Origin of the sequence: uncultured Abiotrophia sp. (genome assembly GCF_963520105.1) — a bacterium.
Classification (GTDB): Bacteria; Bacillota; Bacilli; order Lactobacillales; family Aerococcaceae; genus Abiotrophia.
Genome location: NZ_CAUQPN010000001.1, coordinates 115,344 through 230,686 on the forward strand (window position 1 = coordinate 115,344; position 115,343 = coordinate 230,686).

At 45.5% G+C, this 115,343-nt stretch carries 105 protein-coding genes, 1 tRNA gene, 1 pseudogene and 1 riboswitch (2 of these 108 cut by a window edge); of the genes and pseudogenes, 90 read left to right on the forward strand and 17 right to left on the reverse strand.

What is annotated here, in order from left to right; translation table 11 throughout:
- Both RWO08_RS00540 and yaaA read left to right on the forward strand, forming a co-directional pair.
- Positions 1–146: the 3' end of a TPM domain-containing protein gene (locus RWO08_RS00540; protein WP_314210996.1), read on the forward strand. It extends 721 nt beyond the left edge of the window; 146 of the gene's 867 nt are visible here — the last part of the coding sequence; its start codon lies beyond the left edge, outside the window; it ends in the stop codon at positions 144–146.
- Positions 147–253: 107 nt separating this feature from the next.
- Entirely contained in the window at positions 254–982 is a 729-nt protein-coding gene (gene yaaA / locus RWO08_RS00545) for a peroxide stress protein YaaA (RefSeq protein WP_314210997.1), read from the forward strand.
- A 54-nt stretch (positions 983–1,036) separates the two neighbouring features.
- Here yaaA and RWO08_RS00550 read toward each other — a convergent pair whose 3' ends face one another.
- On the reverse strand, positions 1,037–1,714 hold the full coding sequence (locus tag RWO08_RS00550) for a CpXC domain-containing protein (protein ID WP_314210998.1): 678 nt from the start codon (positions 1,712–1,714) through the stop codon (positions 1,037–1,039).
- A gap of 163 nt (positions 1,715–1,877) precedes the next feature.
- On the opposite strand from RWO08_RS00550, the gene RWO08_RS00555 reads away from it, so the two are divergent.
- The 8 genes from RWO08_RS00555 to RWO08_RS00590 all read left to right on the forward strand — a co-directional run bounded on the left by RWO08_RS00555 (position 1,878) and on the right by RWO08_RS00590 (position 16,454).
- Positions 1,878–2,423 carry a flavodoxin domain-containing protein gene (locus tag RWO08_RS00555; protein ID WP_303885858.1) on the forward strand — a complete coding sequence of 182 codons (546 nt, stop codon included), beginning with the start codon at positions 1,878–1,880 and terminating at the stop codon, positions 2,421–2,423.
- Positions 2,424–3,137, forward strand: coding sequence for a ribose-5-phosphate isomerase RpiA (gene rpiA, locus RWO08_RS00560; RefSeq protein ID WP_314210999.1), 714 nt, complete (start codon positions 2,424–2,426; stop codon positions 3,135–3,137).
- A complete protein-coding gene (locus RWO08_RS00565) occupies positions 3,138–4,439 on the forward strand; it encodes a pyrimidine-nucleoside phosphorylase (protein ID WP_314211000.1) in 1,302 nt (433 codons plus the stop codon).
- A gap of 185 nt (positions 4,440–4,624) precedes the next feature.
- Positions 4,625–5,869 carry a hypothetical protein gene (locus tag RWO08_RS00570; RefSeq protein WP_311464940.1) on the forward strand — a complete coding sequence of 415 codons (1,245 nt, stop codon included), beginning with the start codon at positions 4,625–4,627 and terminating at the stop codon, positions 5,867–5,869.
- A gap of 548 nt (positions 5,870–6,417) precedes the next feature.
- On the forward strand, positions 6,418–12,615 hold the full coding sequence (locus RWO08_RS00575) for a CshA/CshB family fibrillar adhesin-related protein (protein WP_314211001.1): 6,198 nt from the start codon (positions 6,418–6,420) through the stop codon (positions 12,613–12,615).
- A 134-nt stretch (positions 12,616–12,749) separates the two neighbouring features.
- The gene (locus RWO08_RS00580; RefSeq protein ID WP_314211002.1) at positions 12,750–13,391 is read left to right on the forward strand and encodes an HD domain-containing protein; all 642 of its coding nucleotides are present in this window, start codon (positions 12,750–12,752) and stop codon (positions 13,389–13,391) included.
- Between the two features lie 3 nt (positions 13,392–13,394).
- Positions 13,395–14,576: a class I SAM-dependent rRNA methyltransferase gene (locus RWO08_RS00585; RefSeq protein WP_314211003.1), complete on the forward strand. Its 1,182-nt coding sequence runs from the start codon at positions 13,395–13,397 to the stop codon at positions 14,574–14,576.
- Between the two features lie 90 nt (positions 14,577–14,666).
- Complete coding sequence (locus RWO08_RS00590) at positions 14,667–16,454, forward strand: serine hydrolase (protein ID WP_314211004.1); 1,788 nt, start codon at positions 14,667–14,669, stop codon at positions 16,452–16,454.
- 64 nt (positions 16,455–16,518) lie between these two features.
- On the opposite strand, the gene RWO08_RS00595 is transcribed toward RWO08_RS00590, so the two are convergent.
- A complete protein-coding gene (locus tag RWO08_RS00595; RefSeq protein ID WP_070755221.1) occupies positions 16,519–17,028 on the reverse strand; it encodes an aromatic acid exporter family protein in 510 nt (169 codons plus the stop codon).
- Between the two features lie 135 nt (positions 17,029–17,163).
- Here RWO08_RS00595 and RWO08_RS00600 point away from each other — a divergent pair, with 135 nt between their 5' ends.
- The 4 genes from RWO08_RS00600 (at position 17,164) to RWO08_RS00615 (ending at position 20,645) form a co-directional block, all read left to right on the forward strand.
- The gene (locus RWO08_RS00600) at positions 17,164–17,682 is read left to right on the forward strand and encodes a hypothetical protein (protein WP_070755222.1); all 519 of its coding nucleotides are present in this window, start codon (positions 17,164–17,166) and stop codon (positions 17,680–17,682) included.
- A gap of 37 nt (positions 17,683–17,719) precedes the next feature.
- The gene (locus tag RWO08_RS00605) at positions 17,720–18,412 is read left to right on the forward strand and encodes a glycoside hydrolase family 73 protein (RefSeq protein WP_311464952.1); all 693 of its coding nucleotides are present in this window, start codon (positions 17,720–17,722) and stop codon (positions 18,410–18,412) included.
- A gap of 76 nt (positions 18,413–18,488) precedes the next feature.
- Positions 18,489–19,622, forward strand: coding sequence for an ATP-grasp domain-containing protein (locus tag RWO08_RS00610; RefSeq protein ID WP_291454930.1), 1,134 nt, complete (start codon positions 18,489–18,491; stop codon positions 19,620–19,622).
- 183 nt (positions 19,623–19,805) lie between these two features.
- A complete protein-coding gene (locus tag RWO08_RS00615; RefSeq protein ID WP_399495689.1) occupies positions 19,806–20,645 on the forward strand; it encodes a DUF368 domain-containing protein in 840 nt (279 codons plus the stop codon).
- A 29-nt stretch (positions 20,646–20,674) separates the two neighbouring features.
- Here RWO08_RS00615 and RWO08_RS00620 read toward each other — a convergent pair whose 3' ends face one another.
- Positions 20,675–21,505: an AraC family transcriptional regulator gene (locus RWO08_RS00620; RefSeq protein WP_314211005.1), complete on the reverse strand. Its 831-nt coding sequence runs from the start codon at positions 21,503–21,505 to the stop codon at positions 20,675–20,677.
- Between the two features lie 259 nt (positions 21,506–21,764).
- Here RWO08_RS00620 and RWO08_RS00625 point away from each other — a divergent pair, with 259 nt between their 5' ends.
- From RWO08_RS00625 to RWO08_RS00750, 27 genes and pseudogenes are all read left to right on the forward strand, one after another.
- Positions 21,765–23,975: an alpha-galactosidase gene (locus RWO08_RS00625; protein WP_314211006.1), complete on the forward strand. Its 2,211-nt coding sequence runs from the start codon at positions 21,765–21,767 to the stop codon at positions 23,973–23,975.
- Positions 23,976–24,192: 217 nt separating this feature from the next.
- On the forward strand, positions 24,193–26,304 hold the full coding sequence (locus RWO08_RS00630; RefSeq protein WP_314211007.1) for a PBP1A family penicillin-binding protein: 2,112 nt from the start codon (positions 24,193–24,195) through the stop codon (positions 26,302–26,304).
- Between the two features lie 177 nt (positions 26,305–26,481).
- Positions 26,482–27,822, forward strand: coding sequence for a Mur ligase family protein (locus RWO08_RS00635; RefSeq protein ID WP_314211008.1), 1,341 nt, complete (start codon positions 26,482–26,484; stop codon positions 27,820–27,822).
- Between the two features lie 19 nt (positions 27,823–27,841).
- Complete coding sequence (locus RWO08_RS00640; protein WP_314211009.1) at positions 27,842–28,513, forward strand: adenosylcobyric acid synthase; 672 nt, start codon at positions 27,842–27,844, stop codon at positions 28,511–28,513.
- A gap of 264 nt (positions 28,514–28,777) precedes the next feature.
- Positions 28,778–29,869 carry a PTS sugar transporter subunit IIC gene (locus RWO08_RS00645; protein ID WP_311465576.1) on the forward strand — a complete coding sequence of 364 codons (1,092 nt, stop codon included), beginning with the start codon at positions 28,778–28,780 and terminating at the stop codon, positions 29,867–29,869.
- Positions 29,870–29,897: 28 nt separating this feature from the next.
- Positions 29,898–30,929, forward strand: a complete 1,032-nt coding sequence (locus RWO08_RS00650) for a branched-chain amino acid aminotransferase (protein ID WP_314062542.1) — start codon at positions 29,898–29,900, stop codon at positions 30,927–30,929.
- Between the two features lie 199 nt (positions 30,930–31,128).
- Complete coding sequence (locus RWO08_RS00655; protein ID WP_291454503.1) at positions 31,129–31,704, forward strand: thymidine kinase; 576 nt, start codon at positions 31,129–31,131, stop codon at positions 31,702–31,704.
- An 11-nt stretch (positions 31,705–31,715) separates the two neighbouring features.
- Positions 31,716–32,795 (forward strand): peptide chain release factor 1, encoded by a 1,080-nt coding sequence (gene prfA / locus RWO08_RS00660; RefSeq protein ID WP_070755231.1) that lies wholly within the window; start codon positions 31,716–31,718, stop codon positions 32,793–32,795.
- Positions 32,779–33,642, forward strand: coding sequence for a peptide chain release factor N(5)-glutamine methyltransferase (gene prmC, locus RWO08_RS00665; RefSeq protein ID WP_314211010.1), 864 nt, complete (start codon positions 32,779–32,781; stop codon positions 33,640–33,642). The genes prfA and prmC overlap by 17 nt, the downstream gene beginning before the upstream one ends.
- 19 nt (positions 33,643–33,661) lie before the next feature.
- Positions 33,662–34,684 carry an L-threonylcarbamoyladenylate synthase gene (locus tag RWO08_RS00670; RefSeq protein WP_314211011.1) on the forward strand — a complete coding sequence of 341 codons (1,023 nt, stop codon included), beginning with the start codon at positions 33,662–33,664 and terminating at the stop codon, positions 34,682–34,684.
- 50 nt (positions 34,685–34,734) lie between these two features.
- Positions 34,735–35,964 carry a serine hydroxymethyltransferase gene (gene glyA, locus RWO08_RS00675; RefSeq protein WP_291428816.1) on the forward strand — a complete coding sequence of 410 codons (1,230 nt, stop codon included), beginning with the start codon at positions 34,735–34,737 and terminating at the stop codon, positions 35,962–35,964.
- Between the two features lie 30 nt (positions 35,965–35,994).
- On the forward strand, positions 35,995–36,633 hold the full coding sequence (gene upp, locus RWO08_RS00680; protein WP_023391095.1) for a uracil phosphoribosyltransferase: 639 nt from the start codon (positions 35,995–35,997) through the stop codon (positions 36,631–36,633).
- A gap of 165 nt (positions 36,634–36,798) precedes the next feature.
- A complete protein-coding gene (locus RWO08_RS00685; RefSeq protein WP_311464983.1) occupies positions 36,799–37,974 on the forward strand; it encodes a carbamoyl phosphate synthase large subunit in 1,176 nt (391 codons plus the stop codon).
- A 3-nt stretch (positions 37,975–37,977) separates the two neighbouring features.
- Positions 37,978–38,718: an esterase family protein gene (locus RWO08_RS00690; RefSeq protein WP_070755237.1), complete on the forward strand. Its 741-nt coding sequence runs from the start codon at positions 37,978–37,980 to the stop codon at positions 38,716–38,718.
- Positions 38,719–39,018: 300 nt separating this feature from the next.
- Positions 39,019–39,903 carry an ROK family protein gene (locus RWO08_RS00695; RefSeq protein ID WP_314211012.1) on the forward strand — a complete coding sequence of 295 codons (885 nt, stop codon included), beginning with the start codon at positions 39,019–39,021 and terminating at the stop codon, positions 39,901–39,903.
- A gap of 12 nt (positions 39,904–39,915) precedes the next feature.
- Positions 39,916–40,749, forward strand: a complete 834-nt coding sequence (locus RWO08_RS00700) for a MurR/RpiR family transcriptional regulator (RefSeq protein WP_070755239.1) — start codon at positions 39,916–39,918, stop codon at positions 40,747–40,749.
- Positions 40,746–42,044, forward strand: a complete 1,299-nt coding sequence (locus tag RWO08_RS00705) for an ABC transporter substrate-binding protein (RefSeq protein WP_291431119.1) — start codon at positions 40,746–40,748, stop codon at positions 42,042–42,044. Before RWO08_RS00700 ends, RWO08_RS00705 begins: the two co-directional genes overlap by 4 nt.
- A gap of 221 nt (positions 42,045–42,265) precedes the next feature.
- Complete coding sequence (locus RWO08_RS00710) at positions 42,266–43,147, forward strand: carbohydrate ABC transporter permease (protein ID WP_070755241.1); 882 nt, start codon at positions 42,266–42,268, stop codon at positions 43,145–43,147.
- Positions 43,148–43,166: 19 nt separating this feature from the next.
- On the forward strand, positions 43,167–44,000 hold the full coding sequence (locus tag RWO08_RS00715) for a carbohydrate ABC transporter permease (RefSeq protein WP_023391088.1): 834 nt from the start codon (positions 43,167–43,169) through the stop codon (positions 43,998–44,000).
- Positions 44,001–44,008: 8 nt separating this feature from the next.
- Positions 44,009–44,695: an N-acetylmannosamine-6-phosphate 2-epimerase gene (locus RWO08_RS00720; protein ID WP_268445070.1), complete on the forward strand. Its 687-nt coding sequence runs from the start codon at positions 44,009–44,011 to the stop codon at positions 44,693–44,695.
- Between the two features lie 32 nt (positions 44,696–44,727).
- Positions 44,728–45,051: a hypothetical protein gene (locus RWO08_RS00725; protein ID WP_314211013.1), complete on the forward strand. Its 324-nt coding sequence runs from the start codon at positions 44,728–44,730 to the stop codon at positions 45,049–45,051.
- Positions 45,052–45,080: 29 nt separating this feature from the next.
- Positions 45,081–45,524, forward strand: a complete 444-nt coding sequence (locus RWO08_RS00730; RefSeq protein ID WP_314211014.1) for a YhcH/YjgK/YiaL family protein — start codon at positions 45,081–45,083, stop codon at positions 45,522–45,524.
- A gap of 17 nt (positions 45,525–45,541) precedes the next feature.
- A complete protein-coding gene (locus tag RWO08_RS00735) occupies positions 45,542–46,459 on the forward strand; it encodes a dihydrodipicolinate synthase family protein (RefSeq protein WP_314211015.1) in 918 nt (305 codons plus the stop codon).
- A gap of 107 nt (positions 46,460–46,566) precedes the next feature.
- Positions 46,567–46,674 (forward strand): annotated as a pseudogene (locus RWO08_RS09440) (LPXTG cell wall anchor domain-containing protein); the annotation flags it as partial.
- Between the two features lie 152 nt (positions 46,675–46,826).
- Positions 46,827–47,474 (forward strand): hypothetical protein, encoded by a 648-nt coding sequence (locus RWO08_RS00740; protein ID WP_314211016.1) that lies wholly within the window; start codon positions 46,827–46,829, stop codon positions 47,472–47,474.
- A gap of 16 nt (positions 47,475–47,490) precedes the next feature.
- Complete coding sequence (locus RWO08_RS00745) at positions 47,491–48,252, forward strand: polyphenol oxidase family protein (RefSeq protein WP_314211017.1); 762 nt, start codon at positions 47,491–47,493, stop codon at positions 48,250–48,252.
- Between the two features lie 16 nt (positions 48,253–48,268).
- Complete coding sequence (locus RWO08_RS00750) at positions 48,269–48,853, forward strand: uracil-DNA glycosylase family protein (RefSeq protein ID WP_311467871.1); 585 nt, start codon at positions 48,269–48,271, stop codon at positions 48,851–48,853.
- A 25-nt stretch (positions 48,854–48,878) separates the two neighbouring features.
- Here the strand turns inward: RWO08_RS00750 and RWO08_RS00755 are convergent, their stop codons facing one another.
- Positions 48,879–49,394: a NusG domain II-containing protein gene (locus RWO08_RS00755; protein ID WP_314211018.1), complete on the reverse strand. Its 516-nt coding sequence runs from the start codon at positions 49,392–49,394 to the stop codon at positions 48,879–48,881.
- 163 nt (positions 49,395–49,557) lie between these two features.
- Here RWO08_RS00755 and RWO08_RS00760 point away from each other — a divergent pair, with 163 nt between their 5' ends.
- The 3 genes from RWO08_RS00760 to serS all read left to right on the forward strand — a co-directional run bounded on the left by RWO08_RS00760 (position 49,558) and on the right by serS (position 52,035).
- Complete coding sequence (locus RWO08_RS00760) at positions 49,558–49,836, forward strand: hypothetical protein (RefSeq protein ID WP_070755248.1); 279 nt, start codon at positions 49,558–49,560, stop codon at positions 49,834–49,836.
- 87 nt (positions 49,837–49,923) lie between these two features.
- Positions 49,924–50,451, forward strand: a complete 528-nt coding sequence (gene trmL / locus RWO08_RS00765; RefSeq protein ID WP_314211019.1) for a tRNA (uridine(34)/cytosine(34)/5-carboxymethylaminomethyluridine(34)-2'-O)-methyltransferase TrmL — start codon at positions 49,924–49,926, stop codon at positions 50,449–50,451.
- 300 nt (positions 50,452–50,751) lie between these two features.
- Positions 50,752–52,035 (forward strand): serine--tRNA ligase, encoded by a 1,284-nt coding sequence (gene serS, locus RWO08_RS00770; RefSeq protein ID WP_314211020.1) that lies wholly within the window; start codon positions 50,752–50,754, stop codon positions 52,033–52,035.
- A 97-nt stretch (positions 52,036–52,132) separates the two neighbouring features.
- Here serS and RWO08_RS00775 read toward each other — a convergent pair whose 3' ends face one another.
- Positions 52,133–52,639 (reverse strand): PTS glucose transporter subunit IIA, encoded by a 507-nt coding sequence (locus RWO08_RS00775; protein ID WP_291431221.1) that lies wholly within the window; start codon positions 52,637–52,639, stop codon positions 52,133–52,135.
- A 131-nt stretch (positions 52,640–52,770) separates the two neighbouring features.
- On the opposite strand from RWO08_RS00775, the gene RWO08_RS00780 reads away from it, so the two are divergent.
- A complete protein-coding gene (locus RWO08_RS00780) occupies positions 52,771–53,613 on the forward strand; it encodes an undecaprenyl-diphosphate phosphatase (protein WP_314211021.1) in 843 nt (280 codons plus the stop codon).
- 49 nt (positions 53,614–53,662) lie between these two features.
- On the opposite strand, the gene RWO08_RS00785 is transcribed toward RWO08_RS00780, so the two are convergent.
- Entirely contained in the window at positions 53,663–54,688 is a 1,026-nt protein-coding gene (locus RWO08_RS00785; RefSeq protein ID WP_314211022.1) for a lactonase family protein, read from the reverse strand.
- A 119-nt stretch (positions 54,689–54,807) separates the two neighbouring features.
- Here RWO08_RS00785 and RWO08_RS00790 point away from each other — a divergent pair, with 119 nt between their 5' ends.
- From RWO08_RS00790 to RWO08_RS00850, 13 genes are all read left to right on the forward strand, one after another.
- On the forward strand, positions 54,808–56,013 hold the full coding sequence (locus RWO08_RS00790; RefSeq protein WP_314211023.1) for an AI-2E family transporter: 1,206 nt from the start codon (positions 54,808–54,810) through the stop codon (positions 56,011–56,013).
- Between the two features lie 7 nt (positions 56,014–56,020).
- The gene (locus RWO08_RS00795) at positions 56,021–57,460 is read left to right on the forward strand and encodes a hypothetical protein (protein WP_314211024.1); all 1,440 of its coding nucleotides are present in this window, start codon (positions 56,021–56,023) and stop codon (positions 57,458–57,460) included.
- Between the two features lie 179 nt (positions 57,461–57,639).
- Entirely contained in the window at positions 57,640–58,182 is a 543-nt protein-coding gene (locus tag RWO08_RS00800; RefSeq protein WP_314211025.1) for a biotin transporter BioY, read from the forward strand.
- Between the two features lie 94 nt (positions 58,183–58,276).
- A complete protein-coding gene (gene mutY, locus RWO08_RS00805) occupies positions 58,277–59,440 on the forward strand; it encodes an A/G-specific adenine glycosylase (RefSeq protein ID WP_314211026.1) in 1,164 nt (387 codons plus the stop codon).
- A complete protein-coding gene (locus RWO08_RS00810; RefSeq protein ID WP_314211027.1) occupies positions 59,437–61,128 on the forward strand; it encodes an ABC transporter ATP-binding protein in 1,692 nt (563 codons plus the stop codon). Before mutY ends, RWO08_RS00810 begins: the two co-directional genes overlap by 4 nt.
- Positions 61,125–62,843, forward strand: a complete 1,719-nt coding sequence (locus RWO08_RS00815) for an ABC transporter ATP-binding protein (RefSeq protein ID WP_314211028.1) — start codon at positions 61,125–61,127, stop codon at positions 62,841–62,843. Before RWO08_RS00810 ends, RWO08_RS00815 begins: the two co-directional genes overlap by 4 nt.
- Before the next feature lie 129 nt (positions 62,844–62,972).
- Positions 62,973–63,524: a DUF402 domain-containing protein gene (locus RWO08_RS00820; RefSeq protein ID WP_023391066.1), complete on the forward strand. Its 552-nt coding sequence runs from the start codon at positions 62,973–62,975 to the stop codon at positions 63,522–63,524.
- 657 nt (positions 63,525–64,181) lie between these two features.
- Positions 64,182–65,987, forward strand: a complete 1,806-nt coding sequence (gene glmS, locus RWO08_RS00825; RefSeq protein ID WP_291429375.1) for a glutamine--fructose-6-phosphate transaminase (isomerizing) — start codon at positions 64,182–64,184, stop codon at positions 65,985–65,987.
- A gap of 158 nt (positions 65,988–66,145) precedes the next feature.
- On the forward strand, positions 66,146–67,003 hold the full coding sequence (locus RWO08_RS00830) for a helix-turn-helix transcriptional regulator (RefSeq protein WP_314211029.1): 858 nt from the start codon (positions 66,146–66,148) through the stop codon (positions 67,001–67,003).
- A gap of 237 nt (positions 67,004–67,240) precedes the next feature.
- Complete coding sequence (locus tag RWO08_RS00835) at positions 67,241–67,603, forward strand: hypothetical protein (RefSeq protein ID WP_314211030.1); 363 nt, start codon at positions 67,241–67,243, stop codon at positions 67,601–67,603.
- Positions 67,600–67,920 (forward strand): hypothetical protein, encoded by a 321-nt coding sequence (locus RWO08_RS00840; protein ID WP_314211031.1) that lies wholly within the window; start codon positions 67,600–67,602, stop codon positions 67,918–67,920. Before RWO08_RS00835 ends, RWO08_RS00840 begins: the two co-directional genes overlap by 4 nt.
- A gap of 26 nt (positions 67,921–67,946) precedes the next feature.
- Entirely contained in the window at positions 67,947–68,453 is a 507-nt protein-coding gene (locus RWO08_RS00845) for a hypothetical protein (RefSeq protein WP_314211032.1), read from the forward strand.
- Positions 68,454–68,566: 113 nt separating this feature from the next.
- Positions 68,567–69,031: a hypothetical protein gene (locus tag RWO08_RS00850; protein ID WP_311465033.1), complete on the forward strand. Its 465-nt coding sequence runs from the start codon at positions 68,567–68,569 to the stop codon at positions 69,029–69,031.
- A 69-nt stretch (positions 69,032–69,100) separates the two neighbouring features.
- On the opposite strand, the gene RWO08_RS00855 is transcribed toward RWO08_RS00850, so the two are convergent.
- Positions 69,101–69,775, reverse strand: coding sequence for a YggS family pyridoxal phosphate-dependent enzyme (locus tag RWO08_RS00855; RefSeq protein WP_399495765.1), 675 nt, complete (start codon positions 69,773–69,775; stop codon positions 69,101–69,103).
- 141 nt (positions 69,776–69,916) lie between these two features.
- Here RWO08_RS00855 and RWO08_RS00860 point away from each other — a divergent pair, with 141 nt between their 5' ends.
- Both RWO08_RS00860 and RWO08_RS00865 read left to right on the forward strand, forming a co-directional pair.
- On the forward strand, positions 69,917–71,194 hold the full coding sequence (locus RWO08_RS00860; RefSeq protein ID WP_314211034.1) for a hydroxymethylglutaryl-CoA reductase, degradative: 1,278 nt from the start codon (positions 69,917–69,919) through the stop codon (positions 71,192–71,194).
- A gap of 90 nt (positions 71,195–71,284) precedes the next feature.
- A complete protein-coding gene (locus RWO08_RS00865; RefSeq protein ID WP_314211035.1) occupies positions 71,285–72,457 on the forward strand; it encodes a hydroxymethylglutaryl-CoA synthase in 1,173 nt (390 codons plus the stop codon).
- Positions 72,458–72,505: 48 nt separating this feature from the next.
- Here the strand turns inward: RWO08_RS00865 and RWO08_RS00870 are convergent, their stop codons facing one another.
- Positions 72,506–72,754, reverse strand: coding sequence for a hypothetical protein (locus RWO08_RS00870; protein ID WP_291431250.1), 249 nt, complete (start codon positions 72,752–72,754; stop codon positions 72,506–72,508).
- 207 nt (positions 72,755–72,961) lie between these two features.
- On the opposite strand from RWO08_RS00870, the gene malQ reads away from it, so the two are divergent.
- Both malQ and RWO08_RS00880 read left to right on the forward strand, forming a co-directional pair.
- A complete protein-coding gene (malQ, locus tag RWO08_RS00875; protein ID WP_291431252.1) occupies positions 72,962–74,545 on the forward strand; it encodes a 4-alpha-glucanotransferase in 1,584 nt (527 codons plus the stop codon).
- A gap of 128 nt (positions 74,546–74,673) precedes the next feature.
- A complete protein-coding gene (locus RWO08_RS00880) occupies positions 74,674–76,953 on the forward strand; it encodes a glycogen/starch/alpha-glucan phosphorylase (protein WP_314211036.1) in 2,280 nt (759 codons plus the stop codon).
- Between the two features lie 83 nt (positions 76,954–77,036).
- Here RWO08_RS00880 and RWO08_RS00885 read toward each other — a convergent pair whose 3' ends face one another.
- Positions 77,037–78,533, reverse strand: a complete 1,497-nt coding sequence (locus RWO08_RS00885; RefSeq protein ID WP_314211213.1) for a helix-turn-helix domain-containing protein — start codon at positions 78,531–78,533, stop codon at positions 77,037–77,039.
- Positions 78,534–78,691: 158 nt separating this feature from the next.
- Entirely contained in the window at positions 78,692–80,182 is a 1,491-nt protein-coding gene (locus tag RWO08_RS00890; protein WP_314211037.1) for a flavocytochrome c, read from the reverse strand.
- Between the two features lie 285 nt (positions 80,183–80,467).
- Between RWO08_RS00890 and RWO08_RS00895 the strand changes: the two genes are divergently transcribed.
- A complete protein-coding gene (locus tag RWO08_RS00895; protein ID WP_291431258.1) occupies positions 80,468–81,820 on the forward strand; it encodes an FAD-dependent oxidoreductase in 1,353 nt (450 codons plus the stop codon).
- A gap of 104 nt (positions 81,821–81,924) precedes the next feature.
- On the opposite strand, the gene RWO08_RS00900 is transcribed toward RWO08_RS00895, so the two are convergent.
- The 3 genes from RWO08_RS00900 to RWO08_RS00910 all read right to left on the reverse strand — a co-directional run bounded on the left by RWO08_RS00900 (position 81,925) and on the right by RWO08_RS00910 (position 83,819).
- Positions 81,925–82,476: a GNAT family N-acetyltransferase gene (locus RWO08_RS00900; protein WP_291431260.1), complete on the reverse strand. Its 552-nt coding sequence runs from the start codon at positions 82,474–82,476 to the stop codon at positions 81,925–81,927.
- A 147-nt stretch (positions 82,477–82,623) separates the two neighbouring features.
- The gene (locus tag RWO08_RS00905) at positions 82,624–83,175 is read right to left on the reverse strand and encodes a GNAT family N-acetyltransferase (RefSeq protein WP_306485974.1); all 552 of its coding nucleotides are present in this window, start codon (positions 83,173–83,175) and stop codon (positions 82,624–82,626) included.
- Between the two features lie 80 nt (positions 83,176–83,255).
- On the reverse strand, positions 83,256–83,819 hold the full coding sequence (locus RWO08_RS00910) for a folate family ECF transporter S component (RefSeq protein WP_291428616.1): 564 nt from the start codon (positions 83,817–83,819) through the stop codon (positions 83,256–83,258).
- A gap of 59 nt (positions 83,820–83,878) precedes the next feature.
- A riboswitch (THF riboswitch) is annotated at positions 83,879–83,980 on the reverse strand.
- Positions 83,981–84,118: 138 nt separating this feature from the next.
- On the opposite strand from RWO08_RS00910, the gene RWO08_RS00915 reads away from it, so the two are divergent.
- Positions 84,119–84,206: transfer RNA gene (locus RWO08_RS00915), tRNA-Ser, on the forward strand.
- A 48-nt stretch (positions 84,207–84,254) separates the two neighbouring features.
- On the opposite strand, the gene RWO08_RS00920 is transcribed toward RWO08_RS00915, so the two are convergent.
- Positions 84,255–84,917, reverse strand: coding sequence for a hypothetical protein (locus RWO08_RS00920; protein ID WP_314211038.1), 663 nt, complete (start codon positions 84,915–84,917; stop codon positions 84,255–84,257).
- Between the two features lie 227 nt (positions 84,918–85,144).
- Here RWO08_RS00920 and RWO08_RS00925 point away from each other — a divergent pair, with 227 nt between their 5' ends.
- The 17 genes from RWO08_RS00925 (at position 85,145) to nusB (ending at position 102,664) form a co-directional block, all read left to right on the forward strand.
- On the forward strand, positions 85,145–85,615 hold the full coding sequence (locus RWO08_RS00925) for an S-ribosylhomocysteine lyase (RefSeq protein WP_291454444.1): 471 nt from the start codon (positions 85,145–85,147) through the stop codon (positions 85,613–85,615).
- Between the two features lie 387 nt (positions 85,616–86,002).
- On the forward strand, positions 86,003–87,052 hold the full coding sequence (locus RWO08_RS00930; protein ID WP_268444959.1) for a sugar-binding transcriptional regulator: 1,050 nt from the start codon (positions 86,003–86,005) through the stop codon (positions 87,050–87,052).
- 26 nt (positions 87,053–87,078) lie between these two features.
- Positions 87,079–88,080, forward strand: a complete 1,002-nt coding sequence (gene gap, locus RWO08_RS00935; protein ID WP_070755289.1) for a type I glyceraldehyde-3-phosphate dehydrogenase — start codon at positions 87,079–87,081, stop codon at positions 88,078–88,080.
- A gap of 199 nt (positions 88,081–88,279) precedes the next feature.
- Entirely contained in the window at positions 88,280–89,470 is a 1,191-nt protein-coding gene (locus RWO08_RS00940) for a phosphoglycerate kinase (RefSeq protein ID WP_070755291.1), read from the forward strand.
- A gap of 74 nt (positions 89,471–89,544) precedes the next feature.
- Positions 89,545–90,300, forward strand: a complete 756-nt coding sequence (gene tpiA / locus RWO08_RS00945; protein WP_306485982.1) for a triose-phosphate isomerase — start codon at positions 89,545–89,547, stop codon at positions 90,298–90,300.
- Positions 90,300–91,829, forward strand: coding sequence for a 2,3-bisphosphoglycerate-independent phosphoglycerate mutase (gpmI, locus tag RWO08_RS00950; RefSeq protein WP_306485983.1), 1,530 nt, complete (start codon positions 90,300–90,302; stop codon positions 91,827–91,829). Before tpiA ends, gpmI begins: the two co-directional genes overlap by 1 nt.
- Positions 91,830–91,938: 109 nt before the next feature.
- Entirely contained in the window at positions 91,939–93,237 is a 1,299-nt protein-coding gene (gene eno, locus RWO08_RS00955; RefSeq protein ID WP_023391042.1) for a phosphopyruvate hydratase, read from the forward strand.
- 292 nt (positions 93,238–93,529) lie between these two features.
- On the forward strand, positions 93,530–94,315 hold the full coding sequence (locus RWO08_RS00960; protein ID WP_291428600.1) for a sulfite exporter TauE/SafE family protein: 786 nt from the start codon (positions 93,530–93,532) through the stop codon (positions 94,313–94,315).
- A 67-nt stretch (positions 94,316–94,382) separates the two neighbouring features.
- Positions 94,383–94,619: a preprotein translocase subunit SecG gene (gene secG, locus RWO08_RS00965; RefSeq protein WP_083316232.1), complete on the forward strand. Its 237-nt coding sequence runs from the start codon at positions 94,383–94,385 to the stop codon at positions 94,617–94,619.
- 67 nt (positions 94,620–94,686) lie between these two features.
- Positions 94,687–95,433 carry an alpha/beta fold hydrolase gene (locus RWO08_RS00970; RefSeq protein WP_314211039.1) on the forward strand — a complete coding sequence of 249 codons (747 nt, stop codon included), beginning with the start codon at positions 94,687–94,689 and terminating at the stop codon, positions 95,431–95,433.
- Between the two features lie 39 nt (positions 95,434–95,472).
- Entirely contained in the window at positions 95,473–98,070 is a 2,598-nt protein-coding gene (rnr, locus tag RWO08_RS00975; RefSeq protein ID WP_314211040.1) for a ribonuclease R, read from the forward strand.
- Between the two features lie 23 nt (positions 98,071–98,093).
- Positions 98,094–98,546: an SsrA-binding protein SmpB gene (gene smpB, locus RWO08_RS00980; RefSeq protein WP_268444934.1), complete on the forward strand. Its 453-nt coding sequence runs from the start codon at positions 98,094–98,096 to the stop codon at positions 98,544–98,546.
- Between the two features lie 185 nt (positions 98,547–98,731).
- Positions 98,732–98,947 carry a DNA-directed RNA polymerase subunit epsilon gene (locus RWO08_RS00985; RefSeq protein WP_023390973.1) on the forward strand — a complete coding sequence of 72 codons (216 nt, stop codon included), beginning with the start codon at positions 98,732–98,734 and terminating at the stop codon, positions 98,945–98,947.
- A gap of 1 nt (position 98,948) precedes the next feature.
- Positions 98,949–100,667 (forward strand): ribonuclease J1, encoded by a 1,719-nt coding sequence (gene rnjA / locus RWO08_RS00990; RefSeq protein WP_291430570.1) that lies wholly within the window; start codon positions 98,949–98,951, stop codon positions 100,665–100,667.
- 42 nt (positions 100,668–100,709) lie between these two features.
- Positions 100,710–101,777: a Xaa-Pro peptidase family protein gene (locus RWO08_RS00995; protein WP_291428591.1), complete on the forward strand. Its 1,068-nt coding sequence runs from the start codon at positions 100,710–100,712 to the stop codon at positions 101,775–101,777.
- 22 nt (positions 101,778–101,799) lie between these two features.
- Positions 101,800–102,219, forward strand: a complete 420-nt coding sequence (locus RWO08_RS01000; protein ID WP_023390970.1) for an Asp23/Gls24 family envelope stress response protein — start codon at positions 101,800–101,802, stop codon at positions 102,217–102,219.
- Positions 102,220–102,229: 10 nt separating this feature from the next.
- On the forward strand, positions 102,230–102,664 hold the full coding sequence (nusB, locus tag RWO08_RS01005; RefSeq protein ID WP_291430567.1) for a transcription antitermination factor NusB: 435 nt from the start codon (positions 102,230–102,232) through the stop codon (positions 102,662–102,664).
- Between the two features lie 18 nt (positions 102,665–102,682).
- On the opposite strand, the gene RWO08_RS01010 is transcribed toward nusB, so the two are convergent.
- Positions 102,683–104,086 (reverse strand): PLP-dependent aminotransferase family protein, encoded by a 1,404-nt coding sequence (locus tag RWO08_RS01010; RefSeq protein WP_314211041.1) that lies wholly within the window; start codon positions 104,084–104,086, stop codon positions 102,683–102,685.
- Positions 104,087–104,181: 95 nt separating this feature from the next.
- Here RWO08_RS01010 and RWO08_RS01015 point away from each other — a divergent pair, with 95 nt between their 5' ends.
- The 7 genes from RWO08_RS01015 (at position 104,182) to sufB (ending at position 110,932) form a co-directional block, all read left to right on the forward strand.
- The gene (locus RWO08_RS01015) at positions 104,182–105,003 is read left to right on the forward strand and encodes a bifunctional hydroxymethylpyrimidine kinase/phosphomethylpyrimidine kinase (protein WP_314211042.1); all 822 of its coding nucleotides are present in this window, start codon (positions 104,182–104,184) and stop codon (positions 105,001–105,003) included.
- Entirely contained in the window at positions 105,000–105,563 is a 564-nt protein-coding gene (locus RWO08_RS01020) for an ECF transporter S component (protein WP_314062680.1), read from the forward strand. The genes RWO08_RS01015 and RWO08_RS01020 overlap by 4 nt, the downstream gene beginning before the upstream one ends.
- 144 nt (positions 105,564–105,707) lie before the next feature.
- The gene (sufC, locus tag RWO08_RS01025; protein WP_314211043.1) at positions 105,708–106,478 is read left to right on the forward strand and encodes a Fe-S cluster assembly ATPase SufC; all 771 of its coding nucleotides are present in this window, start codon (positions 105,708–105,710) and stop codon (positions 106,476–106,478) included.
- A gap of 8 nt (positions 106,479–106,486) precedes the next feature.
- Positions 106,487–107,794 carry a Fe-S cluster assembly protein SufD gene (sufD, locus tag RWO08_RS01030; protein ID WP_314211044.1) on the forward strand — a complete coding sequence of 436 codons (1,308 nt, stop codon included), beginning with the start codon at positions 106,487–106,489 and terminating at the stop codon, positions 107,792–107,794.
- 29 nt (positions 107,795–107,823) lie between these two features.
- On the forward strand, positions 107,824–109,044 hold the full coding sequence (locus RWO08_RS01035) for a SufS family cysteine desulfurase (protein WP_314211045.1): 1,221 nt from the start codon (positions 107,824–107,826) through the stop codon (positions 109,042–109,044).
- On the forward strand, positions 109,041–109,532 hold the full coding sequence (sufU, locus tag RWO08_RS01040) for a Fe-S cluster assembly sulfur transfer protein SufU (RefSeq protein WP_314211046.1): 492 nt from the start codon (positions 109,041–109,043) through the stop codon (positions 109,530–109,532). The genes RWO08_RS01035 and sufU overlap by 4 nt, the downstream gene beginning before the upstream one ends.
- Before the next feature lie 5 nt (positions 109,533–109,537).
- Positions 109,538–110,932 (forward strand): Fe-S cluster assembly protein SufB, encoded by a 1,395-nt coding sequence (gene sufB / locus RWO08_RS01045; RefSeq protein ID WP_303824022.1) that lies wholly within the window; start codon positions 109,538–109,540, stop codon positions 110,930–110,932.
- A 124-nt stretch (positions 110,933–111,056) separates the two neighbouring features.
- On the opposite strand, the gene RWO08_RS01050 is transcribed toward sufB, so the two are convergent.
- Both RWO08_RS01050 and RWO08_RS01055 read right to left on the reverse strand, forming a co-directional pair.
- Positions 111,057–111,629, reverse strand: coding sequence for a hypothetical protein (locus RWO08_RS01050; RefSeq protein ID WP_314211047.1), 573 nt, complete (start codon positions 111,627–111,629; stop codon positions 111,057–111,059).
- 17 nt (positions 111,630–111,646) lie between these two features.
- Positions 111,647–112,234: a hypothetical protein gene (locus tag RWO08_RS01055; protein WP_070755317.1), complete on the reverse strand. Its 588-nt coding sequence runs from the start codon at positions 112,232–112,234 to the stop codon at positions 111,647–111,649.
- A 347-nt stretch (positions 112,235–112,581) separates the two neighbouring features.
- Between RWO08_RS01055 and RWO08_RS01060 the strand changes: the two genes are divergently transcribed.
- Positions 112,582–114,342, forward strand: a complete 1,761-nt coding sequence (locus tag RWO08_RS01060) for a DUF1002 domain-containing protein (protein WP_314211048.1) — start codon at positions 112,582–112,584, stop codon at positions 114,340–114,342.
- A gap of 197 nt (positions 114,343–114,539) precedes the next feature.
- Positions 114,540–115,343, forward strand: partial view of a septation ring formation regulator EzrA gene (locus RWO08_RS01065; protein ID WP_314211049.1) — the 5' end (the start) only. Its footprint extends 915 nt past the window's final position; only the first 804 of its 1,719 coding nucleotides appear in the window; its start codon is at positions 114,540–114,542; its stop codon lies beyond the right edge, outside the window.

Below are 115,343 nucleotides of genomic sequence, written 5' to 3' on the forward strand. Positions count from 1 at the left end.
GCGGTGGTAGTGGCGGTATCCTAGGAGGTTGGTGGAGCTCTGGTAGTTCCGGCTCTGACTCCGGTTCAAGTGGTAGTTCAAGTGGCAGTTCCGGCGGTTGGGGCGGTGGTGGCTTCGGCGGCGGCGGTGCTTCCAGTGGCTGGTAAAGTAATCAAATAGCTAAGGCTAGGACTCAGTCCTGGCCTTTTTCGTTTGGCTAGATTGAACCTATCTTCTGTGATATAGTAGGAAAGAAGAGATAAGGAGGATAAGCATGAAATTTCTTATACCGAGTGCCAAGCAGATGTCAGGCTTGTCTGATGGCAAGTTCGTTGAGTTAGCGCCAGCTAGCCAGGCTGTAGTGGCTCAATTAGTGGATTTATCAACTGAAGAATTGGCTAAGTTTTATGATATTTCTGACGCTCAAGCTGTAACCGAGACGGAACGCTGGCAGGCTTTGGCGGCAGGAAAAGCGGCGTCATACCCTGCCATGGATTTATACGATGGCCTAATGTATCGTCAATTCAAGCCGGTGCTTAAGTCAGATAAGGCTCGAGCCTTCGCTAGTCAGCATGTCTTGATTGCCACCGCGCTCTATGGCTTAATTGTGGCTAATGCCCCGATTGCGCCGCATAGATTAGATTTCATGAAATCTCTCAAGGTTAATGGCAAGCCCCTAAAAGCCTATTGGAAGGCACAGTATGATACATCTATAAGTGTCAATCATGATGAAGTCCTCGTGTCGCTTCTGTCATCAGAATTTGAACAAGTCTTTAGCCCGACTCTACGGCGACGCTTCTTACGAATTCAGTTTCTAGAAGAAGCGGGAGGCCGACTCAAACGCCATTCGACCATTTCTAAGAAAGGACGCGGGCAACTACTAGCTTATTGTATAGAACATCAAGTCCAGACTCTAGAGGCACTCCAAGCTGCTAAGTTTGATGGCTACAGCTACCGGGCGGATTTATCCAGTGAACTAGACTGGGTCTACGTTAAAAAATAGAGAAATCAAGAAAAAGCCAGTCCCTTAGGGACTGGCTTTTTTAGCTAGTATAGGCTATTTTTCATTATCACTAGCTAGTTGGCTTTCGGGTTTCTTGCCCTCTAACAAATCTAGTGCCCAACGGTAGCCTATATAGTGGAAGTCACCGCGTAAGTCCTCTTCCAAGATTTTGCGGTACTTGCCTTTAACGAAGTCAATGAGCTTCTGGTGTAAGTCGACCAGGATTTGATCTTGGTCCGTTACATAGAGGATGCGCTCAGCACCTTTGCTAGGATAGTAGTAGCGTGCCTTAACTGGTGTATCAGGTTTCTCAGTTGCGAAGAGTCCGTCCGTAAGAATTTTGACAGCTTCAATGATGCGGTCATCATGACCAGATTCGAGGATTTGAATTTTTTCTAGTAATTCAGGCACTGTCGTTACTAAGCGTAGTTGGTAGTGGTCTAGGGAGAAGTTGAGACCTGCTAAGATTTGCTCCAAGTCTTCTTCTAGGTGATCCTTATCTTCCAGATAATGAGGTAGGAGAAAGATCATATAGGCAGCTTGAGGGTTATGATAGAGAAATTGATAAGTGAGTTGACGCTCGGCACCACAAGTAGGGCACTCAAAACGGAAGAGTTGGCCTTCGAATAACTCGCGCACTAAAGGCGCTTGAGTCTTGCTATTAAGGTGAGTAGGGTAGTCTTTATCTACGTGGGTCTGACAGACGGGGCAAGTCAGGTGGAGTTCAGGCATGGAGAAGCCTCCTTCATCAATCTTTCTTATATTATATCAAAAAAAAATATGAAATCTATCTCAAGCTACTTAGATTAGAAAAAATGTGGTACAATAGGAATGTAAGGGTGCCCGTAAGTCAGTCGCGAGCAACCCGTAATGTATGCAGAAAGGGATGGAAGTAATGAAGTGTTTAGTGGTCTATATGTCTCGTTATGGCTCGACCAAACGCTATGCTGAACAAATAGCCAAAGTACTCAATTGCCGTGTCTGTGCCCACAATGAGGTGACAGATACACTCCTGGCAGAGAGTCAGATTATGATTCTAGGAACCTGTATTTTGGAAGGGCGCTTAGAAGGTGCGCCTGTTTATCAAGAATGGATAGAGGCCTGGCCAGATAAATCTTGGATTCTCTACACAGTGGGACTTTCCAATCCAGCCCTCACCAACTTTGATCCCCTCATGGCGGCGGCCTTTAAGCCAGAAGTATTAGAACGAATCACTGAATTCCATTTTCGAGGAACGATTGTCTATAAGCGCCTAGATTTCATGCAGCGCTTAGCTAAACAACTAGAAGATTCTAAGGAACATTCCCTTGATACAGTTAGTTTAGGTGATGTGGAACGCTCCATGTTAGAGACTTACGGCACCACCTATGATTTAACCGAAGAATCCTCTCTGGAGCCCTTAGTGGCTCGAGTTCGTGCGATTCAGAAAGGAGCAAAATAAATGGTAGATACCAAGGAACTAGTCGGCCGTTATGCCGCTAATTATGTTAAAGACGGCATGGTGGTCGGCTTAGGGACCGGCTCAACAGCTTATTGGTTTGTGGAAGAGGTAGGTGCGCGGATTGCTGATGGCCGTCTCAAACAGATTGTGGGTGTGGCTACTTCTCGGCGGACTGCGGAGCAAGCCCTTAAGTTAGGCATTACCATCATGGATTTAGACCGAGTCAACCACATTGATTTAGTAGTTGACGGGGCGGATGAAGTAACCCGTGATTTTTACGGCATTAAAGGGGGCGGCGGTGCCCTCTTGCATGAAAAGATTGTGGCTAAGAATGCTAAACGCTCTATTTGGGTTGTAGGAGAAGATAAGTTGGTCGATACTTTAGGAGCTTTCCCCTTACCTGTTGAGGTGGTGCAGTTTGGTTCCTGGAATCTTTTCCGTCAATTGATGGCGGCAGGTCTAGAACCAAGCTTCCGTAAAGTTGGGTCTGATTCGCTCTATATGACAGATTCTGGTAACTACATTATTGACTTGAAACTAGGCCAGATTCCTTACCCTCACCAGCTTGCTCATGAATTGAAAAATACGGTAGGGGTAGTCGAACATGGCCTCTTCCTAGATGTTTGTGATACTTTCTTGGTGGGACGTGCTGACGGTAGCATCCTCCTTTATCAGAAAGATCAATCCGAGCCAATGACAATTGAGGTGGATTAAATGCGGGTAGTAGACCTAATCGAGAAAAAACAAGCAGGCCTGGCCTTGAGTCAGGAAGAAATCAATTTCCTGATTGCCGGTTATACAGATGGCACAATACCTGATTATCAGATGAGCGCTTTAGCCATGGCTATCTATTTCCAAGGCATGACGGAAGAAGAAGCTAGCTACTTGACTATGGCCATGGTCAAGTCAGGGGATGAGATTGATTTATCTGCTATTCATGGTGTCAAAGTCGATAAACACTCAACTGGTGGCGTGGGCGATACAACTACCCTGGTGCTAGCACCTCTAGTAGCTGCCTGTGGTGTGCCAGTTGCTAAAATGAGTGGTCGTGGCTTGGGCCATACGGGTGGAACCACTGATAAATTAGAGGCTATTCCTGGCTTCTCCGTGACTCTATCACCCCAAGATTTTATTGATCATGTTAATCGCTACAAGATTGCGGTAGTTGGTCAAAGTGGTAACCTAACCCCTGCCGACAAAAAACTCTATGCCCTGCGGGATGTGACGGGTACCGTCCAATCTATCCCCTTGATTGCTAGCTCCATTATGAGTAAGAAAATTGCGGCCGGAGCAGATGCCATTGTCTTAGACGTTAAGACAGGCGAAGGGGCTTTCATGAAGACCTTGGCAGATGCGGAAGCTCTGGCTCATACCATGGTGAAGATCGGCCACCAAGTGGGTCGTAAGACCTTGGCTGTTATTTCCGATATGAGCCAACCACTAGGCTACATGATTGGGAATGCCCTAGAAGTCAAGGAAGCCATCCAGACCCTTCAAGGCCAAGGTCCAGAAGATCTAACAGAACTTTGCTTGGTTTTAGGCGGTCAAATGTTGCTAGCAGCTAACCGAGTAGCCAGTCTTGAAGAAGGGAAGGCGCTCTTGCAAGAACAAATCGACTCAGGACGTGCCTTGGAAGTCTTCAAGACCTTCCTTGCTAACCAAGGCGGGGATACGAGAATTGTGGATAATCTAGACTTGTTACCTCAAGCTCGCTATCACATTCCATTCCTAGCCCAAAGTTCGGGTGTAGTCAGCCAATGGGTGGCTGATGAAGTTGGGGTAGCCGCTATGATGTTAGGCGCTGGACGTGAGACCAAGGAAGATATTATCGACCCAGCCGTAGGGATTGAACTCTGCGCCAAGGTCGGTGATCCTATTCAAGAAGGCCAACCACTTGCGATTTTACACAGTAACCGAGAAGATGTGAGCGAGGTCTTGGCTCGCTTGTCTGCTGCCGTTTCGATTGCCGACTCCGCTCAGGTGCCAGAATTAATTCGCAAAGTTATTGTGGAGTAAGTTTATCAACCAATCAAACAGCCCCCATCAGTTGGAAAATCAGCCAACGGTGGAGGGCTGTTGAATTATAACGAGCTTTTCTAAAAAAGTCTTAACTAGGGTGGTTTTAGTTTACTTTTGCAAGTCAGAGTGTTAAACTGACTGATGAATTTGTATGATTTTCGGAAACGAAATGAGGTGACAAAATGTCAATTAAACCAAGAACAATCAAGCCTTTTTCTTATGGGGTGCTAGCCTTAGGCTTAGCGCTTATACTAGGGAGCGCAGAGGTGGTAGGTGCCCAATCAGATTCTGAGCAAGTAGACTCAACAAGCCAAGTAGAAGACCTAGCCACCTCGTCTGAGAGTGCTAGTTCTGTAGCTGAATCCGAAATGGTCTCCACTTCTGCTGAGAGTTTGGCTGAACCACAACTATCCAAACAAGAACTATTGCAGGCCGCCCTTGATGCTATGCATGAGTTAAAAACCTACCAGGTACGTTATGGCTTTACCTACGTCAAGGATCGGGCTTATACTGCCCAAGTACAAGCGGTGGGGGACCGTAGTCGCGGTATTGCTAAGATACAATTAACCTATTATGGCGATAAAGGCGAAGGTCTTAAGTATCAACTCGATTTGATGACTTATGATAATCTCTCTCACGTCTATATTAAGCATAGTCAATTATTAGCAAGCATGACCTTCTTCCCTGAATTGTCTTTGACAACGGAGCAGCTCAAGGCCCTAGAAGCCTATGATGACTATTATATCGAACTTAGCAAGGAACAGCTCAAGCAAGTTGGCTTAGATCAAGAAGCTTTCCAACTGCTTTTCTTAGAGCCTAACCGCAAGAAGTTGAATCAGTTGCCGGAAGCTAAGATTCATGAGTTCAAAGGGACCGTGATGACCAGTGCAGAGTTGACTGAAATTCCGGAGTTTCTCTTTGATCAGACACGTAACTTACATCTGGATTATCGTCTTAAGATGGAGTGGGAAGCAAGTGACAAAGGCCCTAGTCTAAAACTCAATCCCCATCTGGATTTGGTGGGGAAAGGGGTCGGTTTGGACCTTCAAGGGGAAGTATCAGCTAAGATTCGTAAAGGAGAATTTGGCCTCAACCGCATTGCGGATATCGCGACGGGCAAGGTAGATTTTCTTAAGGCAATGCAATTGAAGACGAGCCCTGTGCTCCAAAAGCTCAAGCGTTTTAGCTTGCGAGTGAATCCTAAGGAACAGAGCTATCGTATGACTCTCTTGGGGGTGGTAGAAGATACCAACCTTAACCTTTTCAATAATAATCCTGCCTATACACGCTCTTATGACTATGTAGTGGATTATGAGTTGAGCCCTAGTCAGGAACACTTACCAGATATTACTGAGCTTAAGCGCCTTTCGGCTCAGGAATATCAATCCATATTAAATAAGATATTAAGTCAGACACCAAAAGAGTAGGATTTCTTTTATGGCTGCCAGTTTACTAGATAGTAAACTGGCTTTTTGTTTTGCCTAGGAACCTATGTCTGTGGCACCAATTAGCTAATAATAGCAGAGGCCCATGACAAAATAGTGTTCGTATGTCCCTAATGTAGAATGGTGTGATAGAGGAGAGTCTTAAGCTAGTGTCTAGGGATGAGTGGATAAAATGAGTCTTTTTGTTAATTTATATAGAGGAATCCAAAAAATGATCTTTAATTATTAAGTAGAATAGGCAATTTCATTGTCTCTTAGGCCATAATAAGAGCCTATGTCAGAAGCAATAAATTTCTGTAAAACTACATATTTATCAATGGAAAGCTTGTCAAATGATTAGAAGCAAATTTCCTAAAAAACATCGTGCAATCTCTCTCTATATATACTATAATAATGGGCGGAGTGAATGAAAGAAGTTAACAAGGGCACTACCTTGGCTCCAGTTCCATTGGTGTGCAGATTCTCATGTAGAGTAGCTTCCTCGTTAGTTTGTTTCTTTCATCGTATATTTTATATAGAGGAGTCAGTCTATGTTTAGTAAGAATAATCGCCAGATGAATGATAAAAAACAGGGCGAGATAATCACGCGCTATACGATTAAGAAGTTTAGCTTTGGCGCAGCCTCTGTAGCAGTAGCCTGTGGTATTTATTTTGCTAATGGTGCAACTGCGGAGGCCCAAGATTATAGCGGTGTAACAAGTAGTGTAGATTACGAAGTAGTGGCCGAAGCGAGCGATCAATCGCTAGCCCCCGAGGTTAACCTAAATCAAGCCTCAGAAGTAGATAGTCTTGCTTCAACGGATCAAGGAAGTGATCCAATAGAATCTAGGGAAAAACTTAAAGAAGAAGAGAGTTTGAATAAGCCCCAAGAATCCTCAGAAGGCCCTATTCATTCTGCTTCTAGTCAAGCAACAAATGAAGATCGACCAGTGCCTTCTGTGGAAGCATTACAGACTAGTCGTTCTCGCCGAGTACGTCGAGATGTTACATCTAATGGTTTGCGGGATGGCAATCCTAATAATACGGTATCGAAGCCTACCTTGGCTGATTCGGAGAATAAGAGACCAGCTGATTTAATGAAGCAAATCAATTGGCTAGATTTATCTGACCCTAATTCAATTTCGAATTTGGACAATGGTTCCCTTAAAGTAGGAACCGTCTATGAAAAAGAAATTTCGCCAGGATATCGGGTTAAATTGACGGTTACGGACTTAAAACCCTTTAACTCAACCGAAATCTATCGTAATCGTGTTCAGGGGACTGAGCATGTAGCTAGCTACAATCCGAATGCTAAGAATACATGGCTGACATATGCGCCTGAATACAATGATCAGCAGAACAATGGAGATGACTACCGTCCTAAAATTATAGGGGCAGCTCAGAACCAATGGACAGCTATTAGAGATCAAGGAATCAATACTAAAGGGCGATTGACCCAATTACAAGTGCCACGCAACGGTGCTAACTATGGGGTGACTTTCAAGGTTGAAGCAACTTATCTTAACAAGCCAGTTAAGGCGACTGTAGTTATGGCCGATGGCGAAGAAGCCAACCCAGGTGAGTATGCTATATTTACTACAAATGGGCAAGGCTGGGAGCACTTGGCTGAATGGAAACGTGTCCGCCCAGATGGGACCGAAATTACGGATACCTATTATGCAATGCTTCCTAACACTGATGGTCAATATATCGGGGAAGAAGGGAGTAAGGTTTATTGGCATGCCTATACTAATCCAGATCAAAAAACGGGGGGGCTAGGTTCCCAAGTTTTTGGTCCTAATGTTTCAAATGGCTATACGGTGCCACTTGTTATGAGTCGTGGGGCTTCTGAAGTGGGAATTTATATTGCTTCTTCCGGTCAACAAGGGGCTATGATAGGTTTTATGGTTGTCGATGAAGGGGATGCTCCTGAAACTTATGGGACAGCAGTTCATGCTATTTCTGGCTACGATGCAGAGACAGGGAATCCTAGCCCTCAACCTTATCTAGGTAGGGTGAAAGCCGATGTTGACACATCTTCTGGCGGTGACTGGGCTCACGATGATAATACAGATCACGCCGATGAAGGGATTAAGCAACTCTTGCCTGATGATTTAGTTAATCAAACTCACAATCTTTTCCGAGCAGATCGTCTTCGTGACGGAAATTACTCCGTTCGTTTCCACGCAAATGCCAATGGCAATGCCAAGGCATATGTTCGTGCTTGGATGGACTTCAACCAAAACGGAAAGTTTGATGATAATGAAGCCAGTGATTTCACTGAAGTAACGGGTGAAGGCGACTTCACTGTTAACTTTAGAAATCATCCGCCGATGACAAATGATCAGGTTAACAAGATTGGGATGCGTGTTCGTATTGCCTTGAATCAAGGGGATATTGAAAAACCTACTGGAACAGCATTTAGTGGGGAAGTAGAGGACTTAGAAGTGCTCTTAACCTATCCACCAAAAGGTGAGAAGAAGGAGACTTTTGGTTTGCAAGGTCAACAACAAAAAGCGACCCTTCACTTTACTCCTCGTGGTGTAGACAAAAACGATGAGAATGCCAAAGCAGCCATTGACACCAACAAAGCACCAATCGTTTTAGATAATACAGGGCAGATCCTAACACCAAATGGTGAGGGATGGTACACTACGACAGAAGGACGCTATAAAGTGACCGCAGATGGCGCTGACGTTAATGTTGTTTTTGAGCCTGCGGCAGGTTTTACTGGTAAAGCAGCAGGGATTAATATTCGTCGTTTTGATACCAACGGATCAGACACTAACTGGACCGCTAAGAACAATGCAGAAGCACCTGTAAGTGATACGCTCAATACTATGGACGCTCGTTATGTTCCAAATGTATTGAAGCATACTGAGAACGTTTCAACCGACGCACAAGGTTTACCACAAGAAAAAGACATCGTCTTTAATGATGGGGATCCAGCCAACACACCTGTTCAGCCATCGGCTAGCAATCCAGCTACTTTCTTAGATGCTGAGGGTAATCCTGTATCAGGAACAAGTATTCCGGCAACTTCTGGTGGTAAGGAAGTCGGGACCTTTAACTTAGATCCAGCAACAGGTCGCGTAACTTTCACTCCAAACAAGTCATTTGTTGGGACGGTAGATCCAGTTAATTTACAAGTAAATGATGCTTCTGGGCAACCTCACCGAGCGACTTACCAACCGAAGGTGACGCCAGTTGTACCAACAGGTCAGAACGCAAGCTCTGAAGGTATTCAAGGGGCTGAGCAATCCGGCAACCTAGTCTTCACTCCAGGTGATAGCCGTGTGCCAATTGATGAAGCCGTTGCACCAACCTTTGACAATGGTAAATCAACTAAGGAAGTTCCAGGTGTTGGGACATATACAGTGGATAATACAGGTCGTGTAACCTTCCAACCACTTCCTGGCTATACTGGTCGTCCAAATCCTGAAACGGTTAAACGTGTGGATAAGAACGGGACAGAAGTAACTGCTACTTACCAAGCCGATGTCAAGGCTGCAACCCCCACAGGCCAAGATACTCAGACTACTGGGCTTCAAGGGCAACTCCAAACTAGCCAACTTAATTTCACGCCGGGTCAAGCAACTGTTAATAACCAAACTCAAACAGTTCCATTGAACCCAGCTGGGCCACAATTCGTTGTGGATGGGCAAGTTCAACAAGGTAATACCTTGACAGTTAGCGACGCGAGTGGCAAGGTACAAGGAACCTATACAGTTAAACCAAATGGGGAGATTAGCTTCCAGCCTGCTCCTGATTTCTACGGAACACCTACTCCTGCACGCCTTCGCGTAACAGACAGCAATGGTTCTACGGCAGATGCAGTTTATCAGCCAAACGTTACACAAGTAACGCCAACCAGTACCAATGCTGAGTCAAGTGGTGTTCAAGGTCAACCACAAAAGGGCACCCCAACCTTTACTGAAGGGAACCCATTAGTACCACTTGATGACACGAAACCAATGACCTTCGAAGACGGTTCAAGCACGAAGAAGGTTCCAGGTGTAGGTGAGTACTCCATCAACCCAGATGGCTCCATTACCTTTACCCCAGACAAGCAATTTGTTGGGACTCCAGCTCCGGTAACAGTTAAACGTGTCGACAAGAACGGCACGGAAGTAACGGCTAAGTATACTCCAACCGTGACTAAGGTAACACCAACTAGCACACCAGCGACTTCTACAGGTGTTCAAGGTCAACCACAGACAGCGACGCCAGTCTTCACCCCAGGTGATCCAGCAGTGCCAATCGATGCGGATAGTCCAATGACCTTCGAGGATGGTTCAAGCACCAAGAAAGTCCCAAATGTCGGGACCTATGTCATTGGGTCAGATGGCTCTATTACCTTTACTCCAGACAAGCAATACGTTGGAACACCAGATCCTGTAGTTGTAAAACGTGTTGACAAGAATGGGACTGAAGTGACGGCTACTTACACGCCAACCGTAACGAAAGTGACGCCAACTAGCACTGATGCCACATCGAACGGTGTTCAAGGCCAACCACAAACTGGCACCCCAGTCTTCACACTAGGTGACTCAGCAGTGCCAATCGACTTGGATAGTCCAATGACTTTCGAAGACGGTTCAAGCACGAAGAAGGTTCCAGGTGTAGGTGAGTACTCCATCAACCCAGATGGCTCCATTACCTTCACCCCAGACAAACAATATGTCGGGACCCCAGCCCCAGTTACTGTTAAACGTGTGGATAAGAATGGTACGGAAGTGACGGCTAAGTATACGCCAACCGTAACAAGAGTCACCCCAACCAGCACGCCAGCCACTTCAACAGGTGTCCAAGGTGTGCCACAAACCGGCAGTCCAGTCTTCACACCAGGTGACTCAGCCGTGCCAATCGATGTGGATAGTCCAATGACTTTCCAAGACGGTTCAAGCACGAAGAAGGTTCCAGGTGTAGGTGAGTACTCCATCAACCCAGATGGCTCCATTACCTTCACCCCAGACAAGCAATATGTTGGGACCCCAGATCCGGTGACAGTTAAACGTGTCGACAAGAACGGTACGGAAGTAACGGCTAAGTACACTCCAACCGTAACAAGAGTCACTCCAACCAGCACACCAGCGACTTCGACAGGTGTTCAAGGTCAACCACAGACAGCGACGCCAGTCTTCACTCCAGGTGACCCAGCAGTGCCAATCGATGTGGATAGTCCAATGACCCTCGAGGATGGCTCAAGCACTAAGACTGTGCCAAACGTCGGTGTCTACTCCATCAACCCAGATGGTTCCATTACTTTCACGCCAGACAAGCAATACGTAGGGACACCAGCTCCTGTCACGGTCAAACGTGTAGACAAGAACGGTACACCAGTCACCGCGACTTACACTCCATCTGTGACCAAGGTAACGCCAACTAGCACGCCAGCCACTTCAACTGGAGTGCAGGGCAAGAAACAAACGGCTCGTCCAGTCTTTACGCCAGGGAATTCATCGGTGCCAATGGATGATACCGTGCCAATGACCTTCGAAGACGGCACCACCACTAAGACCGTCATCGGCGAAGGGGTCTACACCATCCAAGCAGATGGCTCCATCGAGTTTGTTCCAGAGAAGACCTTCACGGGCCAAGGTTCACCATTGACGGTTAAACGCGTCGATAAGAATGGCACCCCAGTGACGGCTACTTACCAAGCAACGGTTGTCCCAATTAAACCAGGTGCCAACAACGACTACTCTTCAGGCGTGGTTAACCAAGCCCAAACAGGTCAAGTTAAGTTTGTGCCGGGTTCTGCCAATATTGACGGCACTGAACAAAGCGTGGACTTAGTCCCAGGCAGCCTCAAGTTTGTGGTCAATGGTCAAGCTGTGGCTGACACCACTATTCCAGCTTTGGACCAAGCAGGCAAGCAAGTCGGGACCTACAGCTTATCCCAAGACGGAACCGTGACCTTCACACCAAATCCAGGTTATGTGGGTCAACCAGTCCCAGCTCGTGTTCAAGCCACTGACGTAAACGGGACAACTGCTGAAGCGACTTACTCACCAGTTGTCAACGCTAGCGTGACTAGCGAGGGCATGAAGGGTCAAAGTCAAAGCAAGTTACCAGACTTCAAGGGCCAAGTGGATACCAAAGTTCCAGCTTACCTTGAAGGTGGGGTCACCAGCGTGACCGTTCCAGGACAAGGGACTTACACCGTCAACCCTGAGACAGGGCAAGTGACCTTCACGCCAGAAGCAGACTTTGTTGGACAAGCGACACCAATTACCGTTATCCGTCGTGATGTCAACGGGAAAGAACTGAAGATTCAGTACATTCCAACCGTTTACGGACAAGCCAAGACACAAGATACGACTTCAACCGGCTACCCAGGTGAAAAACAAACCGGGACGCCAGTCTTTGAAGGCGATGTGGATCTAACCATCCCAGCTACCTTCGAAAATGGTCAAACTGAATTAACCGTACCAGGGGAAGGGACTTATGTTCTTAACCCAGATGGTTCTGTGACCTTCACACCAGAAGCAGGCTTCTTAGGCCAAGCAAGCGGTGTGACCGTGGTTCGGGTTGACCGCAACGGGCGCAAGGTGACGGCACAATATGTGCCAACCGTTGTGCCAGTGCCAGTCGCTCCAAGTGAGCCAGAAGTGCAAACACAAGGGCTCTTACCAGCAACGGGTGAAGCCCCAGACTATAGCTTCTTCTCAGGTGTGGCCTTGACAATCTTAGCAAGTGTCGGCCTAGTTGCGACGCGCAAACGCCAAGCGACAGATGAAGACTAAAGCCTAGTCAAAATCCCTCAGCCTTCTTAGCAAGGACTGAGGGATTTTTTCTGCTTAAGCAAGTAAACACTGGGTGCTAGCTAGCCTTGAGCAGGACTCTTATGCTAGAATACAAGAAAGGAGTGTGACGGGGAATGGAGTTAGGAATCATTGAAGCTTTTGTGCGTCAACGTATGGCGCAAGATAAGACGGGGCATGATATTCAGCACCTTGAGCGTGTGGTTGCCAATGCTAAACGTTTGATGGCAGCTGAATCACAACCTATAAAAACCTCCATTGTGCTAGCTGCCGCTTGGTTGCATGATGTCATTGATGATAAGGTGACATCGAATCCAGCGCAAGCGCGCAGAGAAGTAGCAGAGCTTCTAATACAAGCAGGCGCAACTTTGCCAGAGCGAGACGCCATTTTAGAGATTATGGACCGTCAGTCTTTTAGTAAAAACCTGCAAGAAAGGCAATCTCTGTCACTCGAGGGACAGGTTGTGCAAGATGCAGACCGATTAGATGCCTTAGGGGCAATTGGTATCGCTCGTACCTTCTATTATGGAGGTTCACGAGGACATGATCTCTATAATGACTTGCCTCCTCGTGATTTGTCCCAGTTAAGTCAAGAAGATTATCGTCAAAATCAGAGCAGCCTTGCGCATTTTGATGAGAAATTATTAAAGCTAGCTGACTTGATGAATACTGCATCAGGCCGTGCTATAGCCCAAGATAGAACTGCTTTTATGCGCCAATACCTGGCACAATTCTGGGCTGAAATCAAAGGAGAATAATAGATGGATACACTAATCGTGAAGAAGAAAGCCAGTCAAGGGCTAAAAAAGGGCAAGGCGTTGATTCAGTTAGCTGACATCATGGAGTCAGAAGTAGCTGAGCGGCTAGCCGAAGGAAGTGTAGTAGGCTTAAAGTCGGTGACGGGGCAGTGGCTGGGACTCATGCTAGTCGGGCGCCAACAGAAGGGCTTAGGCTGGTTGTTAACTCAGAATAGTCAGCTAGACGCTAACTGGTTAGAGCAACGGGTTCAAGCTTCCTTGTCTCAGCGTCAGTCCTATTTTAACCGTTCAGACTTAACTGCCTTTCGCCTTATCAATGGAGAAGGTGATGGCTTGGGCGGGGTGACAGTGGATTGGTATGCAGGATTTATCCAACTTAACTGGTATTCTCAAGGGATTTATCAATATCGAGATGATTTAGTATCAGCTCTTAAAGCTCATGTTCCCGACATCTTGGGAATCTATGAAACTCAGCGCTTTGATCAACAAGTGGCTGAACAAGCTATTAACCATCTTGAAGGGCAACTTGCACCTGCCCCAGTCATTATTCGTGAAAATGGCATTCACTATGCCATCCATCTCGGACAGGAATGGATGACAGGTCTCTTTTTGGATCAGCGGCAGGTGCGAGACTATATCATGCAGGGAGCTGCTGGCAAAAGTCTCTTAAACCTCTTCAGTTATACAGGTGGTTTCTCAGTAGCGGCCGCAATGGGGGGCGCAAGCCAGACCGTTAGTGTAGATGTGGCTAATCGAAGCCTAGCTAAGACCCAGGAAAACTTCGCGTTGAATGGGATAGAGACGCCTAGTCAAGCGCATGAAATTCGTGTCATGGATGTCTTCGACTATATCCGCTATGCTAAGCGAAAAGGACTGACCTTTGATCGAGTTGTATGTGACCCACCTAGTTTTGCGCGCACGAAGAAATATACCTTCTCTGCCCTTAAAAATTATGGCCGGCTTGCGGCAGATCTTTGGTGTTTGGTGGCCCCAGGTGGTCAATTAGTCTTATCTACCAATCACTCAGCCTATCCTTTAGAACGCTTTAAAGCAGATTGCTTAGCAGCGTGTCCGGGTGCTGAACTGCAGGCTAGTTTTGGCTTGGGAGAGGATTTCCCGCGGTCAGAAGATGAGCGCAGTGACTACTTGAAAGTATTAGTCCTGGCCAAGGGGACCAAGGGCTAATTATTGTGATAAGGCGCTTTAATTTTTAGCTATTCTATGATAGAATTGTAGGGAATAGGTAGCAACCTAATTAGAGGAGGGATTTAAGATATGCAATGTCCAAACTGTGGCAAGCCAGTCAGAAGTAAGACGCACTGTGCCCGTTGTGGTTATTCATTTGCGGATAAAAAAGTGGTGAGGGAACCACATTATGAGAATGATGAAGCATTCGATTCGAATACAGTTCTGCCTCATGATGATTTACACCAGACAACGGAGTATGAAGCGTGGCGTAATACCCAAGAAATTCAGAATTTTGATTTTTCATCCCAAGATGATGAGGAAGAATTAGTCCCTGAATTCAAACCAAAACGTCGTCGTGGTTTCATGCGAGTTATCTTCAGTATTCTACAGATGGTGCTTGTTTTAATTCTTTTATTCTTGGCTTTCCTATATGGTCCGGAGTTACCTAAGTACTTACCACAAGCCTTGAATGCCGTGGGAATTAAATGGGGAAATCAAAATACTGAAACACCAACATCATCAAGCTCTAGCCAAGTAGCGCAGGAGTCCAGCAAGGAAGAATCAAGTAGTACGTCAAACCTTCAAGCCAAAAGTAAACAAGCAGATCTTTCTGCCTATCCTTTTGTGACGGTCACTTTGACTTTTGAGCAACCATTAGAGAATTTGACCCGTGATACATTCAAGTTTTCCGTAGATGGTAGCGACTTAACAGACTACTCTTTAGTCAAGGAAGCTAACAATTTAGTCTTACGTTATGTGGACCCAAGCTATCAAATTACTAAAGCAGCTGGCAGTAAGGTGTCCTTGGCCATCAAGGCGGACAGCCTTAACTACACCGAACAACTTGAATATCAAACACCGGATTTAGGTCTGAGTCAAGATCAAGTGAAAGCTTTAGAGGCAGCCTTCAAGTCCGATGGTAAACAAGTCTTGGCTCTTCAAGAAGTCGGTAGCAAAGCTCCTTACTTATCAAGTACTAAGTCTAGTGACGCATCTAACCTTTTTGCATGGTTTGTATTAGCACGGACCTATCAATTGATTGATGAGAAAAAGTTTGAACTAACAACTGAAGTTGAAATTCAAGAAGATCTCCGTGTAGGGACGGGAGAGACAGCTATGGCAACACACGCTATTGGTTCGAAGATTACTATCCAAGAATTAATTGATGCAGTAGTGGTAGCCCAAGATGCAACAGCTATGAATTACTTAATTCAACAAGTAGGTGGCGCAAATGAATTGAATCTCTGGCTTAATAGCCAAGGCTACTATTCAACAAAGATTAGTGCTAATCTAGCATTGAATGAGGCAGGTGATATTACAGGTGTGACCACAAGTGCCTATGACTTGGCTAATTTGTTGAATCAGCTGGCCCAAGATAAGTTAGTTAATAATAAGGTGAGTGCAGCGCTTAAAGAAGCCGTTCTTAAGACTCCGGTTTCCACCAAGTTCCCAACAGACCTGAAAGATGTAACACGACGTTATGAAATGACGACACCTGATCAAGTGGGGAGTATGCACCATTATGCGGCAATTATTGAGATGAACGGAAAATCCGTGATTGTTGTAGTTCTTGGTGCACCTGGCGAAGGAGAAACCGCGAATACTAATGTGGCTTCAATCGTGAAGACCTTAGTGGAGTTTGCCCAAGGCCAAACTAATGCAACTGAATCAAGTGCTTCAAGTAGTGAATCATCAACTGCGAGCAACTCATCTGCTCCTGAGTTGCCTACTCAGGCTGAACTTAACAACCCTAACGTAGAACCTGCACCTGTTTTTGATTATTTCGATGATGATGGTGACGGTGTCCTCGATTCTACTCCACGTCAAGGACGTTGGTATTGGGATACAGGTCGAGGTACCTGGCTCTATTACTAAGATAAAAAGCTGAGACAGTAGTAATACCTGTCTCAGCTTTTTTTAGTCTAAGTTGGCAAATTCTCTAGGCCTCTTTCTTGACATGAGGATTGGGAAGCAAACGGTTGACTATAATGGCAATGGCGGAACCGATGATAGCGTCCAAGATGCGATTAGCGCCATAATCTAAGAGGTGTTCCTTGGGGGTGTTAAGGAAGACGACGAAGAAGGTAGCACTTGAATTAACGACACTAGCGGGGTGGTTGAAAGCATTACAAAAGACGATAACTAAGAGAATCCCCAAGCTAGCTCCTAAAACCCGATAGATAGGTAAGGGCAGATTCATCCAGAGGGCAATCTGAGTCAGCAGAATAGCAATCACTACACCTAACGTATTGCCGAAGAGGCGGATGCGCCCAAATTTAACAGAGGTTTCATGTTCGGTCCTCAAGGTGAAAACTGCTGCGATAGCCGCCAAAACGGCAGGTTGACGATTCAAAAGTTCGAAAAGAGTGATAGTCAAACCAACCGCAATAGTAGTCTTGAAGGTCCGCATGCCCACTTTAAAGGATTTGAGGTCGAGATTAAGTTTCATATAGGGTATCTTCCTTTGTCAGACTTTCTTAGGCTTAAGTGTATCAAAAAAAGAACTTAGGGACAAACCATTTGATAGTTCACCTAAAAGGTGTATAATAAAAGGACAAGTAATCTATTGAATGAGGTGATAAGTATGAATCAAGCTCTTATCAGTATCGTACTTAATGCAGTCAAAGAAAAATATGTAACCGAAAAGGCTTTTTATACAGATAAACTGGGTATTAGCGCACAGAGCTGGGATCGCTTCAAGAAGGGAGAACAGGGCCTGAAATATGAGAATGTTAAAATTCTGTCGACCCTTTTTACAGATTATGAATGGATGCTAGTTCAAAAGGTGGTTCGTAATGCTGAACGTCTGAGTGATGTCATGGCCAATCCAGTCAAAGAATACCAGTATCTCAAGTATCAGATAGCCCGCCGTTGGATTCATCAAGGGATGGCCCGTATGGAGTGGCACCACAGCGAACCTAATGAGGAAAGCTCAAATCGCAAATCCAACATGATGATTTTACAAGTAATTGCTGATTATCATATCTGGGGTTATAGTGATGTCTTAGAATTACGGTTACCAGGCATTATTCGTCAGCAAATTGAGGGCGATGAGATTAAACTCTTGGAATGGTTTGATAACCAATTGAATGGACAGCTGTAGTAACGATTAAGTAAATCAAATCCCAAGGAGGTGACCCATGACTAAAAGAGGTAAAAGCTACTATGCTAAAAAGAAAAAGAAGAGTAGCAAGTGGAGCTGGAAAAAAATAAAGACTCGTTGGCGCAAATTCCGCTTAGCTCTCTATCAAAAATTAGGCAAGGGAACCGTTATGGGGATTGGACTCATGCTGGTATTGTTCTTGACCTATCAAGTTATCCAAGATCGAAGCGGTCAACCTGACAACAATACTCAGATTCAACATGTTAGCCGTGAATCGTTTGTTCAAAAGTTAGTTCCTACGGCTCAACGCTTACAGAAAGAGTATGGAGTTTTGGCTAGCGTTTCCTTGGCCCAAGCCATGGTTGAGTCAGATTTCGGCCAGAGCCAGTTAGCGGCTAATTACTACAATCTCTTTGGTGTCAAAGCCGCAGCAGACGATCCTAATGGCGTGGATTTAGAGACTAAGGAGTATGTCAATAATGAGTGGGTAACCATCGTGGATCGTTTCAAAGTTTATAAATCTTGGGAGGACTCCCTGGTTAAGCATGCTGAACTAATTTTCTATGGAACTTCTTGGAACGCTAAGCAGTACCAGGCGGTCTTAGAGGCCAAGGACTATCAGTCCCAGGCTCGCGGTTTGCAGTCGTCAGGTTATGCGACGGATCCAGATTATGCTGATAAATTAATTGCAATGATTGAAGAATGGCAACTAACTCAATATGATCAATAATTTTAAAATTGTGTAGGTTTCAGTTATAAAGTATGGTAAACTAGTAAGGTGTGAATGAGATAAAGGAGGTGGCACTGTGCCAGAAAAACACTATCCAGGTGAAACAGTAGGGATAATTGGTTCTAGCATTCATGCTGCCCTTCTGGCTCAAGCGGCAGGGAAATTAGGCTACCGTGTAGCGAGCCTAGTTCTGAATCCAGATAATTTAGTGCGGCAATTTGCAACTTGGCAGACAGTGGCCGAAGCATATGATGAAGCAACCTTGAGATTTTTCGCTGGGCGTATTGATACCGTAATTGTAGAGCCGGGACTCTTGTCTAATTTGGCATTTAAGGTTTTAGCCGATATTACGGATGTTACGCTATCGGAAGACTTGCGGGCTATTGCCACAGACCGTCTGATTGAAAAGGCCTATCTAGATGAGAAACGTTGCTTGGTGGCGCCTTTTGCTATGGTGACTTCGCTAGAGGATGTCAAGGAGGCAGTAGAGTTTATCGGCTTCCCTTGCTATCTCAAATATACCCAACGGCACATTGAAGCTGTGAGCAGCCATCTCATTCTTTATAGCGAGGCTGACTATGAAGCTGCTCAAAACAAAATTGCCTTGGGAACCTGTATACTTGAGGCTTGGATTCCTAGCGAAAAAGTAGTCTCCTTGTCGGTGGTTCGGAACGAACGAGGGGAACTCCTGGTCTATCCACCATTTGAACAAGTTCAATCTAGTGCAGTGAGTGGTACGCAGGTCCGCTACCCAGTCAAACTCCATGAAGAAGTTGAGCGAGAAATCCGTCGCTTGGGGCGCTATTTAGTCGAGACTTTAGCCTTAGTGGGCTGTATGACCATTGATTTTCTGGTGACTTCTGCTGGCGTGGTCTATATTAATAGTGTTGAGATAGGCGCTAAGGACGCAGCCATGTTTACTCTAGGTGCCATGTCCTTGTCCTGTTATGAAGCCATGGTGCGCTCAGTAGTCGGATTACCTCTGCCTAGTCTAGTACCTTTGGCTGATGCGGCCATCGCCTTACCTCTAGAAGCCTTAAATGCTGAGCAGGTCATGACCCAATACATGTTACGGACTGACTGGGGTTTCGCTCTCTTTAATCCAATGGGACGTAATCCTCTGGATTTAGAAGGACAAGTCATTGTCACAGGGGAAAGTTTGGCTCATTGTCAACGTCAGATTGAGTTGACGGATATCTTGAAAAAATAAGAAATAGGTAGCCTTATGGCTACCTATTTTTGTTTATAAGTGTTAAGAAGTCATTTCTAGCCTTAAGAAAAAATCCGCCAAACTTAGCCCCAGCCTTGCATTCTGAGCTAATTCACGCTAGACTAGAGAACAGGGGTTTCAGGTCCAGCCTGGAACGACAGATTGTATAAGGAGGGTTTCCATTTGGTGGAACATCAAGAAGAAAAACAACAACCTTTTCTCTATCGCTTTTTGGTAGGGATACTGATTGGCTCTGGTTTTATTGTGCCAGGGGTTAGTGGCGGGGCCTTAGCTGCTATTTTTGGGATTTATGAGCGCATTATTGGTTTCTTGGCCAACCTAACTAAGAACTTCAAAGAAAATATCCTCTATTTTATTCCGGTAGGACTGGGGGCGCTTTTCGGTATTGTCCTCTTCTCCTTTGGGGTCAGCTACCTATTAGCTAACTATGCTACTATCGTTTCTTGGTTCTTTGTCGGCTGTATCCTAGGATCCGCGCCTGCTTTATGGCGGGAAGCTGGTAAAGAAGGGCGCAGCCACAAGGACTTATGGGTCTTAGCTGGATCTTTTATCTTTGGGATTGTGCTTTTACAGTTTGGTAGCCATCTCTTTAATGGCCAAGTCGAGGCTAACTTCATTTCTTGGTTTATCTCCGGGGCGCTGATTGCTTTAGGGATTCTAGTACCTGGCCTTAGCCCATCTAACTTTATCCTTTATATGGGACTCTATGAGAAAATGGCGACAGGATTTAAGCAGTTAGACTTAGCCGTTCTGATTCCAATTGGCTTGGGTGGCTTGGCGACCATTATCTTGCTTTCTAAGCTGATTGAGCGTATTTTCCGCAGTCATTACAGTGTCTTCTTCCATTTTATTTTTGGGATTGTCCTTGCTTCAACGATTGAGATTATTCCAAGAGAGTACACTGGCTTTGGCTTACTCCAATACCTGCTCTGCTTCCTTACCCTACTTTTGGGGACAGGGATGGGTTGGTGGATGGCCCAGCTTGAAGAAAAATATAAGTAAAACAAAAGCCCGGGAAACCGGGCTTTTCTTTAGGCATAGAGCTTGCGCCAATCGTAGGGAGCCAAACTTTTGACGCGTTTAAAGGCAGCAGAAAAGTTGAATTGATTGGTATAACCGACTTGCCGGGCAATAGATTGGATGGATAATTGGCGATTAGTTAGGAGCTGGCATGCAATATTCATGCGGTAGTTAAGAATAAATTGAGAAGGAGTTAAGCCCATTTCCTGTTTGAATAACTTGCTAAAGTAATTGCGATTCAGGTTGCAATGTTGTGCGATATCATCAATCGAGATAGACTCAGCAAAATGATCTTGAATAAAACGAATGGCCTCGCGAATATAAAAGTTGTGAACATCATTCTGAGGTAGCAATTGCGTATGATTAGAGTAACGAATCAGGGCATCCATGACTAGGTAAAGTTGACCAATTAAGAAAGACTCATGTTGCTTAGGGTTATTAATCAGTTGCATGAGGGGTGCCATGATGTTATCTTGCACAGACTGCTGCTTAGGTTTAAAGAGATAATTAGAAGTATTAAAACCTGCTTCCTGTAAAAAGTACTTAGCTTTTAGACCATTAAACTCAATCCAACAATAGGTCCAAGGGTCGGATTCATCCGCTTCATAGGCACAAATGCAGTCAGGTGTCATCAAGAAACTCTGCCCAGCAGAGAGTGTTTGTGCCTTCTGGCCTACCAGTGAAAAGCGCCCTTGGCCAGATAGAATGTAATGGAAGAGATAGTTATGGGTTTGCGTGGGTCCCATGCGATGCAAGGGGGCGCAAGCCTCGCGACCAAATTGAATAGGATAAAGTTCAATAGACGTTTTGTTGTGGAAGACATAGAATTCTGCTTGGCTCATAGGGATCCTCCTTTTCTCAATTATAGTAAACGCTTTAATGATTAGTCAAACTTTATATTCTCTAAAGCGCTATTATATATCTGAAAATCATCTTATAACTTAAAAACGAATAAAGGAAGTGACATTTAACTATTCGATGGCTTGGAATGACATGTTATAGTTAGCTTAAACAAAGTTCATTATGACAAGGACTTACTTATCAATTATTCTTGGATTAGGCAACCCTAGAAACTCATTTTTTGAAAGGAGCACATAAACAATGGAAGTTATTTTCGATAGTAGTCAACAAGTCTTCCACCTACGCAACCAGAAGCTGTCATATCTGATTCAGTTGGAACTTTTTGGTTATGTCACTCATCTCTATTTTGGCCAGCGCTTGGAACATTACAGTGGCATAGCGGCTTATCCACGGATTCATCGCGATTTTGAAGTGGAGTCGGTCGAGTTTGGAGCAGATGTACGTGATTTCTCGGTTGGGAATTTGCTTTATGAATATAGTCAATACAATCGTGGGGATTTCCGGCACCCAGCCCTAGTCTTACGTCATGCTGATGGCTCCACGGCCAGTGATTTTCGGTATGACCGTCATGAAATTGTGGCGGGCAGTCCAACCTTGGAAGGTCTCCCTCATACGAAAGTAGATGGTGGTCAAGAGGCCGTCACCCTCAAACTCTACCTTAAAGATGCACTTAAATCGCTAGAACTCGTCCTATCCTATACGATTTTTGAGGACCAAGCAGTAGTGGTGAGATCAGTCGCTCTTCACAATAAGGGCAGTGAGACAAGTCGGATTGAGAAAATTTCCAGTTTTCAATTGGATTTGTCGCCACGTCAAGCAGAACTTATCCACTTAAACGGTACCTGGGCTCGGGAACGATTCGTGGAGCGTGAGGCTATCCATCATGGTATTAAAGTTCTAGATAGTAAACGAGGAACGAGCAGCCACCACCAGAGTCCTTATATGGCTATCGTAGCGCCTGAGACGACTGAACATTTAGGTCAGGCTTTGGGTGCCCAGCTCATTTACAGTGGCAGCTTTGAGATGTCTGTTCAGATGGACTCCTATGATCAAATTCGACTTCAGGCCGGCATTCAATCGCTAGGAATGGATTGGGAGTTGGCTCCTGGGGAAAGCTTCCAAACTCCACAGGTTGTCTTGGCTTATAGTAATCGTGGTTTGAATGGCTTATCCCAAGCTTATCATGATTTTGTCAGTCAGCATTTGATTCCGAGCCGCTTCCGTGGTGTGGAAAGACCGATTCTCATAAATAACTGGGAGGCAACCTATTTTGACTTTGATCAACCTAGATTGCATGCCTTGATTGACCAAGCAGCTGATCTTGGAGTTGAACTCTTCGTCCTAGATGATGGTTGGTTCGGCCAACGTAACCATGATAATAGTTCGCTGGGTGATTGGTTTGAACAGGAAAGTAAATTGCCACAGGGCTTGGTAGGTTTATCGGATTATGTCCATGGAAAAGGGATGAAGTTTGGACTCTGGTTTGAACCTGAGATGATTTCAGAAAATAGTAATCTCTTTCGAGAGCATCCTGAGTGGGCCATCCAGACACCCGATCGAAGTTTGACACCTGGTCGTCAGCAATTAGTCTTGAATATGGCCAATCCAGATGTCCGAGATAACCTATTCCAACAGATTAGCAAAATCCTGAATCAAGTACCGATTGACTATATCAAGTGGGATATGAACCGTCATCTTACTGAAGTCTATGCTCTACATTTACCTAGCCAAGCTCAGGGACAGGTAGCTCATCGTTATACTTTGGGGGTCTATGATCTCATGGAACGGTTGACTAAGGCCTATCCTCACATTCTATTCGAAAGTTGTTCAGGCGGGGGAGGTCGTTTTGACTTAGGTATTCTCGCCTATATGCCACAAACCTGGACGTCGGATAACACGGATGCTGTAGAGCGCCTGAAGATTCAGTACGGGACCTCTATGATGGTGCCACAGCACACCATGGGAGCCCATGTGTCCGCAGTGCCTAACCATCAGACACATCGTGTGACCCCTCTCGCGACTCGGGCTCAGGTCGCCTACTTTGGTGATTTTGGTTATGAGCTTGATTTAACCAAACTGCCAAAAGAAGAACTTGAAAGCATTCGACAACAAGTGAACTTCTACAAGCGACATCGTGCTCTCTTCCAGTTTGGTCGTTTTAGTCGCCTGCAAAGTCCTTTCCAGGATAAGCTGACAGCCTGGATGGTGGTTAGCCCAGATCAAGATCAGGCAATGGTCTTGTTGGCTCAGACTCTAACTCAAGCTTCCATGCCATTGCAGGTGCTTAAGTTACAGGACTTGCGCCCAGAAAGGCGCTATCAAGTGAAATCAGAGGAGCAAGAATTTGTCGCTACCGGGGCAGAACTGATGCAAGCAGGATTCTATGTCTTTCCACAATTGGAGGGTGACTATGCCAGTCGACTCTACCACGTCAAGGCATTAGTAGATTAAGAATTAGACATTCAGCACCTGGTTTCAGGTGCTGTTTTTTAGGTCTTGAGGTAAAAATAAACTTCCCATTATATCATATATGATATAATGGGAAGTTTTCTTATTAGTTGTTTTCTAAGAAATACTTAAATTTTCACGCTTAGCAGTCAAAATTCATAAGAAATTCGTAATTTTCCAGTATAATAAGGGACATGAATGAAGTAATGAGGTGATCATAATGGCCAGTCAAACAAGTTTTAGAAGCCGTCTTTGGCAAGGCTTCAAAGGCATCTGGCGGTATTACCGTGGCTGGAAATGGTTAATCCTTATCGGCATGTCAATCATGCTAGTCATGTCGACCTACCTGGTTTTTATCGCTAAGACGACCAATGTGGCTATGCTACAAGATGCACTCAAGACGGTTACGACCATCTATGATAAGAATGACCAAGAAGCTGGGACACTGAGTGCCCAGAAGGGAACCTATATAAATTTAGACCAGATGTCTACTACTATACGTGAAGCGGTGGTGGCGACGGAAGACAAGCGATTTTATCAGCATAACGGATTTGATGCCCAAGGGATAGGGCGCGCTCTAGTGCGATTTGTAATCAATCGTAATACCTCTGGCGGGGGCGGCTCGACCTTGACCCAGCAACTGGTTAAGAATGCCTTCTTGACCTTAGACCAAACCTTGCAACGTAAGCTTAAGGAATTCTTCCTAGCCTTGGAAGTCGAGAAGCAATTCAGTAAAGACCAGATTCTAGAGATGTATCTCAATCATGCCTACTTTGGTAATGGGGTCTGGGGTGTCGAAGATGCCTCGCAACGTTATTTTGGTCACTCGGCAGCCAGCCTGTCTTGGAATGAGGCAGCGGTTCTGACAGGTATTCTCAAAGGGCCATCGCTCTTTAACCCTATTGATGACTACGAGGCGGCAATCGAACGCCGTAACGTAGTAGTTGGTCTCTTGGAACAGGAGTCAGTGATTGATAGTCAAACGGCGCAGTCAATTAAATCTTCGGGTATTGAACTTCATGATGCCTATGTGGCTAAGGAGCAGGACCAATATCCGGCCTATTTCGATGCGGTGTTAGATGAGGCGGTAGCTGAAACAGGGATTCCTGAAGCGGACTTGCTGGCTAAGGGCTATAAGATTTATACCTACCTGAATCCCGAATACCAAAATGCGCTAGATTCTGCCTATCAAGTGCAGGGGATTTTCCCAGATGATAATACGGGAACTCCATTAGTACAGAGTGCCTCAGTTGTGGTAGAGCCTTCAACAGGTGGTGTGATGGCCATCTACGGTGGGCGAGGTGACTACGTTCACCGTGGTTTTAACCGGGCAACTGACATGAGACGCTCGCCGGGTTCTACGATCAAGCCACTAGCGGTTTATGAACCTGCTCTAGAAGCGGGTTATAAAATTAATAGTCAGGTGCCTGACCAGGTAAAATCCTATGGGAACAACCATTACGCACCGGAGAACTATGATCGTCAGACGGATCCATCTGGTCAAGTCCCACTTTATTATGCCTTAGCCCAAAGTAAGAACACTTCGGCCGTCTATTTAATGGACCAACTGGGGATTGGTAAGTCAGTGCAAAAGTTAGATCAATTTGGTCTCAAGATTCAAGCTCAAGACCAACAACTCACCTTGGCCTTAGGCGCCCTCAGCCAAGGGGTATCGCCTTTGCAGATGGCTAGTGCCTATGCAGCTTTTGCCAACAAGGGGATTCGTAATGATAGCTACTTAATTCGTCAAATTAAAGACGCCAGTGGCCATATTATCTATCAGAATACTCGCCCAACTAAATATATGGTAATGACACCACGAGTAGCAGCTGATATGACTAGCATGATGCTGGAAACTTATGGTGGTAATGGGACCGGTTATGGTGCCGGACCTAGTTTTGGTCAAATCGCGGGTAAAACAGGGTCAACGGAAGTATCGGACGGCAACATGGCAACTCGTGATAAATGGATGATTGGCTATACACCAGATTTTGTTATTGCTTCTTGGGTAGGCTTAGATAAGTCTGGGGAGCAATCACTGGATGATTTAATGCCTAGCGGTATGCGCCAGCTCTTCTCAATTCAGACTACTAATCTCATGTCGGCATCGCCACAGACTTCATTTGGTCTAGAAATGGCTTCGCAGATGACAACTGATACCAACCCAATTGCTGATGCAGTTCAGCACTATAATGTTGGAGAAACCATTGATCAGGGAGCCAAATGGGTTAACCAAAATGCGGGTAACCTATGGGACGACATTGTCTTCACCACCAAGGAAGCTGTGCGTGGTGTGGGTGATTGGTGGCGCTCGATTGACTGGCCATTTTAAGCTAGATAGTTAGAGAAAGCAGGGGCCTCGGTCCTTGCTTTTTACTGGCTAGGGGGATAAAATAGAAAATGAGTTTTGTGTCTTAAATTCTATGATGCGCTTGTCTTATTAGGTGCCTCTGCAGGCCTATTTATTAGCTTAATGAATCCAAAATTTTGAAGTTGAAGGAGTCTCTTTATGACCTTACGAAGTAAATTAGCGACCGGAGTAGGTCGCTTAACCCGCTGGGCTCTCACGACCTTTACCAGTGGTGGTTCTAGCCTGCCAGGTAAACTGGCCCTAGCCCTAGATCCAAATCTTCTGGCCGAGTTGGCAAAGAACTATGATGTCGTCATTATTACTGGTACTAACGGTAAGACCTTAACGACAGCACTAACGGTACACGCCTTAGCTCAGTCTTACGACCACATCCTGACTAATCCAACAGGTTCTAATATGAAGCAAGGGATTGTGTCCACCTTCCTGTCTGCGCCTGCCTTACCTAAAGGGCAACGAGGTGTAGCCGTTCTGGAAGTCGATGAGGGCTCCCTTAAACACGTGGTTAAGGCACTAGCTCCTAAGGCTTTTGTCCACACCAACGTCTTTCGAGATCAAATGGACCGCTATGGCGAAATCTATACTATTTATAAACTCATGGCGGACGCTGCTAAGCAAGTGCCAGAATCGACTGTGATTGCCAATGGAGACTCTCCTCTATTTAATTCAGTGGCTTTGCCTAATCCTCGAGTATACTTCGGTTTTGATCATGAAGAGGACCATGAGGTAACGCCTCACTATAATACGGATGGTATTCTCTGCCCAGAATGCCAGCATATCCTTCGGTATCACAGCAATACTTATGCCAACTTAGGGAAATACTATTGCCCGCATTGTGGCTTCAAACGTCCAGATTTAAATTATCGCGTGACGGCTCTGGAAGAATTAGCGCTGACTCATTCGCGTTTTGCCATTGAAGGACATGAATACGCTATTCCAGTAGCAGGGCTCTATAATATCTATAATGCCTTAGCAGCCTATAGTGTGGCTCGTGAATTTGGTGTATCTCCTGAGGCCATTGAAGCTGGCTTTAAGCAAGCAGAGCGGGTATTCGGCCGGCAAGAGTTTTTCCAAGTAGGGGATAAGAAAGTCCTTCTTAACTTGGTTAAGAATCCAGTCGGCTTGGATCAGGTCTTAGCGCTTATTAAATTAGATCCTGAACCTTATAATCTAGTGGCCATTCTCAATAACCGCTATGCGGATGGGACAGACGTCAGCTGGATTTGGGATGGGCATTATGAACAGATGGTTGATTTCCCAATTCAAGAAGTTTATACAGCAGGGATGCGGGTTAAGGATATGACCAAGCGTCTTGAGGTAGCAGGGCTTGATTCAGAGCGTATCCATGAGCTAGATAGCCTTGAGGCGGTTGTTGCGGCTATCGAAGCGAGCACGACACCTCATATTCATATCTTGGCTACCTATACCGCCATGTTAGATTTACGTAAATTACTAGTAGCCAAGGGCTACCTGAAACAATAAAACGGGAGGGCTAGATTGAATGAAAACTTTACGAATCTGCCATCTCTATGGCAATCTCTTGAATACCTATGGAGATAACGGTAATCTCCTCATGTTACAGTATCATGCTAAACAAGCCGGCTATCAAGTAGAAACAAAATTGGTCAGTCTAGGTGATGATTTTAAGGCGGATGACTACGATATCGTCTTTATTGGTGGTGGGCAGGATTACGAGCAGGGGATTATTGCGCGCGATATTGGCCGTCTAAAGGATGAATTAGAGCGTTATATTGAATCAGATGGCGTCTTGCTTGCCATTTGTGGTGGCTTCCAATTTTTGGGTCAATACTATATGACAGCAGAAGGGCAGAGAATTGAATGCCTAGGTATTTTTCCACATAAGACAGAACGCCAAGAAGGCACTCGCTTCATCGGGGATATTGAAATCTATGATGAAGTCAATCAAGTGACTTATTATGGCTTTGAAAATCATAATGGGGTGACCACACTAGGTCCCAATCAAGCACCGCTTGGTCGCGTAGTGACCGGTCATGGGAACAATGGCCAAGACAAAACCGAGGGTATGCACTATCGCAATACTTATGGTAGCTATTTCCACGGCCCGCTTCTAGTACGGAATGAAGGTTTAGCAAAACATTTGGTAGCATTGGCTATTGCCAATCATGAAGCTAAGAAGGCTTCAAAAGTCTGAGCCAGCTATAAAGGATTAAAGAGAGACTAGTCGCCTAGTCTCTTTTCTTGTGCCTTAAGTAAGAGGTGATGGCGAATTTCTGAAGAAATTTCACAAATATAATCTCAGGATGTAGGTAATTAAATGAGAAGTTCGTGATAACTAGTTACTAGCTTTGACTTCTGTGTTTGTCCATCTAAGGATTATTTTCAGAAAAATGAAAAACTACCTTGCAATAAGATTAGAAATACGTTAAAATTATGGCATCCTAAAAAGAAAAGAGGTATCTCTATGACGAATGAAAAGACCAAATCGTCTGCCTATAATTTTATAAACAATGTATTGAATGGGACAGCCATTGCTATCGTAGTAGCTTTGATTCCTAATGCAGTCTTGAAGGCGGCGCTCACAGCCCTTCAGAGCAATTACCCTGCTATTAAGCCATATTTAGTGGACTACTTAAATATTATTACCATCTTCCAGTTCTTCATTCCTGTTATGGCCGGGTTCTTGATTGCACATCAATTCAATATGAAGCCAATGCAGATGATTGCGGTCGGTGGGGCTACCTTTATCGGGTCTGGCGCTTGGAAAGCGGTTGAAGCAACCATCGGTGACAAGACAGGCCAAATCTTCCAACTTGCCGGGACAGGAGATTTGATTAATGCTATGGTAACGGCAGCTCTTGCGGTAGCTGTCATCCAGTTAGTGGGTCACCACTTCGGTGCGCTAGAAATTATCCTCTTACCAATTGTGGTAGGTTCCGGAGTCGGTTTACTTGGTTACAAGCTCCTTCCATATGTTAAACAAGTGACAGATACGATTGGTCACGTAATTGAAACCTTCGTACAATATCAACCATTCGTAATGAGTATCTTAATTTGTATGTCTTTTGCTATCTTAATCTTAACCCCAATTTCAACCGTCGCGATTGGCTTAGCTATTTCATTATCTGGCCTATCAGCTGGGGCGGCCTCTATGGGGGTCGGGACTACGGCTCTATACTTAGTCTGGGCAACTCATAAGAAGAATAAGCCAGGTGTTCCAACAGCGATTGCTTTGGGGGCTATGAAAATGATGATGCCTAACTATCTGACTCATCCAATTATGTCAGCCGGGCTTCTCTTATCTTCAGCTATTACAGCTGTTTTGGTTCCAGTCTTTAACTTGACAGGGACACCACAAACCTCTGGTTTCGGTTTAGTTGGTTTGGTTGGCCCAATCGCTTCCTTACCAAGTTTAGGAAATAACTTCTTACTCATGCTCCTCATCTGGGTGGCTGTGCCAGCAGTGGTAACTTTCCTAGTTCACTTCCTCTTCACCAAAGTCTTGAAACTCTATGATGAAGAAATTTTCGTATTCAAAGGTTCTAACTAATCTCATTATTATATTGGAGGAATAGACAATGACAACACCAGAACAAATGGATTGGAATAATCTAGGTTTCGGCTATACCGATACAGGCAAACGTTACCGTGCATACTACCGCAATGGTGCTTGGGAAAAGGGCGGCATTACAGAAGATGCCACCATTACCATGAGTGAAGCGGCTAACGTTTTACACTATGGTCAAACATGTTTTGAAGGTTTGAAGGCTTACCGCACCAAATCTGGTGAAATTAACCTTTTCCGCGTTGATCAAAATGCGGCGCGTATGCGCCGTTCTGCTGAGCGTCTCTTGATGCCGGCCTACCCAGAGGATTGGTTTGTTGAAGCAGTTAAAGAGGTGGTAGCAGCTAATGCGGATTGGGTGCCACCTTATGAATCAGGCGCGACACTTTATATCCGTCCTTTCCTCATCGGCTTGGGAGCATCAATTGGGGTTTCACCTGCAGATGAATACCTCTTCGGAATTTATGTATCTCCTGTAGGTGCCTACTTCAAGGGTGGATTAACTCCAAGTAACTTTGTTGTATCGGATTATGACCGTGCAGCGCCACAAGGGACAGGGGCTGCTAAGGTAGCAGGTAACTATGCTGCCAGCCTCTATCCAGGTAAGAAGGCTAAATTAGATGGTTATACTGACGCTATCTATTTGGACCCAGCAACCAAGACTAAGATTGAGGAGGTTGGGGCTGCTAACTTCTTCGGGATTACTAAGGATAAGAAATTCGTTACGCCATTATCTCCTTCTATCTTGCCATCTATTACCAAGTATTCACTCTTATACTTAGCCAAAGAACGCTTGGGCTTGGAAGTAGAAGAAGGCGATGTGTATGTTGATCAATTAGATCAATACGTAGAAGCTGGTGCTTGTGGGACGGCTGCCGTTATCAGCCCAGTTGGCTCAATCACAGTTGGTGATAAGAAGTATGTCTTCCATTCTGAAACAGAAGTGGGGCCAATCACTAAACGTCTTTATGATGAATTAGTGGGCATCCAATACGGAGATGTTGAAGCTCCAGAAGGCTGGATTCAAAAAGTACCAGTTAAATAATCAGGATTAAGGGGCAGGAACTCAAGTTCCTGCCTTTTTGTTATGGAAAAATTATAGGTTCAGAAGGATAGAATTTCAGATGGGTTGAGCTAGCTAGCTTTGCTGATTCTTTGATTGACTATTGAGCTCTTTTCCCTTATCATTACTAGTTGGGACAGTGAAATTTGCGCTTAAAAATACCCAAGAAAGGATGCTTAGTGTGGCACAGTTTTATTTTAAGTATGGCGCCATGAATAGTGGGAAATCGATTGAGATTATTAAGGTGGCCCATAACTACGAAGAACAAAATAAACCGGTTGAACTTTTTACCAGTGCCATTGATACGCGCGTTGACGTAGGAATTGTCAATAGTCGGGCAGGTTTCCAACGCCAAGCCACGCCTATTACAGAGGACATGGACCTATTTGAGACTATTAAGGATTTGACGCCTAAGCGTTACTGCATCTTAATTGACGAATCGCAATTTCTCAGCAAAGAACACATTTTGCAGCTAGCGCGAGTAGTGGATGAACTTGATATTCCAGTCATGTGCTTTGGCCTTAAAAATGACTTCACCAATGAACTTTTTGAAGGGTCAAAATATCTCTTGCTCTACGCTGATAAGATTGAAGAAATTAAAACCATCTGTTGGTTCTGCCACCGCAAGGCCATAATGAATTTGCGGATTTCAGATGGCAAGCCTGTTTATCAAGGTGAACAAATTCAAATCGGGGGAAACGAGTCTTACTACCCGGTTTGCCGTCGCTGTTACAAGAATCCCGGATTAATTAAGTAAAGGAGACCACTATGTTTGAACAATTGGATGCCCTCATTTTTCGTTTTGAGGAATTACACGAATTACTCAGTGACCCAGAAGTCATCTCGGACTCCAAACGTTTGCGGGAACTGACTATTGAAGAATCGGACCTGAGCCCTAAGGTAGCAAAGATCAAACGCTACAAGCAGGTCCAACAAGAAATTAAAGATACCGAAGATATGCTAGGTGAAGGCTTAGACGCTGATATGGCTGAATTGGCTAAAATGGAATTGGCAGAATTAAAGGCTGAAAAACCTCGTCTAGAAGAAGAAATTAAAGTCATGATGTTGCCTGAAGATCCAAATGATGGCAAAAATATTATCATGGAAATCCGTGGTGCAGCGGGTGGGGATGAAGCGCAACTCTTTGCCGGTGACCTACTCAATATGTATACGCGATACGCTGACAGTCAAGGTTGGAAGGTTGAAGTCTTAGATGCTAATATTACCGGTATCGGAGGCTATAAGGAAGTCAGCCTCATGATTACAGGGCATAAGGTTTATAGCAAGCTTAAATTCGAAAACGGGGCTCACCGTGTTCAACGGGTACCCGAGACGGAATCTCAAGGCCGCGTGCACACCTCTACCGCAACCGTAGTCGTGATGCCTGAGGCAGAAGAAGTCGACTTAGACCTCAAGGATGCCGATATCCGGGTAGATATCTATCATGCTAGTGGGGCCGGCGGTCAGCACGTTAACAAGACTGCCTCTGCTGTTCGCTTGACTCACTTACCAACTGGGGTGGTCGTTGCGATGCAAGATGAGCGGAGCCAACTTAAGAACCGGGAGAAGGCCATGAAGGTCTTGCGTGCTCGTGTCTATGATATGCTCCAATCAGAAGCTCAGGCAGAATATGATTCTAACCGTAAATTAGCTGTCGGTACTGGTGACCGTTCTGAACGGATTCGGACCTACAACTACCCACAAAACCGGGTAACAGACCACCGCATTGGCTTAACTATTCAACAACTCGATGCCATTATGTCGGGGAAATTAGATGAAATTATCGACGGGTTAGTTCTCTTCGACCAAACCCAAAAATTGGAGGAGCTAAATGGCCCTCAAATCTAATGCAAGCCTGGCTGAAGTACTCAAGAGTGCTTCAGTTTTTTTGGAGGAAAGAGGGTTTGATGGCACCCTAGCCCAGTCTTATTGGTTGCGTGTCTTTGATTGGACTTTAACGGACTTGGTCAGACAGCTTCATCAGGTTCCTAACCAGGAGGTCTATGAGGCCTTTCAAGAGGTTTTAAATCGCCTAGTGACACATGAGCCCTTGCAGTATATTTTAGGTTATGAAGACTTTGATGGTCGCCGTTTTAAGGTGACCCCAGCCGTCTTAATTCCACGGGAAGATACGGCGGGCATCTTAGATTTGGCGGCCACCTGGTTAGAAAAGCATCCAGATGCCAGTCAAGCTCTGGATTTAGGGACGGGATCTGGCGTTCTAGCCATTAGTTTGGCTTTGCGTCATCCACAACTTCAATTGACCGCGGGCGATTTATCGCCTGAAGCCTTAGCTATTGCCAAAGAAAATGGCATAAGTCTTCAGGCCACTGTTGATTGGTTGGTGACGGATGTCTGTCAAGACTTGCCTCAAGATCGAACCTACGATTTAGTGGTATCCAATCCTCCTTATATTAGTGAGACAGAATTAGATTTAATGGATGAGTCGGTTAAACGTTATGAGCCATCTATGGCATTGTTTGCTGAGCAAGGGGGCTTGGCTTTCTATCGCCAACTGGCTAAGCAAATTGGGCCCTATCTCAAGCCAAGTGCTTGCTTGATTCTAGAGATTGGTTTCCGACAAGGTCAGACGGTCGTGGACATTTTTCGTCGAGCCTTCCCGCAAGCCAAGGTTAGTTGCCATCAAGATTTGAATGGCCGAGACCGCTATGTCCAAGTAGAGTTTAATGAATGAAAGGAGATGACCGCCTAAAATGTTAACCAAGAAATTTCGTTTGGGAGAATTGGATGAAGCGGCCGCTCTCTTAAGAAGAGGTGAGCTAGTCGCCTTTCCTACCGAGACAGTTTATGGTTTAGGCGCCATCGCGACTAAGGAACAAGCTGTTGCTAAGGTCTTTCAAGCAAAAGGTCGTCCTAGTGATAACCCACTCATTGTTCATGTCAAGGATGCACAACAAGTCTTTGACTATGCGGCAGAGGTTCCTGAATTAGCCAAAGAGCTAATGGAACGCTTTTGGCCAGGCCCTTTAACCATTATTCTGCCTGTTAAGCCTGGTGTTTTTCCGGCAAACGTTAATAATGGCCAAGAAACGGTTGCTTTCCGCATGCCTAACCAGCATTCAGCCTTACGTCTAATCGACTTAGTGGGGGCGCCGCTAGTTGGGCCAAGCGCTAACTTATCGGGCAAACCTAGTCCAACATGCGTCGACCATGTCATGCAGGATTTTGATGGAGTCATCGCTGGCGTAGTGGCAGGGGATACGGATCAAGCCCAAATCGGAGTGGAGTCGACGGTGGTCCGCCCTATGTCAGACCGTTTAATCATTCTACGGCCAGGTGCTATCACCCAATCCATGCTGAAGCAAGTATGTCCAAAGGTTCAAGAATTTTCAGTAACAGAGCAATTAGCTGCTCCTCAGATCCAATCACCAGGCGTTAAATATCGCCATTATAGCCCTAAACAAGCTGTGTTTTTGTTTGAGTCTTCTGAAGATCTCGCCAACCTTCATGCAAAGCTAGTTGCTAAGGGAGGAAGAGTCGGTTTGTTGGCAGATGAGTCTATTATCCAAGCCTTAGGTCAGCAAAGTCCAGTTATAGCGACCTACTCTTTAGGTCAGCCTAATGATGCGGACAGTGCTACCCGTCAACTATATGCCGGCCTGCGGGCTTTGGAGGCGAGTGATTGTGACTGGATTTTAGCTCAAGCAGTGCTAGATTCAGAAAAATATCATGCCTATATGAATCGGTTGAACAAAGCAGCCACAAGTATGTTATAATAGAAAGCAGAACATAGGTTGGCGGGAGTCAACCAAGAAGGAGGTTACCTATGACTGAGAGATTACATGATGCCTTGGTTTTTGATACTATTGAACGTGAAGAACGGCGGCAATTAGAAGGAATTGAATTGATTGCCTCAGAAAACTTTGTATCACCTGCAGTCCTTAAGGCACAAGGGAGTGTCTTAACCAACAAATACGCCGAAGGTTATCCAGGTCGACGCTATTATGGTGGCTGTGAATACATTGATGTCATTGAACAAGCAGCGATTGATCGAGCGAAAGAACTTTTTGGTGCAGAATACGCCAACGTGCAACCCCACTCCGGTTCATCTGCCAACCTTGCTGTTTATCGGGCTTTCCTTAATGTAGGCGATCGTGTCTTAGGTATGGACCTATCACAAGGTGGCCACTTAACTCATGGTTCGCCTGTTAATTTCTCTGGCCAGTCTTATGAGATGCATGCTTATGGTGTAGACCCTGTTACTGAATTGATTGATTATCAAGCGCTAGAAGCTCAGGCTGAGGCTGTAAAACCTAAAATGATTATTGCAGGGGCATCTGCTTATTCTCGGACCATTGACTTTGAACGTATTGGTCAAATTGCTAAGAAAGTAGGAGCTATCTACTTTGTGGATATGGCCCATATTGCTGGCTTAGTTGCGGCAGGTCTCCATCCTAACCCAGTGCCTTATGCGGATGTGGTAACAACGACGACCCATAAAACCTTACGGGGCCCTCGTGGTGGCTTGATTTTAGCTAAGGCCCAGTATGCTAAACAACTCAATATGGCCATCTTCCCAGGTATTCAAGGGGGACCGCTGGAGCATGTGGTAGCAGCTAAGGCTGTTGCCCTCTTAGAAGCTTTGCAACCAAGTTTTAAGACTTATGCAGCGCAGGTGATTAAGAATGCTCAAGCCATGGTAGAGGTTTTCTTAGACAGCCCTCTACGGGTTGTGTCTGGTGGAACTGATAATCACCTCTTCAATCTTGATGTGACACCACTAGGTGTGACAGGGAAAGAAGCACAAGAGCGTTTAGATCAGGTAGGGATTACCGTTAACAAGAATTCGATTCCTAATGATAGCCGTTCCTTCATTGATCCAAGTGGTATTCGAATTGGGACATCTGCTATTACAACGCGTGGCATGAAAGAAGCGCAAGCTCAGACTGTTGCCCGTCTGATTCTCAAGACCTTAACAGCTTCTGACGACCAATTGGCGGCTATCCGTCAAGAAGTTAAAGAACTCGTTGCTGGCTTACCACTTTATCAAGCTTAAATTGATTGACTCAGAAAAGGAGAGACTAAGATGGCAAAATGCGTAGTAATTAACCACCCACTGATTCAGCACAAACTAACCATTATTCGTGATAAAAATACCTCTACCAAGGCTTTTCGCGAAGTAACCAACGAAATCTCTATGCTTATGGCTTATGAGATTACACGTGATTTGCCAGTAGAAGATGTAGTCATCGAAACGCCGTTAGTTGAAACTACTCAAAAGCGGATTGCCGGGAAGAAAATGGCGATTATTCCAATCCTAAGAGCTGGCTTGGGAATGGTCGATGGGATTTTGGACTTAGTGCCTGCTGCACGTGTGGGGCATATTGGTCTCTATCGTGACCACGAAACCCTAGAGCCAATTGAGTACTTTGCTAAGTTACCGCAAGATATTCAAGAACGTCGCGTCTTTGTTGTGGATCCAATGTTAGCGACAGGTGGTTCAGCTATTGCTGCGCTAGACCTTCTGATGAAAAAGTATGGCGTCAAGCCAGAAAATATCACCTTTTCTTGTTTAGTTGCTGCACCAGAAGGGGTAGCAGCTTTACAGGCGGCGCATCCAGATGTGGATATCTATATGGCGGCGCTAGATGAACGCCTCAATGAGCACGGCTATATCTTGCCAGGGCTTGGAGATGCGGGTGACCGTATTTTTGGTACTAAATAAGGAAGAAAGGCTAGGAAGAGATTTCCTAGCCTTTTTATTATGCCATTTGTTACGCGTTCCGAACATTTGGATCAAGAAATTGGCCTTTTCTTACTTTAGTACTTGTATTCATTCAAAATACATGATATTCTAATTTATATTTAATAATTATACTGAGGTGAAACTATGAATTACTTGATGATGTCCCCCCATTTCCCTAAAAACCTCCAGAATTTCGCAATTCGACTTAAAGAGCGTGGTGTGAATGTATTGGGGATTGGCACAGAGCCCTATGACTGGCTCTCACCAGAGTTACGTGAAAGCCTCACTGAATACTACCGCGTCGAGGATATGGAGAACCTTGATGAAGTGAAGCGTGCGGTAGCTTTCTTAATTTATAAGCATGGCCCAATTGATCGTTTGGAATCTAACAATGAGTACTGGTTAGAGTTAGACGCTGCCTTGCGCGAGCAATTCAACGTACCTGGGGTTAAGCCTCGTGATTTAGAAAAAACCAAGTACAAGTCAAAAATGAAGAAGTTATTTGAGAAAGCTGGCGTTCCAGTGGTGCCAGGTTATCTAATCAAAAATGAAAGTCAACTCAATAAAGCTTTGAAGGAAGCTGGCCTCCCTGCAGTAGCAAAACCTGACCGTGGAGTAGGAACCGCAGCAACCTATCGACTTGAGACCAAAGAAGATGTTGCAACCTTCTTGTCCGAGTGGGACCAATCCATTCCCTATTTTGTGGAGCCTTATGTCTTGGATGCGGAACTCTGCACATTTGATGGTTTAGTTGATGAAAAAGGACAGATTGTTTTCTCAACGAGCTTTGTCTATTCCTTGCCAACCCTAGAATTGATTGAGGGTCAATGCGATTATACGAATATTGTTCAAAAGGATGTAGAAGCTCAGTTGGCTGCATACGGCCAAGCGGCAGTTAAGGCCTTTGGAATGAAGGAACGCTTCTTCCATATTGAATTCTTCCGTCGTAAAAAGGGAGACTACGTAGCCATCGAGTATAATAACCGACTAGCTGGCGGTTACACAATCGATCTCTATAACTATGCTTATGGTTGTGATCTCTATGCTATCTACGCCGATATCGTAACTGGAAGGCTAGAAGAAACTCCAAGCTATGATCGACATTACGGGGTAGGTATCTCACGTCGTGACGAGTTGGCGTATGAACATAACGTTGATGAGATCCGAGCAAAATACGGTGACCGTGTGAAAATGGTTGATCGCTTGCCAGATGCTTTTTCGGCTATTATGGGGAATGAGTTCTTAGTCATTCTAGCGGATACGCAAGAAGAAGTTGAAGAAGTAGGTCATTATGTACACAAGAAACAAGGAGGACAATAATAAATGCACGTAGAATGGTTAAGTCACTGGAGTGGTCAACTCAATCGCGAAATGCCCCTCAACCGCTATGGTCATGCTGGACTACCAATTGTGGTTTTTCCTTCATCAGGCGGAACCCACAATGAATATGCCGACTTCGGCATGATTGATGCCTGTCGCGATTCCATTGAGGCAGGACGGGTTCAATTTTTCACCTTGGCTAGTGTGGACAGTGAGAGCTGGTTGGCTGACTGGAAATACCCTCACGATCGGGCTGAAATGCATCGGGCTTATGAGCGTTATGTCATTAGCGAGGCGATTCCTTTTATTAAGCATAAAACGGGCTGGTTTGATCCAATGATGACGACAGGTTGCAGTATGGGGGCCTATCATGCGCTCAACTTCTTCTTACAGCATCCAGATGTTTTCCGCGGGGTGATTGCCTTGAGTGGGGTCTATGATGCACGTTTCTTTGTAGGGGAATATGGCGATGACGTGGCAATTTATTCTAATTCGCCAAGTGATTATGTCTTCAATCAACACGATCCTTGGTTCCTGGATCAATATCGTCAATCCAATATTATTGTCTGTACCGGGCATGGGCCTTGGGAACACGATGGTCTGCCATCCTTCTATAAGGTAAAGGAAGCCCTAGAAATGAAGGGAGTGCCTGCTTGGTTTGACGAGTGGGGCGGCGATGTAGCCCATGACTGGCCATGGTGGCGCGTGCAGATGCCATATTTCTTGAGTCGTTTAGGTTTATAAGATAAATGAGGTTAGGAGTCTTTCCTAGCCTTTTTAGTTTGCCTCTTTATTCTTAAAATAGGGTAGTTAATCGGCTGATTTGGAAAAGGAAGATAAAAACAGCTAGAATAACGGATGTAAATCAATGAAAAATAGATGGAGATTTCATGTAAATGCCATGGCTACAATATCTAAAAATGGAGCTGTCAGAAAAATAGGCATGAAAATAATTTTCTTCATAAAAACACTTGAAAAATATTTTCTTTGGTGTATAATGAAAGCGTAATCAGTTGAAAGACAGAAAGAGAGGTGACAAATTGGATGAATTACTTGTGCTTTGATATTGGCGGGACCTTCATTAAATATGGTCTCTTCAATGAAAAGGGGGAAGCGCTAGGCCAGACTCAGAAGGTCAAAACTAGCGTTGACCAGTATTCTAACCAGATATTGCAACAAGTTCTTTCGATTACCAAGCAGGTTCAATCCCAGGAAAGCCTATCGGGCGTGGCGATTTCAACTGCTGGAGTGGTTGATTCTCGTGACGGGTCTATACGATTTGCAGGGCCCACTATCCCAGGTTATACGGGGACGCCATTCAAGGTTGAAGTGGAAGCACTCACTGGTCTGCCTTGCTATGTGGTAAACGATGTGAACGCAGCTTGTTTGGGTGAATACTGGCAAGCCAGTCGAACAGGCCAGCCACCTAAGTCCATGATATGTTTTACGATTGGTACAGGTGTAGGGGGAGCCGTTGTTTTAGATGGACAACTGCTAACCGGTGTGAGCGACATGGCCGGAGAGGTTGGCTACTTACCAATTGGCAAAGCAGCCTTTCAGGAATTAGCCTCAACAACCGCTTTGTTGGAACAGGCGGCTCAAGCGACAGGCGAAAATCTCAGTGGAGAAGCCTTCTTTGACCGCTTGGAAGCAACAGGAGATCCAGTCTTAAGCCAAGTACTCGACCAATTTCTAAATCATTTAGCCACCGGACTTTTATCAGCGATTTATCTGCTGAATCCAGAAGTCCTTGTCCTAGGGGGAGGAATTCTAGCGCGTGCTGATCTCATTATGCCACGTCTAATGGCAATCTTGGAGCAACGTGTGATTGATCCTCGCTTCCTCACAACAGAGATTCGACCAGCCCAGTCAGGTAATGATGCTGGAATGTTAGGTGCGCTATCTCAACTCATTAAGCTAACTCAATAAGGATGTGATCCCATGGGAGTATTAGAGCGAATTGAAGCCAACTTCGTTCATCTATCACCAAAGGAACAGCTCCTTGCAACCTATATTATGCAAGAAAGTCCCTATTTTACTAACATTACCATTAGCGAGATGGCCAAAGAAACGGGTGTTTCAGCCGCAACGATTACGCGCTTTTGTCGTAAAGTAGGGTGTGAGAGCTTTGTCGATTTGAAAATTCAACTGCAAGCCAGTGAAGGGGAGTCGGCAAGTAATCACCAGAAACATGATATGTTCGATACGGTTAGTGAATTCTATAACCGTATCATTCAACGAACGTCAGAATTACAATCAGAATATCAGCTCCGTCAGTTAATTCAAGTTCTCTCTCAGGCCAACCGAATCATGGTTTATGGGATGGGATCCTCGGGGTTAACGGCTCGGGAATTGGCTATTCGCCTTTCGCGTATGGGACTACCAGCCACGAGCGAGACGGACTCACATATGATGATTATCTCCAGTACGGTGACACGTTCCAGTGACGTGGTAATTGCCATTAGTAATTCTGGTGAAACAAAGGATGTGATTGATGCTTTAGGCAATGCCAAGCAAAATGGCGCTATTTTGGTGGCCATAACTAGCATGAAGGGAAGTAGTTTGGCTAAGCTAGCTGATGAGACCCTTCTGGTACATAATAGCCGGTTTGTCAATAGTGAGTTTTTTGTCAATACGCAACTACCAATTTTTTTCCTGATCGACATCATTACCCTGATGATGTTGGAAGAACCAGTCTTCAATCAGAATATGCAGAAGACGATTCAAGAAATTACTTCTATCAATCAAAAATTACAAATGGGGGAACCATCATGAAATTATCAAAAGTTTTTGCAGCTGCCTTATCTTGTGGGATTTTATTAAACACAGTTGTGACAGCGGTACCAGCCGATGTGCGTGCTGAAGAGACAGTAACCATCAAATACTGGAACTTCCCTAACTTTACCAGCGACTCAGAATTCAAGACTTCTGAAGAATACGATGCAGCCTTGATTAAAGCCTTTGAAGCTAAGAACCCAGGTATCAAAGTAGAATACCAAAAAATCGACTTCACAGACGGTCCAGCTAAAATTGAAACAGCAATCCAATCTAAGACCAACCCTGACGTAATCTATGATGCACCAGGTCGTGTCATCGACTGGGCAAGCAAGGGTTATTTGGCACCATTCAAAGACGTTGACACTTCAAAATTAAATGAATCAGCTGTTAAGGCTAGCTCCTTCGAAAACGAATTATATCTCTACCCTCAAGGGATTGCGCCATTCTTGATGGCAGTTAACACTAAGTTGACTGATAAGTTAGGCGTGACAAACCTCTTGCCATTCGAAAAAGAAGGACGTAACTGGACGCCTGAAGAATTCCAAAAATTCTTAGAAGCTGTTCATGAAAAAGACAAAGACTTAATTCCAACCGTTGTGTATGCTAAATCTGCAGCTGGTGACCAAGGTCCTCGTGCCTTTGTCTCTAACTTATACGGTTCTTGGATTACTAACGATGAAGTAAATAAATACACCATCAATGACGAAAACGGGGTAAAAGCCCTTCAATGGATTCGCGAACAAGCACCTAAAGGCATTATCGGTCAAGGGGCCGCTTTAGAAGCAAAAGATGCTTTGGAATACTTCAAGTCTGGTAAGTCTCCATTAAGTATCTTGGCAAGTCCAGGTCTTTACGCACAATGGAAATCAGTAGAAGACTTAAACGTTCGCTTCTTACCATTCCCTAATGCTAACAAATCGCCTAAGTATGAATACTTAGTAGCTGGTCCTGCAGTCTTCGATAACGGTGATGACAAGAAGATTGAAGCCGCTCAAAAATTTGTAGACTTCATGATCAACGATCCAGAATGGGGTACTCGTACCTTGAAGGCAACTGGTAACTTCTCTGCTCAAAAAGGCGTGAAAGGCCTCTATGACAACGAAGAGTTGAAGTTTGCTGAAGGCTTATCAGATCACTTCGGTGCTTACTACAACACCATTCCAGGTTACGCTAAAATGCGTCCACTTTGGTTCCCAATGCTCCAAGGGGTATTGTCTGGCCAAGGTGATGTAAAAGAACTAGTGGACAGCTATGTAGAACAAGCGCAAGCTACCTACGAAGAAGCAAAATAAGCCACACTATAATCTGAATTCAGAGAGTGCTCGATTTACTGGGACAAATCTAGCGCTACCCGGACCAGGTTCTCGCGTGCGACTAATATAAACATCCTACTCCCAAGCGCCCAATATTTTGGACTAGCGGGAGTTTGGGAGTAGTCGTTTATAGTGATCGCGACCTAGGGTAGCCGATTTGTCCCTTTTATTATGAATTATTCTCTCGAAAGGAGATCTCTATGTTAGCCAAATTAAGAAGAAAGTACGACTTTAGCGCCTATCTGTTCATTGCACCTGCTATGGCCTTCTTCCTGACTTTCGTACTCTATCCAATGTTACGCGGGATTTACATGTCCTTGCTCAAGTATAGAGGGCGGAGAGTTAGCTTTGTAGGCTTAGATAACTACACTAAGCTCTTAGGCGATCAGACTTTTATCAAGTCTTTAAGTAACACTATTTTTATCGTAGCAATTGCAGTACCAATTGTAGTAGTCTTATCCCTCTTCATCGCCATTAACATCTATAACAAATCAGCTCATGTACGGAGCTTCTTCCGTGGCGTTTTCTACTTGCCAGCTGTATCCTCAGTTGTTTCGATTACAGTGGTATGGTTGTGGATTTATAACCCAGACTTTGGGATTCTCAATTATATTCTCAAATCCATGAATGTCATTGAAGGTAATGTCCAATGGTTAGGAAACGCCTCTACTGCTATTTATGCAGTCATTGCCGTTCTAATTACGACCAGTATTGGTCAGCCGATTATTCTCTATATTGCAGCTTTAGGGAACGTTCCAGTGGAACTGCTCGAGTCTGCTAAGATTGACGGCGCCAACAACTGGACCATCTTCAAAAACATTATTTGGCCATTGATTATGCCAACGACCCTTTATATCGTGGTTACAACCACCATCAACAGTTTCCAAATCTTTGCCTTAATCCAATTGATGACTTCTGGTGGTCCTAACTATGCGACAAGCACTATCATGTACCAAGTCTACGAGATGGGGATTAAACAGCAATCCTTTGGCCAAGCCTCTGCATGGGGTGTTGTGCTAGCCTTGATTATTGCTTTAATCTCGGCTGTTCAATACAAATACTTCAACCGCGATATTGATTAGGAAGAGGTGACGATTTAACATGGAATTCAAAAAATTCGGTCTCTACAACATTATTTCCTTCACATTGTTGGCATTCTTGACCATTTTCTTCATCTTCCCATTCTATTGGATTGCAACAGGTGCCTTTAAGGTTCAAGACGTCGCCATTGCCATCCCGCCAGAATGGTTCCCGATGAGCCCAACTTTAGATAACTTCAAATCCCTCCTAGTGCCGTTGACTGCGCGTTGGTTCTTCAACTCTGTATTCGTTTCAGTGGTAACAACTATCTTGGTCTGCACGACGGCTTCCTTAGCGGGTTATGCCTTAGCTAAGAAACGGTTCCCAGGCGCTGGCTTACTCTTTGCCGTATTTATCGCGGCCATGGCCTTGCCAAAACAAGTTATCTTGATTCCTTTGCTTCAATTGATTACTGATCTCAAGCTTATGGATACCTACCGCGCCTTGATTTTGCCGGCTGTCGGTTGGCCATTCGGGATCTTCCTCATGAAGCAATTCTCCCACTCTGTACCTGATTCTCTCTTAGAATCTGCAGACATTGACGGATGTGGTGAAATCAAGAAATTCGTCAATATCGTCTTACCAATTGTTAAACCAGGTATTGGTGCCTTGGCTATCTTCACCTTCATTTCCTCTTGGAATGACTATTTCTCTCAATTGGTATTCACTAACTCAGAAACAATGAAGACTTTGCCTTTAGGTTTGGCGTCTATGGCTCAATCTGCTGAGTTCTCACTTAACTATGGGGTCCTCATGGCTGGCGCGCTCTTGGCTTCCTTGCCAATGATTATTGTCTTCCTGATGTTCCAAAGCTTCTTTGCCCAAGGTATTACGGTCGGGGCGGTGAAAGGATAGTGAGCACAATGCATCCAACGATTGAACGATTAAAAGGAAAACTAATTATTTCCTGTCAGGCTTTACCTGGCGAACCGCTCTACCGAGAAGAGGGTGGAGTCATGGTTCTCATGGCCAAAGCAGCTATTGAGGCTGGAGCTGTCGGTATCCGTGCCCAAGGGGTTACTGATATTGCCCAGATTAAGGAAGCCTTTGATGTGCCAGTGATTGGGATTATTAAGCGAGCTTATCCAGGCTATGGTTCCTACATTACCGCCACCATGAAAGAAGTGGATGAGTTAGTAGCAGTTGGTTCTGATATTATTGCCTTAGATGCTACTTTACGTGAGCGGGCAGGGGAGACCTTGGATGAGTTCATCGCTCAAATCAAGGCAAAATACCCGAATCAATTGCTGATGGCCGATATTTCCACTTTGGAAGAGGGACTGAATGCTGAACGCCTAGGTTTTGACTTGATTGGGACTACCATGAATGGTTATACGCCGTATACGGAAGGTCAAACAACCGGTCCTAACTTTGAGTTAATGAAAGCCTTAGTGGAACAAACCCATACTCCAATTGTGGCTGAAGGTAAGATTCATACACCAGAAGACCTAGCAACAGCTTTCGCCCAAGGGATTCACACAGCTGTTGTAGGTGGCGCTATTACGCGGCCACTGGAAATTGCTAAACGCTTCGTTAGCGTAGTAAACTAAAGAAATGCAAGAAAGAGAAAGGAGTGCCTGATATGACCCTGGAGCAACTGATTATTGGTTGGTTCTTCTATGGAATCTTCTTCATGGGCTTGTCGGTTTTGGCAACCTACCTGATTAACCGAGTAGCAAAGCGTTACTATACGGCGCCACTCATTATCAATGCGGTAGCCATTATTATTCTAATGGGGATGGTCGCCTTAAAACAGTTTACGGCAGACATGTTCCTACAGAATTACCTCTTTACCTATATGCCAATTGTGGCGGCTAGTGTCACCTATAATCTGGTACTCTTTCTCATTCGACGCGGGCGACCTCTGCATGATCCTCGCGAAGAAGCCTTAGATGCAGATAAATAAGCAATTGTCGGCAAAGAGGAGGTGAAAAGATGATTGTAGATCAATTACAAGGTCTTCAAGAATACAGCGACCGAATTCCCCATATTAAAGCAGCGCTCGAAACATTCAATAGCTTAGCTCAAAAAGCTATCGGGCGATATGATTTCGAGGGAGGATACTTCTTCATCCAAGATGGAGAGCTAGGTGCAGTTGATGCATCGCATTATGAAGCCCATCAGAAATGGTTAGATATCCATGTACCGCTTGAAGGCCATGAATATCTCATTGTGGCCCCTACATGTCAGCTGACAGAAGTCACCACCTATGATGCCGATAAGGACATTGCCTTTTTGGATGGTCCAATCCAGACCATTGTTAAACTCTATCCTGGACAAGCCTGTGTGGTTTTTCCAGAAGATGCTCATAAGCCGGCCCGTCATTTAGGTCAGGCCAGCACCTATAAAAAGTTAGTCATAAAATTACCGGTTGCATAACCAAAGGAGTCTTAAACGTGTCAAAATTCGATAAGTACAAAGGAATTATCCCAGCCTTCTATGCCTGCTATGACGATGAAGGCAATATCAGTCCAGAACGCACTCAAGCGCTTGCTAAACATTACTTGGAAGTAGGGGTCAAAGGCCTCTATGTTGGCGGTTCGTCTGGCGAGTGTATCTACCAAAATGTAGAAGAACGTAAACTAGTCTTAGAAAATGTCATGAAGGCAGTTGGTGGCAAGATGACCATCATTGCCCACGTCGCGGCTGCCTCCACACGTGATTCAGTTGAGTTAGCTAAGCATGCGGAAAGCCTAGGGGTAGATGCCTTAGCAGCCATCCCACCAATTTACTTCCGCCTACCAGAACATTCTATTAAGGACTACTGGAATGCCATGATTGATGCAACGGAACTTGACTTCATCATTTATAACATTCCACAGCTATCAGGCTATGCCTTGACCCCTAGCATGTTCAAGTCCATGTTGGAAAATCCTAAAGTGATTGGGGTTAAGAACTCTTCAATGCCAGTCCAAGACTTAATCACTTGGAAGTTGACAGCTGGTGACCGCGAAGTCGTTGTTTTCAACGGTCCAGATGAACAATTCATCGGTGGTCGTGTCATGGGAGCTGACGGGGGAATTGGTGGTACCTATGGGGTAATGCCAGAACTCTTCTTAGCAGCTAATGCAGCCTTAGAAGCAGGCGATTTAGCCCTAGCCTTCACGATCCAAGGTCGCATTGATGAAATCATCTTCACCTTGGTAAGTGGTAAAGCTAACCTTTATGCCGTACAGAAAGAAATCCTCAAGCGTGAAGGCCTCAACTGTGGTTCTGTTCGTCCACCATTAACAGGGGTTGGCCCAGAAGACCTAGCCGTTGTTGACAAGGCGCACGCCATGATCAAAGCCGCTCGGGCGGAATTTGTTAAATAATCACTCACACTATGCAAGACCTGACTACTAGGGAGCTAGTTTTATGCTAACTACCCTGGTAGCCAGATTTTGTCGTATCAGCAACCTAAAATCCCTATAAACAGGGGCAATTACCAGCTGCTGGGGAAGCAAGTAACTTCTTCTTTAGTGCGGCTGCCTTGAGCCTCTTAGCTGGTTTAGGGCTTGCAAACTACAAGCCAAAAGAAACTGAATAATCTTGATAGCTCGGGGGTAGGCTCACCCTTTGGAGCATAACGAATTAAAGACACGATCTTTTCTCCTTTGGTCGTGTCTTTTGTAATTTTGAAGCGCCAAGCTAGGGGGACTAAGTCATAATTTGATATAATAGGGTAAAAGGGGGAGTGAGATGATGAAGTGGGAACAGTCGCTGACAGACTATATGGCCTATCAAGATCAGCACTATCGTAATCCGGCTAAACTAGATAATCCAGTAGAAATTGAGGACATGGAATGCCTCAAAAGAAGTGGCCAGGCAGCTCGTCAGGCTTTTTCGAAATTGGCGACTGCTTTCGGGCAAGCTTTTCCAGATTGGACTCAGGGGCGAGTAAGTGCCTGGATGAATCAAGCTCAAGTGGCTCGACCTCATTTTTGGGTCTATTATTTTCCGCCAGAAAATCGGCCGGCTAGTCCAAGCTTTGCCTTGAGACTAGTATCGGATCAAGGGGTGCTCACCGTCTGCTTGGAGTTAAGTTTCATTGAACGAAGTCGCCAAGAGGAGACGCTAGCCCAACAGGCGCGAATCTTAGAAGTGCCAGCACAACAAGAGGCCTATTACTGGGTTCAGGATTCAGATAAGCAAACGCGACGCATGACCACAAGTGAAAGTCACCGGCAAGAGCTGGTAGAAGCCTATGAGGCGGGTCAGGTACGCAAGGTACTATTGCGTCAAGATATGCGGCCATTGGCGGACTATGGCGACTTAGAAGCTGTGGTTCAGGACTTAGTTAAGGCAGTAGCTGGCTTTTGGTCCCTTTATCAAGTGACCCAAAGCTAGGAAAGGAGACATGAGAATGGGGTACGAGTATATAAAGGGCCCTGACTACGACTACTACACGGTGCCTGCCTTGCTTGAAGCGGGCTTGGAGCATCGTTTTATTGGCAAGCCGCTTAATTTTAAACCTGATTTTAAGGAGGCATCCGTAGACGTTGTCAATCGAACTTTTCTAAAAGCCGATATGCCTCTAGTTGAGGTGCACCAGGTTCACGGAGCTGACATTTGCCAAGTAAGGGCCGGACAATTAGGGACAGGATGGGGCTTACGCTCTCTAGGCGACTACGATGGCTTGGTAACAGAGGCAAGCGATTTGGCATTAATGGTCAAGATTGCGGACTGTATTCCAATTATTCTCTTTGACCCGGTTAAAAAGGTGTTTGCCCTAGTTCATTCTGGCTGGCCGGGTACACTCCAAGCGATTGGCCAAAAAGCCTTAGAAGTTATGATGAGCCAATATGATGTGAGGCCATCTGACCTGCTGATTGCCTACGGACCCGCCCTTAGCATGGAAGATTTTCAGGTACAGGAAGATGTTTATAGTCGTTTCCAACCTTTTGAAGCAATTCATCCCCAGGCCTTTAGGCAGGAGGATGAGCATCATTGGCTTATAGATACCAAAGGGATTAATAAGGAGCGTTTCCTAGCCATGGGGGTTCCTTTGGAACAACAATATGATGTGGCCGTGTCGACAAAACAAGCCCTAGGCTGTCATTCTTACCGACGTGATGGGCGGGAAGGCTATGGCCTCAATGCAGTTGTCGCCTATCTAAAATCCTAAGAGGAGGGAATAGAGTATGGTCAAAGATAATTTAAAGATTTGCGATGCTATCATGCAAGCGCCAGAAAACCAGGTTTACAGCAAGGCGGGGATTGAGCCACTTTTTACGGCGCCAAAAACTGCACGATTAGTAATTGTTGGGCAAGCCCCGGGCTTAGCTACCCAAGAAGCCGGTCGCCCTTGGGATGATCGCTCTGGCGATCGCTTGCGGGAATGGTTGGGGATGGATCGTTCGACTTTCTATGATTCGGATCTTTTGGCAATTCTCCCCATGGATTTCTATTATCCTGGCAAGGGTAAATCAGGCGATTTGCCACCACGCAAGGGATTTGCAGCTAAGTGGCATCCTCAGATCCTAGCTCAATTACCAGAGGTTAGATTGACTCTATTAGTCGGACGTTATGCCCAGGACTATTATTTAGCTAAGAGCAAAAGAAGCAATTTGACAGAAACAGTCGCCCATTATCAGGACTATTTGCCGGACTATTTTCCCTTAGTTCACCCCTCGCCACTCAACCAACGGTGGCTGAAACAGCATCCCTGGTTTGAGCAAGAAGTAATACCAGATTTACAAAAGTTGATTCACACAATCCTCAAGTAAAAAAGGACTGGAGATTCTCCAGTCCTTATTTTGGTAAAACTAAATCTTCTTCTTGGCTTGAATTAGCGCTAGTTGATTGACTAGTGTCAGTGCGGCCACCGGTTGAACGTTCGCCATGAATCTCGATAATGAGTCCGTGGGGCAAGCAAATGGAAACCTGACCTGGTCGGCCCACCCAACTGGTTTTAACCGCAATTTGATCAGGGCTGTTATCTTCGCGCACGCGAATTCGTTTGCCATCACGCTCAATAATGTTATACTGTCCCGGATGTGGGTAGTAGGTTTTCTCTTCATGAGGAGCGTCTTCCGAGAGGTCGAAACGGTCCACTTCCTTGCCGTCTATTTTGATAAGGGCATAGGTGGAGGAAGATGCGGGAGTGGCCTTAGTGCTAGACGCTTCAGTAACTTGGCCGACTTCCTCCGAATTATTCAAACCTTGGTAATGGTAGAAGGTCAGGATATTGGGCAAGAAAGATAAGGCAATGACCCCTAAAATAATCAGGTAATCAAAAGGTTTTAATAAGCTAAATAACCGTTTCATTGAGGAATCACCACCTTGTCTGAGCACAAAACTAGTACTATTGTATAAAAAAAGGGCAGAATAAGCTAGCAATTTGTGCCGTTTTTTGGTAAGATACCATTATGCCAATAAAAAGCGCTAGCCGCTTTATAAAAAAATGCAAGCAAAAGGAGTTTTAAATACCATGTCATTAAAAGCAGAATTACGCGAAAAAGTGGGCTCTGGCTCAGCTAAAAAAGTACGTGAAGCTGGGTTAGTTCCAGCAACTTTATACGGGAAAGGTTCAGAAGCTGTTTCTTTAACAGTTAACCGTCGTGAACTCGATGTTGTCTTGAAAACTCAAGGTTTGAGCCAAGCTTTTGAATTAGAATTCGACGGCAAAAAAGAAAATGTTGTCGTTAAAGCTGTTAACAAGGCTGCTTTGGCAGACGAAATCTACAGCGTAGACTTCAAACTCGCTTAATTTTAAATGATAAGTCCCGCTAGTCAGTTCTTGGCAGCGGGATTTTTTGTGGGACCCTCTGCAGGCGACCACTAAGAAGGAGAGCCTATGAAAAATCATATTGCCTTATATCAACCGCTAATGCCGGCTAACACGGGAAATATTTCTAGAACTTGTGCGGCCACCAATACCCCGCTTCATCTAATCAAGCCCTTGGGTTTTTCGACCGATGATAAGATGCTCAAGCGTGCGGGTCTAGATTACTGGGAGCATGTGGAAGTTCACTACCATGAAAGTCTGGAGGATTTCTTAGCTTATGTGGGTGAGCGACCACTCTACTTGATTACCAAGTTTGCGCCCCGCATTTATTGTCAGGCGGACCTAGCTCAAAATAGTGCCGGCGAGCAATTCTTCCTTTTCGGTAAGGAAACAACCGGCTTGCCCGCTGACTTGATGGAGGAACGCAAGGCGGACTGCTTGCGCATTCCGATGAATGACCAGCATGTTCGGAGTTTGAATTTGTCCAATACAGCTAATATCGTCATTTATGAAGCTTTAAGACAACAAGCTTTTGAGGGATTGGATGTCACCCATCACTATTGTGACACGGACAAGGCTCGTGATCTCAACTGGTAGACTTGCGCCCGTTACGGATTCGTGATAGTATAGAAGCAGATAAATGATGCGACGGTTTTGACTAGTACAGGATAGGACGTCTTCAGAGAGATGATGGCTGGTGTGAATCATCACGGACTAGCCCTGGAATCCACCAGAACCCTGCAGCCTATGACTCAAGTAGTGCCGGTTGCCCCCGTTACAGGCCTTAAGTGCAGGAATAATGTCCTGAAATCGGGTGGTACCGCGAAACCAAGAAGAGCCTTTCGTCCCAATAAGACGAAGGCTCTTTTTGTTATTTGGCCAAAAGGAGGAAATTAAATGTTAGATCGTAAATTATTGCGTGAACAATTTGAATGGGTGGTAGAGAAATTAGCCACTCGTGGTGTAGACCGGGAGGTATTAGAGAATTATCGCCGCCTAGATAGCGAGCGCCGTGAACTTTTGATCGACGTTGAAGGGGCTAAACAATACCGTAACCAAGTGTCTGGAGAAATCGCCCAACTCAAACGCAACAAGGAAAATGCGGATGATAAGATTGCTGAAATGAAAGAAATCGGTGATCGCATTAAGCGTGACGACGAGCGTTTGGCTCAAATCGAAGCAGATCTAGAGGCCATCGAGCATCGTTTGCCGAACCTTCCAGCTGAAGGGGTACCAGTGGGGACCGATGAAGAGGATAACGTGGAAGTACGTCGTTGGGGCACGCCGCGCAACTTCGACTTTACGCCACTTAATCACTGGGAAATCGCTGAAAAATTAGATATTATCGACTTTGAACGTGGTGCCAAGGTTTCTGGTAGTCGCTTTGTCTTCTACAAGGGCTTGGGGGCGCGTTTGGAGCGGGCAATCTATAACTTTATGTTGGATACTCATACCCAACACAATGGCTACCAAGAAATTATCCCGCCATACATGGTGAATGACCAATCTATGTTCGGGACAGGTCAATATCCTAAATTCGTGGAAGACACCTTCCGGGTTAATGACGAACGCGGTTTGACCCTGATTCCAACAGCTGAAGTCCCATTGACCAACTATTATGCTAACGAAATCTTACCACTTGAGAACTTGCCAATTAAATTCACTGCCTTGAGTCCTTCTTTCCGTTCTGAAGCGGGGAGTGCGGGTCGTGATACACGTGGTCTTATTCGTTTGCATCAATTTAATAAGGTGGAAATGGTTAAATATGCGCATCCAGATCATTCTTTCGAGGAATTAGAGAGCATGACCCAAAATGCTGAAGGTATTTTACAAGCCTTAGGGTTGCCATACCGTGTTATTACTTTATGTACTGGCGACATGGGATTCTCAGCAACTAAGACCTATGACTTAGAAGTCTGGATTCCAGGCCAAGATACTTATCGTGAAATTTCATCTTGCTCAAACTGTGGCGACTTCCAAGCTCGTCGTGCTAAGATTCGCTTCCGCAATGCTGATGACAAGGTGGAATATGTTCACACCTTGAATGGCTCAGGTTTGGCGGTAGGGCGGACCTTCGTGGCCATCCTAGAAAACTACCAACAAGCGGACGGCTCTGTTAAGATTCCTGAAGCCTTGGTACCTTACATGAACGGTATTACCGAAATTCCAGCTAAAAAATAAATAGTAAGAGGCTAAAACAAAAGTTTTAGCCTCTTTTCTGATGATCAACAAATCAAAAAAGAGCTAGAGATTATCCCTAGCTCCTAATAGCTTGCGCTTATTTTAAGATTAATTTACCAATTTCTTGGCCACGGCTTACTTGACCTGAAGCAGTGAGTTCGAAGCTTTCTACTAAATCATTACCGTTAGTGAAAATCACGATCATGGCATTATCTTTGCCTTCGGCTGCTAATTGGTCTAAGTCAACGCTTGATACTAAGGTATTAGCATCAACCTGTTGAGCGTCAGAAACCTTGGTGTCGAATGGACCACCGTTAAGTGCTACAGTATCAATCCCCATGTGGAGCAATACTTCTAAGGCACCAGACTTGAAGCCAACAGCGTGTTTAGTAGGGAAGACATTGACCACTTCACCTGCAACAGGCGCAGAAATTTCACCATTAGAAGGGACGATTGCGAAGCCATCACCCATCATTTTTTGCGCGAAGACGATGTCGTTTACTTCTTCGATGTTAATCAATTGACCATCAGCGACAGCGTAGAGTGTTACTTCTTTTGAAACGGGAGCCGCTTCTTCTTTTTTCTTTTTGAAAAATCCAAACATGATCCTATCTCCTTTGTGTTTGAAATTTATTTCTTGTCCTTATCATACCACATTCTTTGCGAGAAGTTCAATGCATTTAATGCCAAGATGGTGTATAATGGGTGATAGCTTATAGAGAAAGGACTTAAAATATGAATGGAATTATAGAATTAGTGAAGGTAATCATCCTTGGGATTGTTGAGGGGATTACCGAATGGCTACCGATTTCTTCGACTGGCCATATGCGTTTAGTGGATGCTTTTATGCCACTACAACTGGAAAAGGCCTTTACGGATATGTTCTTTGTGGTCATTCAGCTGGGGGCTATCTTGGCAGTAATGGTGGTCTTCTTCCACAAACTTAATCCGCTGTCGCCAAGCAAGTCAGCAGCAGAAAAGAAAAATACCTGGCTTTTATGGTCTAAGGTGATTGTGGCGACTATGCCAGCCTTTGTTCTGGGTTTCCTCTTAGATGACTTAATGGACCAATACTTCGACCAGCCATGGGTCTATGCTATTACTTTTACCGTCTACGGTTTAGCCTTTATCTGGGTGGAATCCGGCAAGCGTAAAGCTAAAGCAAGCCGTATCAATAGCTTAGAAGCCATTAGCTATAAAGATGCTGCCCTCATGGGGCTATGGCAGTGCTTGGCCTTGGTGCCAGGGACTTCTCGTTCTGGGGCTACTATTATCGGGGCGCTCTTAATGGGAACCAAACGCTATGTAGCGACTGAATTCTCCTTCTTCATGAGTATCCCAGTCATGTTTGGGGCAAGTTTCCTCAAGTTAGTGAAGTTTGGCTTCCACTATACAGCAGCTGAAGCGACTTATCTAATCTTAGGGATGTTGATTGCCTTCGGGGTATCACTCTTAGTCATCAACTTCCTTTTGGGTTATATCAAGAAACACGACTTCAAAGTCTTCGGTTACTACCGTGTAGCCTTGGGGATTTTAGTAGCAGTGCTCTACTTCTTAGGTGTATTTAAAGGTAAATAAAAAATGTCTGGGACCTATTGAGGGTTCCAGACATTTTTTATTATCATCATTAGATAGGATAGATACAGACACATTCAGGCGCCTGGGTCTCTGCCTCGATGAAGGTGACAAGGCCACTGTCAGCATCGCGACTGAAGACAGCGATATGGTCACTGTCTTGGTGGGGCACAAGGAGGTAAGTCTGGTCTTGGCTTAGGACAAAGTCCCGTGGAATCTGTCCGCCACTGGCAATTTCTTGAATCTTAAGAGGCTGCTGAGGGTCGGCCAGAGAAAAGACGCAGATGACATCATGGAAGCGGCTGGAAGTATAGAGAAAACGACCGTCCTGGCTGATGCGAATGGCAGCACTAGCGGCAGATTCTAAAAATTCAGGATCTAGCAGGGCTTGCTCATGGACCAAGCTAAGTTGACCGCTTGAATCAAGGGCTAGGGTTAGAAGGCTATTGGCTAGCTCGCCAATGATATATACTAGATTTTGACTTGGATGAAAGACTAGGTGACGAGGACCAGTTCCTGGTGGACAGGTAAAGGTCTGAATCAAGCTGAGGGCACCAGAGCTAGGGGTTACGTCATAGACATAAATTTTGTCACTGCCCAAATCGCAGACATAGAGCAGGTCGCCCTCAGGATTTAAGCCCACAAAATGGATATGGGCACTGGCCTGATTAGGGTGGACGCTACAGCCCACATGTTCGTGGCGTTCGAAAGGGCTTAAGACAGCCTGGTCATAATGGTAACTATCAATGGAGCCTTCATGGTAATTAGCGACATAGACGGTCTGACTGGCTTCATAGACGGCTAGATGGCAGCCAGGGATTTTGGTATTGAGTAGGCGGCTGACTTCCTGCCAGTCCTTACCCTGGTGTCTAAAGGCTACCAAGCCACTTTCTTCCTGACCGCGGTGAAGGGCGAAAAGGGTGCCACTTTCCTTGGCATAGGCTAGAAAAGTAGGTTGATTGAGTTTAGCAATCAGCTGTGGCTCGCTTAAATGGCCAGTAACAGGGTCAAAGTCAAGGCTTGAAATTCCTTGGTTGCGCCCCTTAGTGTAGCCACCTAGGATATAGGTTTCCGTCATAAAATCAGGTCCTTTCGCAAATGATTTGAGTTTTATAGCCTTGGCCGTGTATAAATCTAAGACAAGGCACCTATCCTTATGGTAGAATAAGATGACAGAAATTTCAAGGAGGGAGTTCTATGCAAGAACACACACCAAAACGCCAGTCGTCTTGGTTTACCCGTCAATTCCTAAATAGCCAGATGGTAGTCAGTCTTCTGATTTTGCTCTTGGTTTTATTAATTATTTGGGTCTTTACTAGAATTACACACGTTTTCGCGCCAATCGGGGTGGTCATTGATGTGGCGGCTTTCCCTATCATTACCTCAGGTGTCCTCTATTATCTGCTTTATCCACTAGTAGATCGATTGCAAGCGCGGGGAATGAATCGCCAGTGGGCCATTTGGGCTATTTTTATTGGCTTAATTCTATTGTCAGCTTGGGGAATTGCCTCCCTTATTCCGACCCTACAGACTCAGATTCTGAGCTTTGCTCGTAGTCTGCCCAAGTACTATGATGAAATCTACCATATGTTGTATCAGTCACCTTTTCTGACTGAGAATAAGGAAGTCACCCAACGACTACAGTCCTTCCTAGATGGTTTTGATTTCCGCAGTATGGCGGAGCAGCTGAGTCGTTTCGCTTCTTCGACCTTCGGTAGTTTAGGATCCGTGGTAGGGGCAGTGACCTCCGTCATTATGGGGCTCTTGACCGTGCCAATTATTCTCTATTATCTCTTGGCAGATGGTCAGCATTTGGGCGATTATATTCTGAAATTCGTGCCGACTAAGCACCGTGCCATGGCATCTCGTATGATGTATCAAGGACACTATCAAGTGGCTCAATATATTCGGGGCCAAATCATTGTGGCAATCTGCGTTGCCATTATGTTCTCTATTGGTTACAGTATTGTCGGGCTAGACTATGCTATTGCCCTTGGGGTCGTGTCTGGTTTCCTCAATATCATTCCCTTCCTAGGATCCTTCATCGCAGTGATTCCGGCCTTTATCATTGCCTTGATTACCAGTCCTGTTATGGTCCTGAAGGTGGCCATTGTCATGATGGTCGAGCAAACCATCGAAGGACGTTTTATTGCCCCACAAGTTCTGGGGAATAACCTCAAGATTCATCCGGTGACCATTCTGATTGTTCTCTTATCAGCGGGTAAGGCCTTCGGTTTAGTCGGGGTCATCCTAGGGGTGCCAGGTTACGCCGTTATCAAGGTAATTGTGGGTGAGTTTTATGAATTATATCGTGAGCGTTCTGGGGCATATGGTCCCAAAGAAGCTATCCAAGCTTCATCAGATCAAACTAGTCAAACTCCTGCTAGCAATGAAAGAAAGTAGTGATAGAATGTCAGTAAAACAAGTATTCAAACGTATGACCCTCTTGGGTCTAGCCCTAGTGACTGGCTTGAGCCAAGGAGCACTCTTAGTCAGTGCTCAGACTGAGTCATCTTCCAGTGGCCAGGTCAAGATGGTAGACCCAGCCGAGTCTAGCTCTTCCTACCAAGAGGCGGATACCTCGGTTAGTCGTGAGGCCTACAATCAATTAGAAGAATTGCTCAAGCAAAATAGTCAGGTAAAAATTAATCCCCAAGCCTTCTACCAAACAGATGATGATTTTAAGGCAGACCAACAGAACTTTGCCGTGACAGTGGATATGCTGCGACTCTACACAGTCAATAGTTTTGAAAAAGAGCTAGAGAATGAGTTCAACTTTGAAGAAGGTGGCGGGGGCCTAGTGGTCATGCACGTCTCTATCACCAACAAAACCAAAGAAACCGTACATTATCCGGTTGAGGAACTCAAGTTATCCTATAACGAGGCTAGCTTAGAAGTATCGCCAAGTTACCAACTCTACCCTGCAGAGGATGGCAACCTAGCTCAAACCTTATCTGACAATAAAGGGACCATTGATGGCGGTCAAACAGTGTCTGGCTACCTGGTCTTTGGTTTAAGTGCTAGTTCAGTCAAACGTGTTCAGGAAGATGGCTACTTCTATATCAAGGTAGTTTCTCCTAAGCGTAGCGAATCTGATATTACCGGGATTAGTGTTAATAGTTTGGGTGACGAGCAATTGCTGTATTTGCCGGCTAAGGATGAAGCGGCTAAATCGCTCAAAGAATCTGCCACTCATGTACCAGACCGTCTAACTACAGAATATTGGGGGACTAAGAGAGTCTTGGCTGACGATAAGCCTAAGCTTAAGGAAAGTGATGAAGGTATCGATGTGACGATTACGCGTTTGGAAGTCAGTGATTTTCAACCAAATAGCTACAACGAAGAATCCTTCCGTAACTTTAAATATGGGGCCGTGATTGTTTCCGTCGAATATGATGTGACTAACAAGTCACAGAAGACACTCTTGCCAGTTGATGGCAATACAGTCTTAACCATTAATGGGGATCCGATTAATAGTGACTATGTCTTAACCAACCAAGTTTATGGTAAGGAATTGGCACCGGGTCAAACCTACCATGTTATCAAGACTTTCGCCTTGGACAAGAGTCGCTACCAGGAACATTGGCAAGGTCATGACTATAGCCTAACCATTTCCGTTCCTGAAAAGAAACCAGTAGTAGATTCTGCAAGCTCCAGCCAAGAGGGGCAAGAAGGTCAAGCCGACCCAGAAACTCAAGGAGCTCAAGTGCAAGGCCAAACTGCCAACCCAGCGCCTGAAGTGACCACTTATAGTGTTACCTTCAATTTGGTGCCTAAGCTGATTCAGACGCTTAGCGAAGACCTGAAGCTTCAACCTTCTAATAGCACAAGCAATAGTCAAAACCCATAGTAGGGAAGGGCTGGGATCTAGGTCTCAGCCTTTTTTTTATGGTTAGGGGGGCCTGTTCTTTTTTTGTTTTTGCGTCAACCTCACCCTGTCGATAGGTTGACATTAAGGAGCGAATTGCCTATACTCATAACATAGCTATTATTCTAGGGGCCTAGCCCCAAACAAAGGAGTTTTTACTAATGTTCAATGATTTTAAAGATGTGCGTGTCTTAACCCGCATGGCCTTAGGCTTGGCAGTCCTAATCGTCTGCTCCTATTTGTCCTTCCCCTTGTGGGGCTTCCCAGCACCCATTACCATGCAGACTTTTGCCCTCTGCTTGATTGGTTTGGTCTATAAACCTAAACAAACCTTAGCGATTATCTTACTCTACTTATTACTTGGGGCTGTGGGCTTACCAGTATTTGCTGGTGGCCGCGGTGGATTTGCCTCTTTTGTAGGGCCATCAGGGGGTTACCTCTTCTCCTTCCCAATTGCCTATACCTTGTTGTCTATCTTCAAGGGTAAAAAGCCAAGCTTTGTCTCTTATGCTTTGCGAACCCTCATCATCACCGTTCCAATTGTAACGGTCATGGGGATTTGGGGCTTCGTGCAATTCGCGCATATGGATTTAACTAAAGCAGTGACGACTGCCTTGATCTTTGTACCAGGTGACATCCTCAAAGCGGTTGTATCAGGCTTCTTAGCAGATCGCCTGCAGGTAGTAACACGTCATTTTAACTAAGCATCTTCCTGCCCGGGAAACAAGTGATTGAACTTGGTTCTCGGGCTTTTTTTGGTTATAATAAATGAGAATGTGAGTAGGAAGGAAGCTATATATGACTAATTCTAGAAGTAGCTGGCCTCAAGCTATGGCAGCTTGGGATCAGACCCGTGTCCAGGCCTTTCGGAAAGACCTCCTAGCCTGGTACGATAAAAATAAGCGTGATTTGCCCTGGCGTAAGAGTCAGGATCCCTATGCCATCTGGGTCAGCGAGATTATGTTGCAACAAACCCAGGTGGCTACTGTTATTCCCTATTATCAACGTTTTATGGCGGCCTTGCCCACAGTGGCCGACTTAGCTCAAGCACCAGAAGAGACCCTGCTCAATCTCTGGCAGGGGCTGGGCTACTATAGCCGAGTCCGCAATATGCAGGCGGCTGCCCAACAAGTTATGGCTGACTTTGGCGGTCGGATGCCTAACCAAGTTGACAGCCTCTTAAGTCTCAAAGGCATTGGCCCCTATACGGCGGCTGCCATCGCCTCCATGGCCTTTGGTCGGGTGGCGCCGGCCCTGGACGGCAACCTCTTCCGGATTGTAGCCCGTCTCTTCCGCCTTAAAGACGACATTGCTCTGCCTAAAAGTCGTAAGGTCTTTATGGAAATTCTAGATATTTTGATTGACCCAGACCGGCCGGGAGATTTTAATCAGGCCATGATGGATTTGGGTGCCTGTGTCATGACACCAAGCAATCCCCGGCCAGACAATCATCCCTTGGCGGCATATGATGCTTCCTATCAAGTTGGGGATTCTGACCAATATCCGGTCAAGAGCAAAAAAGTCAAACAAACCCGGCATGATTTGACCGCCTACTTTCTTGTGGATAGCCAAGGCAATTGGCTCCTGCGCCGACATGGGGAGAATGAACTCCTGACAGGACTTTGGCACTTCCCAATGCTGGAACAAAGTATGGTCTATGAAGAAGTGACGGCGGCCGAATTGACTGAGCCACTCTTAGATTGGCTAAGGGAAGAAGCTCTAGTAGAGGGGGATAGTCCCCTAAGTAACCAAGTATTGAGTACAGGCCTAGGCCAAGTCAAGCATGTCTTCAGCCACCGCATTTGGCAGGTACAGTTGGTAGGTTTGCGGCTGGATACGACTAGTTCCCTCCAAGAAGGCTGGTGCTGGGTGGCGCCAGAGGCTGTTGGCCAGCTACCCTTGTCTACCTTGCAAGAGAAACTTATGCAGGTCCTAGTTCATGAAAAGGAGGCCATCCGATGAAATCCTTATGGTCTTTTTTTAAGGGCTACCGTGGGGTGGCCCTTTTGGGGCCCTTGCTTAAGTTGGCGGAAGCCCTACTTGAATTAGCGGTACCCTTAGTAGTGGCCCAAATTATTGACCGCATCTTGACGGGTGATGGTGCCATTTGGGGCTCCATTGCCTTGCTATTGGGCTTGGCTCTGTCGGGTGTCTTCATGGCCATTACGGCCCAGTATTTTTCGGCCAAGGCGGCCATTGGCTATACCCGGCAATTGACCCGGGCCCTCTATCAAAAGATTAGTCGCCTGTCCGAGTCCCAGCGTCAGACTATAGGGGAATCCAGCTTGATTACGCGAGTGACCAATGACACCTATCAAGTGCAGACGGGGCTTAATATCTTCTTCCGTCTCTTCTTGCGGTCACCTTTTATTGTCTTCGGGGCGGCCTATATGGCCTGGCAACTCAATGCCCAGTTGGCCAGCTATCTCTTAGTCATGATTCTGGTTCTATATCTTATTTTGGCAGTCTTAATGGGGCTGACAGCGCCTGGATATGCCAAGATTCGCCAAGCTACTGACCGAGTAGTCCAAGTCACGCAAGAAGGCATGGCGGGTTATCGGGTCATCCGGAGTTTTAATCAGGTAGATGGCTATCTGACTACTTATGACCAGGTTAATCAAAACTTGCTTGGCCATCAATTAAAGACCGGCTTTCTGGCAGCTCTAACTAATCCGCTGACTTACCTAGTCGTTAATGTCACCACGGTCTTAGTCCTCTGGCAAGGGGATTGGGCTCTGGATCAAGGGCTCTTAGCCAAAGGGGCGCTAGTGGCTCTAGTCAACTATCTGACCTTGATTTTGGGTGAGTTGATTAAAACAACCATTGTCCTAGGTAACCTCAACAAGGCCTGGATTAGTGCTCAGAGAATTCAAGCAGTCCTGGCTATGCCAGAAGAGGACCCAGGCCAGAAAACAAGTAGCCAAGTGACGCGAGACACTTCCGCTTCGACCTGGCAGGCGCAGTATCTGTCCTACACCTATCCAGGTAGTCCCATGCCGACCATTAAGCAGGTTAGCTTGCAACTTCAAGAAGGTCAATGGCTGGGCCTGACCGGGGTAACCGGGGCAGGTAAGACTAGTCTAATCAAACTCCTACTGGGCATCTTACTGGTTGACCAGGGTAGCCTAGCGGGGCCAGACGCTGAAGATTTAGCCTGGGTGCCTCAACAAGCCCAACTTTTTAAGGGGACCATTCGCTCTAATCTGCTCTTGGCTCAAGACCGGGCCAGTGACCAGGACTTATGGCAGGCCTTGGCTTTGGCTCAAGCAGAAGACTTTGTTGCCGAAAAGGGCGGACTGGATGCCCAAGTCACGGCCTTTGGTCGTAATTTCTCAGGTGGCCAACGGCAAAGACTGACCTTGGCCCGAGCCTTGCTTAAGGCCAAAAAAGGCCTGATCCTTGATGATGCGACCTCAGCCCTGGACTATGCCACCGAAAGTCGCCTCCTGTCTGGCCTAAAGGCAGCGCGACCTGGCCTCATGGTCATCATGGTTTCGCAGCGTTTGAATGCCTTGCGTTTTGCTGACCAAATTTTGGTCTTAGAAGATGGCCAGACCACGGGTTATGGCCCAGCCCAAGACTTGGCCCAATCCAATCCATACTACCGGACCCTAGTCCAGACCCAAAGCCAGAGAGGTGACCGCCAATGACACAAGGTCAAGTAATGAAACGTCTACTTAAAGGCTTGGCTAGTCGACCATGGCTCATGAGCCTAGCCTTGCTGTCTACCTTAATCCAGGCGGGTCTCGTTCTCTATCTACCCGTCCTGATTGGTCGGGCCATTGACTGGATTGGGACAGGGCAAGCGCAAGTCCTGCAAGGTTTGCTGGTCCAAATGTTAGTGCTTATTGCCATAACCATTGCCTTCCAGTGGCTCAATCCATGGCTCTACAATCAACTAGTCTATGGCCATATGGCCGAGCTAAGACAGAAGGTCATGGCCCAGCTTCAAGTTAGTCCGGTGCCTGCCCTTGATGGCTTTGGCCTGGGAGACTTGGTCAGCCGTCTGACCAACGATTTGGAGCAATTAACGGATGGCCTTATGATGCTCTTCACTCAACTCATGAGTGGTCTCTTCACTATTGGCGTGACCTTCTATCTCATGGCAGGTATGGACCTGGTTCTCTTTGGCTTGGTAGTCATTCTGACCCCAGTCTCCCTCTTCATTGCCCGTTTTATCGCCAAACAAAGCTATCACCGCTATCGGGATCAAGCCCAGACCCGGAGTGACCAGGCTCAGCGGGTAGAAGAGACCATTCGCCAAATGACCTTGCTGCAGCAACTAGATGCCCAGGAATTCCTAGCTGATGAGTTCCAAACCTTGAACCAGGCCTATAGCCAGGCAAGCTTGGGGGCTACCTTCTATTCTTCAACGGTCAATCCTATGACCCGCTTCGTCAATGCCTTGATTTATGCCCTCTTAATTGGAGTGGGGGCTAGTCGGGTAGTGGGTGGCCAGTTTACGGTAGGGGAATTGGTGACTTTTCTGGCCTATGCCACCCAGTACACCAAACCCTTCAATGATATCTCCTCCGTCTTATCGGAACTTCAGGGGGCCATTGCCTGTGCCGAACGTCTCTACCAAATTCTGGATTTACCAAGCTTGGTCGAAAATGCCACGCTTGACCTATCAGGAGACCAGGTTCAAGGCGCTGTTGACTTTGTCGACATGGCCTTCTCCTATGACCCATCCCAACCCCTGATCCAAGACTTCAATTTGCATGTGCCGCCGGGCAGTATGGTAGCCGTCGTGGGGCCAACTGGTGCCGGTAAATCTACCATGATTAACCTGCTCATGCGCTATTATGAGCCAAGCTCTGGGGGCATTGAGCTAGATGGCCAAGCTATTGCGACCTATCGACGACAATCTTGGCGGGACCAACTTGGCTTGGTGCCCCAGGAAACCTGGCTCTTCACGGGGACGGTCCATGACAATATTGCCTTTGGCCGACCAGATGCTAGTCGCCAGGAGGTAGTCGCTGCAGCTAAGGCGGCTAAGGCCCATCACTTTATTGAACTCCTGCCCCAGGGCTATGACACTATCCTGTCAGGACAGGGTGGGGGACTGTCGCAAGGTCAGGCCCAATTGCTGGCCTTGGCTCGAATTTTCATTAAGCCACCTAAGGTCTTATTGCTGGATGAGGCGACCTCGTCCATCGATGCTTATACCGAGCTCAAGGTCCAAGAGGCCTTCAACCAGCTTATGGCAGGCCGGACTAGCTTTGTCATTGCCCACCGCTTGGCTACTATTCGTAGCGCGGACCTGATTATTGTCATGAAGCATGGGGCCATTGTGGAGCAAGGGACTCACGACCAACTCATGGCCAAGCGCCAACTTTACTACCAAATGCAAGGAGAAGTCTAAGACTTTTCAGAAAAATTTGTTAAGTCCGCATAAAGCCTTAGCATAATAGGTGAAATTGTGCTATAATATCGGAGTATTGGTTAACGGTCGAAGTACCGGTTCAATTTGGAACGGAAAGTAGGTTCAGTGATGAAACAACCCAAGGAAGGCGAGTTCATCACGATTAAAAGTTATAAGCATGATGGGTCTTTGCATCGGACCTGGCGCGATACTATGGTATTGAAGACCAGCGATCAATCCATCATTGGGTGTAACGATCATACTTTAGTAACGGAATCGGACGGTCGTCGCTGGGTAACCCGGGAAGCAGCCTTGCTCTATTATCACCAGCATTTCTGGTTTAATATTGTAGCCATGATTCGCAAACGCGGCGTTACTTATTACTGTAACTTGGCTTCTCCTTATCTGATTGATAATGAGGCGCTCAAGTATATCGACTATGATTTAGATATTAAGGTATTTCCTGATGGGGAAAAGCGGCTGCTGGACTTGGACGAGTACGAGCTCCACAGCAAGCGATACCGCTATCCGGAAGAAATCGATCGTATCCTCAAATATAATATCCAAGAACTGGTCCGCTGGATCGAAGAGAAGAAAGGTCCTTTCGCACCAGAATTCGTGGATATCTGGTATGAGCGGTATTGTCAACTGACTCATCGACGTAAATCTAAGCATAACTGATTAATCGTGATGCCAATTGATTAAAGAAGAGGCTGGGAAACTCCCAGCCTCTTCTTTTCTTAGGTCTTCGGCCCCAAATCTTTCAGATTTGGGGGCGGGCCTTTGCTTGTGCTAGGCCCTAGTCTGACTAGCCTTGCCTATTTATAGGTTACACCTATAAATAGGGTTTGAGCACGACTTTTTTACGGGGTAATTTGGCTGAATTTCACATAGTCGGGCTAATTTCACAAGAACGTTCGTGTTTTTAGCCGAAAAGGCTGATTTAAAGGGATTTTGCTCGGGCCATTTATGAAAATGCCCTTATATAACAAATGTATATTTGCCTATAAATTTTGCCAGTTTCAGCTTTTAAGTGCGCTCAAGCCCGGTCTAATCAGGAGTTGAGAATTTTTGACATTACAAATACTTTATAGTAAAGTATAAGGAGCTTTTAGAAAATTCAAAGTTAAGGAGGATAGTGGTAGATTAATGGATAGCGCCAGCCCTTCACATGAGAAGGGGACGAGGAGCGGGTTTATCGAATTTTCGGCGGATGACCCGGGGCCGTGCAGTCCACAAGAGAGAGCATAAAACTGGGGATGCAAATCCCAGGACAGAGGCTCTGTCTAAGCACCTAAAAGCAACTTAATTTATGATAATAAAGGAGTTGTTACCCCCATGTGTGGAGTAGTAGGAATGATCGGCGCGGGCAAGGTTCAAGAAACCTTGATTACCGGCCTAGAAAAGTTAGAGTATCGTGGTTATGATTCAGCAGGTATCTTTGTGCGCAACAATGAGACCGTGGGCTTCTTCAAGGAAGTAGGGCGCATTGCTCAACTCAAGGAAATTGTGGATTTCGATTTACCTGCCACTGTTGGGATTGGCCACACCCGTTGGGCTACCCACGGGCCAGCTACCCAATACAATGCCCACCCACATTTATCCGCTAGCGGCCGTTTTGCCTTAGTGCACAATGGTGTGATTGAGAACTTTGCTGACCTTAAGGCTAACTATCTGCAAGACGTCGACTTCAAGTCTGATACGGACACAGAAGTCGTAGTTCAATTGATTGAGCACTTTGCCTTAAAAGATGGCTTGTCTGGTAAGGAAGCCTTCAAGAAGGCCCTGAGCTTGATTCATGGTTCTTACGCCTTCGGTTTAATCGATAGCGAGACCCCAGATACGCTCTATGCAGCTAAGAATAAATCACCACTCTTAGTAGGCTTAGGCCAAGGCTATAACCTGATTGCGTCAGATGCCATGGCAACCATTCATTTAACTGCTGACTACCTTGAAATCAAGGACAAAGAATTCGTGACCTTGACCCCATCTGCTGTAACCATCGAAACCTACTCAGGTCAAGTGGTAGAGCGTGCTGCTTTCAAAGCAGAATTAGACGCGGCAGATTTAGAGAAGGGCGCTTACCCTTACTACATGATCAAAGAAATCGACGAGCAACCAACCGTTATGCGTCGTCTGATTCAAGAATACCAAGGCGACAAGGACCACTTCCATGTATCTGAAGACCTTTTGGCTGCCTTAACAGAAGCAGACCGCCTCTATGTGGTAGCCTGCGGGACCAGCTACCATGCAGGTTGGGTCGGCAAGAACTTGATTGAGAAAATGGCTGGCAAACCAGTCGATGTCCTCTTAGCCAGTGAATTTGCCTATGACCTGCCAATCTTTAGCAGCAAACCACTCTTTATCTTCTTGACCCAGTCTGGGGAAACGGCAGACAGCCGTCAGGCCTTGGTTCGTGTCAATGAGTTGGGTTACCCATCCTTGACCATTACCAACGTTAAGGGCTCTACCTTATCTCGTGAAGCAAGCCATACCCTCTTGCTACACGCAGGGCCAGAAATCGCAGTAGCCTCTACCAAGGCTTATACTGCTCAAATCGCGGTCATGGCCATCTTGGCAGACTGCCTAGCCCGCCACTTAGGTAAGGAAACAGACTTCGACATGGCCCATGAGCTGAGCTTAGTGGCTAGCGCCATGGAATCTATCTTGGCAGAGAAAGACCAGCTTGAAGCATGGTGTAACGCCAACTTGATGGAACCACGCAATGCCTTCTATATCGGCCGTCTCTTGGACTACTATGTGTCCATGGAAGCTGCCCTCAAGCTCAAGGAAATTACCTATATTCAGACCGAAGCCTTTGCAGCGGGTGAATTGAAGCACGGGACCATTGCCTTGATTGAGGAAGGGACTCCTGTCTTGGCCTTAATCAGCGACCCTAGCGTAGCCGCTCATACCCGCGGTAACGTGGAAGAAGTTAAGGCACGTGGCGCCCAAGCCGTTGTGATTGCAAGCCAAGAAGTAGCCAAGGAAGATGACTTCTTCGTGGTACCAAATGTCACCAAATTATTGAGCCCACTGGCTATGGTTGTCGTGACTCAATTGATTGCTTACTATACTGCCCTAGGCCGTGGCCTAGACGTGGACAAACCACGTAACTTGGCTAAGTCTGTGACAGTTGAATAAGAAAAGAGGAGGTTGAGACACAAGTCTCAACCTCCTTTTACTTTTAGAGCGAACAATCAACTTACTAAATGATAAGTTTATACAAAAACACTATAGTTTTTCATTGATTCGAAAAGTGTTATGGTGTATAATATGATTGTAGAAAGGAGGGGGATAATTTGGATATCAAGGAGCGGATTGCTCAGATGATGTTTCAGTACCGTAAACAAAAGCAATGGACTCAAAAAGAGTTGGCGACTGGTATTTGTACACAGACAGTTATCAGTAAGATTGAAAAAGGGGAATCTCTACCGTCAGTTGATCTTTTCTTTAAGTTGGCTAAGAAGCTAGAAATGCCAATGGAAGAGATCTTGGCGCTATTCGATCTCGAAACACAGGTCACTAACCAACTGTCACAAGACCAGATTCAGACCCTTTTGTATCGGCAAGATTATCAGACGTTGGCCTTTCTCTTGGATAAGATGAATTTAGAAACGGCATCTTACGATGATGTCCTAACCTATAAGTGGGTCCATGCCATCCTAGCATTTCATCTTGAAAAAGATGCCCCCCGTGCACTAGAAGAATTAGATGAGTTGATTGCCAAAGAGAAACAGTCTCAGCGTATATATTATCTAGCACTCAATTCCAAGGCTATTGTCCAAATGGAAATTAAAGACTACCAAGCTGCCAAAGTTACCCTAGAAGAGCTGGAACAGCATTATTATGAATTTTTGGGGCCGGAGTTTGTAGCCAAGGTTCTAATCAATTTAGCGCGATTATATTTGTACCTCGATAATAATGAAATGTGCTTAGATTATGCCACGAAAACAGTTGATTTATTAGTGAAGAGCCAAAAATTATTCTTGTTAGGTGAAGCTTATTTTTATCAGGCATATGCATGGAATGAATTAGAGTTACTTGATAGCGCCTTACTATCTTGTCAACGTTCTGTCATGCTATTCGAAATTGAAGAGAAAAAATTGGCTTTAAATGCAGCAAAATCCTTGTTGAGAGAAATTGAGGAGGAATTATAGTGAAGCGTATAAGGTCTATAGTATTATTAACACTTTGTTTTGGATTGTTGGTAGGTTTTAAAACACATGGAAGTGAAAGTCGCTATAACGGAAAAGGGGATGTTGTCCCGCCAATTCACGTTAAAGGTTAATCAATTATAATGCTAAAAGGTGGTGATTTATTGCGAAGGATTGCGGGTAGTGTATTGGTTTCGTGTCTCAAATTTTATGAACCGCATATTATGGAGGTGTTTATTAATGAAAAAGAAAAAGATTTTACTGATGTCACTAGCAGCTCTCACATCAGTTGGATTAGGTAGTTCATTTATTTCAAGTGTTGTTGCACAAGAGTCTTCAAATCAAGTAGCTGTCTACCCTCAAGCAATTTCAAAATATCTCTATCAAACTCGATTTTATAGTTACTCAGAGTACAATATGAATATTAATAGTCATTTCTTCCGAAGATTTCCTAACTCAATTTACTTTAACGATGGCATGTACCACGGTACTCTATATATTGATAGTTGGGAGACAGGGCCATACGGATACACGGTAACATACGGTGGTTATGTAAGTACCCTCGCTCCATTTGTTCCGCTAAAGGAGGTTGTTGAAAAATGAAAATACTAAGAACATTATTTACGTTTATGTTATTATTGTTTTGCATTAACGGTAATGTATATGCTGCTAATGAGACATTTAGTAGCTCAGAAACGGTCAACTTAGCTCCAACTAGAATTTGGTGGGAAATTGTCGTTGAGGACGATCATCCGCCGTATTATAGATATGCTCAAAGATATGAGGTTGGACAAATTTATGTTGGATATTTGGCTATAATTAGAAGAATTTATCCAAGCACTGTTATTTATGGAGGATACTTATACCCAGCGGGTAAACCTTTACCAATCCCTGCCAAGCAAGGAAATATAACAGAGTAATATATTGAATTTGCGAGGTGATTCTTATGAAAGCAATTAAACAATTTCTCATTCCTTTTCTAGCTATTTTACTTAGCTTGGTCACTTGGACCTCGGTGGCAGCTAGTCCGCGCCAAGTGGTCTTCCGCAATGATAGGGCCGACAGCAGTCTAGTAGCCATTGAAATCAAGGACACGACGGTCCGCCTCTACCTGCCAGAGACCTATCGCTTTAACCGCGACAGTCAGACCGACCAAGTGCTCGATGATTTTTACCAGCTGACCCAGAATCCCCAAGGGGCTTCCTTGGCAGATCCAAGCAAAAAGCAGGAGGCCAGCCAGGCAAGTCTGGACTATGTCGAGCATAGTGACCATGACCAAGACATCACACCACGGTACTTTGAGTTTAAGAATGTGGAAATAGTAGAGGAGCCATCTTCTATTAAGGTCCTATATAATAAGACCACAGTCACGCGTTTAGTGGCTCAAATTCTGACCGGCAAGGCCCTGGATTTACAGGGTAATCAATTTTCTATTCAAGAAGTTAAGCCATAAGACCATAGCCGACTACTAGCAATCACTTGCCAAAGTAGTCGGCTTTTTCATTGCTATTTCATAAGGCTATGCTATAATAAGGTTATGGAAACGCTTAACAAGGAGGTTCTCATATGGAAAAAGTTGTGTACACGAACTATTGGGTAGACCGCTATACAGATGCCCGCAAGGAGCATGGTTCCTACCCGACAGAGGAAGAAGCCCTCAATGCTATTTACACCTGGTGGCGCATCCACAAGGAACACCATCGGGACGTCAAGGAGACGCGGACTAATACCGGGGCCTTGGAAATCACCTATGATGATGACCGTTACGTCTACCGGATTGAAAAACGCAAATTCCAAGGCAATTTGCCAAGTCGTAGCTATCAACTCTGGACTCAAGGACAAATTGAGGCCCAACGTCAACAACTGCAACTGTCTGATGATGAGTTCCTCTTCGACGAGTTGGCTGAGCCTTACCGCGACCGTCTCATTGAAGTGATGGCTGATGCCAGCAAGGTACGCAACTTCTGCTATACCCAAGATGGCCGCCTGGTGGTGAAACTGTCTGACCTTAAGGCAGCCCGGCAACGTTAAACACAATAAAATAAGCCCCTGAAGCCATTTGGAATCCTGGCTTCAGGGGTCTTTTCTTGATAGCATAACTTAATAGCCTTCAGGCGCAAAGAGGGCACTGCCTACACGCAGGAAGCTAGCCCCTTCCTCGGTGGCGATGGTATAGTCTTGGCTCATGCCCATGCTGAGCTCAGTGCAAGGAGCGTGAGAATAGCCGGCTTCTTGGACTAGGAGTTGGAGATGTTTGAGCGTCTTGAAGAAGAAGTGGAGCTCGCCTTCTAGAGCGTCGGCTGGCGCCATGGTCATGAGCCCCACGATTTCAATCTTATCGTAAGGGGCCAGTTGCTCGATGGCCGCAAAGACTTGCTCGGGCTCATAGCCTGTCTTGCTCTCTTCGCCCGATACATTGACCTGGAGGAAGCACTTAATGGGGTGGTCGGCCCGTTTTTGAATTTCCTTGGCTAAGTCAAAGCGGTCCAGGGCATGGAGATAGTCAATTTGATTGATAAACTCCTTGACCTGGCGGGTTTGGACCCGGCCGATGAAGTGCCAGACAATGTCTGGAGCAGTTTGGGCTAGGGCGGCCTGCTTTTCTAAGAGGGCAGGGTAGCGGTTCTCACCAAAATGTCGTTGGCCTAAATCATAGAGGGCTTGAATTTGGTCGGCGCCCACGGTTTTGCTGACGGCAACTAACTGTGGCTGCTTGCCTTCTGGGCTATGTTTTTGGATACGGTCTAAGACCGCCTGATAGCGATCCTGGATCAACTTCTGAGTCATGGAATATTCCTCCTACTTAATGGCTGTAGTATAGCACGCTAGCTAACTTTTTGCAAAAGTCCCGCGTTCCCAAGTGGCGCGGGACATGCTATACTAAGAAGGTAGAATACGTCTTGAGGAGGATCTAAGATGCCAGCAGATTTTGGAGGCTTCTATCAAAAAGAAATCAGCCAGCGCCGGGCCATTTTGGCGACTTATTTGGAAGAGGAAGGGCAAGGCCAAGCCCTAGAAACAGCCCTGGCCTTGCCAGAGTCAGTGGCCAACCAGTTGATTGAGAACTATGTGGGCAATTATAGTCTGCCTTTTGGTCTGGCTCCAACCTTCAAAATTAATGGTCGGGACTATGTGGTGCCCATGGCCATTGAAGAGCCTAGTGTGGTGGCTGCCGCTAGCAACGGGGGCAAACGCCTGGGCAATATCCAGTCTCAGGTCTTAAGTCGCCAATTAATCGGTCAGATTGTGCTAACCGATATTGAAGACCTGGCTAGCGGGCTTGAGCAAGTTTTGGCGCAAAAAGACCACTGGCTAGCCCTAGCACGGGCAGCCTGTCCTAGCATGGTAGCCCGTGGTGGTGGCCCTTGCGATTTATGGGCCGATAGCTACGGGGATGACCAGGGCGATTTTCTCTGTGTCTATTTAAGTCTGGATCCCTGTGACGCCATGGGCGCAAATGTCATGAATACCGTCCTAGAGGCCCTAGCGCCTGAAGTAGAGGCCAGCCTGGGTGGTCAAGCCCTTCTGCGGATTCTTTCCAACCATGGCGATAAGCTCCTAGTTAAAGCTCAAGTGAGTCTGTCTGTTTCCCAGCTTCACGCCAATCCAGAGCAGGCCTTGACTTTGGCCAAACGTTTGAGTCAGGCCAGTCGCGTGGCCCAGTTGGATCCACGTCGGGCGGTGACCCATAATAAGGGCATTATGAATGGGGTAGACGCGGTCTTGCTTGCCACCGGTAATGACTGGCGAGCGGTGGAAGCTGGCGTCCACGCCCACGCGGCTTGGGATGGTCAATATCGGGGCCTCAGTCAATGGACCCTTTCCGCTGACCAAGCCAGACTAGAAGGGGAATTAACCCTGCCCTTATCCCTTGCGACCGTTGGCGGGACTCTAGCAGTCCATCCAACTGCCCAATTGGCCCTAGCTATCTTAGGTAAGCCCAATGCTCGTGAACTTGCCCAAATCATTGCGGCAGTCGGCCTAGCCCAGAACTTTGCTGCCTTGAGAGCCCTAGTGACGGACGGCATTCAAAAGGGCCATATGGCCTTGCAAGCCCGGTCCTTGGCCCTTCAAGTCGGTGCCAGCCTAGAGGAAGTGCCTGCCCTAGTTAAGGCCTTGCGTCAGGCCCCTGCCATGAACCGTACTTTAGCAGAGCAAGTCTTGGCCCAGTTACGTAGCCAAGAGGGAAGTTAAAAAATTTATTAAGTTAGCGCGCCTTTAAGTTAAAGGCGCCTTTTTCGTGGTACAATAAGCTTGACAAATTAGGAATATAGGTGATAAAAGATGACCGTAACTGTCGGTATAGACAAAATCGGGCTCTATGTGCCCCAATACTATATTGAAATGACCGAATTAGCTCAGGCTCGCGGCGTTGAGCCAAGTAAATACACGATTGGTATTGGCCAAGACAAGATGGCCGTGCCACCCCTAGACCAAGATGTGGTCGCGATGGCGGCCAATGCGGCAGCTAGCATCTTAGATGAGCATGACCGTTTAGCTATTGATCAAGTTATTGTAGGGACTGAATCGGCTTTTGACTATTCCAAGTCAGTAGCTAGCTACTTACACGAATTATTGGCTTTACAACCCTATTGTAAGGCCTATGAAATCAAGCAAGCCTGCTACGGGGCGACAGCAGGCCTCCAGTCGGCCTGTGACTACGTGCGCCTACGTCCAGACCGTAAGGTCCTGGTGGTGGCTACCGACATCGCCCGCTATGGCCTAGGCACGCCAGGTGAGCCTACGCAAGGAGCTGGGGCAGTAGCTCTCCTTATCTCTGCTAATCCGCGGATTTTGGCCTTGGATAGCCAGTCTATTTCTTATACTGATAATCAATTCGATTTCTGGCGCCCATCTTATTCTGACGTGGCACTAGTAGATGGCAAATTCTCGACTGAACTCTACCAAGATTGCTTCTGTCAGGTCATGGCGTCAGCCAAACAAGCAGGTTTATCGCCTGAGCACTGGCGCAATGTGGTCTTCCACTTGCCATTTACCAAGATGGGTAAGAAGGCCCTAGATGCCTTAGCGCAAAAAGGAAGCCTGGATGCCAGTCTAATTGAGCGTTGGCAGGCAGCCTATGAGCCGGCTACGCGTTTGGGGCGTCAGGTGGGTAATATTTACACTGGCTCCCTCTATCTCAGCCTCCTGTCCTATTTGACGCAAGTAGAGGATTTAGTAGCAGGGGACAGTCTGGGACTCTTCTCCTATGGTTCAGGCGCAGTTGCGGAACTCTTTTCTGGGACGCTACAAGAAGGCTTTAGACAGGCCTTGGATCTGGAAGCTTTGAAGGCCCACCTGGAGCGCCGACAAGCCCTAGCAGTCCAAGACTACGAGCGGATTTTTTCTCAGCGCTTGCCACAAGAAGCGGACTATCAGGTAGCTCGCCAAAGCCAGGAAGCAGGCTTTGTCTTAGATAAAATTGACGGCCACCGCCGTTACTATCGCCAATACTAAAAAAACTGGGACCTAAGTCCCAGTTTCTTTCTAATATAGGAAGTCAGCTTAAAGGCTGTCCAAGCTAAAATGGAGGCTACCGTCTGGATTAAGCAAGACAGGGACACCCACTCTTGCGCCATCTTTAACAGCTTGAAACTCTGGTCGGCTATCACGTAAGTGGAGAAAGGCCTTGAGTTCCCGCATGGAATTCGTAATATTGACTGCATCATAGCGGATACCACGAGCTTCAAGTCCTGCTACAAAAGGTTGGGTATCGGGGCACTTGTCACTAAAAAATAGGGTAGGTTGGCTCATAAATTAATCCTCCTCTAATAAATGATCTTTAGGGTTATTGTAAGCCCTCTAATCCTAGGAAACAAGGGATTTGCTTGTAAGGTTTGAAACCAGTTCTAATGACTGATATTCTGATACCGAGAACATCAGGCAAAGGCATTGCACTTGCATACCGTTTGCGTATAATTAGAGTTGTCAAAAAAGAAAATATGCAAAGGAGGTTTGGGTATGCAACGTACGAGTGGCGTACTCCTTCATATATCATCTCTCCCATCTAAGTTTGGGATTGGGTCTTTCGGGCAATCAGCCTATGATTTTGTCGATTTCCTGGCAAAAACAGGCCAACAATACTGGCAAATTTTGCCTCTAGGGACCACGTCTTATGGAGACTCCCCTTATCAATCATTCTCTGCCTTTGCCGGCAACACTCACTTCATCGACTTGGATCTCCTAGTTGAAGCGGGCTGGCTGACAGAAGCTGATTATGCTGGGGTAGACTTCGGTGACCATCCAGAATATGTGGACTATGCCAAGGTCTATACAGAACGTCGTCCAATCTTGGAGAAGGCAGTCGCTAACTTCTTGGCTAAAGCTGACAAGAAGGACTACCAACAATTCTTGGCGGACAACTATGAATGGTTGGAGCCTTACTGCGAATACATGGCAATCAAGGAGCACTATGATCTTAAGCCATGGTTCCAATGGGATCCAAAAGCTACCTTGCGCGATGAAGCGACCATCGTTCATTTGCGTCAACAATTAGCGGATGTGTTGACCTACCACCGGGTAGTGCAATACTTCTTCAACATCCAATGGCAAGCACTTAAGAAATATGCCAATGCTCAACACATTGAGATTATTGGGGACATGCCAATCTATGTTGCAGCGGATAGTGTTGAAATGTGGATGACCCCACATTACTTCAAGACATCTAAAGATCACCAACCAAGCGTTGTTGCTGGTTGCCCACCAGATGCCTTTACCGCTGACGGCCAACTCTGGGGTAACCCAATCTATAACTGGGAGGCTATGAAGGCTGACGGTTATGCTTGGTGGATTACTCGTCTTAAGGAAAGCTTTAAGCTCTATGATGTGGTTCGGATTGACCACTTCCGTGGCTTCGAGTCCTACTGGGAAATTCCATTTGGCGACACCACTGCTATCAATGGTGAATGGGTCAAAGGTCCAGGTAGCGACCTCTTCCGTGCTATTCGCAAGGAACTAGGCGACGTGAAGATTATTGCTGAAGATTTAGGCTTCATGACTCAGGAAGTAATTGATATGCGGGATGAAACCGGCTTCCCAGGTATGAAAATCATGCAATTTGGTTTTGGCGGAGGGGATTCAGTTGATTTGCCTCACAATTACGTCTATAATTCTGTATGTTATGTGGGAACCCACGATAACGAAACAGGCTTAGGCTGGTTCCAAGACTCAGCTGATGAGGCATCACGTGAATTCTTCAATGCCTACATGAGACGTGGGGAAAATGAAACAGTTTCTCATGCCCTCAACCGCGGGATTGCCGCTGCTGTCAGCAAGATGGCAATCTACACCATGCAAGACTTGTTGAACTTGGGTAACGAAGCGCGTATGAACGTGCCATCTACCTTAGGTAACAACTGGAAATGGCGTATGAAGTCAGATGCTTTGACTGACCAATTAGCGGAAGAATTATTGGAGTTGACAACTACCTACTGCCGTTTGAATCCTGCCTTCAAGGCAGCAAGTGAAGAGGCTGAAGTAGCGGAAGAGACTAAGTCAACTAAGACTACTGAAGTTAAAAAGGCCAAAAAGCCTACAACTAAGTAATACCAAGCAAGACCCGTAAATAAATGTGGCCGGTGTTAGGAGATTTCTTCTAACACCTCTTGCTTGCCTACCTGTTAAATCAGAAAGATCATTGAGGCTTACGGCCTAATCAAAATAAGGAGTTAAACATGACTATTTTAGAAAACTATACTAACAAGCTTTTCAATAAATCAATTGATGCTTGTAACGATGCAGAACTTTACAAAGCCCTTTTAGATATTACGCGTGACAAATCTCGCGAATTACCAACTCACGATGACAAGAAAAAACTCTACTACTTCTCTGCAGAGTTCTTAATCGGGAAGCTCTTGAGCAACAACCTCTTGAACTTAGGTATCTACGATGAAGTGAACGCTGAGTTACAAGCTCACGGCAAATCTATCATGGATATCGAACAAGCTGAAAATGAACCTTCATTAGGTAACGGGGGCTTGGGTCGTTTGGCTGCCTGCTTCGTTGACTCTATCACCAAATTAGGGATTAACGGGGACGGGGTTGGTTTGAACTACCACTTCGGTCTCTTCCGTCAAGTATTCAAAGACAACCAACAAACGACTATTCCAGATGCTTGGTTGACTGGCGATGACTGGACTATCAAAAGCAAGAAGGCTTATACTGTTCCTTTCCGCAAGTTCTCCTTGCATTCTACCCTTTATGATATCGACGTATTAGGTTACAAACAAACCAAGCGTAACCGTCTCCGTCTCTTCGACTTAGATAGTGTGACTTCTGACATTATTGAAGATGGCATTTCCTTCGACAAACACGACATCGAGAAGAACTTGACCCTCTTCCTCTACCCAGATGACTCTGATCACGCAGGTGAAGTATTACGTATTTACCAACAATACTTCATGGTATCTAACGGGGCTCAATTGATCTTGGAAGAAGCAGTCGCTAAGGGCAGCAACTTACACGACTTGGCAGACTACGCAGTTATCCAAATCAACGACACTCACCCAGCCTTAGTTATCCCAGAAATGATTCGTCTCTTGGGCGAACGCGGGATTGAGTTCGATGAAGCGGTAGAAATCGTTCGTTCCATGACTGCCTTCACTAACCACACAATCTTGGCTGAAGCCTTAGAAAAATGGCCTGTATCTTTCTTGGAAGAAGTAATTCCTAATGTGATGGCGATTATTCGTAACTTGGATGCTCGTATTAAAGCACAATTCCCAGATAACGACGCAGTACAAATCATCGACCAATTTGACCGCGTTCACATGGCTCACTTGTCAATCCACTACGGCTTCTCTGTAAACGGGGTTGCAGCTCTGCATACAGACATCTTGAAGAAGTCAGAATTACATGCCTTCTACGAAATCTACCCAGAGAAATTCAACAACAAGACCAACGGGATTACCTTCCGTCGTTGGATCATGGACGCTAACAAGGAATTGTCTGACTACATTGACTCCTTGATTGGTCGTCAATGGCACCACACTGCTGAATTAGAAGGCTTACTCAACTATGTCAATGATCAAGCGGTCTTAGATAAGTTAGAGTCTATCAAGTTCAACAACAAGCTCCACCTCAAACACTACCTCAAGGAAGTGCAAGGTGTAGACATTAACGAGCACTCTATTTTTGACATCCAAATCAAGCGTATGCACGAGTACAAGCGTCAACAAATGAACGCTCTTTATGTGATTAACAAGTACTTAGATATTAAAGCCGGCAACATTCCAGCAACCCCATTGACTGTTTTCTTCGGTGGGAAGGCTGCACCAGCTTATACAATCGCGCAAGATGTCATTCACTTAATCTTGACCTTGTCTGAAGTAATTGCCAATGATCCAGAAGTAAGCCCACACTTACAATTGGTAATGATTGAGAACTATAACGTGGAACGTGCTCAATACTTGATTCCAGCATGTAACATTTCTGAGCAAATCTCCTTGGCTTCTAAGGAAGCAAGTGGTACTGGTAACATGAAGTTCATGTTGAACGGGGCCTTGACCTTAGGGACTGAAGATGGGGCTAACGTGGAAATCCACGAATTAGTTGGTGATGACAATATCTACATCTTCGGTAAGCACAGTGATGAAATCATCAAGCTCTACGAAACTCAAGGTTATGTAGCGCGTGACTACTACGAGCATGACGCGATTCGCCCATTAGTTGACTTCATCGTGAGCGATAAGATGTTAGCAGCAGGGAACGAAGAACGCCTCAGCCGTCTACATCATGAATTAATCAGCAAAGACTGGTTCATGACCTTAATCGACTTGGAAGAATACATCCAAGTTAAGGAAAAAATGTTGGCTGACTACGAAAACCGTACTGAATGGAACAAGAAAGCCTTGATTAACATTGCTAAAGCTGGCTTCTTCTCATCTGACCGGACCATCGCAGAATACAACCGCGATATCTGGCACTTGAAAGAAAACCGTGTAGAAATCGACTAATCGATTAATTAGAAAGCTGGGTTTATCTCAGCTTTCTTTTATATAACAAAATAGCCGGAGGACTTATGTCTTCCGGCTATTTATTAACTTTCTTGAGGGCACTGAGCAAGCTCATTGCCAATATTATTCAGTCGTTCGATTAGGGCCTCAATGGAAATCGCATTAATGTTGATAAATAATTTAGATTGTAATTGCGGAATAGGCACATTACTGAGGATGACATCATACTCAGTACGTATAATCTCGTGGACATTTTGATAGAGGACCTGGGGTGCATGAAATTCTAGTTGCTGGGAACAAGAACAAGTCAAGAGGTCTCGAATCATCAAGGAATGAGAGGAATTAATGCTGCTGAAGATACCCACTCTAATCTTCTTCTGACATGTCATAAGCTGAGGGATTAATTCTGACCAAGTTGAGAAGATGGTATAGATTAAGTATCGGATAATTTCAGGATTTGTATGCAGCTTATTTGCTTGTCTGTATTGAATAACAGCTTTCTCAATATAACCGTAAAAGTCTGGAAAATCATCATAGAGATGACTCATCCATGTAGCGCGGCGTCGGAAAATTTGTGATTTAGCGAATACCTCGTAACATTCGACGGAGGACGCGTTATGGAAGAGGATGGTGAGAACTTCTGGATTGCTAATTTTGAGATCGAAATGTTGACGGATATCCTCAATCATTTGTTGGGCCTGAATCAGCGAAGTGTGGATTGTGGCATATAAACGAGAGGCCACGAGCATATCTTCAAAATTATAGAAAAAATCTTCACGCAAGAATGGGTAGAGAAGGTTAGACAGCACGATATCTCCCAAAGGCTCTCCCACATAGTCCGATAAGGATCGAACGAATTCTTGGTCCGCTTTTTGCGCCAAGGCTTGGGCAAAACGACTTGAGAGATTAGTTTTGTGAAGGGGGAGGTCCCATTTGAAGTAGTGACGCTTGATGTTGATAATGGTTGCGCGCTTAATTAGATAGTAGAGGGAGAAATCTAATGGGCGGTTAAGAATCTTGATGAAGGTGGCCACGAATTTATCTACATGTGATTCTTTGATATCTTCAAAAGGCCAAGTAGTTGATGGATAGCGCTCTGCAAAGTACTGACCAAAGAAGAAGCGAATCTCATTCTCATTACCTGTGATGGCCAGCGGTTTGGTAGATACCTGAATATTATAGAGGCCATTAAACCAACGGTTAATACGGCGGATAGTACGGTAGAAGGTAGGGTAACTCATGAAAAAGTGCTCGAGGATCTCTTCCATTTCAGTATGGGGGTGGAAGAAGAGGTATTCTAAGACCTGGAAGTGGACAGAGTTAGCCAGGTAGAATTGGTAGGCAAGGTTGATGTCGACTGTGAAGCGATTGACCATTTTAGCGCCATCAGGATGGACTGAAATCTCATACTGTGGCAGATTACTGGCGATTTGCTGGAGGTCTTCCTTCAAAATACGGGTAGAACAGTCGAGGGTCTCAGCCAGTTGGTCTAATGGCAGGGCGTTATCGGAAGCGTGGAGGATATTTAATAACTGAAGTTGACGCTTGTGCGTCTTGGAAAGTAACTTTTCGATAATGATGGCCCCCTTAAAATTTGTACTGACGAATTCTTACTAATTATATCATAAAAATGTTTGCTTGCGGAAAAAAGATGACCCAAAATCACAAAAAAAACAGGCCAATTTGAAAGCTTCTAAGCATACAAAAACACCTCCCAAAAGGGAGGTGTGACTTGTCCTTATTCTTTGACAAAGGCAGCAGATTGCTCACCAGCTTGACGGCCGAAGATAATGATGTCGGCAACGGCGTTACCACCGATACGGTTAGCACCGTGAACCCCACCAGTTACTTCACCAGAAGCGTACAAACCTTTGATTGGTTGGTTTTCCTTGTTGAGGACTTGCGCGTTAGTGTTAATCTTGAGACCACCCATGGTGTGGTGAATCCCTGGTGCGATTTTAATCGCATAGTATGGTGCTTGTGACAAGTCGTTGTCCATCCCGGTAGTCCGGCCAAATTCTTCGTACTTCTTATCAGCAACAGCCTTGTTCCAAGTTTCCAGGCTAGCTTTTAAGTTAGCTGGGTCAACACCAATTTCTTTAGCTAGGTCTTCAATGGTGTCACCCTTGACCACTAAGCCTTTAGATTCGTATTGGTTGATAGCTTTAACGCGACCCTTAAGGGCTTCGTCGAAGACAACGTAAGCTGACTTGCCTTCTTGGCCGATAATGGCAGCAGAAACCTTGTCACGGGTTTCTAATTCGTTGAAGAAACGTTTACCTTCTTGGTTGATTAAGATAGCACCTTCACCACGAACGGCTTCAGTGATTAAGTAAGAAGTCTTTTGTTCAACAGAAGGGTGGATTTGGATTTGATCCATGTCAACGGTTTGTGCGCCCAATTTTTCGGCCATCTTGATACCGTCCCCTTGGGAACCTTCTTGGTTAGTTGTAACAAAGCCTTTGAGTTCTGGCTTAAGTTGGCTGACCATGTCTAAGTTAGCCCCGAAACCACCTGTTGCTAAGACAACGGCCTTAGATTTGATGGTTTTTTCTTGGCCTTCAACCGTTACTTTGACACCAGAAACAGCGCCGTTTTCTTCAGTGATTTCAGTTACGTCAGAGTTAACGAAGGTTGGAATCTTACGCTCAGTGACGTTAGCATAGAGGCCTTCTACTAAGTAGCCCCCAATTGCAGAACCATCTGATGGACGGTGTGTACGCTTAACGCTCATCCCACCGGTAGTGGTCAAGTTATCCAACTTAATGTTCATAGAGTCTAACCAATCAATGGCGCTAGCAGAGTGGTCTACTAAGAAGCGAAGCAATTCTGGATCGTTCTTTTCTTTCCCGCCTTTGAAGGTCTCTTCGTAAAACTTGTCGTTAGAGTCTTCAATACCAGCTTCCTTTTGGAATTTGGTTTCGCTGGCGTTCATCCCAGCAGAAGACTTGCTAGTGTTCCCACCTACGATTGGCATTTTTTCGAAAATTACAACGTTGGCTCCAGCGTCATGGGCTGCGATTGCTGCGGCCAAACCGCCACCACCGGAACCGACAACGACTACGTCGTAGCTTTCCTTAAGTTCAGCTGGGTCCGTATATTTTTTCTTGGACGCTCCTGAAGTTGTATCGGGCTTGGAAGATTCTTGGGCTAAGACAGACAGGGTGTGACCGAGGCTAGCAAAGACCAAGAACAAAGCTGCGAAAAGGATAGATAATTTTTTACGCATGTGAACTGACATCTCCTTTTGTGATTTAATTATCTTATTACATTATACAGAATTTTGGTTTAAATTTCAATCTTTTACCGGAAAAAGACAGAAAAAAACACCTTTTCCAGTAAACAGGGCAAAATGAAAAACTTTGTGAAAGCAAGGTGGATAAGAGTCCTGTTAAATCAGGGATGTAAACGCTCAAAAAACTTGCTTTAAAGAGCTTAAAAGGCTACCTTTTTTGCTGTTTATGTGGTATTATATATCTGTTGCTAAGCAATATCTTAAGGAGGAAGAAAAAATATGAAAGTAGTAGTAGTTGGCTGTACTCATGCAGGAACAGCATCTGTTAAAACTATTTTAAATGATCACCCAGAAGCGGAAGTTGTTGTTTACGAACGTAACGATAACGTATCCTTCTTGTCATGTGGGATTGCCTTATACGTTGGTGGGGTTGTGAAAGATCCTCAAGGGCTCTTCTACTCAAGCCCAGAAGAATTAGCTTCTTTAGGCGCTAAAGTCAACATGGAACACGATGTTTTAGAGGCTGACTTGAAGGCTAAGACCTTACGCGTTAAGAACCTCAAAACTGGTGAAGAATTCGATGAAACTTTTGACAAGTTAGTGGTAACGACTGGTTCTTGGCCAATCATCCCACCATTAGAAGGTTTAGACTTAGAAAACGTTCAACTCTGCAAGAACTACAACCAAGCTAAAGAAATCTTCGCTAAGAAGACTGACAAGCAAAAAGTGGTAGTAATCGGTGGGGGCTACATCGGGATTGAACTCGTTGAAGCCTTCAACTTAGAAGGTAAAGACGTTACCTTGCTTGACGGTTTAGACCGTATCTTGAACAAATACTTAGACCCAGAATTCACGGATGTCTTAGAAGAAGACTTGCGTAACCGTGGCGTTGAAGTACGCCTTAACGAAATGGTTCAAGGTTTCAAAGGCGAAAACGGCGTCGTGAAGAAAGTGGTAACCACTGGTGGCGAATACGAAGCTGACATGGTAATCCTCTGTGTAGGTTTCCGTCCAAACACTGACTTAGTTAAAGACCAAGTTGAAACCATGCCTAACGGTGCTATCATCGTTGACGACTACATGAAGACTAGCCATCCAGATGTTTTTGCAGCGGGTGACTCTTGTGCGGTTAACTACAACCCTAATGGCGGTCATGCTTACATTCCATTAGCAACTAACGCTGTGCGTATGGGTGCTTTGGTTGGTAAGAACATCGCAGGTGACAAAGTTCGTTACCGCGGGACTCAATCAACTTCAGGTCTCCACCTCTTCGGTTGGAACATCGGTTCAACTGGGGTGAACGAAGGCTCTGCTAAGCACTTCGGTTTAGATACTCGTTCAGTATACGTGGTGGACAACTACCGTCCAGAATTCATGCCAACAAACGAGAAAATCTACATGAAGTTAGTTTACGAAGTAGGGACTAACCGCATCGTAGGTGGGCAAGTAATGTCTAAATACGATTGTACCGCTTCTGCTAACACCTTGTCCTTGGCTATCCAAAACAAGATGACCATTGAAGACTTGGCTTATGTTGACTTCTTCTTCCAACCTGTCTTTGACCGTCCTTGGAACTACCTCAACATCTTAGCTCAAGCTGCAGTTGAACAAGAACGCAAACTTAACGCTTAATAGCAAATGGGACTGGCCTTGCCAGTCTCTTTTTTTATGGGCACTCGGGGTAAATTAAAAATCCCATTATATCATATATGATATAATGGGATTTTTTTGTCTGCCTATAAATCAGATTTGAGCAGGCTATAGTGGGCGGAATCCACAATGCCCTGGTTGTTATGCATGGCTTGGCGTAGGATGCCTTCGAATTGGAAGCCGGCCTTTTGCATGACGCGACCAGATCCAGGATTGGCAGTGTCATGGGTGGCAATAAGTCGATTGAGATCTGCTTCTTGCAAGAGGAAACGGCTGACCGCAATGAGGGCTTGGGTCATGTAGCCTTTGCCCCAGTAATTTCGTCCTAGTACATAGCCTATGGTCATGGAATTGGTGCCAGGCACATAGTCGAGGGCACTAATATCGCCAATGACTTGGTCAGGCTGGGATTTGAGAGTGATGGCCCATATAAAGGTACCGCCGTCTTGATAGGCCGCTACCCAACGCTCTAGGATGGCTTGAGTGACGTCTAAGTCGGCATGAGCCGGCCAGATCAGGTAGGTGACATTGTCGGGACGACCCGCCCAGTTGTTGAACATGGCAGGCGCATCTGATAGTTCAAATCGTCGTAAAACAAGGTCTTCTGTGATGAGAGTTTGGGTTCCGATGGCTTTCATAAGCAAGCCTCCTTTCTTTGACCTTGATTATACGCCCAAGAAAGAAAAAAGCCAAGACAGAGGTGCTGTCTTGGCTAGTTTGTGGGATGGAGGGGACAAGAAAAATTCCCATTATATCATATATGATATAATGGGAATTTTGTCTGCCTATAAATCAGATTTGAGCAGGCTATAGTGGGCGGAGTCCACAATGCCCTGGTTGTTATGTCCGGCTTGGCGTAGGATGCCTTCGAAGTGGAAGCCAGCCTTTTGCATGACGCGTCCAGAACCCGGGTTGGCAGTGTCGTGGGTGGCACTAAGTCGATTGATATCTGCTTCTTGCAAGAAGAAACGACTGACCGCAATGAGGGCCTGGGTCATGTAGCCTTTGCCCCAGTAATCTCGTCCTAGGACATAGCCAATGGTTATGGAATTGGTGGCAGGCTCATAGCCGACGCCACTAATATCGCCAATGACTTGATCAGGTTGGGATTTGAGGGTGATGGCCCATTTAAAGCTGTCGCCGTCTTGATAGGCCGCTACCCAGCGCGCCATGGTGGCTTGAGTGACGCTTAAGTCAGCGTGAGCTGGCCAGGTCAGGTAGGTGACATTGTCGGGACGGCCCGCCCAGTTGCTGAACATGGCAGGCGCATCTGACAGTTCAAATCGTCGTAAAATAAGATCTTCTGTGATGAGAGTTTGGGTTCCAATGGCTTTCATGGGCAAGCCTCCTTTCTTTGACCTTGATTATACGCCCAAGAAAGAAAAAAGCCAAGACAGATGGACTGTCTTGGCTAGTTTTATTGCTTGCGCAAAAGGCTAGGAAATTGAATCTGTTCAATCAGTCGTTTGACTGGCTCGTTATTGAAGAGGTAATAGAGGACGACTGAATTGACCACTAGGGAAGCCATATTTTTGTAGAAACGTACTGGCAAGATAGCCATGATAGCTTTTTTCTGAACCATCATGGTCCAGAGGGTATTAAGTCCCAAGTTACAGATGAGGGTGACAGCCAAGACGGTCAGGAAGATTCGAAGAGGGGTCTTAGTTTGGCGGTGAAGGCCAAGCCCATAAATCAATCCGCCGACAATGGCCGTTAGGGTGTAACCGGGGAAGTAGACACCTTTAGCACCACCCAAGGCGAATTTGAGAATATCGTGGGCAGCGCCAAGAATCATGGCAGGGATTGGTCCGGCAATTGCGCCAGTCAAGGCAGCCCCCACAAAGCCAAAACCCATTTTGGTAACGCCTAAATCGATTTCTGGTAGGTAATCCAAGGCGAAGCGAATAGCCAACAAGATGGCCAGGGTAGTTAACTGTAGGGTGGTGACGGCGCCTTTACGGCGGTATACTTGATTTTCCATTTTAATAGCATCTCCTTAATTTAGCGAGTTGCTTCATTTAACTGACAGAACCAATTAAATGCAGCGAATGCAGAAAAGAAACCGCAAAATGTCCAGCATTTTTTCGTATAGGAGCAACATTCCATCTCGCTATCACTTAACGCTTCTTTTCTTACTCTGGTGTTAGTTGGTGTCAGCGCCCTCCTTGCCTAAACCTCCTTCTTCTAGATTAGGGTTCTAACCTCCTAAGCATAGGGATAAAAGGGTCCTTTGTCAAGCCTTGCAGACTGAGAATTCCGGTGCTATAATAAGCTTGTTCCGGAGACGTACCGAAGAGGCCGTAACGGGAATGACTCGAAATCATTTTGTCGGGCAACCGGCACGTGGGTTCGAATCCCACCGTCTCCGTTATATCAGATAAAAAAGCCATCCCACGTAAGGATGGCTTTTGATATTTTAATCTCTAAAATAATGAGGTAGGCTAGCGAAGACGCGTTTGTCGGCCCAACCAATCCAAGCGCCTTGGCAGAGCAGGGCGGCGATGGTGCCTAGATTAACGGCATAGAGATGGCCGGAGAGGGCAAACATAATAATCAGCATAGCAATTGGGATGCAAAAGGTTAGGAGTTGCGCATGTACCGGGTTGCCATTGCAGAACTTGAAGCGGATGGTGTTAGTCAATTCATCTAAAGGATGAATAATCCAATTGACCCGTTGATAGATGGAAATGGCAATAGCAATCAAGAAAATGCCGGCCACATTCAAGACTAGGCGTAACCAAACCGGCAGCCCAGGCAAGCCCAGCCAGCCCATACCTTGCACAAAATATTGGACCAAGACACTAAAAGGGAAGATGAAGACAAAATTTCCTATAATTAGAGGAATATCTATTTTCTTATCGATGACAATATTCAAGATAATTCCTAACAAGGCATTGCAGAGCAAGACGGTACCCAGTTGAATAGGAAAATAGTTAGAAATATTGACTGAAGCAGCGGTCCACATGGAAGAGCCCATATTCATGGAAATGGTCAGAGCATTGCCAAAGGTGTTGAGCAAGATTGAGATAGATAGGTAATAGATTTTTTCTTGGAGAGTGAGTGGGCGGGGTTGAGACATTATTTAAAGTTCCTTTCTTGATTTCACAACCCTATTATTCTAGCATAATTCCCCCAATTTGCCTATCAAGAAATCCTCAAGCAGACGGGTTGAAGTTAAGGCGCAAAATACCTATAATAGTAACTAGCAATGACCCGTACTTTATAGGAAGAAAAATTTCCTCGCTCCCTAAAAAAGGGACTGACAAACGGATTTCTGGCTGAAGAAAGATAGAAAGAAGGAATACTATGGCACAAGTAGAAAGTTTTACCCTAGATCATAATGCCGTTAAGGCGCCTTATGTCCGCCTAGCTGGCACGGAGCGCCACGAATCTGGAGCCCTCTTGCAAAAATATGACATGCGTTTCTTGCAACCTAACCAAGATGCAATCCCTACAGGAGCGCTTCATACCCTAGAGCACTATTTGGCCATTAACTTACGCGATGAGTTGGATGGGGTCGTAGATATCTCCCCAATGGGCTGCCGGACTGGCTATTACATGGTGATTTGGAATGAGCACACGCCAGCAGAAGTGGCCCAAGCGCTAGCCAATGTTTTGAAGAAGGTTCAAGGTTTTACTGATATTCCGGCAGCCACTGCTAAGGAATGCGGTAACTACAAGGATCATTCACTCTGGGGCGCCAAAGAATATGCCCGTTTGGTCTTAGAACAAGGTATTAGCACGGATCCTTTTGTCCGTGATCAGGTAATCCGTTAATTTATATAAAAAGGACAGGCACCGACCTGTCCTTTTTGTCTACTCCAAGATAGGAATCAAAAAAATGTTGTCGACAGGAAAGGTAGGGTAAGGACTAGGTCCTAGTATGAGAGAGTAGGGCGTTAGCCTGCCATCCTGACTTCCTTATAGGACATAAAAGGCGATGATAGCGTAATTTTCATGAAAGCACTTCCTGTTTATTGGCCGTTTTCCGACCAACCAAAACTAGATGAAAATTTAGTGAGAAATAAAACTGTATGCGGTTTAAGATTTGCATTATAGGAATAAGAATGGTATCATAAAAGAGGTTAGAGAAGGAGCAATTCTTCTTAAGACGGGAGTCTGAGAAGCTTTGCATGGTCAATCTTTGACCAAAGGAGGCAGATGATGCGAGATATGTTTTCTTTGATTGAGAAAGTCGTCCCGCAAGTCGGCCAAGAATTAGTACAGCGATTGCGCATAATGAAGACCTTGGCCCAACATCCTGAGCGGATTGGTCGTAAGACCCTAGCAGAGGAAGTGGCCCTATCAGAGCGTAGCTTGCGGACCTTGATGGATAGCTTGCGATCTCAGGGCTTGGTGGATGTCAAGCAGTCGGGGATTCGGCTAACGCCTATTGGCTTAGATGTTTTGGAAGCCATGGAGCAAGCCTTAGACGATCACCATGAGTTCTTCGAGCTGGCTCAAGGAGTCAAGGAGAAGCTAGGACTGCAAGAAGTCTGGATTGTCAAAGGTGATGCCGATGTCGATCCTAAGGTTGGGAGCCGGCTAGGACGCAAGGTAGCAGAGTTTCTGGCCTTGAACCTAGAATCAGGACGTCAAGTGCTAGCCATGACCGGGGGAACTACCCTGGCTCAAGTAGCCCAAGAATTCACACCTCAATTGGGAGAAGGTAGAGACCTAGTCTTTGTACCTGCTCGTGGCGGGGTTGGTGGCTCCTATGATATTCAAGCCAACAATATTGGGGGCTTGATGGCTAAACAGACGGATGGTCAGTTTGTGCCACTCTTTATCCCTGAGAATATCGGGGAGCAAGTTTCGCAAGTACTACTCAACAATCCTTCTATACGTCATGCTGTTGAATTAAGCAAGACAGCCAATGTGCTCTTGTTATCGGTCGGCAATGCCAATGTGATGGCAGAACGACATGATTTAACGGCGGATCAGAAGCGATTATTGAAGGACCAAGATGCGGTTGGAGAAGCCTTCGGGGTGTTTTTCAATCAAAGCGGCCAGGAGGTCTTACGGTTACCGAGATTTGGGATTCAATTCCAGTCTTTGCGTGAGGTGCCTCTCTTGATTACTGTAGTAGGCGGCGCTAGCAAGGCCCGCGCTGTAGAGGCTTACTACAAACTTATCCAACATCATGGGGTTCTAATCTGTGATGAAGGAATCGCAAACATGGTTTTAAGTGGGGCTAATACCCCGTTAAAATAAATTTTTCCTTAAGGAGGAAGTCAAATATGACAGTAAAAGTAGGTATTAACGGTTTTGGACGTATCGGTCGTTTAGCATTCCGTCGTATCCAAGAAGTAGAAGGTTTGGAAGTTGTCGCAATCAACGACTTAACTGATGCTAAACAATTAGCACACTTATTAAAATATGACTCAACTCAAGGTCGTTTCAACGGTGAAGTTGAAGTATTAGACGGCGCTTTCCGTGTGAACGGCAAAGAAGTTAAAGTTTTAGCTAACCGTAATCCTGAAGAATTACCTTGGGGTGAATTAGGTGTAGATATCGTGCTTGAATGTACTGGTTTCTTCACTTCAAAAGAAAAAGCTGAATTACACTTAAAAGCTGGTGCTAAACGTGTAGTTATCTCAGCTCCTGGTGGTAACGACGTACCAACAGTTGTTTACAACGTAAACCACAACATCTTAACTGGGGATGAAACAGTAATCTCTGGTGCTTCATGTACTACTAACTGCTTGGCTCCAATGGCTAAAGCTTTACAAGACAACTTCGGCGTTGTAGAAGGTTTAATGACTACTATCCACGCTTACACTGGTGACCAAAACACCTTGGACGCTCCACACCCTAAAGGTGACTTGCGTCGTGCTCGCGCAGCAGCTGCTAACATCGTTCCTAACACAACTGGTGCTGCTAAAGCTATCGGCTTAGTAATCCCAGAATTGAACGGTAAATTAGACGGGGCTGCACAACGCGTTCCTGTACCAACTGGTTCTTTAACTGAATTAGTAACTGTTTTAGAAAAACCTGTAACTGCTGAAGAAGTTAACGCAGCAATGAAAGCAGCAGCTAACGAATCTTACGGTTACACTGAAGATCCACTCGTATCTTCTGACATCGTAGGGATCACTTACGGTTCATTATTTGACGCAACTCAAACCAAAGTAATGACTGTAGGCGACAAACAATTAGTTAAGACTGTATCTTGGTATGACAACGAAATGTCATACACTGCTCAATTAATTCGTACCTTAGCTTACTTCGCAAGCTTATAATCATAAGTTTCATATACGAATGTCGAGCTTAGTCGCATGACACTCTAGGCGGGGAAGTGACAAGCTTCCTCGCCTTTTGTTTTTATATCACCGCTTTGGTGTTGAGGTCAGTTGCATCAGCAGGTTGACCCATCGCCAGGAAGAGTCACTGCTGTCAATTGATAACAGCACCAAATCGCATGCCCAAGGAGGTTTTTATATGGCAAAAAAAATCGTAACTGATTTAGATGTAGCAGGTAAAAAGGTATTAGTTCGGGTGGACTTTAACGTTCCAATGAAAGACGGCGTCATTACTGACGACAACCGGATTGTTCAAGCTTTGCCAACTATCCAATACTTAATCGATAACAAAGCAAAACTCATCCTCTTCTCTCACTTAGGTAAAGTTAAAACTGAAGAAGACAAAGCTTCTAAGTCTTTAGCTCCAGTTGCAAAACGTTTAGGTGAATTATTAGGTAAGGAAGTAACTTTCGTGCCAGAAACCCGTGGGGCAGCTTTAGAAGCAGCTATCGATGGTTTAGCTGAAGGCGATGTCTTAGTATTCGAAAACACTCGTTTTGAAGACATCGATGGTAAAAAAGAATCTAAAAATGACCCTGAATTGGGTAAATACTGGGCAAGCTTGGGTGACCTCTTTGTCAACGATGCTTTCGGGACAGCTCACCGTTCCCACGCATCTAACGTTGGTGTGGCAAGCCACTTGGAAACTGCCGCTGGTTTCTTGATGGATAAGGAAATCAAGTTCATTGGTGGCGCGGTTGACAATCCAAAACGTCCATTCGTTGCTATCTTAGGTGGGGCTAAGGTCTCCGATAAGATTGGGGTTATTGAAAACCTCCTCGATAAGGCTGACAAAGTCTTAATCGGTGGTGGGATGGCTTACACCTTCTTCAAAGCAAAAGGCTACGAAGTAGGGCTTTCGCTCTTAGAAGCTGATCGCGTAGAATTAGCTAAAGAAATCATGGCCAAGGCTGGCGACAAATTAGTATTGCCAATTGACAACAAGGTGGCACCAGAATTTAGCAATGATGCACCAATTACAGTGGTGCCTTCAGATGCTATTCCAGCAGATCAAGAAGGTTTAGACATCGGTCCAGCGACTGTTAAACTCTTCTCTGACTACTTACAAGATGCTAAGACCGTTGTATGGAACGGGCCAATGGGTGTCTTCGAGTTCTCTAACTTTGCTGGCGGGACCATTGGGGTCTGCGAAGCAATTGCGCACCTTGAAGGGGCAACCACTATTATCGGTGGGGGGGACTCTGCAGCTGCTGCAGCTCAATTAGGCTATGCTGACAAGTTCACTCACATCTCAACTGGTGGGGGCGCATCCTTAGAATACCTCGAAGGTAAGGAATTACCAGGGGTTGCTTCTATCTCAGACAAATAAGAATTCAATCAATCTGTGAAGGCCAGGGCTTTTTCTAAGCCCTGGGACCTTCCGTAATCCTTAGGAGGATACTAATGAGAAAACCAATTATTGCAGGTAACTGGAAAATGAACAAAACCAACGAAGAAGCTAAAGCCTTCGTTGAGGCGGTTAAAGGCAAATTACCTTCCGCAGATCTTGTTGAAGCAGTTGTAGGCGTTCCAGCTTTAGTGGCTTCTGACGTTAAAGCAAGCTTAGCTGGTTCAGACTTAGGTTTGGCAGTACAAAACTGCTACTTCGAAGATGCAGGTGCCTTTACAGGTGAAACTAGCCCAGCATCACTCAAAGCATTAGGTGTTGACTATGTTATCATTGGTCACTCAGAGCGTCGTGAATACTTCCATGAGACAGACCAAGACGTTAACAAGAAGGGCTTAGCAATCTTCCGCAACGGTATGGTGCCAATTATCTGCTGTGGTGAAACCTTAGAACAATACGAAGCAGGTCAAGCAGAAGAAGTTGTTGAAAAACAAGTAACAGCTGCTTTGGCAGGCTTCTCAGAAGATCAAGTGAAAGCTTCTGTTATCGCTTATGAACCAATTTGGGCGATTGGGACTGGTAAGTCTGCAACCCAGGAAGACGCACAAAAAATGTGTGCAGCGGTTCGTTCAGTCGTAGCTAAGAACTTTGGTCAAGCAGCAGCAGACGCTGTACGTGTGCAATATGGTGGCTCAGTTAAACCAGAGAACGTGGCAGAATACATGTCATGTCCAGATGTTGACGGTGCCTTAGTCGGCGGTGCTTCTTTAGTACCAGAATCATTCTTAGCGTTATTAGAAGGTGTGAAATAATGTCAAAAGCTCCTGTAGCCTTAATCATCTTGGACGGCTTCGCTATTCGCGACGAAGTGTTCGGGAATGCCGTTAAAGCAGCCAAGAAACCAAACTTTGACCGTTACTGGGAAACTTACCCTCACAACCAACTCAAAGCCAGCGGTGAAGACGTGGGCTTGCCAGATGGCCAAATGGGTAACTCCGAAGTAGGCCACTTAAACATTGGGGCAGGGCGTATTGTTTATCAATCCCTAACCCGTATTAACATTTCCATTCGTGAAGGCCAATTCTACGAAATTCCTGAATTGGTTGAAGCGGTGAAAGCAGCCAAAGAATCAGGTAAAGCTCTTCACTTGATGGGCTTAATCTCTGACGGTGGGGTTCACTCTCACTACGAGCACCTCTTTGCGCTCTTACGTTTAGCTAAGCAATATGGCCTTGAAAAAGTCTATGTTCATGGCTTCTTAGATGGTCGTGACGTGGCGCCATCTTCAGGTTTAGACTTCGTTAAGAAGACTGAAGAAGTCTTCGGTGAAGTCGGCGTAGGTCGTTTCGCAACCATTTCTGGTCGTTACTATGCTATGGACCGTGACAAGCGTTGGGAACGGGTGCAACTGGCTTATGACGCTATGGTTCACGGCAAAGGTGCCCAATTTGACTCTGCTGTGGCAGGGATTGAAGCTTCCTATAAGGAAGAAGTTTACGATGAATTTGTCGTACCATTTGTGGTCACTGAAGGTGGACAACCAGTAGCTGAGATTGAATCTGGCGATTCTGTTGTCTTCTTCAACTTCCGTCCAGACCGGGCTATCCAATTAGGGACTGCCTTGTCTAACCCAGCTTTCGAAGGTTTCGACCGTGGCGACTATCCAAAAGACCTCAAATTCGTGACCTTCACTGTATACAGTGATGATGTCTTAGCTGAGATTGCCTTCAAGAAGGAAGACCTCAAAAACACTATCGGTGAAGTTCTGGCCAATAATGGCAAACAACAATTACGGATTGCAGAAACTGAGAAATATCCTCACGTTACCTTCTTCATGAGTGGTGGCCGTCATGAGGAATTCCAAGGTGAAGATCGGATCTTAATCCCATCTCCTAAGGTTGCAACCTATGACCTCAAGCCAGAAATGTCTGCTTATGAAGTCAAGGATGCCTTAGTAGCTGCCATCAATGAAGATAAGTTGGATGCCATCATCCTTAACTTCGCTAACCCTGACATGGTAGGTCACTCTGGTATGTTAGAACCAACTGTCAAAGCCATTGAAGCGGTTGACGAGTGCTTAGGCGAAGTCGTGGACTTAATCTTAGCCAAAGGCGGTTCTGCCATCATTACAGCCGACCACGGGAACTCTGACGAAGTGGTGACTTTAGACGGTCAACCAATGACTGCCCACACAACTAATCCAGTGCCAGTTATTGTAACCAAGCCAGGAGTAGAACTTCGTTCAGGTGGCCGTTTGGCTGACTTGGCCCCAACCATGTTGGATTTATTAGGGGTTGCGCAACCGGTAGAAATGACCGGGGAATCCCTCATTAAGAAATAGGTTAAAAAGCAAGAAAATCTTTGCATTTTGCCACGAAAATCACTAAAATAGATAGTGGCAATACTCTTAAGCAATTAAGAGGCTAATCAACTTTAAAGGAGAGAACAATATGCCATACATTACAGACGTTTATGCTCGTGAAGTCCTCGACTCTCGCGGTAACCCAACCATCGAAGTAGAAGTTTACACTGAAAGTGGTGCCTTCGGTCGTGGGATGGTTCCATCAGGTGCGTCAACTGGTGAATATGAAGCAGTTGAATTGCGTGATGGCGACAAATCACGTTACTTAGGTAAAGGGGTTTCTAAAGCAGTTGACAACGTGAACAACGTCATCGCTGACGCTTTGTTAGGCTACGATGTTTTAGAACAAAACGCCATCGACAAATTGATGATTGAATTAGACGGGACTCCTAACAAAGGGAAACTCGGTGCTAACGCAATCTTAGGTGTATCGATTGCTGTTGCTCGCGCTGCTGCTGACTACTTAAACGTTCCACTTTACAAATACTTAGGTGGCTTCAATACGAAAGTATTACCAACACCAATGATGAACATTGTCAATGGTGGTTCTCACTCTGACGCGCCAATCGCTTTCCAAGAATTCATGATCTTGCCAGTAGGCGCACCAAGCTTCAAAGAAGCACTTCGTTGGGGGGCTGAAATCTTCCACGAATTGAAATCTATCTTACACAAACGTGGTTTAGTAACTGCAGTTGGTGACGAAGGTGGTTTCGCTCCTAACTTTGAAGGGACTGAAGATGGCGTAGAAACTATCTTAGAAGCTATCAAGAACGTTGGCTTGGAACCAGGTAAAGATGTATTCTTAGGTTTCGACTGCGCAGCTTCTGAATTCTACGAAGATGGCGTATACGACTACACCAAGTTCGAAGGTGACAAAGGTGCAAAACGTACTTCTGCTGAACAAGTAGACTACTTGGAAGAATTAGTTAACAAATACCCAATCATCACCATTGAAGACGGTATGGACGAAAACGACTGGGATGGTTGGAAATTATTGACTGACCGTTTAGGTTCTAAAGTTCAATTAGTAGGTGACGACTTGTTCGTAACTAACACTGCTAAATTGTCTGAAGGGATCGAAAAAGGGATTGGTAACTCAATCTTAATCAAGGTTAACCAAATCGGTACCTTGACTGAAACTTTCGATGCAATCGAAATGGCTCAAAAAGCTGGTTACACTGCGGTAGTATCTCACCGTTCTGGTGAAACTGAAGACTCAACCATCTCTGACATCGCTGTAGCAACTAACGCTGGCCAAATCAAGACTGGTTCATTGTCACGTACTGACCGTATCGCTAAGTACAACCAATTACTCCGTATCGAAGACGAATTAGGCGAAGTAGCTCGCTACGACGGCTTGAAGTCTTTCTACAACTTAGGTAAATAATCCTTAAGTAAGTTTGAGGCTAGGACATATGTCCTAGTCTCTTTTTATATTGTCTAGACTAGCCTGCAAAATGTTGACTTGCTTGTTAGCTGAACATATTTTCTTATGTGAAATTGAAGAGGGGAGTAGTCGCTAATAAGAGAAATTAAAAACTTAAGATAAGCTAGAACTTGTATGGAATAGAACTTAGTTAGAAGTAGCAAAAAGAAGTCGCTTCACTATTCAAAGTGCCTTGTTTTTGTGTAAAATAGAAGTGATGAGAAGTGATGAGGTCAGAGGAGCGCGTATGAGTGTGAGTGGAATAGGAGTACTATATTTTCTGATTATTGTAGTTGCTAATGCGGTAGGTAGTGTGTCTGGTATGGGCGGTGGTGTCATTATCAAGCCGGTCTTGGATTTTGTAGGGCATGATTCGGTAGTGGCCATCTCTTTTTATTCGACGGTGGCAGTCTTTACCATGTCTTTGGTATCGACCATACGTCAAGTTCAAGCTGGGCGTAAGATTCAGTGGCAGCAAGTAGCCTATCTAGCTCTAGGATCAGTTTTGGGTGGGTTCCTGGGTAATCAAACCTTCGAATTTTTGCTTCAAAGGGCAGAACAGGCCGGTCAAGTCACTCTGGTTCAAATTGTTGTAACTGTAGCACTTTTAGTATTTGCCATGATTTATACGCGCTACGAAAATTTCCATTGGTCCAAGCAAGGAGCGCTTTGGTATAGTGCTATTGGCTTAAGTTTGGGATTTTTTGCTAGTCTATTAGGAATTGGCGGGGGACCGATTAATGTCTCCTTGCTTATGCTTGTTTTCGCTATGCCAATCAAGGAAGCAACCGTCTATTCTATTGCTACCATTTTTTGTTCCCAGTTAACCAAGTTGGTGACCATTGCCTGGGGGACAGGCTTTGCCCGCTATGACCTGTCGATTTTGGTATATATCGTACCAGCGGCTATCGTGGGTGGCTTACTAGGAGCACGGATGTCACGACTTCTATCCGACCAAGCTGTTCGCCGGGTCTTTCAATGGGTGGTCTTGCTAGTCATTGGGATTAATCTCTATAATGCCTTTCAATTATGGCATTAGGAGTTGTTAGCTTGCCTAATATGTGGTATTATAAGGGGTAGAGATTTTCGAAAAAGGAGGAAGTACCTTGTCAGAAGTATTGACTGTTGCCTTAGTCATCGTATCAATTATTCTAATTATGTTGGTCATCATGCAACCATCTAAAAGTAATGCAGCAAGCTCATTGTCAGGTGGTAGTGCCGAGAACCAAATGAGTAAGACCAAGGCCCGTGGTTTTGAAGCTTTTCTCATTCGCTCAACCGTGGTGTTTGGCGTCTTATTCTTTGTGTTAGCCTTAGCACTTGCTTATTTCTCTTCTAAATAAGTTGCTTAAGTTTTAGATCTCTGACCTTAGACTCAGAGGTCTTTTTTCTTGAAAAGGAGGAATGATTATGCCCCTCTCTAAGGGTGCCTATTATTTAGAAGTTCCGGGAGCACGGCTTGGTATCATTCTCTGCCACGCCTACACTGGTAGCACAGCTGACGTAAGACCCCAAGCTGGATTACTGAATCGCCAAGGCTACGGAGTACTCTGTCCCTTATTTACAGGCCATGGAACGACAGATATCCAAGATATCTTGAATGCTGGACCTGAAATCTGGTGGCAAGACTTGCAAGAGGCTCTAGCCTTTATGAAAAAACGCTACGAAATAGTTCTGGTCTTCGGTCTATCGATGGGTGGAGTTATGGCCATGCGCGCCCTATGTGAGGCGGATAGTCAACTTCTTGGTGGGGGCGTCTTTAATTCGCCAGTGATTAGTCGCGATGGCCTACAGCTAGAAAATCGCTTCATGTCTTTTGCCCGCTACTTGGCAGAAAAGCGAGGCGATTTGCCTGCCTATTTGCAGACAGAAGAAGCCGTGCGGACTGCCCACCGGCAACAGGTAGCGGACATTCAAGCTTTCGCTCGTGGTTTTGAAGACCAACTCGCTTCGATTGAACTACCTGTTTACATTGTTCAATCGGCCCAAGATGAATTAGTGGATCCAGAAGCGGTCTATGATTTGCTAGAGGCTCTGGAATCTGCCAAAATCAGCTTTCACTGGTGTGAAGAGAACACCCATGTTATTACCACTAACCGCAATCGGTCAGACTTCGAAGCTAGCCTATTGCAATTTATCCAAGCATTTGATAACTAAAGAAATTTAATTTAAAACAAAGGAGGTGCATGAGACGCTATGAGTGCACTCACAAGCATTGAAAAAAGAATTTTGTCCTATTTGAAGGACCAAGAAGCGGGGGCGACTGTGACGAGCCAATCCTTGGCCAAAGCCCTTAATTACGGTGGCACCAAGATGTATAAGAAATTGGTGCGCGCTATTAATTATTTAGAAAATATCGGAGAGTTAGAGCAGACCAAACGAGGTCATTATCGACTTAGTGGCAAGGTCTCGAAGACAGTAGTGGGGACCTATCGAGCTAATGCCCAAGGCTTTGGTTTTGTCACCTATGCCGAAGGCCAGCCTGATTTCTTCGTTCCTCGAGGCCGCGCTTTGAATGCCATGCAAGGGGACACGGTTGAGGTTGAAGTCCTGAAATTGGCCAACCCTCAGACGGGTAAAGGCTCTGAAGTCCAAGTCTTGCGCGTAATTGAACGCGCAGTGAACCAGTTGGTAGGGGAATTCGTCGCTTACCCAAGTGAAGTTCGTCAGGAACGTCAGGCTCTGGGCTATGTCTTACCACAAGGTGATTACAGCGACGCCGTCCGGGTTGAAATCGATCCAGCTGGGATTCAGCCAGCAGACCATTCTATTTGTATTGTTAAGATTAGTCAGTATCCGACAGAAGAGGCCCCTCACCTCTTGCGAGGCTTAGTAGCCAAGGAAATTGGTCACCGCGATGAGCCCGGTGTAGATATCTTGTCCGTTCTCTATCAATTTGGAATTCCGCATGAGTTCCCAGAAGTAGTTAAAGAAGCCGCTGAGGCAGTGCCTCAGACCTTATCAGCTCAGGACCTTGCCAATCGGGAAGATTTACGACAAGAGGTCATCCTGACGATTGATGGGGCAGATGCCAAGGACTTGGATGATGCTATCTCGCTTGAACGCCTAGATAATGGCGACTATGTCCTAGGTGTTCATATTGCTGACGTATCCTATTATGTAGAAGAAGGTTCTGCCTTAGATTTGGAAGCTTACCAGCGTGGAACTTCTGTCTATTTAACTGACCGAGTCGTGCCAATGTTACCGCAACGCTTGTCTAATGGGATTTGTTCCTTACATCCGCATGAAGATCGCTTGACCTTATCTTGCCAAATGGTTATAGATAGCCAAGGGCAGGTTAAATCCCACCGTATCTTCCGCTCAGTCATCCATTCTTCTTACCGCATGACCTATGATGATGTCAATGCGATTCTAGAAGGAGATGAGGGGCTAGGTCAAAAATATGCGCCAATCGTGGACCTTTTAGAAGATATGAGCAAGCTCCACCATCTGCTAGAAGCCAAACGGATTAAGCGAGGGGCGTTAGATTTTGATGCGCCAGAAGCCAAGGTCTTAGTTGATGGCCAAGGTCATCCCTTAGATATTCAATTGCGGGAACGAGGCGTGGCTGAACGCCTGATTGAGTCCTTTATGTTGGCGGCTAATGAGACGGTGGCTAAGCACTATATGACACGTGACTATCCTATGCTCTATCGGGTCCATGAACAACCTGATTCAGAACGTATGCAGCGATTCGCTGAGTTCATTACAGCTTTTGGCATTGTCCTCAGAGGTAAGGTAGAAACCATTGCACCTAAGCAACTTCAGCAAGCCCTTAAGCAAGTAGATGGGCAAGACTTTGAACAGGCTGTTTCCACTATGATGTTGCGTTCTATGAAGCAAGCCCGTTATAGTGAAGAAGCCCTTGGTCACTATGGGTTAGCAACGGCTGAGTATACCCACTTTACTTCGCCTATTCGGCGCTATCCGGATCTGATTGTTCATCGCCTTATTCATCGTTATCTGGATAAGAAACCAAGTCATCAGGATAAGGCTCGTATTTTTGACCAGTTGCCAGGCATTGCTGACCAAAGTTCTAAAATGGAGCGTCGGGCCATTGACGCCGAGCGTGATGTGACTGCCATGAAAAAAGCCGAATACATGCTAGATAAAATCGGGCAAGTATTTGAAGGCGTCATCTCTTCGGTGACCTCCTTTGGTATCTTTGTTGCCTTGCCTAACACAGTAGAAGGCTTGATTAGTCTTAAGGACTTGACGGGCGACTATTATGAGTTCGATCAGGCCCATCTCTTGCTAGTAGGGCAAAGAACAGGGCGAATCTTCCGCATTGGTCAGAAGGTTAAAGTACGTTTAGAAGCTGTGAATGTTGGCGAACGCGAAATTGACTTTGGCTTGCTTGAGGCTGAACCAGTGACTGGCTTAGATGTAGACTTAGTCCTACAGCGTAGTAAACAAGCCAAGGCTGCTAATAAGTCGGCCAAAGGCAAGACTCAAGACAGACAGCGCAAAGACAAGTCAGCTAGAGCTTCCGTTAAGAGGAAGCGTGTGACTAAAGAAGGCAAGGCCTCTGGTACTAAGGATGGAGCAAGCAAGTCCAAGAGCTCAAAAGCCAATAAAGGCCGTCAAGAGGACAAGAGCAAAGCCAAATCTAAGTCTGCGAGCAAGCGTCATCGCAAGGAGCTGTCTGAGCATCAAAGCAAGGACAGCCGTCAGGCCAAGAAGCAGTCTTTTACTGGTGATAAGGCTAGCAAAAAGTCAGCTAAGTCTACGGAAAGCAAGTTCAAGCAATTTAAGATTAAACGCAAGCAACCTCAGGCTAACCGCCTAGGTTAGCTCCTGCGGAAAAGAGGTGACTGATGTCGCAAGATAAGCCCTTAGCTCAGAATCGCAAGGCGCGTCATGATTATGAGATTCTTGAAACCTATGAAGCGGGTATGGTCTTAACCGGGACAGAGATTAAGTCCATTCGCAAGGGCAAGATGAACCTTAAGGATGGCTTTATCTCCATTCGTGATGGGGAGGCTTGGCTTAAGCAGGTCCATATCAGCCCCTACGACCATGGTAATATTTTTAACCATGATCCGGAGCGTGACCGTAAGCTCTTGCTTCATAAGAAAGAGATTCAGACTCTACACCGCGAAGTTCAACAAAACCGGATGACCTTGGTACCACTGAAGGTTTATCTGGTAAGAGGACGGGCCAAATTACTCTTTGGCCTTGCGCGTGGTAAGAACAAGTATGATAAGCGTCATGCCCTCAAGGACCAACAGGCCAAACGGGATATTGACCGCGCCCTTAAAATCAGATAAGCAACTGGGACCATGGGTCCCAGTTTTTTTGGGTCCATTGTCTTGTAAAGAGCTAGGTCGATAAGCTTTTATGTAAAAAAATGGTTACCATACTTTCCTATTAAGAGGGGATTGTGGTAGAATAAGATTGATAGAGTCTGCCTCGCTCAGGAGGCAACTAGATAGAGAAAGGAAGTTATTAATCAATGATTTTTAAAGTAACATATCAACCCAATACCCAACAAGTTCCTACTCGGGAAAATACCCAGACCCTTTATGTAGAAGCTGCTAGCAAAGGGGAAGCACGGGAATTGATTGCTAAGTATACACCATACAATGTGGAGTTCGTCCAAGAATTATCACCTGCTCATTTAGCTTATGAGCAAGAGTCCAACCCGGACTTCGAAGTGTCGGTGTTCTAGTATGGCAGTTAATTTAAAAAATAACGAAACCGGCGTCTTCGCCCTAGGGGGCTTAGGCGAAATCGGGAAGAACATGTATGGTGTACAGTTCCAAGACGAAATCATCTTACTAGATTGTGGGGTTATGTTCCCGGAAGATGATTTGTTAGGGATTGATTACGTAATTCCTGATTTTTCTTACATTATGCAAAACCAGAGTAAGGTCAAAGCCCTGATTATTAGTCACGGTCACGAAGACCACATCGGGGGCATTCCCTTCCTCTTGCAGCAAATCAATGTGCCTATCTATGCCGGTAAACTAGCGGCTTCGCTGATTCGCAATAAGTTGCAAGAACGTGGCCTTCTGCGTCAAGCTGAAATTCACGAAATTGATGAAGATGCGGTCATCCGTTTCCGCAAGACAACGGTAAGTTTCTATTTAACAACCCACAGTATTCCTGAAGCCTACGGGGTGGTCGTTAAGACACCTCCAGGAAATATCGTCTTTACAGGTGACTATAAGTTCGACTTCACTCCTGTAGGTAAGCCAGCAGACTTACACCGCATGGCTAAAATCGGGGAAGAGGGCGTCTTAGTCCTTTTAGGAGACTCTACCAACTCAGAAATTCCAACCTTTACCAAGTCGGAACAAGTGGTGGGACAATCTATTAAAAACATTATTCAGAAGGTAGAAGGCCGGGTGATCTTTGCAACCTTCGCTTCTAACGTTTCGCGTCTCCAACAGGTGGTTGAAACGGCTCAAGAAACAGGACGTAAGATTGCTGTCTTCGGGCGCAGTATGGAATCGGCTATTAAGACAGGGCGAGAATTAGGTTATATTAAAGATGACGACGAACTCTTTGTTGAGCAACGTGACCTTAACCGGGTACCAGCTGAGCAACTCATTATTCTCTGTACGGGTTCGCAAGGGGAACCGATGGCGGCCCTAAGTCGTATCGCCAACGGGACTCACCGTCAAATTCAAGTTCAACCTAACGATACAGTCATCTTCTCAAGTTCACCAATTCCTGGTAACACTATGAGTGTTAACCGTGTAATCAACCAACTCTGCGAAGTTGGGGCCCATGTTATTCATGGTAAGGTTAACAACATCCACACATCTGGTCACGGTGGTCAGCAAGAGCAATTGCTGATGATGCGCCTCATGAAGCCTAAGTACTTCATGCCAGTCCACGGGGAATTCCGTATGCAAAGTATTCAAGCTGGCCTAGCCCAACAAACAGGGATTCCTAAGGAAAACTGCTTTGTCATGGAGAATGGCCAGATGCTAGCGGTAACCGCTGATAGTGCTCGAATTGCGGGTAAGTTTACGGCGAATAGTATCTATGTGGATGGGAGTGGCATTGGCGATATTGGCCATGTCGTGATTCGCGACCGTCGTAGCCTATCAGAAGATGGTTTAGTGGTGATTTCTGCCACCTTAGACTATGAGAACAAGCAGTTGGTTAGCGGACCTGACATTATGTCGCGTGGTTTTATCTACATGCGAGAGTCTAGCGACTTAATTCACTCCTTACAGTCTAGTCTCAAGTCAGCCATTAACCGTGGCCTTAACGAAAATGGCAATAACGTGAGCGAACGCCTGATTCGCGAAATGATTATGGACACTATCGTGCCTCTAATTTATGAGCGGACCGAACGTTCTCCAATGATTATGCCAGTCTTGTTGGACATCAATAAGGGTGTCCGCCGTCGCAAACAACGAACCGAACAAGACTAAGAAAATCTAGACAGATAAGCTTATTAGAAAAGAGGAATGTTTATGTCACGCATTGAAAAAGTAAGAGCTCAGCTCGCTGCGCAAGGCTTAGATGCCTTGGTAGTGACTAACTTAAAAAATATTCGCTACTTAGCTAATTTTACAGGGACGACGGCGGCCTTGATTATTACGTCAGATCAAGCCATTTTCGTAACTGATTTCCGTTATGTGCAGCAAGCAAGTAAGCAAGCACCAGATTTTACCTTGTTACAAAACAAGAAGGAAATCTTCGCTGAAATTAATGACTTCTTAGTTGCTCATAAGGTTCAGAAAGTCGGGATTGAAGCGGACGAAATGACCGTTTCTACTTATCTTCGCATTAAGGATTTCTTTGGTCCAGAAGTGGTACCAACTCAGGGCTTAATTGAGAAAATCCGCGAAATTAAGGACGCAGACGAATTGGCAACCATGAAGAAGGCCTGCGAAATTACCGACCAAGCTTTCAGTCATATTCTGACCTTCATTAAGCCAGGTGTCACTGAAATTGAGGTGGCTAACGAATTAGAACGTTACCTCAAAACCTTAGGAGCTAGTGCCATGTCCTTTGATACCATTGTAGCCAGCGGCTTACGTTCTGCTATGCCTCACGGGGTGGCTTCCGATAAGGTCATTGAAGAAGGCGATGTAGTAACCTTAGACTTCGGTTGCTACTATCAAGGCTATTCTTCCGACATGACTCGTACCATAGCGGTTGGTTCAATCGATCCAAAACTGGAAGAAATTTACCATATTGTGTTGGAGGCCCATAACTTGGTTAACCAAAAGGCTAAAGCCGGTATGACCGGGGCTGAATTGGATGCTATCGCACGTGATTATATTAGTGAAAAAGGTTATGGCCAATACTTCGGCCATAGTTTGGGTCACGGTGTTGGTTTGGACATTCATGAAGCGCCAGGCGTTAATGCCAAGAATGACCAACCAGTGGAAGTTGGTATGGTCATTACCAATGAGCCTGGTATTTATATCGAAGGCTTAGGTGGTGTACGGATTGAAGACGACTTAGTAGTTCATCCAGACCATGTAGAATTGCTTAACCGCAGTCCAAAAGAATTGATTATTTTAGAAGTTTAAACCTTAAAAGGAGGAAGCCCAGATGACCCAAGAAAACAGTCATTTTGAACCACAAACAGTGGCACCCTTAGGGGAAATCAACATCACAACGGGTGTTCTTGAAGCCATTGCAGCTAAGGCTGTAAGCGAAGTAGAAGGAGTCTACCAACTCCACAAGTCCTTCCAAACAGAAGTAGGTGGATTCTTTGGTATGAATCCTGATCGGGTAGGTGCCCGTGTTCGCCGCGATGATTCAGAAATTGCCATTGATGTTAAAATCGACCTTAAATACGGTTATTCTGTACCTGAAGTAGCCATGAAGGTTCAACAAAAAGTTAAAGAACAAATCTTCTTCATGACAGACTTAGTTGTTCAAGAAGTCAATGTCCATGTTGCTAGCATCCAAACAGAAGCTAGTCAGGCAGTGGATTATCTCCATTTAGATGAAACTGATGGTGAGTAGTGTGACCAAGATGAGCAATCGACACCAAGTTCGGGAGAAGGCTGTTCAGACCATCTTCCAACTCATACGACCTCAAGTACCTGTCAGCCTAGACCAAGCTTGTGCCTTCGCTCTTGAAGCAGGTAACGACCCTGAAGCTGGATTTGAAGGCTCTGATGCCTACTTGGACCGCCTTGTTCAGGGTGTCAATCAAACAGCTGAAGAGTTAGACCAACGTATTAGTCATTATCTAGCTGAAGACTGGACCTTGGAACGCTTGGCGCGGATTGACCTAGCCATTCTACGTGTCGCTTTCTACGAATTGCTCTATGTGAGTGAGGACGAAGTGCCAAGCAAGGTAGCGGTCAATGAAGCGGTAGAACTAGCTAAGACCTTTAGCGATGACAAATCCAAGCAATTCATTAATGGTGTACTAGCAGGTTTACTTAAAGACCTAAAAAAATAAAAGCAAAAGACCACCAAACTATGTTTTGGTGGTCTTTTTATGCTGTTTCAGGGCTTGGTAGAGGTCGCTAATGAGCTTGTCCACCTCATCCATTGGAAGGCCAGAAAAACTCAGGAAGATTTGCTGGTCGAAGCCAGTCTGGGCATGGATAGAGAAGTCAGCAAGCGTCTTAAGGCGAATGCCCTCTTGAGCCAGTTGGGCCTGAAAAGGCTGGCTATGGAAAGCAAAACTCGGTTGAATTAATAGGTGGAGACCTGCATCAAGGCCAATTAGTTGGGCTTGGGGATCTTGCGCTTCAATGGCGTTAATCAGCCTATCACGCTTACGTTTGTAGAAGCTTCGGGCACGATTGAGATGGCGTTCTAAGTGACCTTGCTGGATAAAATCGTGAATAGCATACTGAGAGATGGTATTGAGGTTGACTGCGAATTGCTTTTCCTTCTCATAGAAAAGAGATAGAAGGCTGGCTGGTAATACCATATAGCTGATGCGGAGGCCAGGACTGAGAATGCGGGACAGGCTACCCATATAGATTACTTGATTTCCTTGGTCTAATTGTGCCAGAGAGGGGATAGGTCGGCCAGTGTATTTAAATTGGCTATCGTAGTCATCTTCAATAATCCAACGATTAGGGCTCTGTCTAGCCCAGTCTAAGATGGCTTGGCGGCGAGTGAGGGGCATAACAGATCCGGTCGGAAATTGATGGGTAGGGGTGACGCTGAGGATATCTAGCTGATCCAGTGGTATCTCTTCAATAGATAAGCCTAGTTGATCAAGCGGGCAGGCTTGGACCTGCCAGCCCATTTCTTTCAAAAATGGAAGCTGAGCGTGGTAGCCAGGATCTTCAATCCCAATCCGACGATTAGGAGGAAGGAGCTGGACTAAAATCTGAAAAAGGGCCTGAGAATTAGGACCTAGTATCAGCTGGTCCGGCTGACATGGAACACCACGTTCATTGGCTAGATAGCTTGCCAAACTGCTTCTAAGTGGCGCTAAGCCTTGAACCGAACTAGGCCCAAGCAGGTCAGGGGACTGGGAATCAAAACGCTGGGTATAAAGTTTGCGGAAAATTTCATAGGGAAAGAGGCTAGGGTCGGTTTCGGCCTTGGTTAAGTCATAGCGCCAACTAGGGTTAGGACTAGTAGTTAGGTTGGCTTGTTCCGAGGTCAGTTGGACTTGGAAACGCACATCGGCCACGAAGTAGCCTTGGCGTGGTTTGGTTTCTAGGTAGCCTTCGAGGCTTAATTGGTCGTAGGCGTTAATGACGGTATTGAGGCTGATGCCTAAATCCTTGGCCAATTGGCGTTTGCTTGGGAGCTTTTGATGGGCAGCTAAGTGGCCGGAATGGATTTGGTCTTTAATGGCTTGGTAAAGTTGACTATAGAGCGCTTCTTTCTTGTTTGGGTCGAGATGAATAATCATAGAGTCCTCCAACTGGTACTGTTCATTTGTATGAAACTGGCACTATTAATGGTACCAGAAATGGGGTATGATAACAAGCAGAGGGAGGGAATTGAATGGCAAGTATTTTGGTAGTGAATGATATTCCTGGCACAGGCCAGGTGGCTGGTTTAACGAATTTGGCTGTATTGAATGCAGCTGGTTACGAGGTGACCCTCCTGCCTACAGTTTACTTAACCCACCATACCGGACGTTGGCCAGTCTACCGCGAGAGTTTGGACGCAGCCTTTTCGGCCTCTTTAATGGCTTGGCGGCAGGTCAAGTTCCAGGCTATCGTGACCGGATATTTTGGCAATGCCAGCCAGATTCACCAATTTGTTAACTGGTATAAACATTACCAATCCGATACCTTTTTGGTGGTGGACCCTATCATGGGAGATCGTGGTCAGCTTTATACCGGATTGGATCAGGATTATGTTACAGCTATGCAAGAACTGGTTGCCTTAGCCGACTATGCCCTGCCGAATTTGACGGAGGCCTATCTCTTAGCTGGCCTAGATGCCGAGTTAGTTAAAACTCAGGAAGATAAGAAAGCTCTTGAGACTTTGGCTAATCTTGAATCTGCACAAAATTCTTGGGTCATCACGGGGATTGAAGTGGATAGCCAGATTGGGGTGGCTTTTGGCTCTAGTCAAGAGGCTTGGACTCAGCGCCAAAATTGCCATTTGTTTGGCACAGGGGACTTCTTCACTTCCTGTTTCCTGGCCTGCCAGGTAGGTGGCTTATCTCTAGAAGCGACATGCCAATGGTGTGTTGACCTGGTTGGTCGTGCAGTAGAAAATCAGGGGTTAAACCAAGCTATAGCTCGCCAGGAGCTTTATTATCAGCCTTATTTACCTTTTATCAGCAAAACCTTAAGAAAAGAGGACTCATTATGAATCAAACAAAAACAGCCTTTCACCGTCGCTTAGTAGGCTATATCGAAATTGGCTTATTCGCAGCACTTATCGTTCTTGCGATTACTTATTTAAAAATCCATATGCCGGGTAAAACCATGGTTCATGTCGGCAATGCCTTAGTTGTTTTATCCGTCTTACTACTAGGCTTCAAGCGTGGTTCTATTGCTTCCTTTTTAGGTCTTTTCATCTTCGATGTGTTCAATGGCTTTGCTGCTTCTGTCGCCTTTACGCTTTTGGAAGCAGGTCTGGTTCTTGTCACGGTTAATGCAGTCTACACCTATGTATTTAAAAAACGTGACACGCGCTTTAACCTTGTTGCGGTTTCCGTTGTGGCTGGTTTAGTCAAAATTGTCAGTCGGCCAGTATCCATTGTGGCGCAACAATTGGTTTTAGGATCTAGCTGGAATGCAGCCATGGCAAAAGTAGTTGAGAAGATGCCCGCCACCTTCTTCACTGCTATCGTAACGGCCATTTTAGTTGGGATTCTCTACTATCCAATGAAGCGCGTGATTGAACGTTTCCATCCAATTGGCGAATAGTGATTATGCTGAAGCTGGTTTAACCAGCTTCTTTTTTTTTGTTTAAAAAAATGCACAAAAATCTCAAAAGAAAGCGCATGAATTGCGTCTCGAGGCAAATAACGGTAGAATAAAGGAGACTATAAGGAAGGAATAGGTGACGAAATGCCAGTATTAGAAATCAAGGATTTGCATGTGGCCATTGAAGGTAAGGAAATCCTTAAAGGGGTTAACTTGACCCTCAAAACAGGAGAAATTCATGCGGTTATGGGACCAAACGGGACTGGGAAGTCCACCCTAGCGGCGGCCATTATGGGTAACCCTGCCTATCAAGTAACTCAAGGTGAGATTCTCTTAGATGGTGAAGATGTCTTGGAGATGGAAGTAGATGAGCGTGCCCGTGCTGGTCTTTTCTTGGCGGTGCAATATCCAAGTGAGATTCCAGGTGTTACCAACGCTGAGTTTATGCGCGCAGCTATTAACTCTCGGCGGGATGACAATAACAAGATGGGCGTCCGCGAATTCATCAAGAAATTGGATGAGAAGATGGCTCTCTTAGATATGTCAGAAGAAATGGCAGAACGCTATCTCAACGAAGGCTTTTCAGGTGGGGAGAAGAAACGTAATGAAATCCTACAATGCCTCATGATTGAGCCTAGCTTTGCCATTCTGGACGAAATCGACTCTGGGCTCGATATTGATGCTCTTAAGGTGGTATCCAAGGGCGTCAACGCCATGCGGGGTGAAGGTTTTGGTTCCCTGATTATCACTCACTATCAAAGATTACTCAATTACATCACGCCTGATGTGGTCCACATTATGATGGAAGGGCGCGTGGTAATGACAGGTGATGCTGAATTAGCTAAGCGCTTGGAGGCAGAAGGTTATAAGGGTATTAGTGAAGAGTTAGGCCTTCACTATGACGAGAAAGCCTAGGTGATAGCATGACTAGCAAACATTATTTAGACCAGATGCAGGCTTTGGCTACTTTTGCCACCCTGCCTGACTGGTTCCGCGCTATTCAAAATCAAGCCCATTCAGTCTGGCAGGATTTGCAGTTACCAGTGATTGAGCGGGTTAAGTATCATCGTTGGCCCCTCCTATCCCAAGAAGTAGTAGCGCCACAAACCTTAGAGGAACCGCTACTCTATGGTCTAGATGCAGCTTTGGCTGAGCAAGACCACCTGAGTGGGCAGATTGTGCATGTGGGTAATCATACTCTAGTGGAAAGTTTGGATCAAGACCTAGTTGATCAAGGGGTAATCGTGACGGATTTGTTCCAAGCCCTGGCTGACTATCCTGACTTGGTTAAGGAACATCTCTTTTCGGTGATTGGCGCCCATGAAGACCAAATTGAAGCCTATCATACGGCCTTCATAAATGGGGGACTCTTCATCTATGTGCCAAGAAATGTAGCTGTGACTTTGCCGCTTGAAGCTCTCTTGGTTCAAGACAGTCGCTATGATCAAGCCTTCAACAAGCATGTCCTGATTGTGCTTGAACAGGGGGCAAGTTTAGATTATGTGGAGCGCATAGAAACTTATGGTGATAAGCCAAACTCTGCCACCTATTTCGTTGAAGTGGTAGTTAAGGCTGGCGCACAGATTAAGTATTCAGCAGTCGATACCCTAGGGGCCAAAAGCCATGCCTACATTAAGCGTTATGCCCAAACAGCACGCGATGCCAAAATTGATTGGGCCATCGGTGAACTTAATGACGGTAATGTCATCTTAGACTTAGATACCTACCTCAACGGTGATGGTTCTGAATCACAAGTGCAGATTGTCGGTATTTCAACTGGCAAGCAAATCCAAGGTATTGATTCTAAGGTGGTCAACCGCGGTAATCATTCTGTCGGGAATATTCTCCAACATGGGGTTATCTTGGACCGGGCAACCTTGACCTTCAACGGGATTGGGCTGATTGAAAAATACGCCAAGGGCGCCGATGCTCAGCAGGAAAGCCGAGTACTCATGTTATCTGAGAAGGCTCGAGGCGATGCCAACCCTATCCTTTTAATCGAAGAATTTGAAGTGACCGCAGGGCACGCAGCTTCTGTAGGTCAAGTAGATGAAGAACAACTTTATTATCTGATGAGCCGAGGCTTAAGCCGTGAAGATGCTGAGTACTTAGTAGTACGTGGTTTCTTAGGCCCAGTTATTGTGCAAATGCCTTCGGCAGAAATCAGACGACAGTTAGTAGAAATTATAGACCGTAAATTAAGTGGTTTAGAAGGTAGCCAGGAAGATTAAGACTATTAAACGCGAAAGGAGACAGTATGATGCCAGAAAAGATTACTAGCCCATCACCATGGGCTAAGGACTTTCCCATACTCAAGCAAAAGGTCCATGGCCAAGACTTGATTTATTTTGATAATGCGGCGACTAGTCAGAAGCCACAGCTTGTCTTGGATCGCTTGGCTGATTACTATCTCCAAGACAATGCCAATATCCATCGTGGGGTTCATAGTCTGGCCAACCGAGCCACTCAAGACTATGAAGCAGCCCGCCAGAGAGTAGCTGACTTCATGGGTGCCAAGCCGCAAGAAATTATTTTTACCAGTGGGACTACTGCGGGTTTGAATTTTCTGGCAGACCGTTGGATAGGACCTAGTTTACAGCCAGGAGACCAAATTGGGGTGACCTACCTAGAACATCATTCCAATCTAGTGCCTTGGCAAGCTCTAGTCCAAGAGAAGGGCGCAACACTCCGCTATCTACCATTGACGGAGGATCATCACTTGGATTTAGAGGCTCTGGAAGCGAGTGACTGGTCCAAGCTCAAGGTCATTACCATTCATCATGTCTCCAATGTCTTGGGTATTTCTCAGGATATAGTTGCTTTAACAGCCTGGGCTAAACCACGAGGCATTAAGGTTATTGTGGATGGTGCTCAGGCGGTCGCCCATATGCCAGTAGATGCAGGAAGCCTAGGAGTCGATGCCTACTGTTGGAGTGGTCATAAGCTCTACGGCCCGACTGGAATTGGCATTTGCTACCTCAAGCAAGAATATCATGACACTTGCCAGCCATTTTTCTATGGCGGTGAAATGGTCCATCAAGTAGGAGATTACCGAACAGACTACGCGGTCGCTCCACAGAAATTCGAAGGGGGAACGCCGCCTATTGCTCAAGCTATTGGTTTGGCAGCTGCCATTGAATGGTTGTCTACTATCGGATGGCGGGATATTGAGACCCATGAGAGTCATCTGACGCTAGAACTAGTAAGAGGCTTACAAGCTATTCCCGGTGTGGAAGTCTATGGACATGGCCACGGTATTGTGACCTTCAATATTGCGGATGTCCATCCCCATGATGCGGCGACGGCCTATGATTTAGAAGGTATTGCCCTGCGAGCAGGCCACCATTGTGCCCAACCTTTGATGCGGCGATTAGGTCAGGCAGCGACTCTGCGGGCCAGTATGGCGCTCTATAATGATACGCAAGAGGTCGCACGTTTTATTGAGGTTACCAAAGCAGTGAAGGAGTTTTTCTGTCCATGAGTTTAAATCAATTAAATCAACTCTATCGCCAAGTCATTTTGGATCATGGGCAACATCCCCGTCATTTTGGTAAGTTGGACCATGCCGATCAGGAAGTGGAGCTATTCAATCCTACTTGTGGTGATGCGATTGTCTTGTACCTGAAAATTGAAGATGACCGCATCCTTGAGTTGGCCTTTAGTGGCCAGGGTTGTACCATTAGTATGGCTTCTGCCAGTATGATGTGCGAGGCTTTGTTGGGCAAGCCAAAGGATCAAGCTCTAGCCATGATTGCGACTTTTCAGGCCTTGGTTGGTGGACCAGGACAAGTGGACGAGTCTTGGGAGCAAGAGCTAGGTGATGCGGCCCTCTTAGAAGGCGTTAAGGCCTTTCCTGCCCGTTATAAGTGTGCCATCCTGGCCTGGAAAGCCCTAGGACTGGGATTAGATCAAGATACAAGCTTGGATGAGGGCTTAAGCCGCCATAACCAAGCACAAGAAAGTGAGTGAAGATAATGAGTGACGTACCTGTTGTTAACGACTATGCCTATGGCTTCCACGATGATGCCGAAATTATCTTTTCTACGGGTAAGGGTCTGAGTGAAGAGGTTATTCGGACTATTTCCAAGGAAAAAGGGGAGCCTGAATGGATGTTAGACTACCGTCTGCGTTCACTTAAGGTCTTCCGTGATAGTAAGTTGCCTGACTGGGGGCCTGACCTATCAGCACTAGATTTTGATGATATTATTTATTACCAGAAGGCCATGGATCGTCCGGCCCGTTCCTGGGATGATGTGCCTGATGAAATTAAGGAGACCTTTGAGCGGATTGGGATTCCTCAGGCTGAACGCGAGTATCTAGCGGGTGCCGCGGTTCAATATGAATCGGAAGCAGTTTACCACAATATGAAGGCAGAGTTTGAAAAATTAGGCATTGTCTTTACTGATACGGACTCTGGCTTACGAGAATATCCTGAGCTCTTCAAGGAACATTTTGGGACAGTGGTGCCACCAACCGATAACTTTGAGGCCGCGCTCAATAGTGCCGCTTGGAGTGGGGGGACCTTTATCTATGTTCCAAAAGGTGTCAAATGTGACATTCCACTGCAAACCTATTTCCGCATTAATAATGAGGGGACAGGGCAGTTTGAGCGGACCCTGATTATTGTGGACGAGGGCGCTAGCATCCACTATGTGGAAGGCTGTACGGCACCAACTTACTCGACCGCGTCGCTCCATGCCGCCATTGTGGAAATTATTGTCAAAAAAGACGCCTATTGTCGTTACACTACCATTCAAAACTGGTCTAACAACGTCTATAACTTAGTGACTAAGCGGGCCCATGCCCATGCAGGGGCGACCATGGAATGGATTGATGGCAACTTAGGAGCTCATACAACCATGAAGTATCCAAGTGTCTATCTTCAAGGAGAAGGAGCGCGGGGCACCATGCTTTCCATTGCCTTTGCCGGTAAGAATCAAAAGCAAGACACGGGTGCTAAGATGATTCATAATGCCCCGAACACCTCTAGTTCCATTGTGTCTAAATCCATCGCCAAGGATGGGGGAGAGGTTAACTATCGTGGGCAAGTGACCTTCGCTAAGAATTCCAAGCGTTCAATTTCTCATATCGAGTGTGATACCATTATTATGGACCAGGCCTCTAAGTCTGATACCATTCCGTTCAATGAGATTCATAATGGCCAAGTCTCCTTGGAACACGAAGCCAAAGTCTCCAAGATTTCAGAGGAACAACTTTTCTACTTGATGAGTCGAGGGCTGTCTGAATCCGAAGCGACGGAAATGATTATTATGGGCTTTGTCGAGCCTTTTACCAAGGAATTACCGATGGAATATGCGGTTGAGCTCAACCGCCTCATTAGTTATGAAATGGAAGGGTCTGTCGGCTAGACCGGGGCTATCAATATAAGTTAAAAACACCTCGTGACTTGGGCACTAGCCTGAGTCACGAGGTGTTTTATAAATAAATCCTCATTGGCTGTGTCGCGCTAGCCAATGAGGATTTTTGAGTAAATTATTTTGGTGTCCAGTTTTTAAGAATTTCCTCTAAGGCATCCATGTCTTGAGGTGCCCCTTCGACAGCTAAGTAGTAGACTGAATCAGGATCGGACTCTGTGGTGAAGTAAACGAGACGTAAGGATTTCTCTTGAAATTGTACTTCAACTCCGACAGCGTCCTTATAGCTAGATGGGTAATTCTTAGCAGCGCTTAAGGTGAGCTTTTCATGGGATGGGATGGTGGCAAAGGTAGCCATGTGATCGGTCGCATAAGGATATGGTTTAGGTAGTTTACTGAAGACTGGATGATTTTCGATGCCTTGATAAGCTGGCAACTTATTTAATGTGACTACTGTAAAGGCATCTTTAGAAGACCACTGGAGCTGGGTGGGTGAGTGTTCTCCAAGTTCAGTAAATTTGACAAAGTCTGAAGGAATCATGACATAGCCTAGTGAGTCGCTTCCGACTTTCTGACTTAAATCAAGTTTAGTAGTAGTTTGGCTACTTGAGGATTCTTCGGCCAAAATGGTCTGGGGTGCAAGCACGACTAGGCTAGCCAAAAGGCATAAAAAGGTTAAAAATCGTTTCATTGTATGGCTCCTCCTTCTTAAGGTTTCTTACTTGACCAGGTTTTAGCAATGTCACCAAATGAAGAAAGACTATCTGCATTAGGGCCGTCCATACCAATTAGGTAGACATAGTTGCTATCATTTTTATCGGTGAAATAGACACTGCCAATAGCACTGGAATCCTTATAGCTAACTAGGTAGTAGCCATCAGGTAGGTTGTCGAAGCCTGCAGGTCCAGATTGAAAGGTAAGTTCTTTATCAGGTAAGCGATAAACAACTTCTTTCATGATAATCCAAGCTGGAAGAGTTAGCTTAGCCAAGGACTGAGGCTTACTTTGAATATAATCTGTCGCATTCAGTCTCATTAAGCTAATCGATGTGTTGGTGGATTTATTGACGAATGACAGACCGCCAGTGTTTTGGTCACCAGTTTCGTTCGCTTCGTAGCCCTCGGGAAGGGTTAAGTAGCCAACCGTATCGTTGCCGACAACTTGTGTGCCAGCCGTTGCTGTGCTTGAAGTTTGACTAGATGTGCTAGTGTTAGACTCAGCGAGAATGGCGACAGGCTGCCAGAGGGTAGTGGCTAGCAGTCCTAAGGCTACAAGCCGACTGAGTTTTTTATTCATGAAAATCATCCTTTCATTGTCAGAGGGAGAGCCTCTTAACTTAGGGGCATTCTGTAGAGATGCCACTTATACTGATAGTATAGCACTTATACTAGGGGCATTCAAGAAAGGCTAGTTTCAGAAAAAATACTTAAGATAGGGATTTGATGATAGTTAAGGGCGGAGACAGAGGACGGTTTTAAGCATTTTTTGTTTCTTCTAGGACCGAATGATTTGTGAATGTTTAAGGCTAAATGTTAAGAAACCTTGAAATTTGAAAGACAAATATGGTAATTCTACGTACTATGACAAGCAGTGTGTTACAATATACTTAGACCAAATTCTCTAGATTTAGGAGTGAGGAAACTATGAAGAAATCAACTAAATGGCTCGTTGCCTTAATGGCAGCTCTTGCTGTGGCACCTAACGTGGCCTATTTAAGCCAACCGACATCAGAACTAGTTTCTGCGGTAGAACAAGCTCAACAACAAAAACTATTGTCTCTGGGGGCATCGTTGAACCCTCAACAACAAGAACAAACCAAGAGCCTCTTGGGTGCTAAGGACTTTAGCGCAGCCAATACGCTCATGGTAGACGGTAATACCATCAACCAATATCTACATGATGGCTCTAACGCAAGTACTACTGTTTATTCCAGTGCTTATATTGAACAACAAGCGGCTGGTTATGGGGTACAAGTTCAAATTGTGACACCACAAAACATCACTTTAGTCAGCGCTACGACTTATCAGAATGCAGCCATTACTTCTGGTGCCAAGGATGTCCTGATTCGTATTGCCACCGTTAGCCCTGTAACGGGTGAGGGCGCATTGGCAGGGGTCTATGCCTTGCTTGCTAAGTCAGGTGTTAAAGTAGATGAGAAAGCTGTTAAGGTAGCTGAGAAAGAAATCAAGGTAGTCGAAGTTGTCAAGAAAGAAGATAAATTAGACGATACCAAGGCTAACCAAATCATCTCTGAAATCAAAAAAGAAGTCACCAACCAACAAGCCAACCAAGGGGTAAACGTGGATACCCAAGTGGCACAAACCATTGTTAACCAAGTAATCAACAACACCACTGTTAACAACAATACGACAATCAATAACAACACCACTAACAATAACACGACCGTTAACATTTCTGACTCAACTAAGGAAGAGTTAGTAAAATTAGCGGAAGAATATGCTAAGACAGAGGCAGCTAAGTCTAAAGATACCATCCAACAATTAGAGAAATCGGTAGACAACAGCCTCAATGCGCCTTGGAAGGAAGTCCTCAACAGCTTAGATGAAACTAGCGCACCAAGCAAGGAAGATATCTTAAATGCCGAACGCAAGGATTACTCTGACCAGGCTGTCTACAACCCAATTCTGCCTGCAATGTTCAAGAAATTCTATGAACGTGTGCAAAATGGCGAGCCAGTTTATGATATTTACTCTCATACCTTCATTCTGGAAAAATTCTTACCAGATATGAAACCTGAGGAGAAACAAGCTCTCAACCAATTACGTGTTTACCTCTATCAATACACCAACACTTTGGATAAGGATCGTAAGGAAGCTTTGGGTAACGACTACACCAGTGTTAAACAACGTTGGACCGCTCAACTTAATGCGGCTGAAGCAGTGGGTAACCAAGCAGATATCAAGAGCCTAACAGATAAGTTTGCCCTAGCAACGGGTTATGCTAATGAAGTATATGCTTACGAATTTGTTCAAGATGGTAGCAAGATTACTGCCTTGCCTCGGGTGGACTTAGTGACCCATGTGTCAACAGCTGATCACCTCTTCTATGATACTGCGACTGGTCAAGTCAGCGTGGGGATTGAGCCAAATGTGACACCTGTAGCCAATGGACTCTTTAGTTTCCAAAACGCCTATGGTGTGGATGTTAAACCAAGTGTAGACTTAACCATTAACTTACCACAAGACTTCAAGATTCCAGGCTATAGTGGTGACAATCAACCTAATAGTTCTAATAATCAAGAGTCTCAAGCTCCAAATCAAAATTCAGGTGATGCTTCAACGCCTCCTGCTAGTCAAGATCAAAACCAACCTGCCCCAACTCAACCGGGAACTGAGTCAGGTGAAGCAAGCCAACCTGCTAATAATAGCCAAAATCCGCAATAGGGTAATAGCTAACCCTCGGCACGCCTCATGGCATGCCGAGGGTCTTTTGATTTGTTAGATATTTCAATTGTTACATTTAATGCTCAAATCTAACTTTTTGCTTTATAATCCCCACCATTAGTGGTATAATCGAAAATGATTATTTAGGCTTTTTTCTAGTTAAGGCCTAAAAATAGACATAAGGAGGAGCGAACACATTGCAATTTACAGGTATATTACTATTAATCATTTTGGTTTGTGTGCTTGGTTACTTTGCCTACCACTTCTACCGATCTAGAAATACGCAAAGCATCCGAGAACTTGAAGCAAGAAAAGAGGAGATGATGGCGATACCGATTGCCAATCAACTCTTCCTCCTTAAGAATATGAGCCTATCGGGTCAAACAAAACGCAAGTATGAGAGCTTGGTTAACCAGTGGCAATCCATTACTAACTTCCAGTTTGTAGAGATTGAATCTGCCCTAGTTGGGGCCCAACAATATGCAGATCAACTGAATTTTGTGCGGACTGGCCGAACTATTGCTCAAGCACGTCAGTTGATTGATGAAACCATGCTTAAGGTGCAAGACCTCCATCAAGACTTGTCTGATCTTCTGCAGGTAGAAGTTGACAACAATGAGTTGAATGCTGCTTTACATGAGCGTTATAATTCAGCACGCAAGAATGTCATGAACCACAGCTTTGATTACGGTCCTGCCATTGAGACCTTGGAGAAAAACCTTCAGTATTTGGAACTCAACTTCACTAAGTACAATGAGTACACTGAAAATGGGGATCATCTAGAAGCGCGTGATATGCTCAAGACCATTGATGCAGACATGACCAGCCTAGAAGACATCTTGGAACGTATCCCGTCGATGTACGACAAGATTAAGAATGAATACGAAGACTCCCTAGATGACTTGCGTGAAGGCTACCAGAAGATGGTAGACAGTCGCTTTGACTTTGATGGCGTAGCCATTCTAGAGAAAGTGGACGAAATTCAAGAAAAATTGAACGAT

Excerpts from the sequence above, each read along its gene's own strand:
- yaaA (WP_314210997.1), top strand. The coding sequence starts at position 254 with ATGAAATTTCTTATACCGAGTGCCAAGCAGATGTCAGGCTTGTCTGAT.
- RWO08_RS00550 (WP_314210998.1), bottom strand. The coding sequence starts at position 1,714 with ATGCCTGAACTCCACCTGACTTGCCCCGTCTGTCAGACCCACGTAGAT.
- RWO08_RS00555 (WP_303885858.1), top strand. The coding sequence starts at position 1,878 with ATGAAGTGTTTAGTGGTCTATATGTCTCGTTATGGCTCGACCAAACGC.
- rpiA (WP_314210999.1), top strand. The coding sequence starts at position 2,424 with ATGGTAGATACCAAGGAACTAGTCGGCCGTTATGCCGCTAATTATGTT.
- RWO08_RS00565 (WP_314211000.1), top strand. The coding sequence starts at position 3,138 with ATGCGGGTAGTAGACCTAATCGAGAAAAAACAAGCAGGCCTGGCCTTG.
- RWO08_RS00570 (WP_311464940.1), top strand. The coding sequence starts at position 4,625 with ATGTCAATTAAACCAAGAACAATCAAGCCTTTTTCTTATGGGGTGCTA.
- RWO08_RS00575 (WP_314211001.1), top strand. The coding sequence starts at position 6,418 with ATGTTTAGTAAGAATAATCGCCAGATGAATGATAAAAAACAGGGCGAG.
- RWO08_RS00580 (WP_314211002.1), top strand. The coding sequence starts at position 12,750 with ATGGAGTTAGGAATCATTGAAGCTTTTGTGCGTCAACGTATGGCGCAA.
- RWO08_RS00585 (WP_314211003.1), top strand. The coding sequence starts at position 13,395 with ATGGATACACTAATCGTGAAGAAGAAAGCCAGTCAAGGGCTAAAAAAG.
- RWO08_RS00590 (WP_314211004.1), top strand. The coding sequence starts at position 14,667 with ATGCAATGTCCAAACTGTGGCAAGCCAGTCAGAAGTAAGACGCACTGT.
- RWO08_RS00595 (WP_070755221.1), bottom strand. The coding sequence starts at position 17,028 with ATGAAACTTAATCTCGACCTCAAATCCTTTAAAGTGGGCATGCGGACC.
- RWO08_RS00600 (WP_070755222.1), top strand. The coding sequence starts at position 17,164 with ATGAATCAAGCTCTTATCAGTATCGTACTTAATGCAGTCAAAGAAAAA.
- RWO08_RS00605 (WP_311464952.1), top strand. The coding sequence starts at position 17,720 with ATGACTAAAAGAGGTAAAAGCTACTATGCTAAAAAGAAAAAGAAGAGT.
- RWO08_RS00620 (WP_314211005.1), bottom strand. The coding sequence starts at position 21,505 with ATGAGCCAAGCAGAATTCTATGTCTTCCACAACAAAACGTCTATTGAA.
- RWO08_RS00625 (WP_314211006.1), top strand. The coding sequence starts at position 21,765 with ATGGAAGTTATTTTCGATAGTAGTCAACAAGTCTTCCACCTACGCAAC.
- RWO08_RS00630 (WP_314211007.1), top strand. The coding sequence starts at position 24,193 with ATGGCCAGTCAAACAAGTTTTAGAAGCCGTCTTTGGCAAGGCTTCAAA.
- RWO08_RS00635 (WP_314211008.1), top strand. The coding sequence starts at position 26,482 with ATGACCTTACGAAGTAAATTAGCGACCGGAGTAGGTCGCTTAACCCGC.
- RWO08_RS00640 (WP_314211009.1), top strand. The coding sequence starts at position 27,842 with ATGAAAACTTTACGAATCTGCCATCTCTATGGCAATCTCTTGAATACC.
- RWO08_RS00650 (WP_314062542.1), top strand. The coding sequence starts at position 29,898 with ATGACAACACCAGAACAAATGGATTGGAATAATCTAGGTTTCGGCTAT.
- prfA (WP_070755231.1), top strand. The coding sequence starts at position 31,716 with ATGTTTGAACAATTGGATGCCCTCATTTTTCGTTTTGAGGAATTACAC.
- prmC (WP_314211010.1), top strand. The coding sequence starts at position 32,779 with ATGGCCCTCAAATCTAATGCAAGCCTGGCTGAAGTACTCAAGAGTGCT.
- RWO08_RS00670 (WP_314211011.1), top strand. The coding sequence starts at position 33,662 with ATGTTAACCAAGAAATTTCGTTTGGGAGAATTGGATGAAGCGGCCGCT.
- glyA (WP_291428816.1), top strand. The coding sequence starts at position 34,735 with ATGACTGAGAGATTACATGATGCCTTGGTTTTTGATACTATTGAACGT.
- upp (WP_023391095.1), top strand. The coding sequence starts at position 35,995 with ATGGCAAAATGCGTAGTAATTAACCACCCACTGATTCAGCACAAACTA.
- RWO08_RS00685 (WP_311464983.1), top strand. The coding sequence starts at position 36,799 with ATGAATTACTTGATGATGTCCCCCCATTTCCCTAAAAACCTCCAGAAT.
- RWO08_RS00690 (WP_070755237.1), top strand. The coding sequence starts at position 37,978 with ATGCACGTAGAATGGTTAAGTCACTGGAGTGGTCAACTCAATCGCGAA.
- RWO08_RS00695 (WP_314211012.1), top strand. The coding sequence starts at position 39,019 with ATGAATTACTTGTGCTTTGATATTGGCGGGACCTTCATTAAATATGGT.
- RWO08_RS00700 (WP_070755239.1), top strand. The coding sequence starts at position 39,916 with ATGGGAGTATTAGAGCGAATTGAAGCCAACTTCGTTCATCTATCACCA.
- RWO08_RS00705 (WP_291431119.1), top strand. The coding sequence starts at position 40,746 with ATGAAATTATCAAAAGTTTTTGCAGCTGCCTTATCTTGTGGGATTTTA.
- RWO08_RS00710 (WP_070755241.1), top strand. The coding sequence starts at position 42,266 with ATGTTAGCCAAATTAAGAAGAAAGTACGACTTTAGCGCCTATCTGTTC.
- RWO08_RS00715 (WP_023391088.1), top strand. The coding sequence starts at position 43,167 with ATGGAATTCAAAAAATTCGGTCTCTACAACATTATTTCCTTCACATTG.
- RWO08_RS00720 (WP_268445070.1), top strand. The coding sequence starts at position 44,009 with ATGCATCCAACGATTGAACGATTAAAAGGAAAACTAATTATTTCCTGT.
- RWO08_RS00725 (WP_314211013.1), top strand. The coding sequence starts at position 44,728 with ATGACCCTGGAGCAACTGATTATTGGTTGGTTCTTCTATGGAATCTTC.
- RWO08_RS00730 (WP_314211014.1), top strand. The coding sequence starts at position 45,081 with ATGATTGTAGATCAATTACAAGGTCTTCAAGAATACAGCGACCGAATT.
- RWO08_RS00740 (WP_314211016.1), top strand. The coding sequence starts at position 46,827 with ATGATGAAGTGGGAACAGTCGCTGACAGACTATATGGCCTATCAAGAT.
- RWO08_RS00745 (WP_314211017.1), top strand. The coding sequence starts at position 47,491 with ATGGGGTACGAGTATATAAAGGGCCCTGACTACGACTACTACACGGTG.
- RWO08_RS00750 (WP_311467871.1), top strand. The coding sequence starts at position 48,269 with ATGGTCAAAGATAATTTAAAGATTTGCGATGCTATCATGCAAGCGCCA.
- RWO08_RS00755 (WP_314211018.1), bottom strand. The coding sequence starts at position 49,394 with ATGAAACGGTTATTTAGCTTATTAAAACCTTTTGATTACCTGATTATT.
- RWO08_RS00760 (WP_070755248.1), top strand. The coding sequence starts at position 49,558 with ATGTCATTAAAAGCAGAATTACGCGAAAAAGTGGGCTCTGGCTCAGCT.
- trmL (WP_314211019.1), top strand. The coding sequence starts at position 49,924 with ATGAAAAATCATATTGCCTTATATCAACCGCTAATGCCGGCTAACACG.
- serS (WP_314211020.1), top strand. The coding sequence starts at position 50,752 with ATGTTAGATCGTAAATTATTGCGTGAACAATTTGAATGGGTGGTAGAG.
- RWO08_RS00775 (WP_291431221.1), bottom strand. The coding sequence starts at position 52,639 with ATGTTTGGATTTTTCAAAAAGAAAAAAGAAGAAGCGGCTCCCGTTTCA.
- RWO08_RS00780 (WP_314211021.1), top strand. The coding sequence starts at position 52,771 with ATGAATGGAATTATAGAATTAGTGAAGGTAATCATCCTTGGGATTGTT.
- RWO08_RS00785 (WP_314211022.1), bottom strand. The coding sequence starts at position 54,688 with ATGACGGAAACCTATATCCTAGGTGGCTACACTAAGGGGCGCAACCAA.
- RWO08_RS00790 (WP_314211023.1), top strand. The coding sequence starts at position 54,808 with ATGCAAGAACACACACCAAAACGCCAGTCGTCTTGGTTTACCCGTCAA.
- RWO08_RS00795 (WP_314211024.1), top strand. The coding sequence starts at position 56,021 with ATGTCAGTAAAACAAGTATTCAAACGTATGACCCTCTTGGGTCTAGCC.
- RWO08_RS00800 (WP_314211025.1), top strand. The coding sequence starts at position 57,640 with ATGTTCAATGATTTTAAAGATGTGCGTGTCTTAACCCGCATGGCCTTA.
- mutY (WP_314211026.1), top strand. The coding sequence starts at position 58,277 with ATGACTAATTCTAGAAGTAGCTGGCCTCAAGCTATGGCAGCTTGGGAT.
- RWO08_RS00810 (WP_314211027.1), top strand. The coding sequence starts at position 59,437 with ATGAAATCCTTATGGTCTTTTTTTAAGGGCTACCGTGGGGTGGCCCTT.
- RWO08_RS00815 (WP_314211028.1), top strand. The coding sequence starts at position 61,125 with ATGACACAAGGTCAAGTAATGAAACGTCTACTTAAAGGCTTGGCTAGT.
- RWO08_RS00820 (WP_023391066.1), top strand. The coding sequence starts at position 62,973 with ATGAAACAACCCAAGGAAGGCGAGTTCATCACGATTAAAAGTTATAAG.
- glmS (WP_291429375.1), top strand. The coding sequence starts at position 64,182 with ATGTGTGGAGTAGTAGGAATGATCGGCGCGGGCAAGGTTCAAGAAACC.
- RWO08_RS00835 (WP_314211030.1), top strand. The coding sequence starts at position 67,241 with ATGAAAAAGAAAAAGATTTTACTGATGTCACTAGCAGCTCTCACATCA.
- RWO08_RS00840 (WP_314211031.1), top strand. The coding sequence starts at position 67,600 with ATGAAAATACTAAGAACATTATTTACGTTTATGTTATTATTGTTTTGC.
- RWO08_RS00845 (WP_314211032.1), top strand. The coding sequence starts at position 67,947 with ATGAAAGCAATTAAACAATTTCTCATTCCTTTTCTAGCTATTTTACTT.
- RWO08_RS00850 (WP_311465033.1), top strand. The coding sequence starts at position 68,567 with ATGGAAAAAGTTGTGTACACGAACTATTGGGTAGACCGCTATACAGAT.
- RWO08_RS00860 (WP_314211034.1), top strand. The coding sequence starts at position 69,917 with ATGCCAGCAGATTTTGGAGGCTTCTATCAAAAAGAAATCAGCCAGCGC.
- RWO08_RS00865 (WP_314211035.1), top strand. The coding sequence starts at position 71,285 with ATGACCGTAACTGTCGGTATAGACAAAATCGGGCTCTATGTGCCCCAA.
- RWO08_RS00870 (WP_291431250.1), bottom strand. The coding sequence starts at position 72,754 with ATGAGCCAACCTACCCTATTTTTTAGTGACAAGTGCCCCGATACCCAA.
- malQ (WP_291431252.1), top strand. The coding sequence starts at position 72,962 with ATGCAACGTACGAGTGGCGTACTCCTTCATATATCATCTCTCCCATCT.
- RWO08_RS00880 (WP_314211036.1), top strand. The coding sequence starts at position 74,674 with ATGACTATTTTAGAAAACTATACTAACAAGCTTTTCAATAAATCAATT.
- RWO08_RS00890 (WP_314211037.1), bottom strand. The coding sequence starts at position 80,182 with ATGCGTAAAAAATTATCTATCCTTTTCGCAGCTTTGTTCTTGGTCTTT.
- RWO08_RS00895 (WP_291431258.1), top strand. The coding sequence starts at position 80,468 with ATGAAAGTAGTAGTAGTTGGCTGTACTCATGCAGGAACAGCATCTGTT.
- RWO08_RS00900 (WP_291431260.1), bottom strand. The coding sequence starts at position 82,476 with ATGAAAGCCATCGGAACCCAAACTCTCATCACAGAAGACCTTGTTTTA.
- RWO08_RS00905 (WP_306485974.1), bottom strand. The coding sequence starts at position 83,175 with ATGAAAGCCATTGGAACCCAAACTCTCATCACAGAAGATCTTATTTTA.
- RWO08_RS00910 (WP_291428616.1), bottom strand. The coding sequence starts at position 83,819 with ATGGAAAATCAAGTATACCGCCGTAAAGGCGCCGTCACCACCCTACAG.
- RWO08_RS00920 (WP_314211038.1), bottom strand. The coding sequence starts at position 84,917 with ATGTCTCAACCCCGCCCACTCACTCTCCAAGAAAAAATCTATTACCTA.
- RWO08_RS00925 (WP_291454444.1), top strand. The coding sequence starts at position 85,145 with ATGGCACAAGTAGAAAGTTTTACCCTAGATCATAATGCCGTTAAGGCG.
- RWO08_RS00930 (WP_268444959.1), top strand. The coding sequence starts at position 86,003 with ATGCGAGATATGTTTTCTTTGATTGAGAAAGTCGTCCCGCAAGTCGGC.
- gap (WP_070755289.1), top strand. The coding sequence starts at position 87,079 with ATGACAGTAAAAGTAGGTATTAACGGTTTTGGACGTATCGGTCGTTTA.
- RWO08_RS00940 (WP_070755291.1), top strand. The coding sequence starts at position 88,280 with ATGGCAAAAAAAATCGTAACTGATTTAGATGTAGCAGGTAAAAAGGTA.
- tpiA (WP_306485982.1), top strand. The coding sequence starts at position 89,545 with ATGAGAAAACCAATTATTGCAGGTAACTGGAAAATGAACAAAACCAAC.
- gpmI (WP_306485983.1), top strand. The coding sequence starts at position 90,300 with ATGTCAAAAGCTCCTGTAGCCTTAATCATCTTGGACGGCTTCGCTATT.
- eno (WP_023391042.1), top strand. The coding sequence starts at position 91,939 with ATGCCATACATTACAGACGTTTATGCTCGTGAAGTCCTCGACTCTCGC.
- RWO08_RS00970 (WP_314211039.1), top strand. The coding sequence starts at position 94,687 with ATGCCCCTCTCTAAGGGTGCCTATTATTTAGAAGTTCCGGGAGCACGG.
- rnr (WP_314211040.1), top strand. The coding sequence starts at position 95,473 with ATGAGTGCACTCACAAGCATTGAAAAAAGAATTTTGTCCTATTTGAAG.
- smpB (WP_268444934.1), top strand. The coding sequence starts at position 98,094 with ATGTCGCAAGATAAGCCCTTAGCTCAGAATCGCAAGGCGCGTCATGAT.
- RWO08_RS00985 (WP_023390973.1), top strand. The coding sequence starts at position 98,732 with ATGATTTTTAAAGTAACATATCAACCCAATACCCAACAAGTTCCTACT.
- rnjA (WP_291430570.1), top strand. The coding sequence starts at position 98,949 with ATGGCAGTTAATTTAAAAAATAACGAAACCGGCGTCTTCGCCCTAGGG.
- RWO08_RS00995 (WP_291428591.1), top strand. The coding sequence starts at position 100,710 with ATGTCACGCATTGAAAAAGTAAGAGCTCAGCTCGCTGCGCAAGGCTTA.
- RWO08_RS01000 (WP_023390970.1), top strand. The coding sequence starts at position 101,800 with ATGACCCAAGAAAACAGTCATTTTGAACCACAAACAGTGGCACCCTTA.
- nusB (WP_291430567.1), top strand. The coding sequence starts at position 102,230 with ATGAGCAATCGACACCAAGTTCGGGAGAAGGCTGTTCAGACCATCTTC.
- RWO08_RS01010 (WP_314211041.1), bottom strand. The coding sequence starts at position 104,086 with ATGATTATTCATCTCGACCCAAACAAGAAAGAAGCGCTCTATAGTCAA.
- RWO08_RS01015 (WP_314211042.1), top strand. The coding sequence starts at position 104,182 with ATGGCAAGTATTTTGGTAGTGAATGATATTCCTGGCACAGGCCAGGTG.
- RWO08_RS01020 (WP_314062680.1), top strand. The coding sequence starts at position 105,000 with ATGAATCAAACAAAAACAGCCTTTCACCGTCGCTTAGTAGGCTATATC.
- sufC (WP_314211043.1), top strand. The coding sequence starts at position 105,708 with ATGCCAGTATTAGAAATCAAGGATTTGCATGTGGCCATTGAAGGTAAG.
- sufD (WP_314211044.1), top strand. The coding sequence starts at position 106,487 with ATGACTAGCAAACATTATTTAGACCAGATGCAGGCTTTGGCTACTTTT.
- RWO08_RS01035 (WP_314211045.1), top strand. The coding sequence starts at position 107,824 with ATGCCAGAAAAGATTACTAGCCCATCACCATGGGCTAAGGACTTTCCC.
- sufU (WP_314211046.1), top strand. The coding sequence starts at position 109,041 with ATGAGTTTAAATCAATTAAATCAACTCTATCGCCAAGTCATTTTGGAT.
- sufB (WP_303824022.1), top strand. The coding sequence starts at position 109,538 with ATGAGTGACGTACCTGTTGTTAACGACTATGCCTATGGCTTCCACGAT.
- RWO08_RS01050 (WP_314211047.1), bottom strand. The coding sequence starts at position 111,629 with ATGAAACGATTTTTAACCTTTTTATGCCTTTTGGCTAGCCTAGTCGTG.
- RWO08_RS01055 (WP_070755317.1), bottom strand. The coding sequence starts at position 112,234 with ATGAATAAAAAACTCAGTCGGCTTGTAGCCTTAGGACTGCTAGCCACT.
- RWO08_RS01060 (WP_314211048.1), top strand. The coding sequence starts at position 112,582 with ATGAAGAAATCAACTAAATGGCTCGTTGCCTTAATGGCAGCTCTTGCT.